General features: G+C 71.4%; 114 protein-coding genes and 1 tRNA gene (1 of these 115 only partly in view). 54 read left to right on the top strand and 61 right to left on the bottom strand.

The window, feature by feature from the left end:
• On the top strand, positions 1 to 569 hold the 3' portion of the coding sequence (locus NQ165_RS13475; protein ID WP_257533889.1) for a hypothetical protein. 88 nt of this gene lie to the left of the window's left edge; only the last 569 of its 657 coding nucleotides appear in the window; the start codon falls outside the window, past its left edge; the stop codon is at positions 567 to 569.
• Between the two features lie 145 nt (positions 570 to 714).
• Positions 715 to 1,278 carry a dihydrofolate reductase family protein gene (locus NQ165_RS13470; RefSeq protein WP_257533888.1) on the top strand — a complete coding sequence of 188 codons (564 nt, stop codon included), beginning with the start codon at positions 715 to 717 and terminating at the stop codon, positions 1,276 to 1,278.
• Between the two features lie 13 nt (positions 1,279 to 1,291).
• On the opposite strand, the gene NQ165_RS13465 is transcribed toward NQ165_RS13470, so the two are convergent.
• Positions 1,292 to 3,154, bottom strand: coding sequence for an FUSC family protein (locus tag NQ165_RS13465; protein WP_257533887.1), 1,863 nt, complete (start codon positions 3,152 to 3,154; stop codon positions 1,292 to 1,294).
• Between the two features lie 158 nt (positions 3,155 to 3,312).
• On the opposite strand from NQ165_RS13465, the gene NQ165_RS13460 reads away from it, so the two are divergent.
• The 4 genes from NQ165_RS13460 to NQ165_RS13445 all read left to right on the top strand — a co-directional run bounded on the left by NQ165_RS13460 (position 3,313) and on the right by NQ165_RS13445 (position 6,252).
• Positions 3,313 to 4,263 (top strand): manganese catalase family protein, encoded by a 951-nt coding sequence (locus NQ165_RS13460; RefSeq protein ID WP_257533886.1) that lies wholly within the window; start codon positions 3,313 to 3,315, stop codon positions 4,261 to 4,263.
• A gap of 129 nt (positions 4,264 to 4,392) precedes the next feature.
• A complete protein-coding gene (locus tag NQ165_RS13455) occupies positions 4,393 to 4,731 on the top strand; it encodes a heme-binding protein (protein ID WP_306816797.1) in 339 nt (112 codons plus the stop codon).
• A 53-nt stretch (positions 4,732 to 4,784) separates the two neighbouring features.
• Entirely contained in the window at positions 4,785 to 5,657 is an 873-nt protein-coding gene (locus NQ165_RS13450) for a class II glutamine amidotransferase (protein ID WP_257533885.1), read from the top strand.
• A 100-nt stretch (positions 5,658 to 5,757) separates the two neighbouring features.
• The gene (locus NQ165_RS13445; protein ID WP_257533884.1) at positions 5,758 to 6,252 is read left to right on the top strand and encodes an aromatic ring-opening dioxygenase LigA; all 495 of its coding nucleotides are present in this window, start codon (positions 5,758 to 5,760) and stop codon (positions 6,250 to 6,252) included.
• A gap of 20 nt (positions 6,253 to 6,272) precedes the next feature.
• Here NQ165_RS13445 and NQ165_RS13440 read toward each other — a convergent pair whose 3' ends face one another.
• The 3 genes from NQ165_RS13440 to NQ165_RS13430 form a co-directional block, all read right to left on the bottom strand.
• Positions 6,273 to 7,097, bottom strand: coding sequence for an MBL fold metallo-hydrolase (locus NQ165_RS13440; protein WP_257533883.1), 825 nt, complete (start codon positions 7,095 to 7,097; stop codon positions 6,273 to 6,275).
• A gap of 83 nt (positions 7,098 to 7,180) precedes the next feature.
• Positions 7,181 to 8,020 (bottom strand): DMT family transporter, encoded by an 840-nt coding sequence (locus tag NQ165_RS13435; RefSeq protein ID WP_257533882.1) that lies wholly within the window; start codon positions 8,018 to 8,020, stop codon positions 7,181 to 7,183.
• 115 nt (positions 8,021 to 8,135) lie between these two features.
• A complete protein-coding gene (locus NQ165_RS13430) occupies positions 8,136 to 8,474 on the bottom strand; it encodes a TfoX/Sxy family protein (protein ID WP_257533881.1) in 339 nt (112 codons plus the stop codon).
• A 25-nt stretch (positions 8,475 to 8,499) separates the two neighbouring features.
• Between NQ165_RS13430 and NQ165_RS13425 the strand changes: the two genes are divergently transcribed.
• Positions 8,500 to 9,006, top strand: coding sequence for a DUF2255 family protein (locus NQ165_RS13425; protein WP_257533880.1), 507 nt, complete (start codon positions 8,500 to 8,502; stop codon positions 9,004 to 9,006).
• 222 nt (positions 9,007 to 9,228) lie between these two features.
• Here the strand turns inward: NQ165_RS13425 and NQ165_RS13420 are convergent, their stop codons facing one another.
• Positions 9,229 to 10,944 (bottom strand): long-chain-fatty-acid--CoA ligase, encoded by a 1,716-nt coding sequence (locus tag NQ165_RS13420; RefSeq protein WP_257533879.1) that lies wholly within the window; start codon positions 10,942 to 10,944, stop codon positions 9,229 to 9,231.
• A gap of 199 nt (positions 10,945 to 11,143) precedes the next feature.
• On the opposite strand from NQ165_RS13420, the gene NQ165_RS13415 reads away from it, so the two are divergent.
• Positions 11,144 to 12,109, top strand: coding sequence for a capsular polysaccharide synthesis protein (locus NQ165_RS13415; protein WP_257533878.1), 966 nt, complete (start codon positions 11,144 to 11,146; stop codon positions 12,107 to 12,109).
• A gap of 142 nt (positions 12,110 to 12,251) precedes the next feature.
• On the opposite strand, the gene NQ165_RS13410 is transcribed toward NQ165_RS13415, so the two are convergent.
• The 3 genes from NQ165_RS13410 to NQ165_RS13400 all read right to left on the bottom strand — a co-directional run bounded on the left by NQ165_RS13410 (position 12,252) and on the right by NQ165_RS13400 (position 15,063).
• A complete protein-coding gene (locus NQ165_RS13410) occupies positions 12,252 to 13,103 on the bottom strand; it encodes an SDR family NAD(P)-dependent oxidoreductase (RefSeq protein ID WP_257533877.1) in 852 nt (283 codons plus the stop codon).
• 58 nt (positions 13,104 to 13,161) lie between these two features.
• Entirely contained in the window at positions 13,162 to 13,944 is a 783-nt protein-coding gene (locus NQ165_RS13405) for an SDR family oxidoreductase (protein ID WP_257533876.1), read from the bottom strand.
• A gap of 93 nt (positions 13,945 to 14,037) precedes the next feature.
• Positions 14,038 to 15,063, bottom strand: a complete 1,026-nt coding sequence (locus NQ165_RS13400) for a zinc-dependent alcohol dehydrogenase family protein (RefSeq protein WP_257533875.1) — start codon at positions 15,061 to 15,063, stop codon at positions 14,038 to 14,040.
• A 209-nt stretch (positions 15,064 to 15,272) separates the two neighbouring features.
• Here NQ165_RS13400 and NQ165_RS13395 point away from each other — a divergent pair, with 209 nt between their 5' ends.
• From NQ165_RS13395 to NQ165_RS13385, 3 genes are all read left to right on the top strand, one after another.
• A complete protein-coding gene (locus tag NQ165_RS13395; RefSeq protein WP_257533874.1) occupies positions 15,273 to 16,793 on the top strand; it encodes an MATE family efflux transporter in 1,521 nt (506 codons plus the stop codon).
• 159 nt (positions 16,794 to 16,952) lie between these two features.
• Positions 16,953 to 17,405, top strand: a complete 453-nt coding sequence (locus NQ165_RS13390; protein ID WP_257533873.1) for an iron chaperone — start codon at positions 16,953 to 16,955, stop codon at positions 17,403 to 17,405.
• A gap of 103 nt (positions 17,406 to 17,508) precedes the next feature.
• Positions 17,509 to 18,405, top strand: a complete 897-nt coding sequence (locus NQ165_RS13385; RefSeq protein WP_257533872.1) for a VOC family protein — start codon at positions 17,509 to 17,511, stop codon at positions 18,403 to 18,405.
• Positions 18,406 to 18,447: 42 nt separating this feature from the next.
• Here the strand turns inward: NQ165_RS13385 and NQ165_RS13380 are convergent, their stop codons facing one another.
• The 6 genes from NQ165_RS13380 to NQ165_RS13355 form a co-directional block, all read right to left on the bottom strand.
• Positions 18,448 to 19,602, bottom strand: coding sequence for a sorbosone dehydrogenase family protein (locus NQ165_RS13380; RefSeq protein WP_257533871.1), 1,155 nt, complete (start codon positions 19,600 to 19,602; stop codon positions 18,448 to 18,450).
• A 46-nt stretch (positions 19,603 to 19,648) separates the two neighbouring features.
• Entirely contained in the window at positions 19,649 to 20,431 is a 783-nt protein-coding gene (locus tag NQ165_RS13375; protein WP_257533870.1) for an ABC transporter ATP-binding protein, read from the bottom strand.
• A 19-nt stretch (positions 20,432 to 20,450) separates the two neighbouring features.
• The gene (locus NQ165_RS13370) at positions 20,451 to 21,242 is read right to left on the bottom strand and encodes an ABC transporter permease (RefSeq protein WP_257533869.1); all 792 of its coding nucleotides are present in this window, start codon (positions 21,240 to 21,242) and stop codon (positions 20,451 to 20,453) included.
• Positions 21,239 to 22,102: an ABC transporter permease gene (locus NQ165_RS13365; RefSeq protein WP_257533868.1), complete on the bottom strand. Its 864-nt coding sequence runs from the start codon at positions 22,100 to 22,102 to the stop codon at positions 21,239 to 21,241. The genes NQ165_RS13370 and NQ165_RS13365 overlap by 4 nt, the downstream gene beginning before the upstream one ends.
• The gene (locus tag NQ165_RS13360; protein WP_257533867.1) at positions 22,102 to 23,088 is read right to left on the bottom strand and encodes an ABC transporter substrate-binding protein; all 987 of its coding nucleotides are present in this window, start codon (positions 23,086 to 23,088) and stop codon (positions 22,102 to 22,104) included. The genes NQ165_RS13365 and NQ165_RS13360 overlap by 1 nt, the downstream gene beginning before the upstream one ends.
• An 81-nt stretch (positions 23,089 to 23,169) precedes the next feature.
• The gene (locus NQ165_RS13355; protein WP_257533866.1) at positions 23,170 to 23,835 is read right to left on the bottom strand and encodes an IclR family transcriptional regulator; all 666 of its coding nucleotides are present in this window, start codon (positions 23,833 to 23,835) and stop codon (positions 23,170 to 23,172) included.
• Positions 23,836 to 24,031: 196 nt separating this feature from the next.
• On the opposite strand from NQ165_RS13355, the gene NQ165_RS13350 reads away from it, so the two are divergent.
• Together NQ165_RS13350 and NQ165_RS13345 are read left to right on the top strand one after the other, a co-directional pair.
• Positions 24,032 to 24,703, top strand: coding sequence for an acyl-CoA synthetase (locus NQ165_RS13350; RefSeq protein WP_257533865.1), 672 nt, complete (start codon positions 24,032 to 24,034; stop codon positions 24,701 to 24,703).
• Entirely contained in the window at positions 24,700 to 25,035 is a 336-nt protein-coding gene (locus tag NQ165_RS13345) for an amino acid transporter (RefSeq protein WP_257533864.1), read from the top strand. Before NQ165_RS13350 ends, NQ165_RS13345 begins: the two co-directional genes overlap by 4 nt.
• Before the next feature lie 67 nt (positions 25,036 to 25,102).
• Here NQ165_RS13345 and purB read toward each other — a convergent pair whose 3' ends face one another.
• Both purB and NQ165_RS13335 read right to left on the bottom strand, forming a co-directional pair.
• A complete protein-coding gene (gene purB / locus NQ165_RS13340; protein WP_257533863.1) occupies positions 25,103 to 26,494 on the bottom strand; it encodes an adenylosuccinate lyase in 1,392 nt (463 codons plus the stop codon).
• Between the two features lie 35 nt (positions 26,495 to 26,529).
• Positions 26,530 to 27,036: a low molecular weight protein-tyrosine-phosphatase gene (locus tag NQ165_RS13335; RefSeq protein WP_257533862.1), complete on the bottom strand. Its 507-nt coding sequence runs from the start codon at positions 27,034 to 27,036 to the stop codon at positions 26,530 to 26,532.
• 114 nt (positions 27,037 to 27,150) lie between these two features.
• Here NQ165_RS13335 and NQ165_RS13330 point away from each other — a divergent pair, with 114 nt between their 5' ends.
• Entirely contained in the window at positions 27,151 to 27,423 is a 273-nt protein-coding gene (locus tag NQ165_RS13330; protein WP_257533861.1) for a hypothetical protein, read from the top strand.
• Entirely contained in the window at positions 27,420 to 28,751 is a 1,332-nt protein-coding gene (locus tag NQ165_RS13325; protein ID WP_257533860.1) for a hypothetical protein, read from the top strand. Before NQ165_RS13330 ends, NQ165_RS13325 begins: the two co-directional genes overlap by 4 nt.
• On the opposite strand, the gene NQ165_RS13320 is transcribed toward NQ165_RS13325, so the two are convergent.
• A complete protein-coding gene (locus NQ165_RS13320; RefSeq protein ID WP_257533859.1) occupies positions 28,720 to 29,115 on the bottom strand; it encodes a phage holin family protein in 396 nt (131 codons plus the stop codon). The two genes, NQ165_RS13325 and NQ165_RS13320, sit on opposite strands and share 32 nt — an antisense overlap.
• 86 nt (positions 29,116 to 29,201) lie before the next feature.
• Between NQ165_RS13320 and NQ165_RS13315 the strand changes: the two genes are divergently transcribed.
• From NQ165_RS13315 to NQ165_RS13300, 4 genes are all read left to right on the top strand, one after another.
• Positions 29,202 to 30,311, top strand: a complete 1,110-nt coding sequence (locus tag NQ165_RS13315) for a histidinol-phosphate transaminase (RefSeq protein ID WP_257533858.1) — start codon at positions 29,202 to 29,204, stop codon at positions 30,309 to 30,311.
• Positions 30,312 to 30,426: 115 nt separating this feature from the next.
• A complete protein-coding gene (locus NQ165_RS13310) occupies positions 30,427 to 31,554 on the top strand; it encodes a thiamine pyrophosphate-dependent dehydrogenase E1 component subunit alpha (RefSeq protein ID WP_257533857.1) in 1,128 nt (375 codons plus the stop codon).
• Between the two features lie 56 nt (positions 31,555 to 31,610).
• On the top strand, positions 31,611 to 32,576 hold the full coding sequence (locus NQ165_RS13305; protein WP_374679387.1) for an alpha-ketoacid dehydrogenase subunit beta: 966 nt from the start codon (positions 31,611 to 31,613) through the stop codon (positions 32,574 to 32,576).
• A gap of 30 nt (positions 32,577 to 32,606) precedes the next feature.
• The gene (locus tag NQ165_RS13300; RefSeq protein WP_257533855.1) at positions 32,607 to 33,953 is read left to right on the top strand and encodes a dihydrolipoamide acetyltransferase family protein; all 1,347 of its coding nucleotides are present in this window, start codon (positions 32,607 to 32,609) and stop codon (positions 33,951 to 33,953) included.
• A gap of 16 nt (positions 33,954 to 33,969) precedes the next feature.
• On the opposite strand, the gene csrA is transcribed toward NQ165_RS13300, so the two are convergent.
• The 27 genes from csrA to NQ165_RS13165 all read right to left on the bottom strand — a co-directional run bounded on the left by csrA (position 33,970) and on the right by NQ165_RS13165 (position 55,169).
• The gene (csrA, locus tag NQ165_RS13295) at positions 33,970 to 34,251 is read right to left on the bottom strand and encodes a carbon storage regulator CsrA (protein ID WP_257533854.1); all 282 of its coding nucleotides are present in this window, start codon (positions 34,249 to 34,251) and stop codon (positions 33,970 to 33,972) included.
• An 18-nt stretch (positions 34,252 to 34,269) separates the two neighbouring features.
• Complete coding sequence (locus NQ165_RS13290; RefSeq protein ID WP_306816811.1) at positions 34,270 to 36,270, bottom strand: flagellar biosynthesis protein FlhA; 2,001 nt, start codon at positions 36,268 to 36,270, stop codon at positions 34,270 to 34,272.
• A gap of 50 nt (positions 36,271 to 36,320) precedes the next feature.
• Positions 36,321 to 37,418 (bottom strand): flagellar biosynthesis protein FlhB, encoded by a 1,098-nt coding sequence (locus NQ165_RS13285; protein ID WP_257533852.1) that lies wholly within the window; start codon positions 37,416 to 37,418, stop codon positions 36,321 to 36,323.
• The gene (locus tag NQ165_RS13280) at positions 37,415 to 38,176 is read right to left on the bottom strand and encodes a flagellar biosynthetic protein FliR (RefSeq protein ID WP_257533851.1); all 762 of its coding nucleotides are present in this window, start codon (positions 38,174 to 38,176) and stop codon (positions 37,415 to 37,417) included. Before NQ165_RS13280 ends, NQ165_RS13285 begins: the two co-directional genes overlap by 4 nt.
• Before the next feature lies 1 nt (position 38,177).
• Positions 38,178 to 38,453 (bottom strand): flagellar biosynthesis protein FliQ, encoded by a 276-nt coding sequence (gene fliQ / locus NQ165_RS13275; RefSeq protein WP_257533850.1) that lies wholly within the window; start codon positions 38,451 to 38,453, stop codon positions 38,178 to 38,180.
• The gene (gene fliP, locus NQ165_RS13270) at positions 38,450 to 39,253 is read right to left on the bottom strand and encodes a flagellar type III secretion system pore protein FliP (protein ID WP_257533849.1); all 804 of its coding nucleotides are present in this window, start codon (positions 39,251 to 39,253) and stop codon (positions 38,450 to 38,452) included. Before fliP ends, fliQ begins: the two co-directional genes overlap by 4 nt.
• A complete protein-coding gene (locus NQ165_RS13265; RefSeq protein WP_257533848.1) occupies positions 39,250 to 39,630 on the bottom strand; it encodes a flagellar biosynthetic protein FliO in 381 nt (126 codons plus the stop codon). The genes fliP and NQ165_RS13265 overlap by 4 nt, the downstream gene beginning before the upstream one ends.
• A gap of 49 nt (positions 39,631 to 39,679) precedes the next feature.
• Entirely contained in the window at positions 39,680 to 40,330 is a 651-nt protein-coding gene (gene fliN / locus NQ165_RS13260; protein ID WP_257533847.1) for a flagellar motor switch protein FliN, read from the bottom strand.
• Positions 40,327 to 41,244: a flagellar motor switch protein FliM gene (locus tag NQ165_RS14680; RefSeq protein ID WP_257533846.1), complete on the bottom strand. Its 918-nt coding sequence runs from the start codon at positions 41,242 to 41,244 to the stop codon at positions 40,327 to 40,329. The genes fliN and NQ165_RS14680 overlap by 4 nt, the downstream gene beginning before the upstream one ends.
• A gap of 45 nt (positions 41,245 to 41,289) precedes the next feature.
• Positions 41,290 to 42,099, bottom strand: coding sequence for a flagellar motor protein MotB (locus NQ165_RS13250; protein WP_257533845.1), 810 nt, complete (start codon positions 42,097 to 42,099; stop codon positions 41,290 to 41,292).
• Complete coding sequence (locus NQ165_RS13245; protein WP_257533844.1) at positions 42,096 to 42,899, bottom strand: motility protein A; 804 nt, start codon at positions 42,897 to 42,899, stop codon at positions 42,096 to 42,098. Before NQ165_RS13245 ends, NQ165_RS13250 begins: the two co-directional genes overlap by 4 nt.
• Entirely contained in the window at positions 42,899 to 43,123 is a 225-nt protein-coding gene (locus NQ165_RS13240; protein ID WP_257533843.1) for a flagellar FlbD family protein, read from the bottom strand. The genes NQ165_RS13245 and NQ165_RS13240 overlap by 1 nt, the downstream gene beginning before the upstream one ends.
• Positions 43,124 to 43,248: 125 nt before the next feature.
• Entirely contained in the window at positions 43,249 to 44,406 is a 1,158-nt protein-coding gene (locus tag NQ165_RS13235; protein WP_257533842.1) for a flagellar hook protein FlgE, read from the bottom strand.
• 24 nt (positions 44,407 to 44,430) lie between these two features.
• Positions 44,431 to 44,853 carry a flagellar hook assembly protein FlgD gene (locus NQ165_RS13230; RefSeq protein WP_257533841.1) on the bottom strand — a complete coding sequence of 141 codons (423 nt, stop codon included), beginning with the start codon at positions 44,851 to 44,853 and terminating at the stop codon, positions 44,431 to 44,433.
• A 14-nt stretch (positions 44,854 to 44,867) separates the two neighbouring features.
• Positions 44,868 to 46,214, bottom strand: coding sequence for an NlpC/P60 family protein (locus NQ165_RS13225; protein WP_257533840.1), 1,347 nt, complete (start codon positions 46,212 to 46,214; stop codon positions 44,868 to 44,870).
• Positions 46,211 to 46,633, bottom strand: a complete 423-nt coding sequence (locus NQ165_RS13220; protein WP_257533839.1) for a hypothetical protein — start codon at positions 46,631 to 46,633, stop codon at positions 46,211 to 46,213. Before NQ165_RS13220 ends, NQ165_RS13225 begins: the two co-directional genes overlap by 4 nt.
• Complete coding sequence (locus tag NQ165_RS13215) at positions 46,630 to 47,925, bottom strand: FliI/YscN family ATPase (protein WP_257533838.1); 1,296 nt, start codon at positions 47,923 to 47,925, stop codon at positions 46,630 to 46,632. The genes NQ165_RS13220 and NQ165_RS13215 overlap by 4 nt, the downstream gene beginning before the upstream one ends.
• On the bottom strand, positions 47,925 to 48,524 hold the full coding sequence (locus tag NQ165_RS13210; RefSeq protein WP_257533837.1) for a flagellar assembly protein FliH: 600 nt from the start codon (positions 48,522 to 48,524) through the stop codon (positions 47,925 to 47,927). Before NQ165_RS13210 ends, NQ165_RS13215 begins: the two co-directional genes overlap by 1 nt.
• The gene (gene fliG, locus NQ165_RS13205) at positions 48,514 to 49,518 is read right to left on the bottom strand and encodes a flagellar motor switch protein FliG (RefSeq protein ID WP_257533836.1); all 1,005 of its coding nucleotides are present in this window, start codon (positions 49,516 to 49,518) and stop codon (positions 48,514 to 48,516) included. The genes NQ165_RS13210 and fliG overlap by 11 nt, the downstream gene beginning before the upstream one ends.
• Positions 49,515 to 51,143: a flagellar basal-body MS-ring/collar protein FliF gene (gene fliF, locus NQ165_RS13200; protein ID WP_257533835.1), complete on the bottom strand. Its 1,629-nt coding sequence runs from the start codon at positions 51,141 to 51,143 to the stop codon at positions 49,515 to 49,517. Before fliF ends, fliG begins: the two co-directional genes overlap by 4 nt.
• On the bottom strand, positions 51,143 to 51,442 hold the full coding sequence (gene fliE / locus NQ165_RS13195; RefSeq protein WP_257533834.1) for a flagellar hook-basal body complex protein FliE: 300 nt from the start codon (positions 51,440 to 51,442) through the stop codon (positions 51,143 to 51,145). The genes fliF and fliE overlap by 1 nt, the downstream gene beginning before the upstream one ends.
• Positions 51,442 to 51,831 carry a flagellar basal body rod protein FlgC gene (locus NQ165_RS13190; RefSeq protein WP_257533833.1) on the bottom strand — a complete coding sequence of 130 codons (390 nt, stop codon included), beginning with the start codon at positions 51,829 to 51,831 and terminating at the stop codon, positions 51,442 to 51,444. Before NQ165_RS13190 ends, fliE begins: the two co-directional genes overlap by 1 nt.
• Positions 51,828 to 52,169: a flagellar basal body protein gene (locus tag NQ165_RS13185; RefSeq protein ID WP_257533832.1), complete on the bottom strand. Its 342-nt coding sequence runs from the start codon at positions 52,167 to 52,169 to the stop codon at positions 51,828 to 51,830. Before NQ165_RS13185 ends, NQ165_RS13190 begins: the two co-directional genes overlap by 4 nt.
• 99 nt (positions 52,170 to 52,268) lie before the next feature.
• Positions 52,269 to 52,544 carry a hypothetical protein gene (locus NQ165_RS13180; protein WP_257533831.1) on the bottom strand — a complete coding sequence of 92 codons (276 nt, stop codon included), beginning with the start codon at positions 52,542 to 52,544 and terminating at the stop codon, positions 52,269 to 52,271.
• A complete protein-coding gene (fliS, locus tag NQ165_RS13175) occupies positions 52,541 to 52,924 on the bottom strand; it encodes a flagellar export chaperone FliS (protein ID WP_257533830.1) in 384 nt (127 codons plus the stop codon). The genes NQ165_RS13180 and fliS overlap by 4 nt, the downstream gene beginning before the upstream one ends.
• A complete protein-coding gene (gene fliD, locus NQ165_RS13170) occupies positions 52,921 to 54,306 on the bottom strand; it encodes a flagellar filament capping protein FliD (protein WP_257533829.1) in 1,386 nt (461 codons plus the stop codon). Before fliD ends, fliS begins: the two co-directional genes overlap by 4 nt.
• 83 nt (positions 54,307 to 54,389) lie before the next feature.
• Positions 54,390 to 55,169 carry a sigma-70 family RNA polymerase sigma factor gene (locus NQ165_RS13165; protein WP_257533828.1) on the bottom strand — a complete coding sequence of 260 codons (780 nt, stop codon included), beginning with the start codon at positions 55,167 to 55,169 and terminating at the stop codon, positions 54,390 to 54,392.
• A gap of 233 nt (positions 55,170 to 55,402) precedes the next feature.
• Here NQ165_RS13165 and NQ165_RS13160 point away from each other — a divergent pair, with 233 nt between their 5' ends.
• Genes NQ165_RS13160 through fliW form a run of 4 tightly spaced genes read left to right on the top strand, consistent with a single transcriptional unit; the run spans position 55,403 to position 58,540 of the window.
• Positions 55,403 to 55,864 carry a flagellar protein FlgN gene (locus NQ165_RS13160; protein ID WP_257533827.1) on the top strand — a complete coding sequence of 154 codons (462 nt, stop codon included), beginning with the start codon at positions 55,403 to 55,405 and terminating at the stop codon, positions 55,862 to 55,864.
• A gap of 8 nt (positions 55,865 to 55,872) precedes the next feature.
• Positions 55,873 to 57,276 carry a flagellar hook-associated protein FlgK gene (gene flgK, locus NQ165_RS13155; RefSeq protein WP_257533826.1) on the top strand — a complete coding sequence of 468 codons (1,404 nt, stop codon included), beginning with the start codon at positions 55,873 to 55,875 and terminating at the stop codon, positions 57,274 to 57,276.
• Between the two features lie 26 nt (positions 57,277 to 57,302).
• Positions 57,303 to 58,172: a flagellin gene (locus tag NQ165_RS13150; RefSeq protein WP_257533825.1), complete on the top strand. Its 870-nt coding sequence runs from the start codon at positions 57,303 to 57,305 to the stop codon at positions 58,170 to 58,172.
• Positions 58,169 to 58,540, top strand: coding sequence for a flagellar assembly protein FliW (gene fliW, locus NQ165_RS13145; protein WP_257533824.1), 372 nt, complete (start codon positions 58,169 to 58,171; stop codon positions 58,538 to 58,540). The genes NQ165_RS13150 and fliW overlap by 4 nt, the downstream gene beginning before the upstream one ends.
• Before the next feature lie 24 nt (positions 58,541 to 58,564).
• On the opposite strand, the gene NQ165_RS13140 is transcribed toward fliW, so the two are convergent.
• On the bottom strand, positions 58,565 to 59,629 hold the full coding sequence (locus NQ165_RS13140; protein ID WP_257533823.1) for a sugar-transfer associated ATP-grasp domain-containing protein: 1,065 nt from the start codon (positions 59,627 to 59,629) through the stop codon (positions 58,565 to 58,567).
• 96 nt (positions 59,630 to 59,725) lie between these two features.
• Entirely contained in the window at positions 59,726 to 60,601 is an 876-nt protein-coding gene (locus NQ165_RS13135; protein WP_257533822.1) for a flagellin, read from the bottom strand.
• A gap of 174 nt (positions 60,602 to 60,775) precedes the next feature.
• Between NQ165_RS13135 and NQ165_RS13130 the strand changes: the two genes are divergently transcribed.
• The 13 genes from NQ165_RS13130 (at position 60,776) to NQ165_RS13070 (ending at position 71,580) form a co-directional block, all read left to right on the top strand.
• On the top strand, positions 60,776 to 61,765 hold the full coding sequence (locus NQ165_RS13130) for a metal ABC transporter solute-binding protein, Zn/Mn family (RefSeq protein ID WP_257533821.1): 990 nt from the start codon (positions 60,776 to 60,778) through the stop codon (positions 61,763 to 61,765).
• Complete coding sequence (locus NQ165_RS13125) at positions 61,762 to 62,595, top strand: metal ABC transporter ATP-binding protein (RefSeq protein ID WP_257533820.1); 834 nt, start codon at positions 61,762 to 61,764, stop codon at positions 62,593 to 62,595. The genes NQ165_RS13130 and NQ165_RS13125 overlap by 4 nt, the downstream gene beginning before the upstream one ends.
• Positions 62,592 to 63,461, top strand: a complete 870-nt coding sequence (locus NQ165_RS13120) for a metal ABC transporter permease (protein WP_257533819.1) — start codon at positions 62,592 to 62,594, stop codon at positions 63,459 to 63,461. Before NQ165_RS13125 ends, NQ165_RS13120 begins: the two co-directional genes overlap by 4 nt.
• 65 nt (positions 63,462 to 63,526) lie before the next feature.
• Positions 63,527 to 63,964, top strand: a complete 438-nt coding sequence (locus NQ165_RS13115) for a Fur family transcriptional regulator (protein WP_257533818.1) — start codon at positions 63,527 to 63,529, stop codon at positions 63,962 to 63,964.
• A complete protein-coding gene (locus tag NQ165_RS13110) occupies positions 63,961 to 65,004 on the top strand; it encodes a permease (RefSeq protein WP_257533817.1) in 1,044 nt (347 codons plus the stop codon). The genes NQ165_RS13115 and NQ165_RS13110 overlap by 4 nt, the downstream gene beginning before the upstream one ends.
• Entirely contained in the window at positions 64,997 to 65,878 is an 882-nt protein-coding gene (locus NQ165_RS13105) for a TIGR03943 family putative permease subunit (RefSeq protein ID WP_257533816.1), read from the top strand. Before NQ165_RS13110 ends, NQ165_RS13105 begins: the two co-directional genes overlap by 8 nt.
• Positions 65,868 to 67,325: a hypothetical protein gene (locus NQ165_RS13100; protein ID WP_257533815.1), complete on the top strand. Its 1,458-nt coding sequence runs from the start codon at positions 65,868 to 65,870 to the stop codon at positions 67,323 to 67,325. The genes NQ165_RS13105 and NQ165_RS13100 overlap by 11 nt, the downstream gene beginning before the upstream one ends.
• Entirely contained in the window at positions 67,322 to 68,005 is a 684-nt protein-coding gene (locus tag NQ165_RS13095; RefSeq protein WP_257533813.1) for a DNA-3-methyladenine glycosylase, read from the top strand. The genes NQ165_RS13100 and NQ165_RS13095 overlap by 4 nt, the downstream gene beginning before the upstream one ends.
• 234 nt (positions 68,006 to 68,239) lie before the next feature.
• A complete protein-coding gene (gene rpmB, locus NQ165_RS13090) occupies positions 68,240 to 68,476 on the top strand; it encodes a 50S ribosomal protein L28 (protein ID WP_257494552.1) in 237 nt (78 codons plus the stop codon).
• Complete coding sequence (rpmG, locus tag NQ165_RS13085; RefSeq protein ID WP_005051772.1) at positions 68,476 to 68,646, top strand: 50S ribosomal protein L33; 171 nt, start codon at positions 68,476 to 68,478, stop codon at positions 68,644 to 68,646. Before rpmB ends, rpmG begins: the two co-directional genes overlap by 1 nt.
• 3 nt (positions 68,647 to 68,649) lie before the next feature.
• Positions 68,650 to 68,955, top strand: a complete 306-nt coding sequence (rpsN, locus tag NQ165_RS13080) for a 30S ribosomal protein S14 (protein WP_257533812.1) — start codon at positions 68,650 to 68,652, stop codon at positions 68,953 to 68,955.
• 248 nt (positions 68,956 to 69,203) lie between these two features.
• Positions 69,204 to 69,491: an HU family DNA-binding protein gene (locus NQ165_RS13075; protein WP_257533810.1), complete on the top strand. Its 288-nt coding sequence runs from the start codon at positions 69,204 to 69,206 to the stop codon at positions 69,489 to 69,491.
• A 103-nt stretch (positions 69,492 to 69,594) separates the two neighbouring features.
• A complete protein-coding gene (locus NQ165_RS13070) occupies positions 69,595 to 71,580 on the top strand; it encodes a bifunctional copper resistance protein CopD/cytochrome c oxidase assembly protein (RefSeq protein WP_257533809.1) in 1,986 nt (661 codons plus the stop codon).
• 62 nt (positions 71,581 to 71,642) lie between these two features.
• On the opposite strand, the gene NQ165_RS13065 is transcribed toward NQ165_RS13070, so the two are convergent.
• Positions 71,643 to 72,764: a hypothetical protein gene (locus NQ165_RS13065; RefSeq protein ID WP_374679384.1), complete on the bottom strand. Its 1,122-nt coding sequence runs from the start codon at positions 72,762 to 72,764 to the stop codon at positions 71,643 to 71,645.
• Positions 72,765 to 72,880: 116 nt separating this feature from the next.
• Here NQ165_RS13065 and NQ165_RS13060 point away from each other — a divergent pair, with 116 nt between their 5' ends.
• The 3 genes from NQ165_RS13060 to NQ165_RS13050 all read left to right on the top strand — a co-directional run bounded on the left by NQ165_RS13060 (position 72,881) and on the right by NQ165_RS13050 (position 76,620).
• A complete protein-coding gene (locus NQ165_RS13060; protein ID WP_257533808.1) occupies positions 72,881 to 74,236 on the top strand; it encodes an ATP-dependent RecD-like DNA helicase in 1,356 nt (451 codons plus the stop codon).
• A 104-nt stretch (positions 74,237 to 74,340) separates the two neighbouring features.
• The gene (locus NQ165_RS13055; protein WP_257533807.1) at positions 74,341 to 75,627 is read left to right on the top strand and encodes a serine hydrolase; all 1,287 of its coding nucleotides are present in this window, start codon (positions 74,341 to 74,343) and stop codon (positions 75,625 to 75,627) included.
• A gap of 114 nt (positions 75,628 to 75,741) precedes the next feature.
• Positions 75,742 to 76,620 (top strand): SDR family oxidoreductase, encoded by an 879-nt coding sequence (locus NQ165_RS13050; protein WP_257533806.1) that lies wholly within the window; start codon positions 75,742 to 75,744, stop codon positions 76,618 to 76,620.
• 64 nt (positions 76,621 to 76,684) lie between these two features.
• On the opposite strand, the gene NQ165_RS13045 is transcribed toward NQ165_RS13050, so the two are convergent.
• A complete protein-coding gene (locus NQ165_RS13045; RefSeq protein WP_257533805.1) occupies positions 76,685 to 77,359 on the bottom strand; it encodes a ThuA domain-containing protein in 675 nt (224 codons plus the stop codon).
• Between the two features lie 122 nt (positions 77,360 to 77,481).
• Between NQ165_RS13045 and NQ165_RS13040 the strand changes: the two genes are divergently transcribed.
• Positions 77,482 to 77,934: a hypothetical protein gene (locus NQ165_RS13040; protein ID WP_257533804.1), complete on the top strand. Its 453-nt coding sequence runs from the start codon at positions 77,482 to 77,484 to the stop codon at positions 77,932 to 77,934.
• A 33-nt stretch (positions 77,935 to 77,967) separates the two neighbouring features.
• On the opposite strand, the gene NQ165_RS13035 is transcribed toward NQ165_RS13040, so the two are convergent.
• From NQ165_RS13035 to NQ165_RS13010, 5 genes are all read right to left on the bottom strand, one after another.
• The gene (locus NQ165_RS13035; RefSeq protein ID WP_257533803.1) at positions 77,968 to 78,747 is read right to left on the bottom strand and encodes a DNA/RNA non-specific endonuclease; all 780 of its coding nucleotides are present in this window, start codon (positions 78,745 to 78,747) and stop codon (positions 77,968 to 77,970) included.
• Between the two features lie 457 nt (positions 78,748 to 79,204).
• Positions 79,205 to 81,769: an Ig-like domain-containing protein gene (locus tag NQ165_RS14595; RefSeq protein WP_308495346.1), complete on the bottom strand. Its 2,565-nt coding sequence runs from the start codon at positions 81,767 to 81,769 to the stop codon at positions 79,205 to 79,207.
• Positions 81,770 to 82,039: 270 nt separating this feature from the next.
• A tRNA-Gly gene (locus tag NQ165_RS13020) sits at positions 82,040 to 82,113 on the bottom strand.
• Positions 82,114 to 82,418: 305 nt separating this feature from the next.
• Positions 82,419 to 84,458 (bottom strand): hypothetical protein, encoded by a 2,040-nt coding sequence (locus NQ165_RS13015; protein WP_257533802.1) that lies wholly within the window; start codon positions 84,456 to 84,458, stop codon positions 82,419 to 82,421.
• A gap of 29 nt (positions 84,459 to 84,487) precedes the next feature.
• Complete coding sequence (locus tag NQ165_RS13010) at positions 84,488 to 85,288, bottom strand: hypothetical protein (RefSeq protein WP_257533800.1); 801 nt, start codon at positions 85,286 to 85,288, stop codon at positions 84,488 to 84,490.
• 112 nt (positions 85,289 to 85,400) lie between these two features.
• On the opposite strand from NQ165_RS13010, the gene NQ165_RS13005 reads away from it, so the two are divergent.
• The 3 genes from NQ165_RS13005 to NQ165_RS12995 all read left to right on the top strand — a co-directional run bounded on the left by NQ165_RS13005 (position 85,401) and on the right by NQ165_RS12995 (position 89,150).
• On the top strand, positions 85,401 to 86,702 hold the full coding sequence (locus NQ165_RS13005; RefSeq protein WP_257533799.1) for a M23 family metallopeptidase: 1,302 nt from the start codon (positions 85,401 to 85,403) through the stop codon (positions 86,700 to 86,702).
• 49 nt (positions 86,703 to 86,751) lie between these two features.
• Positions 86,752 to 87,357, top strand: coding sequence for a dCTP deaminase (gene dcd, locus NQ165_RS13000; RefSeq protein WP_257533798.1), 606 nt, complete (start codon positions 86,752 to 86,754; stop codon positions 87,355 to 87,357).
• Between the two features lie 83 nt (positions 87,358 to 87,440).
• Entirely contained in the window at positions 87,441 to 89,150 is a 1,710-nt protein-coding gene (locus NQ165_RS12995) for a BCCT family transporter (protein WP_374940948.1), read from the top strand.
• Positions 89,151 to 89,163: 13 nt separating this feature from the next.
• Here the strand turns inward: NQ165_RS12995 and NQ165_RS12990 are convergent, their stop codons facing one another.
• Entirely contained in the window at positions 89,164 to 90,573 is a 1,410-nt protein-coding gene (locus NQ165_RS12990) for an MFS transporter (protein ID WP_257533797.1), read from the bottom strand.
• Positions 90,574 to 90,739: 166 nt separating this feature from the next.
• Here NQ165_RS12990 and NQ165_RS12985 point away from each other — a divergent pair, with 166 nt between their 5' ends.
• The 6 genes from NQ165_RS12985 to NQ165_RS12960 all read left to right on the top strand — a co-directional run bounded on the left by NQ165_RS12985 (position 90,740) and on the right by NQ165_RS12960 (position 97,454).
• Positions 90,740 to 92,494, top strand: a complete 1,755-nt coding sequence (locus tag NQ165_RS12985) for a sensor histidine kinase (protein WP_257533796.1) — start codon at positions 90,740 to 90,742, stop codon at positions 92,492 to 92,494.
• Positions 92,467 to 93,153 (top strand): response regulator transcription factor, encoded by a 687-nt coding sequence (locus NQ165_RS12980; protein WP_257533795.1) that lies wholly within the window; start codon positions 92,467 to 92,469, stop codon positions 93,151 to 93,153. The genes NQ165_RS12985 and NQ165_RS12980 overlap by 28 nt, the downstream gene beginning before the upstream one ends.
• 178 nt (positions 93,154 to 93,331) lie before the next feature.
• The gene (gene dnaK, locus NQ165_RS12975) at positions 93,332 to 95,200 is read left to right on the top strand and encodes a molecular chaperone DnaK (protein ID WP_257533794.1); all 1,869 of its coding nucleotides are present in this window, start codon (positions 93,332 to 93,334) and stop codon (positions 95,198 to 95,200) included.
• Positions 95,201 to 95,211: 11 nt separating this feature from the next.
• Positions 95,212 to 95,901: a nucleotide exchange factor GrpE gene (locus NQ165_RS12970; protein ID WP_257533793.1), complete on the top strand. Its 690-nt coding sequence runs from the start codon at positions 95,212 to 95,214 to the stop codon at positions 95,899 to 95,901.
• A gap of 9 nt (positions 95,902 to 95,910) precedes the next feature.
• On the top strand, positions 95,911 to 96,906 hold the full coding sequence (locus tag NQ165_RS12965; protein WP_257533792.1) for a DnaJ C-terminal domain-containing protein: 996 nt from the start codon (positions 95,911 to 95,913) through the stop codon (positions 96,904 to 96,906).
• A gap of 113 nt (positions 96,907 to 97,019) precedes the next feature.
• Positions 97,020 to 97,454: a heat shock protein transcriptional repressor HspR gene (locus tag NQ165_RS12960; RefSeq protein ID WP_257533791.1), complete on the top strand. Its 435-nt coding sequence runs from the start codon at positions 97,020 to 97,022 to the stop codon at positions 97,452 to 97,454.
• A 59-nt stretch (positions 97,455 to 97,513) separates the two neighbouring features.
• Here NQ165_RS12960 and NQ165_RS12955 read toward each other — a convergent pair whose 3' ends face one another.
• Positions 97,514 to 98,560: a hemolysin family protein gene (locus tag NQ165_RS12955; protein ID WP_257533790.1), complete on the bottom strand. Its 1,047-nt coding sequence runs from the start codon at positions 98,558 to 98,560 to the stop codon at positions 97,514 to 97,516.
• Positions 98,553 to 99,920 carry a hemolysin family protein gene (locus tag NQ165_RS12950; RefSeq protein ID WP_257533789.1) on the bottom strand — a complete coding sequence of 456 codons (1,368 nt, stop codon included), beginning with the start codon at positions 99,918 to 99,920 and terminating at the stop codon, positions 98,553 to 98,555. Before NQ165_RS12950 ends, NQ165_RS12955 begins: the two co-directional genes overlap by 8 nt.
• A gap of 242 nt (positions 99,921 to 100,162) precedes the next feature.
• On the opposite strand from NQ165_RS12950, the gene NQ165_RS12945 reads away from it, so the two are divergent.
• Genes NQ165_RS12945 through NQ165_RS12935 form a run of 3 tightly spaced genes read left to right on the top strand, consistent with a single transcriptional unit; the run spans position 100,163 to position 102,514 of the window.
• The gene (locus tag NQ165_RS12945) at positions 100,163 to 101,278 is read left to right on the top strand and encodes an alcohol dehydrogenase catalytic domain-containing protein (RefSeq protein ID WP_257533788.1); all 1,116 of its coding nucleotides are present in this window, start codon (positions 100,163 to 100,165) and stop codon (positions 101,276 to 101,278) included.
• A gap of 28 nt (positions 101,279 to 101,306) precedes the next feature.
• Positions 101,307 to 102,065, top strand: coding sequence for a 3-oxoacyl-ACP reductase FabG (gene fabG / locus NQ165_RS12940; RefSeq protein ID WP_257533787.1), 759 nt, complete (start codon positions 101,307 to 101,309; stop codon positions 102,063 to 102,065).
• A complete protein-coding gene (locus NQ165_RS12935; RefSeq protein ID WP_257533786.1) occupies positions 102,062 to 102,514 on the top strand; it encodes a MaoC family dehydratase in 453 nt (150 codons plus the stop codon). The genes fabG and NQ165_RS12935 overlap by 4 nt, the downstream gene beginning before the upstream one ends.
• Before the next feature lie 10 nt (positions 102,515 to 102,524).
• Here NQ165_RS12935 and NQ165_RS12930 read toward each other — a convergent pair whose 3' ends face one another.
• The 4 genes from NQ165_RS12930 to NQ165_RS12915 form a co-directional block, all read right to left on the bottom strand.
• Positions 102,525 to 104,267, bottom strand: coding sequence for an aldehyde dehydrogenase family protein (locus NQ165_RS12930; protein ID WP_257533785.1), 1,743 nt, complete (start codon positions 104,265 to 104,267; stop codon positions 102,525 to 102,527).
• A 62-nt stretch (positions 104,268 to 104,329) separates the two neighbouring features.
• On the bottom strand, positions 104,330 to 105,772 hold the full coding sequence (locus NQ165_RS12925) for an MFS transporter (RefSeq protein ID WP_257533784.1): 1,443 nt from the start codon (positions 105,770 to 105,772) through the stop codon (positions 104,330 to 104,332).
• 13 nt (positions 105,773 to 105,785) lie between these two features.
• Positions 105,786 to 106,046, bottom strand: a complete 261-nt coding sequence (locus NQ165_RS12920; protein ID WP_257533783.1) for a glutaredoxin domain-containing protein — start codon at positions 106,044 to 106,046, stop codon at positions 105,786 to 105,788.
• A 124-nt stretch (positions 106,047 to 106,170) separates the two neighbouring features.
• A complete protein-coding gene (locus tag NQ165_RS12915; RefSeq protein ID WP_257533782.1) occupies positions 106,171 to 107,301 on the bottom strand; it encodes a glycosyltransferase family 2 protein in 1,131 nt (376 codons plus the stop codon).
• Positions 107,302 to 107,505: 204 nt separating this feature from the next.
• On the opposite strand from NQ165_RS12915, the gene NQ165_RS12910 reads away from it, so the two are divergent.
• Positions 107,506 to 108,675, top strand: a complete 1,170-nt coding sequence (locus tag NQ165_RS12910) for a serine hydrolase domain-containing protein (protein WP_257533781.1) — start codon at positions 107,506 to 107,508, stop codon at positions 108,673 to 108,675.
• A 107-nt stretch (positions 108,676 to 108,782) separates the two neighbouring features.
• Here NQ165_RS12910 and NQ165_RS12905 read toward each other — a convergent pair whose 3' ends face one another.
• The gene (locus NQ165_RS12905) at positions 108,783 to 109,388 is read right to left on the bottom strand and encodes a TetR-like C-terminal domain-containing protein (RefSeq protein ID WP_257533780.1); all 606 of its coding nucleotides are present in this window, start codon (positions 109,386 to 109,388) and stop codon (positions 108,783 to 108,785) included.
• A gap of 130 nt (positions 109,389 to 109,518) precedes the next feature.
• Between NQ165_RS12905 and NQ165_RS12900 the strand changes: the two genes are divergently transcribed.
• Positions 109,519 to 110,496, top strand: a complete 978-nt coding sequence (locus tag NQ165_RS12900; protein WP_257533779.1) for a DUF5692 family protein — start codon at positions 109,519 to 109,521, stop codon at positions 110,494 to 110,496.
• The last annotated feature ends 138 nt before the right edge of the window (positions 110,497 to 110,634 follow it).

Here is a 110,634-nt window from a genome sequence, read left to right as displayed (position 1 = left end):
AAGCCGAGCGGGTCGTGCCGACACCGCTCGGGACACCGCAGGCGATCGGCGAGGCGTACGCGGCCGCGGCGGCGGAGCTCGGTGCGACCGCGGCGATCGCGCACTCGAACGCCGGAAACTTCGTCCCCGCGGTGGCGGCGGGTTCTGCGGTCAACCGCATCGTGTTCCTCGATGCGGTGATCCCGCCCCTTCGCGGTGGCACCTGGCCTGTCATGCCCGCGCGGGCGCGCCGCACGCTGCCGGTCACCGCGAGGGACGGCATCCTGCCACCGTGGACGCGGTGGTGGCCGGAGGAGAGCGTGCGTCCGCTGTTTCCCGACGACGCCACTTTCGCGCTGGTGGATGCCGGCGCACCCTCCATCCCAGCCGCCTACCTGTCGTCACGCGTCTCCGCGCCGCGGAATTGGACGGCGGGCCTCCGTTGCAGCTACGTGGCATTCGGACACACCTACGCCGACGAGGTGGGCGTCGCCACAGGTGCGGGGTGGCCCGTGCGCGCGCTCGAACTGGGCCACCTCGGAATTCTGCAGGACCCCGCGATGGTCGCCGACGCGGTGCTGTACGACTGACGAGACCGCGTGATTGACACCCCGTGCGGTGGGCGCAGGGGTTGCCTTCGGCCGGCACGTCATTAGGGTGAACCGCGACGGCGTGACCCGAGGGGATGTGGTCCCGCCGCAGGGGAGCGGACCACTGCGCACCGGGGAGAACGCGATGAGACCACTGCGCTACTCGATCAACATCACGATCGACGGCTGCGTCCACCATGAGGCGGGGCTGGGCCCGGATGAGGAGTCGATGGACTACTGGGCCGCCCAGATGCAACGAGCCGACGCCCTGCTGTTCGGCCGGGTGACCTACGAGATGATGGCCGGGGCGTGGCGGCGGCCCACCTCAGGAACCTGGCCCGAGGGGATGCGGGCGTGGGAGATCCCGTTCGCCGAGGCCATCGACGCGGCCAAGAAATATGTCGTGTCGAGCACACTGTCCTCCGCCGACTGGAACGGCGAACTGGTGCGCGGTGACCTGGCAGACGCGGTGTGGCGACTCAAGCAGCAACCCGGCAACGGCCTCTGGGTGGGCGGGGTGACCCTTCCCCTCGCACTGGCCGACCTGGGATTGATCGACGAGTACGAGTTCGTGGTGCAGCCGGTGGTCGCGGGCCACGGGCCGACGCTGCTCGCCGGGCTGCGCGAGCGCCTCGCCCTCGAACTCGTGGAGCGTCGCGACTTCCGGCCGGGGTCGGTCGCGCTGCGCTACCTCCCCGCTCGCGGGTGAGCCCGCCCCACGGTCAGCGCCGGGCGGATGCCGCGGCAGCCGCGGGCAGCGTTCGCAGCAGCGACCGTTCCGCCGAGCCCGTCTGCTGGGCGACGTCCCACAGCACCGACGACGCGCCACCGGAGACGGCGGCGTGCTCCGGCTGATCGTCGCTCCCGGCGGGCGATGGCTCGGGATCGAGCACCTGCAGCACCCGCTCGATGTCGCCCGGGGTCAGCTCACCCGACGGAGCCAGGGCCGTCAGGTCGCGCAGCCCTGTCTGCAGTGACGCGAGGTCGGCGAGCTGCGTGTCATCGAGGCGATCGTGGTCGGGCACGAGGTCGGCCTGCGCACGGGCGGCATCCCGGAAGAGGGCGAGGTCCTCGACCCGCTGAGGACCCGCGCCACCGGCGGCACGAAGCGCTGTCGCCGTCGCGTCGACGGCCGTCTGGATCCGGCTGCGCAGGGGCGGCGGCCGCAGACCCGGGATCACGATGAAGCCGAACACCACGCCCAGCAGCACCGCGCACGCCGTGAGCGCCACGTACTGCGTCAGCAGGTTCACCGGGTTCAGGTCCCGCGTGACGGCGTTGAAGCCGACGCTGACGACCACCATGAAGGCGCTGCCGAGCGCCGGGCGCGTGACGATGTACCAGAGCCCAAGGCAGAGCGAGACCGCAGCGACCGCCACGAGGTACTGCTGCGGAACGACCAGCAGCACGACGGCGACCGTGAGTGAGCCGGCGACCACCCCGATGATCTTGTTGCGCGTCTTCGTCGCGGTGTCGCTCCACGTGGCCTGCATGATGCTGAAGGTGGCGAGCAGCGCCGTGGACACCAGCGGGTCGCCGCGCTCGAGCCCGGAGGTGATCAGCAGCATGAGGAACACCGCCAGCGCCGTGCGCACCGCGTGACGCATCTGGATGGACTGCAGTCGTGCCGACGGGTGCAGCACGGCGTCCCGCAGCCCGCGCCGCCGGTCGCGCTCGAGGCGGACCGGTGCGGTGTCACGGGTCGTCAGTGCGCGCTCCACCGTGTCGAGCGCGCGGGCCGCGTCGCCGAGGGCGCCCGTGTCGGTGGATGCCGCGGGCGGCGGAGTCTCGGGGGAAGCACCTCCGCGGGCGGGCTTCGCCTTCAGCTGGTCCGACAGCTTCTGGGCGCGTTCGCGCAGTGCGGCGGTGGCGTCGGCATCCGTCGGGTTCGACAGTTCTGCGGTGCGCAGCGCCACCCGATACGCGGATGCCGCCTCGAGCGCGTCCGCGAGCCAGCGCTGCCGGCCGTCGCTCAGCCACGTGCGGAAGGCGGTGGCGGTGGCGGCGCTCGGGTCGTCGGCGTCGAGCACGGCGGCCACCTGCTGCCGCGTCGGCTTCGAGGGGTCGCTGATGCCCATGAGGACGCGCAGGACGAGCGCGACGACCACGCCGGCCACGGCGGCCGCGATCACCTGCTGATGGTCCGCCCCGCCGGTGGGGGCGTACCCGTAGCCGAACATCGTCGTCATGCCGAGCCCCATGCCGGCGGTGCCGAAGCGGGGGCCGAGCAGCGGCAGCAGCGCCGCGACGAACGTGAGCACGACCACCAGCGCGATCGCCGCGGGCCGCGAGGCCTCCGCGACGAGGCGCGGGACGGCTGCGGCGATGATCAGCAGTGGACCCATGACGGCGGTGATGCGCAGATCGGCCCGCAACGGCCCGCCGATGAACGCCACGAGGGAGAACATGCCCGTGAGCCCGCCGATGATGCCCGCCGCACCGGCGCCCCACGCGTCGGCGAGAAGCACGGAAGGGAGGACCACGATGATCATCAGCAGGATGAGCAGGGGGGTGCCCTTGGGATGCTTGTGGGCTGCAGCCCCGCTCTCGGCGTGGCGACGGCGGAGCTTGCGTGGCTCGTCCATGGCTAGACGGTAGGGCGCGAGCGCGGGAGGCGCCAGGGGCCGCGCTCGTGCGCTGGCGGCCCGGGGAGGGAGGATACGCCCCGGGCGTCCGGCTGGCGAGGGGGTCGGCGGGGGAGCCCCCGACCGCGAGTCTGAGCGGACCGACCCTTGGAGGAGACATGTACTTTCATGTTCAGCAGCTGATCAACGAGATCGACCAGGATCAGCCCGACCCCGATGCCGCCAACGCACTGCAGGAGGGGCTGGGCGGGCAGTTCGGCGAGATGCGCACGATGATGCAGTACCTGTTCCAGAGCATCAACTTCCGCGGACCGTCGGCCAAGCCCTACAAGGACCTGATCCAGGGCATCGGCACCGAGGAGATCAGCCACGTCGAGCTCATCGGCACCACCATCTCCCGTCTGCTCGACGGCTCGCCCGGTTACAAGGGCAAGCCGACCGACCCGGTCGACGCCCCGGGTGCGGGCGGGGCGACACCGCTGAAGATCGCCACGTCCGAGAGCAACATCCACCATTACCTCGTGGGTGCGCAGGGGGCCATGCCGGTGGATGCCGCCGGCAACCCGTGGCTGGGCAGCTACGTGTACAACTCGGGAAACCTCGTGCTCGACCTGCTCTACAACCTCATGCTCGAGTCCACGGGACGCCTGCAGAAGTGCCGCCTGTACGAGATGACGTCGAACAAGACGGCCCGCAGCACCATCTCGTACCTGATTGTGCGCGACCAGGCCCACGAGAACGCATTCGCCAAGGCGCTCGAGACCCTGGGCGTGAATTGGCGCACGGCGCTGCCGATCCCCAAGACCAATGCGGAGAAGTTCCCGGAGGTGGCCCGCCTGACCGAGCTGGGACTGCAGAGCAAGCAGTACTCCTTCGATCTGACGAACCTCTCCGAAGCGGGAAAGATCTTCCAGGGCCTGTCTCCGTCGAACGACGGGACGCAGCTCGATGCCAGCGAGCAGGCGCCGGCGGGCTCACCGATGACGATCGCACCGGAGCGGCCCGAGGAGTTCTCCCCGGGCGCCGACGCCGACCTGCGGGCCCTCATCGAGGCGACGGCGGCCATGGAGATGGCCGACATCGAGCGCACGTTCGGGGAGATGAAGTAGGTCCACGCCGCGTGGTGAGGGCGCGCTGGGCCGACCGGTCTTCCTCCCGCGACGACGCGGGGTTACCGTGAAGCCGCAGCGCGCCCCCTCACGTGCGTGCCGCAGACGCGTGGCGGGAGAACGGCAGAGATGACCGAACAGCAGCCGTACGACGTGGTGCGTGCCTTCGACGGGTTCGAGCTCCGGCGCTACCCGCAGCATGCGGTGGCAGAGGTGATGGTCGACGGCAGATTCGAGGACGCCGGAAACCGTGCCTTCCGGTACCTGTTCTCCTACATCAGTGGCGAGAACGAGCCGGCCGCGAAGGTGGCGATGACGGCGCCGGTGATCCAGGGCGGAGGCGGGTCGACCATCGCCATGACGGCCCCGGTGATCCAGCGGGCGGCCGCGGGCCGCACGGTGGCCCGCCTTCCTGCGGCACAACGAAGTGATGCTCGATGTGGAGCCGCCCACGCAGCGGCATCCTGACGGCGATACGGGAGCTGCATCGTGACCGGAACACTGCCGAGGGGAGAGCCGCCATGTGCCGGTGGATCGCATATCTGGGAGCGTCGCTTCCCGTCGAGGACGTTCTCGTCCGCCCTGACCATTCACTGATCGACCAGAGCCTGGTCGCCCGCCGGCTGTACCTGCCGGGCACGACGATGGCGTCCCAGTTCCGGCAGCACGCGTTCCCCACGAACGGGGACGGGTTCGGCCTGGCCTGGTCGGGACGCGGGGGTGTGCTCGGCCAGTTCCGCCAGACCACACCGGCCTGGGACAGCGACAACCTGCGCCACCTCGCCGCCCAGATCGAGTCCCCCTGCTTCCTCGCCCATGTGCGTGCCGCCCCCGGGGGCACGATCGCCGAGCAGAACGCCCATCCCTTCGTCCACGACGGGTGGATGTTCCAGCACAACGGCGAGATCGGCGGGTTCACCGAACTCAAACGCGAACTGACCATGGACGTCGCCCCCGAGCTGTACCCGTACATCCGGGGCACCACGGACAGTGAGGTGTGCTTCTTCCTCGCGCTCACGTTCGGACTGGCCACCGATCCCGTGAACGCCCTCACCCGGATGATCGAGCGGGTCGAAGCCGCCCGTGCCGCTCACGGGGTCACCGACCCGTTCCGCGGCGCGTTCTGCGCCTCAGACGGGGCGCGGCTGGTTGTGGCGCGGTGGCTGAGCGCCGATGCCGGCGAGCTTCCGGCGCCCTCGCTCTTCCGCAGTGCCGGGCCCGAGACCCTGCATGTGGGCGAGGGGCGCACCGAGCGGCTGCCCCACGGCGCCCAGCTCGTGGTGTCGGAGCCGCTCGAGCTGCACTGGTCGCGGCGGCACTGGCAGGAGATCCCCGTCGGCACCGTCGGCGTCTTCGCCCGCGATGCCGAGCCCGTCCTCACCGCCCTCGGCTGACGGCCGCGGCCGCAGCATGTGCCGCGCCTGCCCCCCTTTCCGTCGGCACCGGGCGGGGCTACCGTGAACGCGCACGCACCCCGATCGCGAGGAGGACGCCATGAACCGGACGCACGCCGCCGATGCGCAGCCCGGCACCGAGTACGCCGCGGCGCCGCCCGCACGAGCGGCCGGAACCCTCGGCATCCTGGCCGGGATCGGGCTGATCGTCCTGGGGCTGGCGGCGTGGATCACGGTGTCGCTGCAGCTGCGGGAGGAGAAGATCACGGTGCCCGACGACGCGATGGCCTTCCAGGGCAAGACCGTGGCGGGGCCGCTCACCGCCTTCGCGCAGGCCGCCATCATCCAGCATCACGCGCTGGGATTGTCGGGCGGCAAGACCTACGCCGAGCTCGACCGCGATGACCCGGTGCGGGTGACGCTGATGGACGCGTCGTTCCTGCGGGCCTCCCTGTTCACGTCGGTGGTGTCGTTCGGTGTCGCCGCGTTCGCCATGGGCGTCGGCGCCCTGTCCGTCGTCTTCGGCTGGGGGCTGCGCCGCGCAGCGACGCCCACCACGGTCGTGGTGACGCGCCCGCTGTTCTCCCGCGGCTGACGCGCGGCGCGCTCGCCACCTCACCCGTGGCCGCCGCCGCCCCGCCGCGCGGCGCTCTCGACCTGCCCGGCATGCAGATCGCCCACCCACTCCCAACCGAGTTCGGGCGCATCGATGCGCGGGTCGTCGAACACCCCGCCATCGCGCAGCGTCTCGATGTACCGCCGGTCCAGCGCCAGCCGCTGCCGCAGCTGCGCGGCGTCACCGACCGAGCCGTGTCCGGGGACGAATGCGTCCACGCGGTCGGCGATGGACGCCAGCGTGTCCAGTCCCGCGAGATAGTCGCCCAGCGGGTCGTCGGCGCCCTCGAGGTCGGGCATGGGGACGAAGACGTCCGAGAGCATGTCGCCGGCGACGAGCACGCGGCGTCCCTCCACCAGGAGCGCCGCGTGCCCGATCGCGTGGCCCGGATGCGCGACGACCCGCACCTCGGGTCCGCTCCAAGGGATGCGCCCGCCGTCGCCGGGTAGCGCCGCGATCAGCCCGAACGGGTCGATCGGCACGTCCGAGACGATCTCGGGGGGCAGGGCGTCGGCGAACCGCTGCTGCCAGTCGCTCTGCGCCCGCAGGTCGCCCAGGAACGCCGCGCACGCCGGCGTGCCCCAGCGCGGGGCGTCGCCGAATGCCGGATGCCACAGCGCGTGATCCCAGTCGGGGTGCGTGGCGAAGCCCGCGACCACCGGCATCCCGAGCACGAGCAGGTCGTCGGCGAGGCACCGCATCTCGGCCGCGGTGATGCCGGGGTCCACCAGCAGGACGCCCTCCTCGCCCTGCACGGCGACGCTGTTGTTGCGCAGCAGCGGACTCTGGTGGGCGAACACCCCGGGGGCGACGGGGGTCAGCATGACCGTGGCCCTACGGTGTGCGGGCGGCGCGAGGTGACCGGTGATGCGAGCAGTTCCATCGAGATTCCTCCGTGTTGCGGCGCTCAGTCCAGCGAGAGCGCGATGATCGCGAGTGTGCAGATGCCGATGCCGGCACCCTGCGGCGCGCTGAGTCGCTCGCGCAGCACGCCGGCGGCCAGCAGCACGGTGACCGCAGGGTAGAGCGAGGTGAGCACGGCCGCCACGGCCAGTGAGGTCGTTCCGCTGGACAGCACGAAGGCGACGGTGCCCGCCGCGCCTGTCAGTCCCGCCGCGGTGCCCCAGCCGACGGCCGTGCGCAGGCGATGCCCGCGGGGGCGTGCGGCTGCGACGCCGATGCCGGCGAGCAGTGCGCCGGTCGCTTGATTGGCCGCGAGCGGCAGCAGTCCGGCGTCGGGCCCGATCTGGGCCAGGCAGACGAACAGCAGCCCGAAACCCGCACCGGCGAGGGCCCCGTCGCTGAGCGCCCCCCACGACCGCGGCGGCCGGCCCGGGCCGGTCTCGCGCGAGACCAGCCAGATTCCCGGGAGGGCGATGGCGATGCCCGCCCACACCAGCAGGCCGGGGCGCTCGCCGAGCACGACGCCTGCGATCACGGGCAGGGCGGCCGCCCCGACGGCCGACAGCGGTGCCACCAGCCCCATGCGACCGCGCGCCAGCCCTCGGTACAGGAACAGTCCGCCGGCCGCCGAACCGACACCGGCGAGCACTGCCCACCCGAAGTCCGCCGCCGTCGGGGCGCCGCCGCGGAGGAGCCCCGCGGCCAGGAGGGCGATCGTCCCCGCGATCTGGCCGACCAGCAGGATCAGCCACGGCGAGCAGCGCCGGGCACCGACGCCCCCGATGAAGTCCGACGTGCCGTAGGCGACGGCCGACGCGAGCGCCAGCAGGATGCCGAGGTTCACGGCATCCAGCCTGAGACCTCGGGAGAGGAGGCGGAAGGCCGTTCCTGCGCGCAGGCTGCTCGGGGCACCCGCGTCGAACGGTCAGCCGCAACCCGCCCCCGGCGCCGCCGGCGGGTCAGCCGGCCTGGCGTCGCAGCGCCTGCGCGACCCAGAAGTCCAGCGTCCCCTCATCCTGCGCCGCATCGGCGTGGATGTGGATCCACCCCGGCCCCATCGAACGGCCGGGGCCCATCTCGGCGCGCACGGCTTCGGGCCGCGTCACGAGATCGGCGTCTTCGTCGGCGCTGACGTGCACGAGCAGCCCCAGGTCCTTCCGGGCCGCGACCAGCATCGCCCCGTCGAACATCACGGCGATCGTGCCGAACATCGGCACTTCGCGCACCACTCCCGCCGGGAGGCGCCGCAGCACGCGGTCGAGCAGATCGCGCCGGGCCGCACCCACCATCACGGTCATGTCCTCACCTCGCAGCGTCGTCCGGATGCCGGTCAGCGTAGAGCGCAGCGCCGCCGCCGTCGAGGGGGACCGTGGCGCGGCCGTCGGCGGCGTCGTACCGTCGGAGCCAGGGGTCCGGCCTCCGGTGCCGGCGCCGGCGGAGGGGGAGACGATGAGCTGGGATGCCGATGACCTCACCCGGATCGGCGGTGCCGAGGAGCTGGAGGTCTCCTCGACCCGCCGCGACGGCACGGACCGCCCCTTCGTCACCATCTGGACGGTGCGCTCCGGCGACGCCCTCTACATCCGGTCGGCGTACGGTCCGGACAACCCCTGGTACCGGCGGGCCCGGCACGCCGGCGTGGGACGGGTGCGTGCGGGCGGCGCGGACCGTGCCGTGACCTTCACCGCGATCGACGCCGCCGACGCCGCGACGCAGCAGGCGGTGGATGCCGCCTACCACGCCAAGTACGACCGCTACGGGCCGCAGATCGTCGGCACCGTCACGGGACCGGCTTCCCACGAGACGACGTTGCGCATCGACCCGCGCTGAGCGCGCGCCAGGGGTGCGGGACCGCTCCGGCGTGCGCCGGAATGCGGAGATCCGCCCGGATGCGGACGATCGCCCCGCAGGCATCCGCATTCCGGCGGATCACCGCATCCGGGGAGAGGCGACCGGGCACTGCGCGACCGCCGCGACTGGCGCGACCGGCGCGGCGACCGGTGCCCGCGTGGCACCGAACGCCGCACGACCGCGCGACGCGGCGGAGGAGGCTCAGTCCTCGTCGGCGGGCGCCGCGCGCACCGCGTTGCGGTCGGCGATGAGCGTGTCGCGCACCCGACGGCGCAGCACCTTGCCGATGAGAGAGGTGGGAAGCTCCTCCCACACGCGGTAGGCGCTCGGCCGCTTGTACTCGGCGAGCTGCTCGCGGGCCGCCGCCCGGGCGGCATCCTCGTCGAACGTCGCTCCCGGCTCGAGCACGACGACGGCGGTCACGACCTCGGCTCCACCGCCGCGGGGGATGCCGACGACAGCGGATGCTGCGATGCCCGGCACCTCGTTGAGCACCTTCTCGACCTCGGTGGGGGCGACGTTGAAGCCGCCGGTGATGATGATCTCCTTCTTGCGGTCGACGACGGTCACGAAGCCGTCGTCGTCCTGCACGACCAGGTCGCCGGTGCGCAGCCAGCCGCCCTCGAGCAGCGCCTGCGCGGTCTCCTCCGGGCGGTTCCAGTAGCCCTGGAACACCTGCGGGCCCTTGATGAGAAGCTCCCCGACCTCACCCAGCTCGACCTCGCGGGTCGGTTCGTTCGGATCGACCACGCGGATGTCGGTGGAGGGGAACGGGATGCCGATGGCGCCGATCTTGCGGGAATCGTTGAACGGGTTCGCGAGCGCCACCGGGCTGGTCTCGGTGAGCCCGTAGCCCTCGTTGAGCATGCTGCCGGCCTGCTCCTCCCAGCGCTTCACGATCGTCGGGGTGAGGGTCATCGCACCCGAGATGGCGTAGACGACGCCCGACAGGTCGAGCTTGCCGTCACGCGCGACGCGGGCGAGCCGGTCGAACATCGGCGGCACGGCGGGGATGAACGTCGGCGGGTACTTCTTCGCCGCCTGCGACACCAGCTCGGGGTCGAAGGTCGGGAACAGCACGGCGTTCGAGCCCGTCTCGACGGCGTAGATCACCGACAGCAGCACGCCGAACGAGTGGAACATCGGCAGCAGGCCGTAGATGCGGCCCTCGCCGTGCGCGAAGCGCGGCATCCAGGCCGCTCCCTGGCGGGCGTTGGACCAGAGGTTCGCGTGCGTGATCATGGCGCCCTTGGGCACGCCGGTGGTGCCCGAGGTGTACTGCAGGCAGGCGAGGTCGCCCGCGCGGGGGCGGGGGGTGGATGCCGGCAGCGGCACCGACTTCTCCAGCTGCGAGAACGGGATGGTGCCGGGGGCCGGCGCGGTGAGCTTGTCGCGTGAGGCGCGCGCCTTCTCGATGGGCAGGCGCAGCGCGAGCCGGGTCGCCAGCGGCATGGCGCGGGTGATGTCGACGGAGATGATCGTGGTGATGCCGAGGTCGGCGGGCATCGCCTGGATGACCGGGGCCATCTTGTCCCACGTGATGACGTGCCGCGCGCCGTGGTCGCGGAACTGCACCTCGAGCTCGTCGCGGGTGTACAGCGGGTTGTGCTCGACGACGATCGCCCCCAGGCGTAGCACGGCGTAGAAGGCGACCAGGTGCTGCGGGGCGTTGGGCAGGACCAGGGCGACGCGGTCGCCGGCCTTCACGCCCAGCTCGGCGAGGCCGCCCGCGACACGGGCGACACGGTCGGCCAGCTCGCGGTACGTCATCGAGGCGCCGAAGAACGTCACGGCGGGGAGATCGGCATACTGCGCGACCCGCTCGTCGAGCAGGTCCACGAGTGACCCGGTCGCCACCTCGATGTCCACCGGGGTCCCCTCGGCGTAGAAGCGGTTCCAGGCGCGGGTCTCGTTCATCTGCACTGGACAAGATTACGTCGCGGCGTCGCCGGGGTCAGAACGGCCGCGCCGTCGCGACACGCGGCACGCGGCCGTCGACGACTCGGCGGAGGGAGCGGAGGACGCCGACCACGGGGAGGGTGGTCGCGGGGCGTCCGGCGCGACATGATGGGGCGATGACGCCAGCCTTCGGTGGTCGCCGCGACGGATGGGCACGATGAGCGCGGTGGATGGCGCGTCGGCGGGGGCGCCGAGCCCCGGCCCGGTGACGGCCTTCCTCGAGGGGCTCGAATCGCAGTTCTCCCGCGTCGAGCGGTTCAAGGACACCGTCGATCCCGCCGCCGCCCGCGAGGGCCGGCGTATCGTGACGGAGTTCCTGACCCCCCGGGTCGCGGAGCTGCGCGCCGCCGCCGGGCTCCCCGCCGGACGCGGGCGCGTCGCGCACGGCCGGCGCCTGGCGGCCGAGGACGGCAGCCGCGTGGGGACGCAGGAGCTCCCCGTGTACGTCTACTGGGACACCGGCATCGACGGCGCCCCGGACCTCGTCCGCGCGTGCATGGAGCGACTGCGCGAGGTGCACCCCGATGCCCGCTTCCTCGATGCCGCCGGCATCCACGAGCTCATCGCCGTGCCCGAGCGCGTGACGGCGGTGCTGGCGCAAGACCACAAGGCCCACTACGCCGACTACCTGCGGGTGGCTCTGCTCGAACAGCACGGCGGCATCTGGGTGGATGCCACCTGCTGGCTGCCCGGGCCGTTGCAGGACGTGATCCTCACCTACCTCGATGCGGGCGTGGTCTACCCCCGCTGGACCCACCGGGAGATCGGCAACTGGTTCATCGCGTCGGTTCCGGGCTCGCTCATCATCACGCTGCAGCGGCTCGCGCTGGACATGTGGTGGCAGGAGCGCTCCGACGTGCCGGACTACTTCCTGTACCACCGGATCTTCGAGACCCTCTATGCGCTGATCCCCGAGTTCCGCGGGCAGTGGTCACGCGTGCCGCCGCTGTCGAGCACCGCGAGCCACCTGCTGCAGCTGAGCATGATGCAACCGTGGTTCCCCGGGGTCGCCGAGATCATGGCGCGCCTGTCGATCGTGCAGAAGCTCAGCTACAAGTACGACCCCGAGACCGTCCCGGAGGGCTCGATCCTGCACCGTCTGCTGCTGCAGCAGCCGCTGTGACGACCGGCGTCCCCGGCCTCGTGTGCACAACGACGCTGATCCGGCGACGAAACCGCGCGGGCGCGCGCGCAGCCCGGTCTCGGGCGCGGCATGGCGACGTTGTGCGCGCCGGCCGCGGCTGCCCGCTGGCGACCGCCGCGCGTCAGGAGCCGGAGCGGCCGGTGAAGTGGTCCATCGAGGAGTACACGTGGAAGACCTTGTCGGCCACGACGTCCCAGACGCGGGTGGGAAGCACGCCGCGCAGCGCCAGAGCGAGCTTGACCGTCCACGGGCGCAGCACCATCGGCGTGCCGCGCACAAGGCCACGCCACGCGGCGCGGGTGGCCTGCTGCGGCGTCATGATGGGGGTCAGCAGCGGGCCGCGCGCGCCGGCGAACATGCCGGTGGAGATGTAGCTGGGGCAGAAGGTCGTCACGCCGATGTGGCGGTGGCCGCGCGCCCGCAGTTCCAGCCGCACCGAGTCGCTCCAGCCGATCATCGCCCACTTGGATGCCGCGTAGACCGCCATGTTCGGGTTCGCCAGCGTGCCGGCGGCCGAGGCGATGTTGAGGATGCCCTTGGGGCGGGAGGTGTCGGAGATCATCGCCGGCAGAACCTCGCGGGTCAGCCACATGGCCGCGAGCGTGTTCACGCGCATGGTCAGTTCGATGTCGCGCTCGGGGTCGTTGTCCCAGAACACCCCGCCGCGCACGATGCCGGCGTTGTTGACGAGCACATCGGGCTCGCCGAGCTCCTCGCGCATGCGCGCCAGGCCCGCGACGATCTCCTCCTGGCGGGAGATGTCCACGCGGTAGGCGCGCACATCCACACCCGAGGCGCTGAGGCGCGCCGCCAGGGCGCTCGCCGTCTGCTCGTCCACGTCCCAGAGGGCGATGGCCCGCGCGCCGCCGGCGACGGCGCGACGGGCGAACAGCTCGCCCATCCCGCGCGCGCCGCCGGTGATCAGCACCGTGGCGCCGCGGATGGGATCGGGAGTGCGGGGCTGGGCGGTCATGCGGGACCCTTTCCGTCGTCTTCCGACAGCGTATCCGGGGCCCGCATGGCCGCTCGGTTCACCAGGTGGAGTCGCCGCGGATGACGGCATCCGACCCGCCGTCGATGTAGATCACCTGACCGCAGAGGTGCGCGTTCTCCTCGCTGACGAGCCAGGCCATGAGGCTGGCGACGTCGCCCGGCTCGAAGATGCCGTTGAGGGGCATGGGCACCCGCTCCAGCAGGGCCGCCTTGGCCTCCTCGGTGCCGGTGAGGTCGAAGGTCATGGGGGTGGCGACGACCCCGGGGGCCACCGCGTTGAGGGCGATGCCCGCCCCGGCCCACTCGGCCGTGGGGGCGACGCGCCGCAGCCAGCGGGCGAGGCCCTGCTTCGACGTGCCGTAGATGAGGTTCGCCACCTCCGGGCCTCCGGCGGCCAGCTCGGTCGCCCTGGCCAGTGCGGTCGGCTCGTCCTCGGCGAGGAAGGCCTGCAGCAGCGCCTCGTCGGGCGGGAACAGCGCCGCCATCGAGGTGGTGGCCACGGCGCGCGGGGCGGGCGAGGCGGCCAGCAGCGGCCGCAGCCCGGTGAGGGTGGCGACGGCGCCGAAGAAGTTGACCGCGGCGGTGGCGACGGTCGGCGACGACAGTCCCGCGTTGGCGATGACGACGTCGACGACGCCGTCCGAGAGGTCGGTGACCTCGGCGACCAGGGCCTCGCGGCCCTCGGTGGTCGTGAGGTCGACGTTCACGTCGGCCCCGGCGATGTCGACGCCGATCACGCGGTAGCCGCGTTCGGCGAGGAGCTCGGCGGCGGCCCGTCCGATTCCGCTGGCAGAACCGGTGATGACGGCTGTGCGGGTCATGGTCTGTGCCCTTTCTCTGGGGTTCCTATGGCCATGATTGCATGTGGTCTGACCAAAGGGAAGAGGGGCGCGGAGCCGTGATCGCCCGGGCCGTCAGTCCATCGTCAGCATCACCTTGATCGCCCGGCGCTCGTCCATCGCCTTGTAGCCTTCCGCAGCCTCTTCGAGGGGCAGCGACAGGTCGAAGACCTTGCCTGGGTCGATCTCGCGATCCCAGATGAGACGGATCAGCTCGGGCAGGAATCGCCGCACCGGGGCCGGGCCGCCGTGCAGGTGCACGAGGGAGAAGAAGAGCTCCCGGCCGGGAAGCTCCACGTCGTGCGACACGCCGACGAACCCGATGTGGCCGCCGGGACGTGTGGCGCGCAGGGCCTGCAGCATCGACTCGTGGGTGCCGACCGCCTCGATGACGGAGTGCGCGCCCAGCCCGCCGGTGAGCTCTTTGATGCGGGCGACGCCGGCGTCGCCGCGTTCCTCGACGATGTCGGTCGCGCCGAACTCGCGGGCCAGCGCCTGCCGGTCGGCGTGGCGGCTCATCGCGATGATGCGCTCGGCTCCCAGCCGCTGCGCGGCGAGCACGCCCATGAGTCCGACCGCGCCGTCGCCGACGACGACCACGGTCTTGCCGGGGCCGACGCCGGCGGCTGTCGCCGCGAACCAGCCCGTGCCGAGCACGTCGGATGCCGCGAGCAGCGACGGGATCAGGTCGGCATCGGGCGTGCCGGGGGTCGCGACGAGGGTGCCGTCGGCCAACGGGATGCGGGCGAACTCCGCCTGAGTGCCGATGCGCCCCATGGGCACGGCGTGCACGCAGCGCGATTCGTACCCATCGCGACAGATCTCGCAGGTGCCGTCGGAGGCGAAGAACGAGCCCACGACGAAGTCGCCCACCTTCACGGTGCGCACCTCGTCGCCGACCGCGGTGACGACGCCGGCGTACTCGTGCCCCATGGGCATGGGGCCGCGCACGGTGTCCGCACCCCGGTAAGGCCAGAGGTCGGAGCCGCAGATGCACGTCGCGGCCAGCTTGATGACGGCATCCGTCGGCTCGATGATCGTCGGGTCGTCGCGCTCTCCGACCTGCACCTGGCCGGGTGCCTCCAGGATCACTCCGCGCATCGCTGTACCTCCGTCGTCTTCGGGCCGGGCGGGGCGTCCGGCGCGTTCACGATAGCCCTTGTCCCCACGCGAGGGCAGAGGTTGCGGGGGCTGCGTCTGCAGGCCCGGAGGGCGCTCGCGCCCACCGTCATCGGGTGCCGAATCGATTCGATAGGATGTCTCATCGGCGTCCCGCGACGCCCACCGACCCGAAGCGTGAAGGCTCCCGCATGTCCACGTCCCTGACCACCGGCAGCCCCTGGCGCGTCATCCTGCTGTTCTCGGTTCCGCTGCTGCTGGGCAACGTGGTGCAGCAGATGTACCAGTTCGCCGACGCCGTGGTCGTCGGGAGGTGGCTGGGGGTCGAAGCCCTGGCGGCGGTCGGCGCTACCGGCAGCCTCTTCTTCTTTCTGCTCGGGTTCGTCTGGGGCCTGACGACCGGGTTCGCCATCCCCACGGCGCAGGCGTTCGGCGCCCGCGACGCGGCGGGCGTGCGCCGGTCCGTGGCCGCCGGCACGCTGCTCACCGCCATCGCGACGGTGCTGCTGACCATCGCCGGGCCGCTGCTGTCGGAGCCGATGCTGCTGCTGCTGCGCACGCCGGCGGAGCTCATGCCGCAGGCCACGGTCTTCGCGCAGGTGAGCTTCCTGGGCTCCGGGGCGATGCTGTTCTTCAACTACCTGTCGGCGATCATCCGCGCCATCGGGGACTCGCGCACGCCGCTGATCTTCCTCACCGTCGCGTGCGTCATCAATGTGGGGCTCGTGGTGCTGATGGTCGGCCCCCTGCAGTGGGGCATCGGGGGTGCGGCGCTGGCGACCGTCGTCGCCCAGGGGCTGTCCGTCGTGCTGTGCGTCGACTTCGTGCGCCGCCGCGTGCCGGCGCTGCAGATGCGCCGCAGCGACTGGCGGGTGTCATGGGAGGACCTCGCCGACCACCTTCGGCTCGGCCTGCCCATGGGCTTCCAGGCCTCCATCATCGCCATCGGCACCCTCGCCGTGCAGGTGCGCCTGAACGAGCTGGGCGCCGACGCGGTGGCCGCCTACACCACGGCCTCGCGCGTCGACTCGCTCGCCGTCGCGCTGCTGCAGTCGCTGGGCCTTGCCGTGTCGATGTACGTCGCGCAGAACTTCGGCGCGCGACGCCCCGACCGCATCCGCCGCGGCGTCGTGCAGTCGGTGTGGATGGCGATCGCGGCATCCGTCGTCGTCGGCGCCCTGCTCGTGCTGTTCGGCAGCGGTGTCGTGCGCCTGTTCGTCGGCGAGGGGTCGGATGCCGTCGTCGCCATGGCCGCCCTCATGCTCGTGATCAACGGCGTGAGTTACAGCCTGCTGGGTGTGCTCTTCGTCGTCCGCGGGGCCCTGCAGGGCCTCGGGCACACCCTCATCCCCACCGTCACCGGTGCGATCGAGCTCGTGATGCGCGTGGTCGCCGCCGTCGTGCTGGGGGGACTGATCGGGTTCGCCGGCGTCGCCTGGAGCAACCCGCTCGCATGGCTCGGTGCCGTCGTGCTGCTCGTGCCGGCGTACATCCGCGAGCACCGGCGTCTCGCCACCATGCCGGCGCTCCCCGCCACCCTCACCCCGACCACGCCCATCCCGGTGATCGGACCCGTCGACGGGTCGATGGCCGTCGACGCCGTCGTGACGCAGCCGGTGCCGGTCGTCGACCCCGGCGGTGCGCGTCGGCTGCGCCAGCGGATGCAGCGCGTGCGCGGCGCCCGCCGCGATCGCGACCGCAGCGGCCGCTGAAGTCGCGCTGGGACGAGGCCGCGACCGGCGCAGGTTGCGCCCGCCCGGGTCGCCGCCCGCAGGAACGCCGCCCACGGAGTCTGGCGGACGGTCGTCGGCTGTGGGATCATTCCGGCGTCCGCTGGGGGACCCGCCTCCGGCCGGACAGGGAGGACGATGATGCCCGATACCCGCGACGGCGACGACGGATCGTTCAGCGCTGACGAGCGCGCGGCCATGAAGCAGCGCGCGGCCGAACTCAAGGCCCAGGCCGCAGGCGGCAAGGGGGGAGCGAAGAAGGAGCGCGAGGCGCAGGCGTGCCTCGACGCGATCGCCGCGCTTCCCGAGCCCGACCGCTTCCTCGCCGAGCGGTTCCACACGGCGGTCACCGAGACGGCGCCGGATCTCGACCCGAAGACCTGGTACGGCTTCCCCTCGTACGCGCGGGACGGCAAGGTGCTGACCTTCTTCCAGCCGGCATCCAAGTTCGACACCCGCTACTCCACGATCGGCTTCAACGAGGAGGCCGCGCTCGACGACGGTGCGCTGTGGCCCACCGCGTTCGCGATCGTCGAGTACACCGACGCGGTCGACCGCACCGTGCGGACCCTCGTGGCCAAGGCCGTGGGCTGATCCAGGCCTCCCGCCGGGGTGCGCGCCGGTGTCGGCCCCGGCCTTGCGCGTGCCGGTGACCGGTTGGATGCTGGGCGCGACGGATTCGACAAGGAGGTCTGCCGTGCAGAAGATCGTTCCCAACATCTGGTTCGACCACAACGCGGCCGAGGCCGCCCGCTTCTACACCGACGCGTTTCCCGGCGCGACGGCCGACGTCACCGCCCGCTACCCGGCGGAGGGGCTGCCGGGGTTCCAGAGCGAGTTCGCCGGCGCGGAGCTGGGGATCGAGGTGGAGTTCGACGGGTACCGCCTGATGCTCATCAACGCGGGGCCGGAGTTCCGCCCCAACGCCTCGGTGTCCTTCATGGTGAACTTCGACTCGTTGCTGTTCTCCGGCGATGCCGCCAGCGCTCGCGGCGCTCTCGACGCGTTGTGGGAGAAGCTCATCGACGGCGGCGCGACGCTGATGGAGCTGGACGAGTACCCGTTCAGTCCCCGCTACGGCTGGCTGCGCGACCGCTACGGGGTCAACTGGCAGCTGATCCTGGGCGAAGGCGAGCCGCGCCCCTTCCTCATGCCGTCGCTGCTGTTCAACGGTCCGGCGCAGAACCGGGCGCGCGAGGCGGTGGACTTCTACATCGACCTCTTCGATCGCTCCGGGGTCGGCACCGTGGCCGAATACCCCGAGCCGACCGGGCCCGCCGTGGCCGGCGGGCTGATGTACGCCGACTTCCAGCTCGAGGGGCAGTGGTTCACGGCGGCGGACTCCGGCGTCGACATGGACGAGCCCTTCAGCCCGGGGGTGTCGCTCGTGGTGCGCTGCCGCGACCAGGCGGAGATCGATCGGCTGTGGGAGGCGCTGTCCGCGGTGCCCGAGGCGGAGCAGTGCGGCTGGCTCGTCGACCGGTTCGGCCTCAGCTGGCAGATCCTGCCCGAGAACATGGCGGAGCTCATGGCCCATCCGGGCGCGTACGCCCGCATGCTGGACATGCACAAGATCGTCATCGCCGACCTCTGAGCCGGTCTCCCGCGCAGCGGGGAGCGCCAGGGCGCCGGCCCGTCAGCCGGTCAGATCGGCGGGGTCGATCGAGACGATGCGGTCGTCCCCGGTGCGGGGGTCGCCACGGCCGTCGGTGTTGTTGGTGACGATCCACACGCGCCCGTCCGGAGCGGTGAGCACGTCGCGCAGGCGTCCGTATCGCCCCGCGAGGTGCTCGGTCGCGGCCGTCGGGTCGTCCACCGGCACGGCCCGCAGCACCTCACCGCGCAGATTCGCGATCAGCACGGTGTCATCGACGATCGCGATGCCGCTCGGGCTGGCAGCGGCGGTCGGCCACTGGGCGACCGGGTCGGTGAAACCGGCAGCCCCGGCGGCGCCCTCGACGGTGGGCCAGCCGTAGTTCGCGCCGGGCTCGATCACATTCAGCTCGTCCCAGGTGTTCTGGCCGAACTCGCTGGCGAACAGGCGCCCGTCGTCGGCCCATGCCAGGCCCTGCACGTTGCGGTGGCCCAGGCTGTACACCGGCGAGCCCGGGCGGGGGTTGTCCGCCGGCACGTCGCCGTCGGGCGTGACGCGCAGGATCTTCCCGTTTCGGGCATCCGGGTCCTGAGCCGCGTCGGGATCGCCGGCGTCACCCACGGGCACGTACAGCATCCCGTCGGGGCCGAACGCGATGCGCCCGGCATTGTGCGTACCGGATGCCGGCAGGCCGTCGATGACGGTGCGGGGCGAGCCGAGGGTCGTGGATCCCGCATCGCCCTCGATCGGGTACGCCTGCACCCGGTTGCCCGTGGGCGTCGTGGCGTAGGCGTACAGCTCGCCGTCGTGGAGGGCGAGGCCCAGCAGCCCGCCTTCGCCACCGTGCGCCACCCCCTCGATCACGGCGACGTCGCGCAACCCGCCGCCGGCGGTCCACTCGAAGACGCGTGCGGTGTCGCGCTCGCCGATCAGCGCCGCGTCCCGTCCCATCGTCACGACCGACCACGGCGACGTGAGGCCGGTCACCACGTCGAACGGCGGGCCGGACGCTGCGGTCCCAGGCGACGGGCGCGGCGTCGCGGTGGCCCCCGGGGCATCCGTCACTGCCGGAGCCGGAACGGCGGTGGGCGCGGCGGGCGGTGCCGCAGCACAGGCGGCCAGCGGGGCGGCGACCGCGACCGCGACCGCCGCCGCGAGGGCGAGCCTGCGCGGGGCTCGGCGGAGCGTCGAGGTCATGGTCCTCCCGGGGTGGGGAGGTCAGGCTACCAAGCGCCGTCCCGGCTCACACGGCCGGCGCCGTCGTGACCTTCGCCCGCTGGATCTCGGCATACAGGTCGTGCCGCAGCTCGGCGAACCTCGGCAGCGAGCGGGTGGTCAGCTGGTCGCGCTCCCTCGGCAGGTCGACGATCATCTCCCGCTGCACGAAGGTCGGCGACGACGACAGCACGATGACGCGCTCCGCGAGATACACCGCCTCGTCGATGTCGTGTGTGACGAACAGGGTCGTGATGCCGAGCTCGTCCCAGATCCGGCGGATGAGGTCTTCGAGGTCGGCGCGGGTCTGCGCGTCGACGGCGGCGAACGGCTCGTCCATGAGGAGCACCTTGGGCTGGTAGGCGATCGCCCGCGCGATGGCCGCGCGCTGCTGCATCCCGCCCGACATCTGCCAGGGGTAGGAGTCGGCGTTCGCGCCGAGACCGACGTGCTCGAGGGCGTCCCGCACCCGTTGCCGGCGTTCGGCGGCCGACAGACGCAGCTCCTTCAGCGGCAGCTCGACGTTCTGGCCGACCTTGAGCCACGGGAACAGGCTGCGGCCGTACTCCTGGAAGACGAGCGCCAGGCCCTTGGGCGGACCAGCGACCCGGCGCCCGTCGACGACCACCTCGCCGGCGGTGGGGGTCATGAGCCCGGCCATGTTCTTCAGCAGCGTGGTCTTGCCGCTGCCGGACGGGCCGACCAGGCAGACGAACTCGCCCTGGCGGACGGAGAAGTCCACGTCGCGGAGCGCCTCGAAGGCGGTCGGACCGCTGCCGTAGATCTTCTGGAGGTGGGTGACGCTGAGCATGGTGCGCACTCTTTTCGGTTCAGGATTCGTGGTCCGCCGCCCGCAGCCCCGTATACCAGCGGAGCACGCGCGTCTCGGCGAACTGAAGGACGAGGGAGGCGAGCAGTCCGAGGGTGCCGAGCACGATGATCCCGGTCCACATCTCGGGAAGCGCGAAGTTGCGTTGGAACTGCACGACCGAGAACCCGAGGCCGTTGGTGGCCGCGAACATCTCGGAGATGACCATCAGGATGATGCCGACCGATAGCCCCTGGCGCATTCCGGCGAAGATCTGCGGCGATGCGGCGGGGAGCACGAGGGCGATCAGCCGACGGGGCCGGCTGAGGTGGTACGAGCGGGCCGTCTCGGTCATGACCGGGTCCACCCCGCGCACGCCGTCGATCGTGTTGAGCAGGATCGGCCAGAGCGCCCCCAGCGTGATCACCGCGACCTTCATGCCGTCGCCGATCCCGGCGAACAGCGACACGACCGGCACCAGCACGGGGCCGGGAATGGCACGCACCAGCTCGAGGACCGGCTCGACGAACGCCCGCAGGCGCGGGTGCAGTCCGATCGCCGTGCCGAGCGCGACGGCGATGAGGGCGGCCGAGGCGAAGCCGATGGCGAGCCGTGCCACCGACGGGACGCCGTCGACGATGATGCTCGAGCCCCACCCGTCGTCGAGCCAGGTCTCGGGGAAGGCCCCGAGGATCTTCTGCAGCGAGGGAAAGTAGATGCTCTCGGAGTCGGCGCTGGCCACCCACCAGAGCACCGCCAGCAGAAGCGGCAGCGCGACGGCGTTGCCGACGACGGTCAGTCGTGAACGTCTCATGCGCCGCGCTCCGTCCGGGTCGAGTTGTGCCAGCGCAGCAGGTGGCGCTCGGCGATGCGGATGCCGGTGTTGACGGCGACGCCGAGCAGGCCCGTGACGATCACGAGGGCGTACAGCCGGTCGGTCGCGCCGGCGGACTCGGCGAGGGCGATGGCCTTGCCGATGCCCGGGGTGCCGATGAGCAGCTGCGCGGTCACCGTCAGCACGAGCGCGACGGTGGCCGCCAGGCGGATGCCGGTCATGACGAAGGGCAGGGCGCTCGGCCAGATGACCGTCGTCACCCGGCGCCACAGGCTGAGCCGGTACGAGCGGGCGGTCGCCATCACGACGGGGTCGACGTCGGCGGCGCCGTAGATGGTCTGCACGAGCACCTGCCAGAACGCGGCGTACACGACGAGCACGAGCGCCGACTCATAACGCGGCCCGAACAGGAGCACCACGAGCGGGATGAGCGCGACCGACGGAATCGGGCGCAGGATCTCGATGAGGGATGCCGTCGCGCGCCGCACCGGGGGCAGCTGGCCGATCACGAGACCCAGGGCGATCCCCGCCGCAGACGACAGCGTCAATCCCAGCGCCCACACGTAGAGCGTGTCGTAGATCGCCTGCCAGAGCGTTGCGTCGCCGAGCATGCCGACCAGCGCCGACAACACGGCGCTCGTCGGAGGGAGGTCCTGCGGCCGTACGACCCCGAGGGCCGGCAGCAGCTCGCCGGCGAGGCCGAAGACGAGAAGGCCGGCCGCCCCGAGCAGCGGGTTCACCAGCCGAGGCGGCAGGACCCGCCGCCGGGTGGAGCGGGAGGCCTGCACGGCCTCCCGCTCCGCGTGCGGCGCGGCTGCGGATCGCAGTTCCGCGGTCATCACTCGCCGAGGAAACTCGTGTAGTCGGGGTCCTCGCGCAGCACGCCGTAGGTCTTCGCGGCGGCGGCCAAGGCCTCCAGGCCGTCGCGGTTGATCTCCGGGTGCCAGGTGGGCATCGCGATCGTCTTGGCCGTGGCCTCGTCGAGCTCGTTGAAGTCGACCAGGGCGGCGCGGGTCGCCGCTTCGTCCTCCATCGCCAGGGCGAAGGACTCGTGCACGGCCGCGGTGAAGCGGGACACCAGATCGGCGTCGTCGGCGGCCAGCGCGGTGGAGGTGAAGAAGTACGCCGAGTCGAAGCTGTCGGACATGTCCGTCATCGGGCTCGCGACGATGGCGCCGCCTTCCGCGAGGATCTGGCTGCGGAAGGGCTCGGTGGTCCAGGCGGCATCCACTTCGCCGGCCGCCAGCTGCGCAGGCATGTTGGGGTAGGGGATCTCGACGAAGGTCACGGCATCGGGGTCGCCACCGGCGGCGGCGATGGAGTTGCGGATCGTGATCTCGCCGAAGTTGCCGAGGGCGTTGATGGCGACGCGCTTGCCCTGCAGGTCCAGCGCGTCCTCGATGCCGCTGTCGGCGAGGGCCGCGACCTCGGTGGCATCCGCGCCGGCGACGCCCGACGAGCTCGACCCGTTGGAGACGATCTGGATCGGGATGCTGTTCTCGTGGGCGACCAGCAGCGACACGACGTTGCTGTAGCCGAAGTCGTACTCTCCCGACACGACGGCCGGCACGATGGCCGCGCCGCCCTGGGCGAACTCCAGCTCGAGGTCGATGCCGTGCTCCTCGAACACCCCGGCCTCCAGGCCCATGTGGATCGGCACGAGGTCGGCGATGGCGAGGATGCCGACGGTGACGCTGTCCAGCGTCGTGGCATCCGCTGCGTCGGGAGTGCTCTCCCCGGCGGGGCTGCTCGGGCTGCAGGCGGTGAGCACGGCGGCCAGGGTGGCGACGGCGGCAACGGCCGCGGCGCGGGTGGATGTCTTCATGCGGGGCTTCCTTCGGTTCGGGTTCGGATTCGGGTTCGGGCGGGTGAGGGCGCGGACGGGGGACGAGGGAGCGGCGACGGATCAGGCGGCGTCGACGGGGATGGCGTCGACGGGGGTCAGCAGGCGTTCGGCCTCGGCGCGCAGCAGCGTTCCCCAGGCCTCGATCGCCGCGGGCGTGCATCGGAAGCTCGGGGCGACGACGCTGAGGGCCGCGAGCGTGCGACCCCCCGAGCGCAGCGGCACGGCGACGGCGGTGGCATCCGATTCGACCTCGCCCTCCGCGACGGCGTAGCCGCGCGTCAGACCGACGCCGTCCAGGGCGGCACCCGCAGCGGTGCCGGCCAGCGGGATCGATTCACCGACCCACGACCGGTGGCGCACCGCCCGCGTCCCCTCGAGGGCGGCGATGTAGGAGGCGGTGTCGGCGTGGGAGCGGATGCTGAGATAGACCGATTCCCCGGTGAGCGCGACGATGCGCTGCATCGCCGGCCAGACGAGGTCGACCAGGGTGTCCGCTCCGAGTGCGCGCAGACCGAACTGCAGCACCCGCCCGCCGGGGACGAACTCGCCGGACTCCTCGCGGCGCACGAATCCGGTCTTCTCCAGCGTGCGCAGCAGTCGCAGTGCTGTGCTCGGGGCCAGCCCGGTCGCGCGGGACGCGGCGGAGAGGGTGACGCGACCGCGCTCGCACACGATCGCGAGCAGCGACAGTGTGCGTTCCGCCGAACGCGTCGCGACTTCGGTCATGGCAGGTCTCCTCCGGTCGCGTCGAACGTATCCACGCGAGATGCACCGGCCTTTTCGCCCACGTTTCCGGCAGGCAACAGATGTTTGCCGCTCTGTGGAAAGGCCGCTCGGACGGGCAGGGCGGCCAGCCTTACCCCAGCCGCGGGCGAACTACACTGGAAGGGTTCCCCTTCGCTTCGAGCTGACGAGTTCCGCCGTGTCCGACACCTCCGCCCGTACGTTCGACGTGCGCCACCTGCAGCTCGCGCGCGCCCTGTTCGCGCTGACCGCGGGGATCATGATCACGTTCACCCCCGACCACTCCGCCGTGGTCGGCCTGGCGGTGTTCAGCGGGTTCGCCGTGGCGACCGCCCTCGTGCTGCTGCTGTCGGCCTGGCTCGTCTACCCGGCCGGCCGGCGCGGCACGGTCGTGCTCCTCGGCATCCTGACCCTGCTCGCGGGCATGGTCGGCGGGGTGTCGGGGTGGCGCACCACCACCACGTTCTTCGTCCTCATCATCGTCTGGGCGCTGGCGAGCGGCGCCACCGAGCTGGTCTCCGGCATCCTCGCCCGCCGTCGGGCGCGGGCAGAGGACTCGCCCGCCACGGCCGTCGAGCGGGGAGAGGCCCGTGACGCCATCGTCGTCGGTGCGCTGACGCTCGCCCTCGGGCTCGGGATGCTGGCCGTGCCCGCCGGCTACCGTCTGGACTACTTCGTCGACGAGGCCGGCTCCTGGTTCACCCTCACCGGCACCGTCATCGGCGTCGGCATCTTCGGCGCCTACGCGGCGATCATCGGGGTCTTCCTCGGCATCGCGGGGTTCTCGCCGCGCCCCACCGACACCGGGGCCCAGCCCCCGGTCGTCACCGAATCCGGAGGTCGGTCATGACCGAGCCCACCCGTCCCACCCGTCGCGAGCTGCTCAAGCCCGTGCAGCTGCTGGGGTTCGCCTTCGCCGCCGCGGCCTTCGGGGGGCTCGTGACCCTCATGTCGATGGGGGCGCTGCAGGCCGGGCCTGCTGAGGACATCCAGCGGGCATGGGTCGTCGCCGCCATCGTGGCGGGGGTGTCATTCATCGCGACGCTGGTCGTGGTCGCGCTGCTCATCCTCGTGGTCGACCCGGCGCAGGTGACCAAGACCATCGACGGGCCGGTCATGCGCACCGACCGCAGTGACGCCGGCGACGCCGGAGAGGCGCCGGACGGCGACGACAAGCGCTGACGCCGCGCTCACCCGCCCGAGCGGGGCTCACCCGCAGGAGGGAGTGCTCACCCCGCGGGGCGGATGCTCACTCCGCGAGCAGGGTGTCGACGAGGGCGGCGGCCAGGCCGGTGTAGCCGGCAGGGGTGAGCGCCAGCAGACGCTGCTTCGCCGCGTCGCCGATGTCCAGTCCGCTCACGAACTCCGCGAGCTCGGCGGCGCCGACGCGGCGGCCACGGGTGAGGTCCTTCAGCAGCGCGTAGGGGTCGGTGATCTGCGAGCGGCCGGCGACGATCTCCGCGCGCACGACGGTCTGGATCGCCTCGGCCAGCACCTCCCAGTTGGCGTCGAGGTCGCCCAGCAGCACCTCGCGCGACAGTGAGATCTCACCGAGACCGCGCTCGAGGTTGTCCAGCGCGAGCAGCGAGTGCCCGAACGCGACGCCGATGTTGCGCTGCGTCGTGGAGTCCGTGAGGTCGCGCTGCTGCCGTGACGTGACGAGGGTCTGCGCGAGGGTGCCGAACAGTCCGCCGGCGATCTCGAGGTTCGCCTCGGCGTTCTCGAAGCGGATCGGGTTGATCTTGTGCGGCATCGTCGACGATCCGGTGGCCCCGGCGACCGGGATCTGGGCGAAGAAGCCCATCGAGATGTACGTCCAGACATCGGTGGCGAGGTTGTGCAGGATGCCGCCGGCGTGGCGGGCGCGGTCGTACAGCTCCACCTGCCAGTCGTGCGACTCGATCTGCGTCGTCAGCGGGTTGAAGCCGATGCCCAGCCCTTCGATGAAGCCGCGCGACAGCGCGGGCCAGTCCACATCGGGCTCGGCGGCCACGTGGGCCGACCAGGTGCCGGTGGCGCCGGAGAACTTCGCGAGGTACTCGCCGCCCGCGATCTGCGCGGCGACGCGCTCGAGCCGCCAGACGAACACGCCGAGCTCCTTGCCCATCGTCGAGGGGGTCGCCGGCTGCCCGTGGGTGCGTGAGAGCATCGCGGCATCCTTGTGCTCGACGGCCAGCGCGCGCAGCTTCTCGATGACCGAGCGCAGCTTCGGCAGCCACACCCGCTCGACGGCGCGCTGCACGGTCAGGGCGTACGAAGCGGAGTTGATGTCCTCGCTCGTGCAGGCGAAGTGCGCGAGCTCGGCGATGCCGTGCAGTCCCAGCGTCGACAGCCGGTCGCGCACGAGGTACTCGACGGCCTTCACGTCGTGGCGGGTCACCGCCTCCTTCTCGGCCAGCCAGTCGATCTCGCTCTGACCGAACTCGCGGTACAGGCGCCGCAGGGCGGTCTTGTCGGCCTCGGACAGCGGGGCGGTGCCGAACAGCGACCGATCGGTGAGGGCGATGATCCACTCGACCTCGACCTCGACCCGGGCGCGGTTGAGGCCGGCCTCGGAGAGATAGTCGGCCAGACCGGACACGGCCGCGCGGTAGCGACCGTCGAGGGGGCTGAGCGGCTGCGGGGGGAGGGACGTGGACACGCGGTCTCCGATGGCTGGGGCGCGGCTCGGCGCGCTCAGCGGAGCTGGCGGACCGCGGGTTCGAGTTGCCGGAAGAGCGCCCGGCACGCGTTCTCGATCATACCGAGCACCTCATCGAACATCTCCGCGCCCGCGTAGTACGGGTCGGGCACGTCGAGCTGCTCGCCGGCGGCGGCGTCGAACGTGCGCAGCAGGGACACCTTGTCCGCGTCGGTGGGCGTGCGCGCCCACTGCAGGAGGATCCGCTCGTGGCTGCGGTCGAGGGCGACGACGAGATCGGAGGCGTGGAAGTCCTCCTGCATGAACTGCCGCGCCCGATGGCGTTCGCCGTCGTAGCCGCGTCGTGCCAGCGCCTCGAGGGTGCGGGAGTCGGCGCGTTCGCCCACGTGCCAGTCGCCGGTGCCTGCGCTCCACGACGAGACGCGATGATCGAGCCCCGCCCGCTGCGAGAGCGAACGGAACACGACATCGGCCATGGGTGAGCGGCAGATGTTCCCGGTGCAGACGAAGACGACGCGGAACGGGTCCACGGCGGCGGTCATCCACCCATCATGGCGACTCCGCGGCCGTCTGCACAGGCCCCGATTCGGCGCGAGATGTCCACGGATCGCTCACGGCCGCCCCGCGCGTGCGCGCGCACCGCGAGAGTCGAGGGCATGCAGAACGCCGGCCGCGCAGAGATCGAGCGGGTGGATGCCGCCTCTCGCCGCATCGCCGCGGTCGCCGCCGATCTGGCCGGGCTGCGCGCGCGAGCCGGCGCTCTGGCCGCGCAGACCGACTGGCAGTCCAGCGCCGCCGAGGCCTTCCGCGCCTCGGTGGCCGACTGGTCGACGGCGATCTGGCTGCTCGACTGGCCGCTGGAGCGGCTGCAGCAGGGGCTCCGGCGCACGCGGGCCATGCTCGAGAGCCTGTCGCCGCCGTCGTCATGAGCGCGCTGGAGATCCGCGGCGGCGGGGCCGTGGCCGTCGACACGGCGTCGCTGGATGCCGCCGCCGCCGGATTCGAGCTCGTCGCGGCCGACCTCGACGACGCGGGTGCGGGTGCGCGCGCCGCAGCGGCCGAGGTGATCGGGGTGATGTTCGCCGATCAAGACGGGCTGGATGCGCTCGCCGACGACATCGCCGCGCTCGCCGCCGCGGCCCGCGACCTGGCCGCGCGGCTGCGCCAGGCCTCCGAGGTGTACGCGATCGTCGAGCTCCGCGCGGCGCTGGCGGCGGCGCAGGCGCGCGGCGACGGTGCGATGATCGTGCGGGCTCGGATGGCGCTCGCCCTCGCGCGTCTGGATGACCCCGACGCCGCGCGGGCGGCGGATGCCGCAGTGGCGGCCTGGCGCGCCGACACCGGTGCGGCGCTGGGCGGTCAGGCGCTGGCATTGGCCCTTCATGCCGGCCCCTTCGCCGTCGGTGCACTGTCGGTGGGCCTGCCCGTGCTCCGGCAGGTGATCCGCGCCCGCGGTGGCGGCACGATCCATGCGGCATCCGCACCGCCGGCGCCGGCGCCGCCCGCGGACCTGCTGCCGCTGCGACGCACCGCCCGCGGCGGCCCGCCGGCGTCGCTGGCCGAGGCGGCATCCCGCGTGCCGGGGGAGGGTCAGGCTCGCATACGGGTGGAGAAGTACACCATGCCCGACGGCTCCGCCCAGTTCGCCGTCTACATCGCCGGCACGCAGACACCCACCGCCGGGGGGACCGACCCGTTCGACATGCAGTCGAACCTGGAGCTCTACGGCGGCGGGCTGTCCGCGTCGTACACCGCGGTCGTCGCGGCACTGCAGGCGGCGGGCGCGGGCGAGGGCGACGCCGTGCACGCCTTCGGTCACTCCCAGGGCGGCATGATCGCCGCGCGTCTGGCCGCAGAGGGCGCATTCGACACCCGCACCGTGGTCACCTTCGGCTCGCCGGTCGTGGCCGCCGTCGGCACGCAGACCCTGAGCGTCACGGTGCGCCATGCCGACGACCCCGTCGTCGCGCTCACCGACGGCGGCCTGCCTGAAGCTGCCGGGGCACCCGGCAGCTTCGTCGCCGAGCGGCTTGCCGACCCGCGCCCGGATGTCGGGGACCTGCTCGCGCCGAGCCACCACATGACCGCCTACGTCGACAGCGCCGAACAGCTCGACGTCAGCGCCGATCCGCGCATGGGCGCCGTACGGGCGGTCTGGGCGGATCTCGGCGCCGCGGTCGCGGTCGAGACGGCGGTCTGGGGTGCGGTGCGGCCGGGCGACCCGGTCAGACGCGGCGGCGCTGCGGGCGCAGGATGATGCCGAAGATCCAGTTGATGAGGGAGATGACGATCGCCGCGACGACGCCCCACCAGAAGTCCTCCACGCGCAGGCCCCATTGCCAGAACGAGGTGATCCACGCCGTCAGCCACAGCAGGAAGCCGTTGATGATCAGCGAGATGAGACCGAGGGTGAGGATGTACAGCGGGAAGGCGACGATCTTCACCACCGTGCCGATGACGGTGTTCACGATCGCGAAGATCGCGGCCACCGCGAGCAGGGTCAGCACCAGCTGGAGCGTCTCGCCCGGGGGGAAGGCGATGACCGTGACCTGCAGCACCGGAATCAGGGTGGCGATCCAGATGGCGAACGCGTTGATGACCACACGGATGATGAATCGCATGCTCTGCAGTGTGGCATGAGCCCTTGCGCGGGCCCGACAGACGCGCGTGACATGCGCGGGCTGCGGGCGCTTGTAGGCTCACAATCGTGACTGAGGCCCCTACGCCCCCGCCCGTGCGCATCCGTCCCGAGATCGCGGCCCTTCCTGCCTACAAGCAGGGACGCCAGGCCGGCGCCGACGCGTTCAAGCTGTCGAGCAATGAGAACCCGTTCGAGCCGCTGCCCAGCGTCGTCGAGGCGCTGCGCACCGTGACCTCGGTCAATCGCTACCCCGACGCATCGGCGTCGCGGCTGCGCGCCCGGCTGGCCGCCCGGTTCGGTGTGGGCGCCGACAGCGTGCACGTCGCCGCCGGCAGCGTGTCGATCCTGCAGCAGCTCGCGCTCGCGACCTGCGGGCCGGGCGACGAGCTGATGTACGCCTGGCGCTCGTTCGAGGCCTACCCGGGGCTGGCCGCGGTGGCCGGCGCGACGGCGATCGCCGTGCCCCTCACCGCCGACGGCGCGCATGATCTCGACGCGATGGCCGACGCGGTGACCGAGCGCACCCGCATGGTGCTCGTGTGCAGCCCGAACAACCCCACCGGACCCATCGTCACGCAGCGGGACTTCGAGGCCTTCCTCGACCGTCTTCCCCGCGACCTGCTCGTCGTGCTCGACGAGGCGTACGCCGAGTTCGTCACCGACCCCGCCGCCGTCGACGGCGGCCGGGTGCTGGCGGCGGGGCACCCGAACGTCGTCGTGCTGCGCACCTTCTCCAAGGCCTACGGGCTCGCCGGGCTGCGGATCGGCTACGGCGTGGGAAACCCGCGCGTCCTCGACGCGGCGCGCACGACCGGCATCCCGCTGTCGGTCACGGCTCAGGCCGAAGGTGCGGCGCTGGCCAGCCTCGATGCCGAGGACGAGCTCATCGCCCGCGTCGCCGTGATCACCGACCGTCGCGACCGCCTCGCGTCGATCCTGCGGGAGATCGGCTGGAACGTTCCCGAGGCGCAGGGCAACTTCGTGTGGCTGCCCGCCGCGGAGTACACCCTCGAGGTCGCCCCGCGCTTCGAGGATGCCGGGCTGGTCGTGCGTCCCTTCGCCGGGGACGGCGTGCGCATCTCGGTCGGCGAAGAGGAGTCGCTCCCCGACATCGCCGAGGCCGCCGCGTCGGCGCTCTCACTGCTGCCCGCTGACCACCCGGCACGCCGGCGCTGACGCCCCGGAACACCGCGATCCGGCGACCGGACTGTGGATCGGACACTGCGGATCGCGGCATCCGTTGTGGGATGTCCAGCACGGCGGGCACCGCGGGGGGCATTAGCGTAGGACCATGATCCAGCCCGAAGATCCCGCCCTCGTGCGCGTCCTCGCGGCCGACGGATCGTTCGCGCCGACCCCCGCCGCCGAGCCGTACCTCGACCTCGTCGAGGCGATCGACGACGCCGACCTCGAGCGGTTCTACCGCGACATGGTCATCAGCCGCGCGTTCGACCGGCAGGCGACGAACCTGCAGCGACAGGGCCAGCTGGCGCTGTGGCCGCCGTCGTTCGGGCAGGAGGCCGCGCAGGTCGGCTCGGCCCGCGCCGCGCGTGCACAGGACCACATCTTCCCGTCGTACCGCGAGCACGTCGTGTGCACCATCCGCGGCGTCGATCCGGTCGACATCATCCGTCTCATGCGCGGACTCACCCACGGCGGCTGGGACCCGGCGGACCCGGGCAACGGCAACACCCGCCCGTACACGCTCGTGCTCGGTGCGCACACGCTGCACGCCACCGGGTACGGCATGGGCCTGGTCTTCGACGGCCGCACCGCCACCGGCGACCCCGAGCGCGACGAGGCGGTCGTGGTCTACTACGGCGACGGAGCGTCCAGCCAGGGCGATGTGCACGAGGCCATGGTGTTCGCGGCGAGCTACCGCGTGCCCCAGGTGTTCTTCCTGCAGAACAACCAGTGGGCGATCTCGGTGCCGGTGGCAACGCAGTCGCGCACCCCGCTGCACCTGCGGGCCGCGGGCTACATGCCCTCGATCCTCGTCGACGGCAACGACGTGCTCGCCAGCTACGCCGTCACCAGACGCGCCCTCGACGAGGCGCGCGCCGGCGACGGGCCGCGCGCCATCGAGGCGATGACCTACCGCATGGGCGCGCACACGACCAGCGACGACCCCACGAAGTACCGCACCTCCGACGAGGAGCAGTCCTGGACGCAGCGCGACCCGCTGGTGCGCATGCGCACCTTCCTGCAGGGGCGCGGCGCGGCGGACGAGTTCTTCGCCGACGTCGACGCCGAGGCGCAGGCGCTCGCCGACGACGTGCGCACCCGCACCAACGCGCTCGGGACGATCCCCGCCGAGTCGATGTTCGCCCATGTCTACAGCGAGGCGCATCCGCTCATCGACGAGCAGCGACAGTGGCTGGCCGACTATGAGGCGGCGTTCACGGAGGAGGCATCATGACCGCTCCGACGACGACGGCCGCGACGACGGCGGCGACCACCGCCGCGGTGACCAGCATGCCGCTGGGCCGCGCGCTGAACGCCGGGCTCCGCGCGGCCATGGCCGCCGACGACCACGTGCTGCTGATGGGCGAGGACATCGGCCGCCTGGGCGGCGTGTTCCGCGTGACCGAAGGGCTGCAGGCCGAGTTCGGCGAGCAGCGCGTGCTCGACACCCCGCTCGCGGAATCGGGCATCATCGGCACCGCGATCGGGCTGGCCATGGCGGGGTTCCGCCCGGTCGTCGAGATCCAGTTCGACGGCTTCGTCTTTCCCGGGTTCGACCAGATCACCACCCAGCTGGCCAAGCTCACCAACCGCTCCGAGGGCCGGCTGCAGATGCCGGTCGTCATCCGCATCCCCTACGGCGGGCACATCGGCGCCGTCGAGCACCACCAGGAGAGCCCGGAGGCGTACTTCACGCACACCGCGGGCCTGCGGGTCGTGTCGCCGTCGACCGCGAACGACGCCTACTGGATGATCCAGGATGCCATCGCCTCGCCCGACCCGGTGATCTTCCTCGAGCCGAAGGCCAGGTACTGGGCCAAGGGCGAGGTCGACACCACGGCGCGTGCCGTGCCGTTGCACGCCTCCCGCGTCGTGCGCCGCGGCACGGATGTCACCCTGGTCGGTCACGGCGCCATGGTCACCACCCTGCTGCAGGCCGCCGCGCTCGCCGAAGGCGAGGGCACCTCGTGCGAGGTGATCGACCTGCGCTCGCTGTCGCCCGTCGACTACGCCCCGATCCTCGACTCGGTGCGTCGCACCGGCCGCATGGTCTACGCGCAGGAGGCGCCCGGCTTCACGTCGGTGGGGTCGGAGGTGGCCGCCACCGTCATGGAGCGCGCCTTCTACGCCCTCGAGGCCCCGGTGCTGCGGGTGTCGGGCTTCGATGTGCCGTTCCCGCCCGCGAAGCTGGAGGGCGTCTACCTTCCGGATGCCGATCGCATCCTCGAGGCAGTCGATCGCGTTCTCGCCCATTGAGGCCGCAGGGCCGCTGCGAAAGGACCACGCATGAGCACGCAGACCTTCGTCCTGCCCGACGTCGGTGAGGGACTGACCGAGGCCGAGATCGTGCAGTGGCGCGTGGCGCCCGGCGATGCCGTCGCCGTGAACGACGTCATCGTCGAGATCGAGACGGCCAAGTCCCTCGTCGAGCTGCCGTCGCCGTTCGCCGGCACGGTGGGCGAGCTGCTGGCCGCAGAGGGCGCCACGGTCGCCGTGGGCGCCCCGATCATCACGATCGCCGCCGCCGCGGCCCAGGTCGCGGAGCCCGCGGTGGTCGGGCATTCCGAGCACGGCGAGCCGGCGGCATCCGACGAGGGCGGCGGCTCGGTGCTGGTGGGATACGGCACTCCCGGCGCCGTCGCGTCACGGCGCGGCCCGGCGCGCAGTCACAGCCCGCAGCAGCAGGTGCGCGCCTCGGCCGGCGTGATCGCGAAGCCGCCGATCCGCAAGCTCGCGCGAGACCTGGGTGTCGAGCTCTCCACGGTGACCCCGACCGGCCCGGCGGGGGCGGTGACGCGGGAGGACGTGCTCGCGCAGGCGTCGCAGGCCAGCGTCTTCCGCAACCTGCAGACCCCCGACCGGCCCGAGGAGCGGGAGCAGACCATCCCGGTCGCCGCGCCCGCCGCATCGCCCGCGCCCGCCGCGGACGACGGCCGCGAGGAGACGATCCCGGTGAAGGGCGTGCGCAAGGCCACCGCTTCGGCGATGGTGCGCTCGGCCTACACCGCGCCGCACGTGTCGGTCTGGACCGACGTCGACGCCAGCCGCACGATGGAGCTGGTCAAGCGGCTGAAGACGTCGCCCGACTTCGCCGACATCAAGGTGTCTCCGCTGCTGATCATGGCCCGCGCCGTCATCTGGGCGGTGCGGCGGACGCCGATGATCAACGCCGCCTGGATCGACACCGACGACGGCGCGGAGATCCGGGTGCGCAACTACGTGAACCTCGGCATCGCGGCGGCCACCCCGCGGGGCCTGCTCGTGCCGAACATCAAGGACGCGCAGGACCTGAGCATGCGCGAGCTCGCGCGGGCGCTGGAGCGTCTCACGGTGACGGCGCGCGAGGGGCGCACCGCCCCGGCCGACCAGCAGGGCGGCACGATCACGATCACCAACATCGGCGTCTTCGGCATGGATGCCGGCACCCCCACGATCAACCCGGGGGAGTCGGGCATCGTCGCGATGGGCGCGATCCGTCAGAAGCCGTGGGTCGTCGACGGCGAGGTGCGCCCCCGGTGGGTCACCACCGTCTCGGGCTCGTTCGACCATCGCGTGATCGACGGCGACGCGATGAGCCGGTTCATCGCCGACGTGGCATCCGTGCTCGAGGAGCCCGCGCTGCTGCTGGACTGACCCCCGGCGGCGCCGCTCAGGCGACGGGGTCGGTGGATGCCACGGCGGGAGACGTCTCGGCCGCGGGGTCACGGCGGCGGGCCAGCGCGCCGAGCAGGGCCGCAGGGTCTGCAGTCGCGGCTGCGGCCGCGGCGTTCTCGGAGGCGACGGCGGCCACGATCTCGGCCCGCTGAATGCGGGTCTCCCGCGGCGCCTGGATGCCGATGCGCACGCTGTCGCCCTTGACGTCGAGCACCGTCACCTCGATGTCGTCGCCGATGATCACCCGCTCACCGATCCGCCTCGTCAACACCAGCATTCGTTCACCCTACTTCCGTCACGCCGGTTCGATGGCCTGGGCGTGGTTCGCGGTGTCGCGGACGACCCCCACCGTGTCGATCGTGAGGCCGCCCGAAGTGGCCTCGGTGTACGACAGCACCGGCAGGCCGTCGGCCTGCGCGGAGATGAGCCGCCGCACGGCCGAGCGCAGTGACGGCGCGCACACCAGCACCGGCTCGCCCCCCGGGCCGGCCGCCGCCGCTGCGGCACGGGTGGATTCGATGACCGCCTCCAGGCGCTGCGGGTCGAACGCGATCTGCGGGCCGTCCTCGCCCGGGCGCAGGGCCTCGAGCATCGCCTGCTCCAGCAGCGGATTGATCATGATGATGCGCAGCCGGCCGTTCTCCGCGAAGCGGGCGGCCACCGCCGGCCCCAGTGCGGCGCGGGCGGCCTCGATGAGGCCCTCCGGCTCGGTGGAGGTCTTGGCGCGCAGCGCCAGCGCCTCGTAGATGCGTGCGAGGTCGTTGATGGCCACCCGTTCCGACAGCAGCCCCTGCAGCACGCGCTGCACCTCGGCGAGGGAGAGCAGCGCAGGGGTGAGCTCTTCCACCGCGGCGGGGCTGATCTCGCGCAGCCCGTCGGTGAGGCGGCGGACGTCCTCACGGCTGAGCAGGCGGGCGGCATGGGCCTGGATGATGCTCGACAAGTGGGTGATGATGACGCTGGCCCGGTCGATGACGGTCGCCCCCGACAGCTCCGCGCTGTGCCGCATCTCCAGCGGCACCCACTTGCCGTCGATCCCGAACACGGGCTCGGGCGAGGACTCCCCGGGCAGGGAATCCAAACCCTGGCCGAGGGCGAGCAGCGACCCGCGTGGGGCGACGCCGCGGCCGGCCTCGACTCCGGCGACCCGGATCACGTAGGTCGTGGGAGGCAGTTCGATGCTGTCGCGGGTGCGCACGGGAGGCACCACGAGACCCATCTCGCCGGCGATCTTGCGGCGCAGCGACTTCACCCGGGACAGCAGGTCGTCGGGCCCGCCCGTGACGAGGTCGACGATGTCGGGGGCCAGCAGGATCTCCAGGGAGTGAACGCGCATGCGCTCGATGAGCTCCTCCGTGCCGTCCAGGGCCGGGGCCGTCGCGGTGGCCGCGTCATCCTCGCCGCCGCCGGTGGCCCCGCCTTCCTTCATCCGCTGGGCGACCAGCAGCAGCACGGCCGCGATCGCCAGGAACGGCAGCATCGGCATCCCGGGGATGAGCGACATCGCCGCAGCCGCCCCGCCCGCGATCATCAGCGCGTTGCGCGACTGGCCGAGCTGCGCCATGGACTCCTCGCCCATCTCCGCCTCGGCGTTGGAGCGGGTGACGATCATGCCGGTGGCCACCGCCATGAGCAGTGCCGGGATCTGGGTGACCAGTCCGTCGCCGATCGTGAGGATCGCGTAGGTGTTGAGCGCCTCGCCGATCTCCATGCCGTGGCTCATGACGCCGATGGCGATGCCACCCACGAGGTTGATGATGATGATCACGAGGCCGGCGATGGCATCGCCCTTGACGAACTTCGACGCACCGTCCATCGCGCCGTAGAAGTCGGCTTCGGCGGCCACCTCCGCGCGCCGTCGGCGGGCCTCGTCGTCGGTGATGAGACCCGCGTTCAGGTCGGCGTCGATCGCCATCTGCTTGCCGGGCATGGCATCCAGCGTGAAGCGCGCGCCCACTTCGGCCACGCGCTCGGCGCCCTTGGTGACCACGACGAACTGGATGACGATGAGGATGAGGAACACCACGAAGCCGATCACCAGTGACCCGCCGACCGCGATCGCACCGAACGCGTCGATCACCTGTCCGGCGTGCGCCTCGCCCAGCACGAGCTTGGTGGAGGCGACGTTCAGGCCGAGGCGGAAGAGCGTGGCCACCAGCAGCAGCGACGGGAACACCGAGAAGTCGAGCGGCTTGCGCACGAACATCGACGTCAGCAGCACCAGCAGCGCGAACAGGATGTTGGTGATGATGAGCACGTCGAGCAGGAACGGCGGCACCGGCACCACGAGCAGCATGATGATGCCCACCACGCCGACGGGGATCGCCGATCTGTTCAGGATCTTCTTCACGGGGACTTCCTCTGCGGGAGGGTGTGGACGCCACGGGCGGCGCCACGGCGTTTGAGGCCGTCGACGAACACGAGAACGCGTGCGACGGCGGTGTACAGGTCGGCCGGGATCTCCTGACCGAGCTCGCACGCGCCGTGCACGGCGCGCGCCAGGGGGATGTCTCGGACCATCGGCACGCCGGCTTCGGCCGCGCGGTCGCGGATGCGCTCGGCGATGAGCCCGCTTCCTTTCGCGACGACCCGCGGTGCGGACTTGCCCGGTTCGTAGCGCAGCGCCACCGCGACGTGGGTGGGGTTGACCAGCACCACGTCGGCGTCGCCCACCGCGGCGATCATGCGGTTGCGGCTGAGCGCCAGCTGCCGCGCCCGTCGCTGCCCGCGGATGAGCGGGTCGCCCTCGGAGCGCTTGTGCTCGTCACGGGCTTCCTTCTTGGTCATGCGGGTGTGCTTGCGGTTGCGCCGGATGACGACGAGGACGTCCACCGCCGCCAGGGCGATGCCCACGGCGACCGCCGTGATCAGCAGCGAAGCCGTGCCGGAGGCGGCGATCTCCAGCAGGCGCGAGACCGAGTGGGTGCCCGTGGCGGTGAGCACGGGCACGAGGCCCGAGATGATGAGGTACAGCCCCAGGCCGATCGCGACCGTCTTCAGCAGCGCCTTGACGCCCTCCCACAGCGCCTGCATGCCGAACAGCCGCTTGACGCCCGAGACGACGTTGAACTGCTCGAAGCGCGAGGGGATGCCGCGCAGGTGCACGCCGCCCTGGGCGATCGCGGCGATGAGGGTCACGATGGCGACGACGGCGAGCAGGCCGCCGAGGATGCCCGGGATGGACGCGAGACCGGCTTGGAGCACCGCCACGGCATCCTGCGGCGCGGGGTTGCGGATGATCGAGACGATCGCGACGAACTGCTGACCGCCGGCATCGGCGCCCGCGCCGATCGCCGTTGCCATCATGGCCGCTGCGGCGGCGATGCCCAGCCAGGCGGTGAAGTCCTGGCTGCGGGTGAGCTTTCCCTTCCGCCGCGCTTCACGCAGACGGCGGTCGGTGGCCTTCTCGGTGCGCTCGCCGGAGTCGCTGCCGCTGCCGCTCATCGGGTGCCCCCCGTGAGCAGTCCGAAGCTCTTCTCGGCCAGCGCGCTGACGATCGCCGGCAGGGCGGCGATCACGGTGCCGGCGAGCAGGAAGGTGAGCAGGATCTTGACGGGGAAGCCCATCGCGAATGCATTCAGTGCGGGGGCGACGCGGGTGATCAGGCCGAGACCCACGTCGGCGAGGAAGAGGATCAGCACGAGCGGGCCGGCGATCTGCACAGCCGCCAGCATCATCTGCGACACCGCGTCGATCAGCATCTCGGCCGGCCGGGCGAGCGGCATGACGCCGTCGATGGGGACCGCGGTGAAGCTGCGCACGAGGCCGGCGAGGATCAGCTGGTAGCCGCTGGACGCGAACAGCAGCGTCAGCGCCGTCATCTGGAACAGCCGCGTGAACTGGGCGCCGTTGACCTGCATCTGGGGGTCGAACGCCTGAGCGAGCTGAAAACCGCCGAAGACGTCGAGGAGGCTGCCCGCGGACTGCACCGCCGAGAAGCAGACCAGCACGAGCAATCCCAGCAGGGCACCGGTGACCGCCTGGATGACCAGTGCCCCCAGGAAGCCGGCGGTGCTGAGGCTCTCGTAGTCGGCCGCGACCGTCCCGCTGACGGCGAGGGCCAGCCCGACCCCCAGCATCGCCTTGATACGGGCGGGGAAGGCGCCGTACGAGAACGGCGGGGCGATGAACAGGAACGCGGTCATGCGCACCGCCGCGAGGCCGGTGGCCTCGAGCCAGGCGAAGTCGAGCGGGATGAACACGTCAGCCGCCGGAGAGCAGGTGCGGGATGCGGTCGAACATCGCCTCGGTGAAGGCGATGGCCTCGGCGATCATCCAGTTGCCGCACACCACGAGGGCGATGGCGACGGCGACCGCCTTGGGGACGAACGAGAGGGTGACCTCCTGGATCTGCGTGATCGACTGCAGCAGCGAGATGGAGAACCCCACCACCAGTGCCGTCACCAGCAGCGGCGCCGCGAGCTTGGCGGCGAGGACCACGCCCTCCAAGGCGATGTCGAGCACGGCTTCCGGCGTCATCCGATCGGCCCGTAGCTCTCCACGAGTGTGCGCAGGATGAGCCCCCACCCGTCGACGAGGATGAACAGCAGGATCTTGAACGGCAGCGAGATCATCACCGGGGGGAGCATCATCATTCCCATCGACATCAGCGCGGCGGCGACGACGAGGTCGATGACGAGGAACGGCACGAAGATGACGAACCCGATGATGAACGCCGCGCGCAGCTCGGAGATCATGAACGCCGGGATGAGCGTCTGCAGCGGCACGTCTTCCGGCGCCTCTGGATTGTCGAACCCGGCGAAGCGCGTCATGAGGGCGAGGTCCTCCTCGCGCGTGTACGCCAGCATCCAGGTGCGCAGCGGTTCCGCGCCGAGCGCGGTCGCATCGGTGAAGGTGAGCGTGCCCTCGACGTAGGGCTGCACGGCGACCGCGTTGATGTCCGTGAGAACCGGCCACATGATGAACAGCGAGAGGAAGAGCGCGAGGCCGGCGAGCACCTGGTTGGGCGGGATCGTCGGCAGCGACAGGGCGTTGCGGGTCATCGCGAGCACCACGAAGATCTTCGTGAACGACGACATCATCAACAGCAGCGCCGGCGCCACCGACAGCAGCGTGATCGCCAGCAGGGTGAGGATGGAGCCCGAAGGCGTGCCGTCGATGCCGTTGATGTCGACGGTCAGCCCGCCCGTGGTGGGCGGAGTCGGCTCGATGACGTCGGCGTGGGCCGGCGCGACGGCGAAGGTCTGCAGTGCGACGACGCCGACGAAGGCGAACCCGGCGAGGCGCGCGAGCCGCGCCCGGGCGCGCCCGGCGGTCATGCGCCGAGGGCGCGGCGCAGCGCCTCGGCTGCGCCGCCGGAGAGGGATGCCGGGGCGGAGTGGCCGCGCTGGCGGGACCGCCGCAGCGGCAGCGGGGGGTTGAGCGCGCCGTCCCCGGACGGCAGCTCCGCTCGTGCCGAGGGTGCGTCGACGGCCACGGCCACGGCCACGGGGCCGTCGAGCGCGGGTCGGCTGTCGATCACCGACACCCCGGCCTCGGTGACGCCCAGCACGTAGCGCGTGCCCTCCGCTTCGATGACGACGACGCGGGCCTTTCCGCCGAGCCCCTGCCGTGCGACGACACGGATCTGCTCCGGGCGCCGGGCGACGGTGCCCCGCGTCAGCCGCCGCTGGATGAACCAGAGCGCGCCGAGCACCGCCGCCAGGGAGATGGCGACGCGCAGGGCCAGCAGCAGGTCGTCCAGTTCACGCCTCCGCGTTCTCGATGATGCGCGTGATGCGCACCGCGTAGTCCTGGTCGACGACGACGATCTCGCCCTGGGCGATGAGCCGGCCGTTGAGCTTGACATCGGCCGGCGCCCCCGCCGAACGGTCGAGCTCCACGATGCGCCCGGGCTCGAGGTCCAGCACGTCGCGCACCGTCATCCGGGTGCGGCCGACCTCGACCGTCAGGTCCATCTCGACGCCGGCGATGCGCTGCAGGCGCCGCGGCGAGGCCGCGCGGCCATGCGTGACCCGCACCGCCAGGCGACCGATCGTGCGATCCGAGGAGTCCACGAGGTCGAACACCGTGGCGGCGGGGTCCGCGAACAGTGCGGAGGCGTCGCCGATGACGGGCTCGCCCAGCACGCACGGTCCGAACGCCGTGGCCGCGGCGTCGAGCGACTGGTGGAGGCGCTCGGTCAGCGGGATGGCGGGGTCGCCGTCGACGAGTGCGCTCTCGTCGAGGATGACGACGGCCAACGCGGCGCTCGTGTCCCCGACCGATGACACCATGACGGCGTCGCCGTTCTCGCTCGACCCCGTCGACGGGCGCGCGGTGGTGCGGCCGGCGGTGGGCAGGCGGTCGGCGAATGCGGCGGCGGCCGCGAACTCGTGGGCGGTGGTGCTGGTCATTTCAGCTCCTCGGCGAGGGAGAGGGACAGATCGGATGAGGTGACGACGCACGCGAGCCGGGCGCCGTTGGCCCCGATGGCCGCGGTCGCGACGACCTGGTCGGCGACGGTGAGGTGCAGGGGGCGGTCCTGCCCGTGGGGGAGCGGGATGATGTCGCCCACGGCGAGGTTCAGCACCTCGTCGGGGCGCATGCTGCGCGGGGAGAGGCGGAGCGTGACCTCGACGGGCGTCTCCTCGACATGCCACCGGACGACCGAGGGGTCAGGCGCCGCGTGCGGTGCCGAGGCGGTGCGCGAGAGCCGCTCGAGCAGGGATGCCGCGGGGAGGGCGACGCTGGCGCTCTCGGTGCGGTCGGCGAACCGCAGCGAGAAGCGGGCCACCACGACGAGGTCCTGGGCGGACGCGATCTGCGCGAACGCGGCGTTGTACTGCACGGCGCTCACCGAGAAGGTGTTCGGCAGAAGGACGCCGAGGCTGCCGTGCAGGTGGCCGAGGGTCTCGTTCAGAAGCGCCCGCAGCAGCGCCTGCTCGATGGCGGTCAGTGCGCGGTCGTCCACGCGCCCGGCGACCTCGCCGCCGAGCATCTTCACGATCCACGACAGGGCGGTCGGGACGGGGAATTCCACGATGGCACGCTCGTCCGACGCCTCTGCGGCGCAGACCACGAGCGTCGTGGTGGCAGGCACGGTGGCGACGTACTCGTCGTAGGTCTCCAGCGTCACGCGCTCCACCGCGATGTGCGCGCGGGTGCGCGTCTTCGACGCGAGCTGCACCGCCCACTGGCGGGCGAAGGCGTCGAACGCTCCCGCGAGGGCGCGCGCGTGCTCGCGCGAGAGCGCGGCGGGACGCCCGAAGTCGTAGCGCTCCGGGGGCGCGGTCTCGGCGGCTGTGTGCGCGCGTTGGTCGATCTGCACGAGGGGGACTATCGGGCGTCATCCCCCTCGCGTAAGGGACGGGCCTCAGCCGGAGGCGTCGGCGGCCGCGAGGCCCGGCAGCATGCTGCGGACCTCCTCGGTGGCCTCGGAGAGCACGACGATGTCCACCCGCCGGTTCATCGCCAGGGCTTCCGTCGCCGTCCCTTCGGCCATCGGGCGAGAGGCCCCGTACCCCACGGAGCTCACCCGCTCCTGAGGCACCGTCCTGGCATCCACCAGATAGCGCAGCACCCCGGTGGCGCGTTCCGACGACAGCTGCCAGTTGTCCACGAAGGGGGGAGCGGGCTGACGGAAATCGGCGTGCCCCTCCACCGAGATCTGATTCGGCACGGTCACCAGCACACCGCCGGCGGCGTCGAGCACGGCCCGGGCCTTGTCGCTCAGCACGGTGCTGTTGGTCGCGAAGAACGTCTCGGCGCTGACGAGCCCCACCGTGAGGCCGCGGTCGTCGATCGTGAACGTGGCGGCATCGCCCAGGCCGCGGGCGTCGAGCGCCTCCTGCAGGCGCGTGCGCAGGTCGGCGAGGCTGTCGTACTCCTGCTGGGCCGCGTTGGGCTGGAGCTCGGTGAACCCTTCGCCCGCCTCGTCCACCAGTTCCGGCGGCACGATGACGCCCTCGGACACGTCGGTGGACTCGCTGATCTCACTGCCGAAGCCCGTGGCGAGCGAGGCGCGGAGGGCCTCGAACTTCTCCTGGTCGACGGTGGACATCGCGAACATGACGATGAACATGCACATGAGCACCGTGACCATGTCGAGGTAGGACGCCATCCATCGCTCGTCCGGGCCGGCGTGGCCGCTCTCGGGGATGCGTCGCGCACGGCGCACGCTCATGCCGCCTCGTCCGCGCTCTCCGCGGCCTTGCCGCCCCGTCGCTTCGCCTTGCCCACGGGCTCCGGCGCCAGCGCGAGCAGCCGCTCCTGCACCAGGTGGGGCGGGCTGCCCGACTGCACGGCCAGCATGCCCTCCGTCAGCAGCGTCATCCGCTCGATCTCGATCTCGGCCAGTCGCTGCAGCCGGGTGCCGATGGGGAGCCAGATGAAGTTCGCCGACAGCAGCCCCCACAGCGTCGCGACGAACGCCGCCGCGATGAGGGGGCCGAGGGTGTCGGGCTGGTCGAGCTTCTCGAGCACGTGGGTGAGCGAGATCACCGTGCCGACGATGCCGACGGTCGGGGCGTAGCCGCCGAGCGTCGAGTAGAACCGTGCCGCGGTGCGACGGCGCCCGGCGGTGGTCGCGACCTGGTCCTCCATCATGACCCGCAGGTCATCGGCATCCGTGCCGTCGGCGATGTTCTGCAGCGCCTGCCGCACGAACGGGTCCTTCTCCTCGTCGACGGCGCTCTCCAGTGCGAGCAGCCCGCGGGTGCGCGCGATGTCGGCGTATCCGACGACCTTCTCGATCAGTTCGCGTGATGATCCGCGCAGTCCGCGGAAGGCTCGGGGGAGCGCCTTCACCGCCTCGACGGCGTCGCTGACCGTGCCGCCGGCGATGCCGATCGCGATGGTCGCACCGAAGACGAGCACCATGGGCGCCGGCAGGAGCAGGGCGCTCACGTGCGCGCCCTCGAGCGAGATCATCGCGAGCAGCGCGCCGAAGGCGATCACGATGCCGATGAGCAGGGACGGGTCCATCAGTCGACGCCCTCCAGGTCGCGGTCTCTGCGGTCAGCCGCGGCGGCGACGACCCGGGCACGGAAGTCCACGATGCTGTCGATCACCGTGTCCATGGCCTCGGAGACGACGAAGGTCGCGCCGTCGACCATGACGAGGGTCGTGTCCGGTGAGGCCTGGATGCGCTCGATGAGGTCGGGATTGACCGCGAACTCTATGCGGTTCAGGCGCGTGAGGACGATCATGCGCTCCCTCCCGGATGCGTCGGACTGCGCGGGTGCAGACCAAGGTGGCCGCGCCATCGCCTGTGATAGGGACTGTCGGTCGCCGGCATCCATCCGTTAGGCGGAGGCCGGCGACCCGGTCGACGTCATCGCTTGAGGTTCGTCAGCTCCTGCAGCACTTCATCGCTCGTGGTGATGATGCGGGCGTTCGCCTGGAAGCCGCGCTGAGCGACGATGAGGTTCGTGAACTCCTGCGAGAGGTCGACGTTGGACATCTCCAGCGCGCCGCTGACGAGGTCACCCATGCCGTCGACGCCGGCGGCACCGACGGCGGCGGCACCCGAGTTGGCGCCCGCGCGGTACTGCGACGAGCCCGCCTTCTCCAGGCCCTCCGGGTTGTCGAACGAGGCCAGCGCCACCTGTGCCAGCACCTCGGAGGCGCCGTTGCTGAATGTTCCGATCAGGCTGCCGTCGGCGGAGATCGTGTAGGACACCAGGCTTCCCGACGCGCGGCCGTCCTGGCCGGTCAGCGCGACGGTGCGCAGATCGGCGAAACCCGTGAGCGCCGACAGGTCGATGGTGACCCCGCCGGAGGTGATCGCGGCAGGCCCGGTGAGCTTGCCGTCGGTGAACGCGAGCGAGGTCGTCGCGGTGCCGTCGGTGACGTCCCATCCGCCGGCGGTGCGGGTGAAGGTCAGCGCGAGCTGCCGCGAGGCGCCCACCGCGTCGTACACCGTGATGTCGCGCACGAGCTGCTCGCCGACGGCGACCTCGGAGGGGAGGTTGCCGGCGGCCTGGGCGCCACCGGTGGCCACCGCGGCGGACGTCGCGCCGACCGGGAGGGAGATGTCGCCGATCGGCCGGCCCGTGCCGATCTGCCCGTCGACGGCCGTCCAGCCCTGCACGAGCGAGCCGTCGACCGTGACCATGCGGCCGGCGGCGTCGAAGGAGAACGCGCCGTTGCGGGTGTACAGCGTCTCGGCGCCGCTGCGCACCACGAAGAACCCGTCGCCGGCGACCATCAGGTCGGTCGCGACGCCGGTGGCCTGCGCGGACCCCTGCGCGAAGTTCGTGCGGATGCCGGCGACCTGCGTGCCCAGACCCACCTGGGCGGCGTTCGTGCCGCCGGCCTCGGGCTGAGGGGCGCGGGAGTTCTGCACGATCTGCGAGAGCGTGTCCTGGAACTGGACCGACCCCGCCTTGAACCCGATGGTGTTGACGTTCGAGATGTTGTTGCCGGTGACGTCGAGCATGGTCTGGTGCGAGCGGAGGCCGGAGATCCCGGCGTAGAGCGAACGGAGCATGAGCAGCCCTTCTGGATGAGGTGGTCAGGAAGCGGGGGAGGTGACGCCGGAGACGGCGTCGAGCGCGACGGCGGTGCCGCCGATGGTGACGAGGGGGACGCCCTGGTCGAACGAGACCTGGGTGACCCGGCCGGTGTGGGTGACCCCGTCGGCGTCGACGTAGGAGGCGTCCTGCCCGACGAGCGCGGCGGCGGCCTGGCGCATGCTCAGCGCGAACTGCTCGGAGAAGCCGTCGGTGAGCGCGGTCAGCTGCTCCATCATGGCCAGCTGCGTGGTCTGCGCCATCATCTCGTTGGTGTCCAGTGGAGAGCTGGGGTCCTGGTTCTTCATCTGGGCGACCAGCAGCTGCAGGAAGACCTCGCCGTCGAGGGACTGCTTGGGCGGGGGCGGGGTGGCGGCTGCGGCGCGCACGGCGGCGCTGGCGGAGACGGGGTCGACGGCGGGCACGGGGCTCCTCGGGGTCAGGCGAACAGGTCGATGCCCGAACCGGCGACGGTCGGGGCGGTGGGGGGTGCGGGTGCAGGAGCCGCCTCGGCGAGCGTGCCGCTGCGTGCGGGTGTGCCCGCGGCGCCGCCGCCGTGCTGGCCCTGGCTCGATCCGGAGCCGGCGCCTGTCGACCACGGGTTGCCGGACGCGCTGCCGGAGCCGGTCGACGTGTCGGCGGTCGCGACGCTCAGCGCGGCGTGGGGGACCAGGGAGGCGAGGTCGCGGCGCAGATCCACCAGGAGGGCGCGCAGCGCGTCGCGTCCCAGGTCGGAGGGTGAGGCGAGCTCGACGGTCATCGACGTGGCCGTGATCTGCGCCTTCACGGTGACGGGACCGAGGTTGTCGGGCGTGACCCGGAGGGTGAGGGTGTGCTCCCCTTCGGGCGCCTTCGCGAGGGAGAGCACGGGGGCGGTGACCTGCGGAGCCAGCGCGGTGCGCGCGGCCGCGGCGGCCGGCGCGGGCGGCGGCGCGTCCGCGACGGCAGGGGGCGCGCTGGCTCCGGTGAGGGTCGCGGCGGCCGCGTCGGCGAAGGATGCCGCGGTGGCGGCGGCGGCCGCGGGCGTGGTGACCGCCGCGCCCGGGCCGACAGACCGGGATCCGCCGCCGGCGCTCGCTGCCGCCGCGCCGACGGTGGCGGGCACTCCCGGCGCGGCAGCGGTCCGTGGTGCGGTCGCGGACAGCGCGGCCGCCAGTGCAGCGGGGAGGGCCGCGTTGGCGGAGGCGACCTGAGCCGACGCCGGTGCCGGCCCGGTCGCCACGGCGGCGACGGCCTCTCCGGGAGCGGGGACGACACGGCGGATCGTCTGGATGTCGGCGTCGGTGAGGTAGTTGTTGCGCAGCTCGACGTTCTTGCCCGGATACGGGGCATGGATGATCTTGCCGTCGCCGGCGTAGATCACGATGTGCTTCTCGCCGTTGGTCACGAGCAGGTCGCCGGGGCGCGCTTCGGCCAGCGAGCCGACCTCGACGCCCACGTCGGCCTGATCCTGCACCACGCGGGGGACGTCGATGCCCAGGTCGGCGAGCACCCGCTGCACCAGTCCCGAGCAGTCCATGCCGCTCGCGTCTTCGCCCCCGAAGACGTACGGCACCCCCAGGTACGTCATCGCCTGAGCGACCACGTCCTCCCCGGTGACGGAGCCGTCGCCCAGGGTGGCGGTGCCGAGCACGTCGCGCACCGCCGAGGCGAAGGCGTCGGCGGTGACGGGAGAGGATGCGCCGGAGGCTCCCGCTCCCGGCGCGGGCGCGGCCGCCTCCGAGGTGAGCGTGCGGATGCGCTGCTGGATCTCATCGATGCGCGCAAGCGCGGTGACGACGCTCATGGCGACTCCTCGGTGTGGGTGCGGACGGCGATCTCGTCCAGTTCGATCTGCTCTTCGTGAAGCTCGCGCGCGGTCTCGCGGTCGGCGTGCGCCTCGGCGAGCCTGGCCAGCCCGCGCTGGTCTATGCGGGCGGCGGCGTGCTGAGCGCGGGCGTCCTCCAGGGTGGCCAGCTGCATGTCCGCCAGGGTGCGCAGGTCGGTGAGGGTGCTGCGGGCGGCGACGCGGCCGGCGGCGACGGCGGCGAGCGTGCGCACATCGATGGGGATGTCCGCCGACGCGGCGAGGGCCGCGCGCAGCTGACGCTCCCGCGCGTCGGTGTGTGAGCGCTCCATGGCCGACCGCGACAGATGGGCGGCGGCGGCGCGCTCCTGGATGCCGCGCACCCGCAGCAGCCCGGCGAGGCGGAACGGGCGGCTCATGCGATATCCCCGAACGGCGCGACCAGTGCGCTCAGCCGCTGCCAGGACTCTTCGACGGCGACCTGTTCGTCGAGCGACTGCCGCAGGAATCGTTCGATCTGCCGCTCGTGCGTGATGGCGGCATCCACCCGGGCGTCGGCACCGGGCTGGTAGGCGCCGATCCCGATCAGGTCGTGCGCTTCGCGGCGGGCCGAGAGGGCGGTGCGCAGCAGGGACGCGAGCCGCTGCTGCTCCGGGGTGGCGACCTTGCCGGCCAGCCGTGACACGGAGCCCAGCACGTCGATCGCGGGGTGGTGTCCGGTGAGCGCGAGCGCGCGGTCGAGCACGATGTGACCGTCGAGGATGGAGCGGACGGTGTCGGCGACGGGCTCGTTGTGGTCATCGCCGTCGACGAGCACCGTGTAGACGCCGGTGATCGACCCCTCGCGTGCGGTGCCGGCGCGCTCGAGCAGCTTCGCCAGCACCGGGAAGGTCGACGGCGGATAGCCGCGTGTGGCCGGCGGCTCGCCTGCCGCGAGACCGATTTCGCGCTGAGCCATGGCCACGCGGGTGAGCGAGTCCATCATGAGCATGACGTGCGCACCGTCGTCGCGGAAGGATTCGGCGATGCGCGTGGCGGTGAACGCGGCTCGCAGCCGCGCCATCGCCGGCTGGTCCGAGGTGGACACGACGACGACCGAGCGCGCCAGCCCGTCGGGGCCGAGATCGTCCTCGATGAACTCGCGCACCTCCCTGCCGCGCTCGCCGACCAGGCCGATGACGTTGACATCGGCGGCGGAGCCGCGCGCGATCATCGACAGCAGCGACGACTTGCCGACGCCCGAGCCCGCGAACAGGCCCATGCGCTGGCCGCGCCCCATGGGGGTCAGCGTGTCGATGGCGCGCACCCCCGACGCCAGCGGCACGGTGATGCGTGCCCGTTCCATCGCGGCCGGGGTGTCGTGGTGCATGGAGACCCGTGGGGCGTCGATCGCGCCGCGACCGTCCATGGGGCGGCCGAGACCGTCGATGACGCGGCCGAGCAGGGACGAGCCCACGGGAACGGGCAGCCGCCCGGATGCGACGGTGGCTCGGTCGCCGACGCGCAGCCCGGTGGTCACGGACAGGGGCATGCAGCGCAGCGCCCCCCGCTCGGCGGCGACGACCTCGGCGTCGACCTCGCCGCCGATGGTGACGAGGTCGCCGACGGCGGCGGCGATCCCGCGCACCTCGATGCTGAGTCCGATGATCCGCGACACCACACCGGAGCGCTCCGGGCGGGCGGCGTCGAGGACGGTCGACCAGAGCGCCATCAGCCTGCCTCCGCCAAGACGGCCCGCACCCGCTCGAGCGCGGACTGCACCCGCAGGTCGACCTCGCCGTCGGCCAGGTGCACGACGGCGTCGCCGGGGAGGAGGTCCGCTCGCGCCGCCACCTGGACGCCTGCGGGGTGCGCCTCCAGGTGCGTCAGCGTCGCCAGATCCGCCTCGCTCAGCGTCACGGTCGCGCGCTCGTCTCCCCCCGCGGCGGCGGTCGCGCGGGCCACGGCGGTGAGGGCCGCGCGCACGGGGTCGGAGAACTCGCGCTCCACGATCACCTCGGCCAGTTCCACCGCCAGCTGCAGCACCCGCTCCTCCGCGACCTCGGCGAGAAGCTCGGTGCGGGCGGCGAGGGATGCCGCGGCACGCTGCAGCGCCGTCACGGCCTGAGCGGCCGCTGCGGCGGCGGCGCGGGTCGCGGCTCGCCGCTCTTCCGCGGCCTTCTCCGCCTCCTGGGCGGCCTGATCGCGAGCGGCGCGCATGCCTTCGGCGTACCCCATGGCATGGCCGCGCCGGCGCGCGCGCTCGCGTTCGGCATCCTCGGCCGGTCCTGTCAGATGCGGGATCGCGAGAGGGGTGAAGTCAAGAGACATACTCTTCCTCGTCCCCTCGCTGCACGCGGATGTCGCCGGCCGCCTCCAGCGCGCGGATGACGCGCACGATCTCCGCCCGCGCCTCCTCCACCTGCGACACGCGCACCGCGCCGAGGGTCTGCGCCTCTTCGTCGAGGGTCTCGCGGTTGCGCTCGGACATGTTCCGGCGGATCACCGCTGCGACGCTGGCCGGCGCACCCTTCAGAGCCAGGGCCAGCACGCGGATCTCGATTCCCCGCAGCACGCGCTGGGCATCGCGGTCGTCCAGCACCACGACATCCGCGAAGGTGAACATGCGCGAACGGATGTCCTCCGCGAGCGTGCTGTCGCGGGCCTCCAGGTTGGCCAGCAGCGCCTTCTCGACCGTCGCGTCCGAGCGGTTGATGATGTCGACGAGCGGCTGCACTCCGCCGAGCACCTCGGGGGAGTCCCGCATCGCGAACGCACCGGAACGGGCGCGCAGGGCGTCGGCCACGATCGCGACGGCATCCTGCGACGCCGTGCCCATCGTGGCGATCGCTTGGGCGACGTCGGTGCGCAGCGGGTCCGACAGCTCCGCGAGCACGGCCGCGGCGCTGTCGACGGGGAGATGCGCGAGCACGAGAGCGATGGTGTGCGGCAGCTCGCCGTCGACCACGCTGGCGATCTGCGCCGGCTCCACAGCGCTCAGGAAGTCGAAGGAGGAGCCGGTCATGGCCGAGGAGACCTTCGTGAGCACTCCTTCCGCGCGCTCGGCGCCGAAGGACGCCGAGAGGAGCCCGGCCGCGATGTCGCGCCCGCCCCGTGCCGGAGGCAGGTGTCCCTGCACGATGCGATGGAAGTCCGAGAGCGCGCGACTGGTCGTCTCGGCGTCGAGATTGCGTAGGCGGATGATCTCCGCGGCGATGCTCTCCGCCTCGTCATCGGTGAGGTGCTTCATCACCTCCACCGCCAGCGCGCGGTCGAGGTTCATCATCACCACTGCGGCGGTCTGGGTGCTGGACAGCTCGCTCATGCGTCCTGCTCCTCGCGCAGCAGGCTCCGCAGCAGGTCGGCGGTGCGGGCAGGGTCGCGGCGGGCGAACTCGCCCAGCTCCGCGCGGCGGCGGTCGAGGGTGACCTGCGCGGGCTCCGGGTCGGGCTCGGGTTCGAGCTCCGGCAGTGACAGCGGAATGGTGGGCATCTGCTCCAGCACCGCCGTGGGTGCCCCGTTCACCAGTGCGCCGAACGAGTCGAGGCCGCCGGCGCCGTCGGCGGGGAGCGCAAGGGGGGTGAGCACCGCGGCGGCCGCGGCGCTGCGACGACGGCGCACGACGATGCCGGTTCCCGTCGCCAGGATCAGGACGACCAGGGCCGCCGCGACGATCATCGCCGTCTGGAGCAGCTCTGCCCTGCGTGCCGCTTCCTCCTCCGCGCGGGCGGCGTCCAGTGCCGCCTGCGCGGCGGCCGCGTCGGTGCTGCTGAAGGTCACGAGCTCGACGGTCATGTCGTCGCCGCGGGCGCGGTCGATGCCGGCGGCCGACGAGACGAGGGCGGTCAGCTGGTCGAGGTTGATCGCCTCCGCTGCCGTTCGGTCGACGGCGACGGCCACGCTCTGACGTGTGAGGGAGCCGGCAGGTGTCGTGGTGCTCTCGACGGCCTTGTTGATGACGCTGTTGCGGGTGGCCTGGCTGGACTCGTAGGTGCCGTCGCCGCCCATGGCCGGGCCCCCGGTCTCCGCCCCGAGCACACCGGTGCCCGCGGCCGGGCCCGAGTACGTCTCGGTGCTCGTCTGCTCGCTGGTGGCGGCATCGCCGTCGATGGGGGTGTAGGTCTCCTCGATGCGCTCGCTGCTGGCCTGCTGCATCTCGGCGGCGACGGTGACCGTCGCGTTGCCGGCGCCGACGACGGTGTCGAGCATGGTCTGGATGCTGTCCGCGATGCGCAGCTCGTAGGCGCTGGCCTGCTGCTCGATGCCGCCGGCGGTCCCCACTCCGACGGCGGAGAGGGTGCGCCCGGCCTGGTCGACGACCGTGACGTTCTCCGGGGCCATCCCGCTGACGGCCGCGGACGTCAGGTGCACGATCGCCTCGACCTGCGAGGACGAGAGGGAGGCGCCGTCGGGGGTGTCGACGAACACCGAGGCCGTGGGGGCGACCGTCTGAGAGACGAAGACACTCTCCTCCGGGATCGCCAGCTGCACCGACGCGGTCTTCACGCCCTTGAGGGCGGTGATCGTGCGCGCCAGCTCGCCCTCGATCGCGCGCTTGTAGGTCACGGTCTGCTGGAACTCCGAACTCGTCACGCCCATGCTGTCGAGCAGGGTGTACCCGTCCGACCCGGCGCTGGGGAGCCCGGCGGCGGCCGCGGCGAGGCGCTGCTCGTACACCGCCGACTCCGGGACGAGCACGGTCGTGCCGCCGTCCGTCAACTCGTAGCCCACCGACGCGGAGCGCAGCTGCTCGACCACGGCGCTGGCGTCGGCGGCGGTCAGGCCGGTGAACAGCGGCGTGAGGGTCGGCCGACTGAGCCAGCCCGCGATGGCGACCGCCCCCATCACCAGCACGGCGATGCCGATGATCGCGATCGTGCGCTGGGCCACGGTGAACGACGCCACCGAGCTGCGCAGCCCGGCGAAGGCGGAGGAGACGGCCGCGGGCATCAGGCCTGCATCCGCATGATGTCGTTGAATGCCTCGACGCCCTTGTTGCGCACTGCGGCGACCAGCTCGAGGGTCACCGATGCGCGGGTCGACGCGATCATGGCGGAGTGGATGTCGTCGAGGTCGCCGGTGACCGCTGCGACGGCCAGCTCGTTCGAGGTCGACTGCAGCGCGCGCAGCTCGTCGACGGCGCCGGTGATGCTCTGGGCGAAGGAGGTGTCATCGCCGGCGGGCCGCAGCGTCGGTGCCGGCAGCGCAGCGGCCGACGAGATGGCATCGATCCCGGAAAGAGGGGGCATCAGCTTCGTCCGATCTGCAGGGCGGCTTCATAGGCGGTCTTGGCGCGGTCCACGACGGCGGCGTTGGCCTGGTAGCCGCGCTGAGCCATGATCAGGTGGCCCATCTGCTCGCCGAGGTCGATGTCGGGGTAGCGGACGTAGCCGTCCTCGCCGGCCAGCGGGTTCGTCGGGTCGTGGACGAGCCGCCCCTCGTCGCTGCCGAAGAGCGCGCCGGCGACCCGCACGCCGCCGCCGTCGGCGGCCTGCACCGCGACGTAACGCTGCTGGAAGGCGGCGTCGTCGCTGGAGACGGCGGTGTTGATGTTGGCGATGTTGTCGCTGAGGGCATCGAGCCACACGCGATGCGTGCTCAGGCCCGAGCCGGCGATGCCGATGGCGTCGAAGGTCATGACGTCCTCAATGCCGTCTGCACCGACGCGAAGGCGCCGCCCACGGCGCGCGAGGCGAACTGGTATCGCAGCACGGTGTCGATGTTCGACAGGGTCTCGGTGTCGAGGTTCACGTTGTTGCCGTTCAGCCTCGTCGGGGCGAGGGACTCGGTCACGGTGGCGGCGACGTCGCCGTCGCCGCGCGAGACGGAGGATGCCAGCGCCTCCTCGAAGGCGACGACCTTGGCGCGGTAGCCCGAGGTGTTGACGTTCGCGATGTTGTCCGCGATCGCGCGCTGGCGTTGCGAGAGTCCGTTCAGCGCACTGGTGAGCGCAACGGTGGTCACTGATTCGAGCACGAGAGCCGTTCCCGTCGACGGATGACGTGGCCGATCCCTGGCCTGAAGACGTGAGCGTTCCTCGCTCAGGGGGTTCTATCGGCCGTCGTGTCCGGTGCGTTAGCCGTCGCGGTCGACATAAGCCGCCGCGTCTTCGCGCAGCGGGGGAACCATGCCGATCGCGTCGAGGTGCGCGCGGGTCGCCGCCAGCTCCGTGCGCAGTTGTGCCATGCGCTCCTGCTGCCGTGCCACGAGGCGGTTCGCGCGCGCGACGAGGTCGGCGGGCAGCGGCGTCGCCTTCAGGATCGGGTCCCAGGGGGCGGCGTCGTGGGCGTCGGCGTCGAGGTCCCGTTCGAAGCGCTCCAGCAGCTCCAGCCAGGAGGCGTCCGACCTCACGGCTGGGGAGCCATCGCTGCCGCGGCCGCGTGCCAGGCCTCGTGCAGGGGCGCGATGAGGTCACGGCATTCCCGTGTGCGCTCCGGGTCACGGGCGATGTTGGCGCCGATCAGCGTGCGGATGAGGTACGCGTAGACCGCCTGCAGTTCTGTGCTGCCCGCCCAGCCGGCGGAGAGGGAGGACGACAGTTCGTTCACGATGCTCTGGGCATGCTGCAGCTCGCTGTTCGCCGTGACCCAGTCGCCGGCCCGCTGCGCGGTCTCGGCACGGGCCACGTCGAGCAGCAGGCGGTCGTACAGCATGGTGACCAGTCGCTGCGGACTCGCCGAGAGGATCGCCTCCTCGCGGTACCGCTGCTGTGCCCGCAGGGCCGCGCTCATGAGCCGCTCCGGTTGGACGAGGGCAGGCTTGCCAGCTGCGACGTCAGGTACGACGACTGCGACTGCAGTCGCGCCAGCATGGTCTCGAGCGAGGCGTAGGTGCGTTCCAGTGACGCGCGGCGCTGATCGAGTCGCAGGTCCCACCGCTCGAGCTGGCCGGACATGCGGGTGACTTCGCTCTCCTGCCCGGTGATGCGGGCGGTGAGGAGGCCGTCGTACTTGTCGGAGTACTGCGACGCGACCTGCTGCACGCGGGCGGCGACGCCGGCGAACAAGGCCTCTGCTGCCGCCGGATCGGCGTCGACGGCGGCTCGGAACTTCTTCTCGTCGAAGGAGAGCACGCCGTAGCGGTCGATCGAGACGCCGATCGTCGAGGGCGAGACCCCGTCGACGGGGAACTGCACCGCGTCGCTGAGAGCCTGGCGCAGCGCGCGCACCGTGCTGTCGCCTGTGAAGACGCCCAGCGTCGTGGTGCCGCCGGCGCTGCCGGGCGTGGTCGCCGCGGAGCCTTTGGCGATGCCGGCCAGCATGGCGGCGATCTGCGAGACGAATCCGCCGGCCGCGGTGGCGCGCGCTGCCGGGTCGGTGGCGACCGTGAGCGACACGGGGGCATCGGTGGCTCGGGCCACGGTGACGTCGACCCCGGCGAACAGGTCGGTGAAGGTGTTCTTGGGTGACGTCACGGCCTGCTCGGCCGCGGTTCCGGCCCACAGCCGCACCTGGGCGTCCTGGCCCTGCGTGACGACCGCCGCCCCCGGCTGCGTGGCGAGGTCGGTGGAGGTCCCGGCGGCCACGGCGGCGGCGTCGCCGAGGTGGATGCGGAAGACGCTCTGGGAGCCGGTCTCGGTCGCCGTGAGCTGCAGGCGGGACAGCGGCTGCCCATCCGCGGTCACGCCGGCGGCCACCGCCGACGCGACGATGCCGGCGCCGGCGGTGCTGAGCGCACGGGCCACGTCGGCGGGCGCGGAGGACAGGGGGCGCACCTCGATCAGATCCCCGGCGGCGGTCTCGACGGTGAAGACGAGGGGCTGGTCGGGGAACGCGGTGACGGCCTGACTGACCACGGTGTGCGCCGCAGCCGTGCGGTCGACGACGATCTGCGTCGAGACGGCGGCGGAGCCGGGTGCTGCTGTCAGAGTGACCGAGTCGTGCGAGCTGGTGACCTTCACCTGCGCCGTCGCCCCGGCGCCCCCGGCATCCTTCGCCGTCGTCACGAGCTTCTGCAGCGCGGTGTTCAGCGATTGCAGCTGCGAGATGACGGCGCGCCGGTCGTCGGACTTCGCGCTGAGCAGCGTGCGGGGAATCGCCTCGACGTCCATGAGGGCGTCGATGATGGCCGTGGTGTCCAGGCCAGAGGCGAGGCCGTCGAACGAGAGACCCATCCGCTCCCCTTCCTGTCGCAGGTGCGGACCGCCCGGCAGGCCCGAGCGTCCGCAGACTCCTATCGGCAGGGGGAGCGCGGGCGTTAGACGCGGGCCGGAACTCTCGTGGCCGAGGGGGAGCCGATGCGGGAGAAGTACGCGTCGCGGGTCGTCTCGGACACGCGGGAAGTGGGCGCGGCGTCGCCGTCGAGGTGGAAGCGCTCCATGGCGTCGCGCAGCAGGCGCACGGCCTCGGCGCGCTGCTGTGACACGGCGGAGTGCGAGACGCCCAGCTCTTCCGCGATCTGCTTGACCGGCCGCTCGTCGATGTACACCGCCTGGATGATGGCGCGCATCCGATCGGGCAGGGCCGCCACGGCGCGGGTGAGGATCTCCCGCCGCTCGCGCAGCGTGGCCGACTCTTCGGGCAGGGCGATGTCCGAGGGCACGGCGAGCACGGACGCATCGTCGAGGCTCGTGACCGTGCGGGCCGCGTCGTCGAGCGATTCGAGCACGGTTTCGCGCGGAAGTCCCGCGGCCGTGGCGATCTCGTCGGGAGTGGCCGTGCGACCGAGCGCCGCCGTCAGGGTGTCACGGACGGCCGTGACCTCCTTGATGCGCTTGCGGATGCCACGGGTGGCCCAGTCCATGGATCGCATCTCGTCGGCGAAGGCACCGAGGATGCGGCGGCGCGCATACGCTCCGAACGGCACGCCCAGGGTGGGGTCGAACGCTGCGGCGGCCGTGACGAGGGCAAGGGCGCCCACCGCGGCGAGCTCCTCCTGCGGCACGTGCGTGGCGCGCGAATGCACCTCACGGGCCAGGTATCCCGCCAATGGAAGATTCTCTTCGATGAGACGGTTACGCTCTGCGTGGCCCGACATAGGTGCAGTGTGCTTTCTCGCTGTGTTCGGTCTCGCGGCCCTGGGGGAGCCGCCGGCGCTGAGGTCCGGAGACCTTGATGAGAAATCTCTCATGTAATTCGGGATAACGCTATGGTCGAAACGGCCGATAGAACAAAATGGCCGACCACGGGCGGAGATTTCACTGGGGTGAGTCGCCCGCGGATGGAACAACGTCTGGGGAGAGGGAGAACGTGGGCGCCAATGAGCTGTCCATGCAGTTGTGGCAGGAGCGGGAGCTGCTTGAGCTGCTGATCTTCAAACTCGAGGAGCAGCGACTGCTCCTCGAGGCGGGGAGCATGCGCTGGATCCACTTCGCCAGCAGGGAGGTCGAGCAGGTGCTCGAGCGCCTGCGGGTGTCGGGGATCGGCCGCGACGTCGAAGTCGCGGCGGTGGCACGGGAGTGGGGAGTGCCGGAGGTCACCACCCTGTCGGGACTGGTGAGCGCCGCTCCCACCGACGCGTGGCGCGAGGTCTTCGCCGAGCATCGGGTGGCCCTGACCGCCTGCATGTCGGAGATCGCGCAGCTGAAGGATTCCAACGAGGGGTACCTCCGGGCGGCGGCCCGCGCCGTCGATGAGACCCTCGCCAGTCTCGCCGCGAGCACGGGCGAATACACCACGCACGGTGAACGGGCGCGTGAAGACACCGCCCGCATCGTGGACAAGGAGATGTAGAGGACAGCATGTCGACATTCAGTGGATTGGGCACGGCTGCCAGCGCGCTGGCAGCCGCACGACGGGGCATCGACCTGGTCGGGCAGAACGTCGCGAACCAGACCACACAGGGCTACACCCGCCAGCGGCTGGAGACCTCCTCGGTCGTCCCCCCGGCCGTCTCGGGCAGGTTCAGCACGGGTGTGCAGCCCGGGCAGGGCGTGTCGATCGACGGAATCTCGCGACTGGGCGACGCCGTGCTCGACGCGCGCGTGCGCGACACGCTGGCATCCTCGGGCTACTGGTCGACGAAGGCCATCGCGGCGCTGACGGCGGAGGCCGCCCTCGCCGAGCCCACCGAGAACGGCATCGCCGACCGGCTGTCGCAGTTCTGGGCGGGGTGGCAGGACCTGTCCAACTCGCCCGATTCCACCGCCGCGGCCGCCGTTGTGCTGACCGGTGCCGAGGCCCTCGCCGCGCGCATCGCCGACGGCTACCGTGCGGTCGCGGGTCAGTGGTCCAGCGCGAGGGGATCCGTCGACGGCATGGTCGCGCAGATCAACGCCACCGCCGGCGAGGTCGCGCAGCTGAACGCCTCGATCCGTGACGCCGCCGCATCCGGGGGATCGCTCAATGAGCTCGTCGACCGGCGCAACCTGCTCGCCCAGACCGTGTCGCGCCTCTCCGGCGCTGTCGGCACGGTCGAGGCCGATGGCACCATGACGCTCCGCCTGGACGGCAACGCCCTGGTGTCGGGCGACAAGGCGCGCGTGCTGACGGTCGACGGTCCGTCGTCGATCGAGGCCGGCCGGCCCACGGTCTTGTCCTGGGAGGGCTCGTTCGCGGTGAATATCGCCAGCGGAGAGCTGGGCGGGATGCTGGCCGTGCTGGCACCGGCCGACCAGGGCGGCGTGCTGGCCGGTCTCGCCGCATCGCACAACGACCTCGCCACCTCGCTGGCCACCGCGCTGAATGCCCAGCATCGCGCCGGTGCGACCTCGGGTGGGGCTCCCGGCGGCGATTTCTTCGCGCTCTCCGCCGGCGGACCCGCGGCGCTCGGCTTGACCGTGGTGCCCCAGGGGCGTACCGACCTGGCGCTCGCGGCGCCCGGCGGTGGCGCGCTGGACGGCACCAACGCCGACGCGATGTGGGCGATCAGCCGTCGCCCCGACGGACCCGACGCCCTCTGGGGCGACGTCGTTTCGCGGTTCGCGGTCGCGACGGCCGCGGATGCCGGACGGGCAGAGCGCGCCGAGACCGGTGCGGTGGCCGCAGCCGTCGCCCAGCAGTCCGTGGCCGGCGTCGACAACGACGAGGAGACGCTCAACCTGCTCACCTACCAGACCGCCTATCAGGCCGCCGCGCGCGTGCTCACCGCCGTCGACGAAGCGCTCGACGTGCTCATCAACCGCACCGGCCTCGTCGGCCGCTGACATCAGGAGCCGCCATGATCGGTCGCGTGACCTCACAGACCATGTCCCAGACGGCCATGCGCCATCTGCAGGGCGGGCTGAGCGAACTCGCCCGGCTGCAGTCGCAGGCCACGTCTCAGCGGGCCTTCGCCGCGCCGTCGGAGGACCCGACCGCCGCAGCGGCCGTGCTGGACGTGCACGCGGCGCAGCGGCGCACCGCACAGTTCTCCCGGAACATCGACGACGGCCTCGCGTGGGTCACGACCGTCGACAACGCCATCAGCGCCTCCACCGCGCTGCTCGGACGGGTCCGTGACCTCACGGTGCAGGGCGCCAACTCGGGCGCCATGGACGCGACCTCGCGCGAGGCGATCGCCGTCGAGCTGGCGGGCATCCGCGACGAGCTCCTGGCTCAGGCGAACACCGATCTGCGAGGACGTTCAGTGTTCGCCGGCACGTCGGACGCGCGAGCCTTCGCCGCGGACTACTCCTTCAGCGGGGTGCCCGGATCCGAGGTGCGCCGCCGCGTCTCCGACGGCGAGACGGTGCGGGTGGACGCGGACGGAGGGCAGGTCTTCGGCACAGGAGCGGACTCGGTGTTCGCCCTCGTCGACCAGATCGCCGCGGACCTGCGCGCGGGCGTGAACGTGGGCGCCCGGCTCGGCCAGATCGATCAGCACGTGAACACTATGCTCGGGGTGCAGGGTGCCGTCGGCGCCCGACAGTCGCAGATCGAGCGGGCGAAGGAGGCGACCTTGGATTCCACGGTCACGCTCGAGGCGCGTCGCGCCGCAGTGGAGGATGTCGACACGGTGGAGGTCCTGGTGAAGCTGCAAGCCCAGGAGCTCGTGTACCGATCGGCTCTGGCGGTGACGGGGCGCGTCCTGCAACCGACCCTGATGGACTTCCTGCGATGACCGTCGCGCTGCGGTTCGGCGCCCCGCCTCCCGGGCTCGCTCCGCACACGGCGTTCGAGCTCGATCCGGTCGAGGGCTCCGCCGCACTGTTCGCGATGTGGTCCGTCGACGATCCAGCAGTGCGTCTGTTCCTCGTCGATCCCCGCGACGTCGTCCCCGACTATGCGCCCGTGCTCTCCGACGCACAGGCCGGCCGCCTCGGGCTCACGTCGGCCGGCGATGCGCAGCTGCTCCTCGTCGCGCAGATGACCGACGAGGGCGTGGGGGTCAACCTGTTGGCGCCGGTGGTGCTGAACCGTCGCACCGGCGACGCCGCTCAGGTCATCCTCGAGGGGCAGGATCTGCCCGTGCGGGCCATCCTGAACTGAGCGCGGGGAGGTGCGCGACGCCGCTCAGGCGGCCACGCGCTCGCCGGTGCGATGCCGCGAGACGGGCTTCGCCGCGCCGATCGCGGTGAGGTAACGGTCCTTGTGGCCCGTGCGGATGCCGGTGGCGCTGGGCTTGTTCTCGTACACGCCCGCGGCCCAGTTGCCTTCGACGAGCACCGGCCCGTGGGCGGTGACGGCGATGTCCCAGCCGACGTAGCGCACCTGGGGGACCACGCGTGCGACGCGATCCACGAAGGCGACCACTTCGTCGAACCTCGGGAGCTCGAAGTCCGAGATGCGCACGCCGCTGTCGGGGTGTGTCTCGTACACGCGGTTGCAGGAGTCGTAACCCGCGCCGGTGGCCCGCCCACGCTCGTCGAGCATCGCGTAGAACCCGCCGAATGTGTTCTGGTCGCTCACCGCGCCCCGGCCGAATTTCTGCGCCATCGCGAGGATGTGGGTGGTCTCACCGTCGAAGAATGCGGTGACGCGGGTGGTGTTGACGGTGCCGGCGCAGAGGGCGGCCAGGTCTTCGTGCTGGCGGATGACCTCTTCGACGAGGATCTCACCCCGCGCGAGCAGCCCCCGGTGGAATGCCGACCAGTCGGTCACGGCGTCGGTGTGGTAGCGGTGCACGCCCCGGCCCTGGTGGCCGAGCGGCTCCTTGGTGACGATCACGCCGTGCCTGTCGGCGAAGGCGCGCAGCTCGTCTGCGTTGTCCTCGCGCAGCACCAGCCACTCCCGCTGCAGATGCGCATCGAACACGCGGTTGAACTCGACCTTGTCGTGGAAGACGTGCCGGTAGGCGGGGTCGTCGAAGGTGAGGGACAAGCGGTTCGAGACCGGGTTGGTCATGTACGTGGCGCGCTCCTCGCGGGTGAGGATCGCGAAGTCGTAGTCGATGTAGTCCTGGAACCCGACGCCGTGGACGCCGGCCTCCCACATCATGTCGGCGGCGACCGCGACCGGATTGCGGTCGTGGCGGGCACCCGCCGCGCGTGCCCGCGTCCACAGGGATGCCGCATCGAGCCGCATCGCCCGCCCGGCGAGGTAGCGCAGGCGGGGGGCGAGGTGCGGAACGGATGTCATCTTCTACTCCTGTGTGCGTTTTCGTGGGGTGATGACCGCCCCTCATCAGAAGGAGCCCCGAGCCACTCGGCGCGGGGCTCCTTCAGTGATGAGCGATCAGCGCAGCAGCTGCAGAACGCCCTGCGTCGACTGGTTCGCCTGCGCGAGCATGGCGGTGCCGGCCTGCGACAGGATGTTTGCAGCGGTGTACTTGACCATCTCCGACGCCATGTCGGTGTCGGTGATGCGGCTCTTCGCGGCCGACAGGTTCTCGGCCGAGACGGCGAGGCTGTTGATGGTCGACTCCATGCGGTTCTGCGCCGCACCGAGGTCGGCGCGAGAGGTCGAGACCTTCTCGATCGCCGTGTCGATCGCCGTGATCGCCAGTGCCGCGTTGACGGCCGAGTCGAACTTGAAGTTCGTCGCGTCCGGCGTGTGCGTCGAAGAGGCGGTGTCCGCGCCGTAGGTGATGGCGGTGATGGATGCCAGCGCATCCTTCAGGTCCGCCGTGGCGACGGTGATCTGCGACGAGGCCTCGCCGTTGGCGCCGACCTGGAAGCTCAGCGCGTCGCCGCCCTTCAGCAGGCTGATGCCGTTGAAGTTCGTCGAGTCCGCGATGCGAACCAGCTCATCGGTCAGCTGGGTGACCTCGGTCTGGATCGCGGTGCGCGACTCGGCGTTGTTCGAGCCGTTGCCGGCCTGCACCGCGAGGTCACGCATGCGCTGGAGGATCGAGTGGACCTCCGTCAGGGCGCCTTCTGCGGTCTGGATGACCGAGATGCCGTCCTGGGCGTTGCGCTGGGCGACGTTGAGGCCGTTGACCTGGGACTTCAGTCCCTCGGAGATCGCGAGGCCGGCGGCGTCGTCCGCAGCACGGTTGATGCGCAGACCGCTCGAGAGCTTCTCGAGCGACTTCGACAGGTCGTTCTGCGTGCTGGACAGGTTGCGGTAGGCGTTGAGCGCCGACACGTTGGTGGTGATCTGCATTCCCATGGTGTTCCTCCGTGAGTGGGGATCGTGCGGGGCCCGTCCTGGACCCCGGAGTCCGTCCGTGGACTCCTGGAATCTCCTATCGGCCGGATGCGAGGGCGCGTTAGTCGCGGGGTGCGCGAATCTCGGGACCCGCCAAGTTGAGAACGATTATCAGTAGCGCATAGACTCGTTCCCATGATCCGCAAGACCTTCTCCGTCGCCGCGCTCGGCGCCGCCTCTCTGCTCGTGCTCGCCGGCTGCGCCGGCACCGGGGGCGAGCAGGACGACGCGTCCGGCAGCGGCGTGCTGCAGGTCGTGGCATCCACGAGCGTCTGGGCGCAGATCGCCGAGGAGATCGGCGGGGATGCCGTGGACGTCACCGCCATCGTGTCGTCGACCGCGCAGGACCCTCACGCCTACGAGGCCAGCGCCCGCGACCAGCTCGCCGTCCAGCGCGCCGACCTCATCATCGAGAACGGCGGCGGCTACGACCCCTTCATCGACGCCCTGATCGAGGCGAGCGGATCGGATGCCCCCGTGATCACCGCCGTGCGCGAGTCGGCCGAGTGGCCGGACGACGCCGGGCACGACGAGGCCGACGACGCCGATCACGATCACGATCACGATCACGATCACGATCACGACCACGACCACGTCAAGGGCTTCAACGAGCACGTCTGGTACGACCCGCACACCGTGGAGCACGTGGCGGAGGCGATCGCCGACGCGCTCACCGACCTGCGCCCCGACGACGCCGCCGTCTTCCAGGACAACCTGGCCGGCTTCGCCGACGGCATCGAAGGGCTCGAGGCCGACCTGGCCGACCTGGCCGCAGCCCACAACGGCGAAGGCGCCTTCGTCACCGAGCCGGTCGCCGCGTATCTGGCCGCCGCCGCCGGACTCGTCGACCGCACCCCCGCCGCCTTCAGCGAATCGGTGGAGGAGGGGCAGGACGTGCCCCCCGCGACACTGCTCGAGGCGCTGGACATCCTCGCTTCCGGTGACGTGGCCGTGGTCGTGGTGAACGCGCAGACCGGCGGCGCCGAGACGACGCAGATCATCGACGCCGCGGCATCCGACGGGCTCCCGATCGTGGAGATGACCGAGACGCTCCCGGACGACACGACGTACATTGAGTGGATGCAGGACAACATCGCCGCTCTCGCCGCGGCGCTGGACGCGTGAGCGGCTCCGCGTCGGCCGCCACGCCGCCGCTGCGCATCCGCGGGGCGGCCCTGCGCCGCGACGGCCGCGACCTGTGGTCGGGGCTCGACCTCGAGGTGCAGCCGGGCGAGCTGCTGGCCGTACTCGGCCCGAGCGGCTCGGGAAAGACCACCCTGCTGCGGGCGATCCTCGGACTGGAGTCTCTCAGCGCGGGGCGCATCGAGGCGCTCGGCCGGCCGGTGCAGCGCCGCGGCAACCGCGCCATCGGCTACATCCCGCAGCAGCGCCCGCTGCCGCCGGAGACCCCCCTGCGGGGTCGTGACCTCGTCGCCCTCGGAATCGACGGCCACCGCTTCGGGCTGCCGATCCCGCGCCGCGGCGACCGCGCCCGTGTGGACGCGCTCGTCGACGCCGTCGGCGCCCGCGCGTTCGCCGACCGGCCGGTCGGGCTGCTTTCCGGAGGTGAGCAGCAGCGGCTGCGCGTCGGGCAGGCCCTGGCCGACGACCCCCGGCTGCTGCTGTGCGACGAGCCCTTGACCAGCCTGGACCTCGCCAACCAGCAGGCGGTCGTCGGGCTCATCGACGCCCACCGGAGGCGGACGGATGCCGCGGTGCTGCTGGTCACCCATGACATCAACCCGGTGCTGTCGGCGGTCGACCGCATCCTCTACATCGCTGGCGGGCGCTTCACCCTGGGAAGCCCCGAGGACGTTCTCACCTCGCGCGTGCTCACCGACCTGTACGGCGCACCCGTCGAGGTGCTGCGGGCGGGCGGCCGGCTCGTCGTGGTCGGCGCACCGGATGCCGAAGACTCCCACCACCACCATCACCACGACGAGGCCGGCGCATGAACTGGGACGACATCGGCGACGCCCTCTTCGGCGGGCTGGGGGAGTACGGCGCGATCCTCGGTCTCGTGCAGAACTCGGTGTGGGCGGGGGCGGTGCTGGGCCTCGTCGGCGGTCTCATCGGCGTGTTCGTCATGCAGCGCGACATGGCCTTCGCCGTGCACGGCATCAGCGAGCTGTCGTTCGCCGGCGCCGCCGCGGCCCTCCTCATCGGGGTCGACGTCGTGACCGGCTCGATCGTGGGCTCCCTCATCGCCGCGGCCATCATCGGCGGCCTCGGCGCCCGCGCCCGCGACCGCAACTCGATCATCGGCGTGCTCATGCCGTTCGGCCTCGGCCTCGGCATCCTCTTCCTGTCGCTGTACGACGGGCGCAGCGCCAACCGCTTCAGCCTGCTGACCGGCCAGATCGTCTCGGTGCAGTCCGGCCAGCTGGGGTGGCTGATCGTGATCGGCGCCGCGGTGCTGGTGGGGCTCCTCCTCATCTGGCGCCCGCTGCGCTTCGACTCGCTCGACCCGCAGTCCGCCGCCGCACGCGGGGTGCCCACCACTGCGGTGTCGCTGGCGTTCATGCTGCTTCTCGGGCTGATCGTGGCCGTCGCGCTGCACATCATCGGCGCGCTGCTGGTGATGGCGCTGCTGGTGACTCCGGCGGCCGCCGCGATGCGGGTCAGCAGTGGTCCCCTCGCCGTGCCGCTGCTGGCGGCGCTGTTCGGGGTGGCCTCCGCCGTCGGCGGCATCCTGCTGGCGGTCATGGGAACCCTGCCGGTGAGTCCCTACATCACCACGATCTCGTTCCTCATCTACCTCGTCTGCCGCGTCGTCGGCACCCGCCGCGGCCGCGTGCAGCGGTTGCGTGCCGCCGGCTGAGCGCCGCCGGCTGCGCGCCGCCCCTCTCAGCCGTCGCCGAAGCCCACCGCCCTAGAATCGGAGCCATGGCCCAGCGGAACACCTGGCAGCGCGAGCGCGTGCGCGACGCGCTCGCCGAGGCGCCCGGCTTCGTCAGCGCGCAGGCGCTGCACGCCACGCTCCGCGACGAGAACACGGGCATCGGGCTGGCGACGGTCTACCGCGCACTGGCGGGCCTCGCCGCCGCCGGCGACGCCGACCAGCTGCAGAGCCCCGAGGGGGAGGCGCTCTACCGCGCCTGCAGCACCGACGGTCATCATCACCACCTCATCTGCCGGCGCTGCGGGCGCACCGTGGAGATCGCCGCGACCGATGTCGAGCAGTGGGCCCGCCGCACCGCCGCCCAGCATGGCTTCACGCAGGCGGAGCACGTCGTGGACATCTTCGGCCTGTGCGCCGCATGCACGACGGCCGATGCCACGCCCGCTGCCACGACGGTCGCCGCGCCGGAGGGGCGCCCATGACGAGCGCCCCCACCCGTCGCCGTACGTCGCGCTCGCCCCGCACCGCCCGACCGCGGCCGGAGCGCAGCACCCGGCTGCTGACCACTCTCGGCCTCGGTGCGCTGGTGGTCGCCGTGCTGCTCGTGGTCGCGGCGCTCGCGCCCGCCGAGACGCCGCTGCCCACGCGTGCGCAGGACGGGCTGACGCTGGCCATCAGCGTGCTGATCGAGTCGCTGCCCTTCGTCGTGCTGGGCGTGCTGCTGTCGATCGTCATCCAGGTGTGGCTGCCGCCGGGAGCCCTCGAGCGGTGGATGCCGCGGCGCGCCTGGGCGCGCAGGGCCGTGCTGTCGCTGCTCGGGATGCTGGTGCCGGTCTGCGAATGCGGCAACGTCCCGTTCGCCCGCGGACTGATGATGCGCGGGTTCAGCGTGCCCGAGACGATGACGTTCCTCATCGCGGCGCCGATCGTCAACCCGATCGTCATCATCACGACCCATCAGGCCTTCGGCTTCGACGACGGCATCCTGATCGCCCGACTCGTCGGCGGCTACCTCGTCGCGAACCTCATCGGCTGGATCTACAGCCGCCACCCCGACCCCGATGCCCTCGTCACCGACCGCTTCCGCGACACGTGCGAGCTCGCCGCCTTCGACACCGGCGGCCGCGGGCGCCGCAGCCTCGCCCAGTTCGTCGTCGAGCTGCGCGCCGTCATGCCCGCGCTCGTGATCGGCTCGGCTCTGGCCGGCGCGGTGCACGTGCTGGTGCCGCGGGAGGCGCTGCTGGCGATCGGGTCGAACCCCGCGCTGTCGATCGCGGTGATGATCGCGCTGGCGATGATCGTGTCGATCTGCTCCAACGTCGACGCCTTCTTCGCGCTGTCGTTCGCGTCGACGTTCACGCCCGGCGCGATCGTGGCGTTCCTCATCGTCGGTCCCATCGTCGATATCAAGATGCTGGCGCTGCTGCGCACGACCTTCCGCACCCGCGTGCTGGTCGGGGTGACCGTCGTCGTCGTGCTCTTCGCCTTCGCCCTGGGCTCGGGGGTGAACCTCTTTGCCTGACCGGACGCCGACGACGCACACCGATCCGCTCACCCGCGGGCAGGCGCTGCTCACGCGCTGGCTCGGCGTGGGACTGGCCGCGGCGCTCGCCGCCGTGACCGTCGTGCTGGCTGCGAGCGGCCGCATCGGTCTCTACATCAACCCCGACACCGCCTGGTTCGCCGTCGCGTTCGCGATCGTCGCTCTCGTCGGCACCGTCGCCTCGTTCGCTCTGCCGCTCGGCGCCGAATCCGACCACGGGCACGACCACGGCTCCGAGGCCGAGGCCGCGGCCGGCGAATCGGCCGGCATCACCGACGCCGGCTCCGACGGCCGCGACGTCGAGTACGGCGGCCTCGATCTCGACCACGACGCCGTCGTCGCGGCCGGCTTCGGCCGCACCGCCGCGACGGCGGCCACGGTCGCGGGCGGTGTGCTGGCCACCGGCATCGTCGGTGCGATCCTCGTGCTGCCGCCCGCGTCGCTGTCGGCGGAGCTCGCCATGTCGCGCGACACCGGCGCGGCACCGCTGTTCCAGGGGACCGACGCCGTCGCGCTGGCCACGACCGGCGACACCGCCTCGTTCGGCGTGGGGGAGTGGGCCACGGTGTTCGCCGGAGCGACCAACCCCGATGCGTTCGAGGGAGACCCGGTGACCCTCACCGGCTTCGTCACCCCTGGTGAGGACGGCTTCGATCTCACCCGTCTGGTGATCACCCACTGCGTGATCGACGCCCAGCCTGCCAGCGTCCCGGTGACCGTGGGCGAACCCCCCGAGACCGGCCAGTGGGTGACGGTGCGCGGCACGGTGCGTGCCGACGCCGACGGCTCGCTCACGATCGCCGCCACCGAGGTCACCCCCATCGAGGAGCCGGAAGACCCGTATGAGTACTGACGGCCCCGGCACCCCCGACCCCGTCTCCGCCCCCACCCGCTCCCGCAGCGCTGACCGTCGCGCCCGCGGCGGCCGCAGCCGCGACCGCCGGCGCCGCGCGTTCACCACGGCGTTCGCCGTCGTCGTCGGCGCGCTGGTGCTCGTGGGCGCAGCCGGAGCGGGAGTGTCCGCCCTGCAGGGGCCGCGGGTCACCGGGGTGCAGTCCGATCCCGAGGCGGCGGTCGCGGCATCCGGATCGCGCTTCATCATCACGACCAGCCGCTCGCTGCAGGAGGTCGACGCCTCCCAGGTGACCGTGACGCCGGCCACGCCGTTCACCGTCGACACCTCGGGGCGCAGCGTCGGCGTGCGCTTCACGCTGCCGCTGCACGACGACACCGAGTACACCGTGCGCATCGACGGGCTGCAGGCCGTCGGCGGCGGGCCGACCTCCGACGTGGTCGAGACGATGAAGACCCCGCCGCTCGAGATGTTCCTGCTGCGGCGCACTGCCGACGGCGACACCGTCTTCCGCACCGACCTCACCGGTGAGCAGGCGGTGCCGGTCTTCGAGCACCCGCACATCGAGGACTTCCGCGCCACTGCGACGCGGCTCGTGATGTCGGTCAGCGACGAGGGACAGGCCTCGCTCATCAGCACGGATCTGAACGGCGGCGACCAGATTCCGCTGCCGCTTCCGGGCGAGGGGCGGGTCACGAATCTGCAGAGCGCCGACCGCGGGGAGCTCATCGGCTACACCTACACCGCGGCCGACGTCGGCGCGGGCGGGGGCGCCGAGGCGGTGCTGTACACCACGTCGCTGAAGGAACCGGATGCCGATCCGGTCGCGATCGCCCTTCCCGGCGACGAGCAGCGCGTCGCCGACTGGCGCTTCGTGCCCGACAGCGAGTCGCTGCTGGCGCTCACCTTCGACGGCCGGCTCCTGCTGTCGGCGGCATCCGGGGCGGACGCGGTCGAGCTCGGCACCGCGATCGCGATCGACGGCATCGCCCGCGGCACGCCGCTTGCGGCGGTGGAACGCGTCGACGGTCTCGCGCTGATCGACCTGCGCGACGGCACCGAGAGCCCGCTGCCGCTCGCCCCGTCCGACACCCGCCCCGCCCTCGTGCTGCCGCTCCCCGGCGGCACGGGCACGCTGCAGACCACCACGACCTTCGACGGGCTCACCCCGGTGAGCACATCGGTGCAGGTGGTCGACCTCGACGGAACCGCGCGCCCGGTGTTCGAGACCCCCGGGTCCGATGCCGTGCTGCAGACCTGCGTGTCGCCGAGCGGCCGGTATGCGGCGGTGCTCGTCGCCCCGGACGTCGTCTCGAACCCCTACGACCTCTACGAGGTGCCGCTGCCCGAGCGCCTGGAGACGCACATCGTGACCCTCGACGACGGTGAGCCCGTGGTCGCGCTCACGGGATTCGACGCCTCATGGTGCCAGGTGCCGCCGCAATGACCGTTCGCCGCCCTGCGACCCGCGACGACATGGCGGCGCTCGCGCTGGAGGTCGCGCCGCGGCTGCTCGACGCCGTGCTCGAGGTGACCGTCGAGGGCGAGACGGTCGCGGTGCGGCTGACCGAGGTCGAGGCGTATCACGGCCGCGGCACCGGGGACGTGCCCGATCCAGGGTCCCACGCGCGCATGGGCCTCACCCCCCGCAACGCGACGATGTGGGGTGAGCCGGGGCACCTGTACGTCTACCTCAGTCACGGCATCCATTCGTGCGTCAACGTCGTCTGCGGACCCGAGGGGGTCGCCGGCGGTGTGCTGCTGCGCGGCGGAGAGATTGTCGAGGGCGTGGGTGCCGCGCGCCGCCGCCGACCCGCCGCGCGCGCCGACCGCGACCTCGCCCGCGGCCCGGGCCGCCTCGGCGACGCGGTGGGGCTGCGCCATCCGGTGCACGACGGCATCGACGTCATCACCGGGGAGGCCTGGCACGGTGCGGTGGCGCGCCTGCTGCTTCCCGTCGAGCCGGTCGCGGAGCCGGCGACGGGACCCCGCGTGGGGGTGGCCGGGCATGCCGGCACGGCGGCCTTCCCGTGGCGGTTCTGGATTCCGGGCGACCCGACGGTCTCGGCCTTCCGGTGGGGCCGCGGTGCCGGCCCGGCGCCCGCAGGCCCGGCGCCCGCGGTGTGATCTCGTCCGTGGTGACCCGGAGGAACCGAGCGCAGCGCCGGCCGACTCGGCAGCGGGCAAGGCCACAGGGATGCCGCGCGTCATGGCGACACGCCCGTCCGTGCTAGACTGACTCTTCGTCTGCGCGCACTCCAGCACGCAGTTCGCGCCCTGCCACCGATTCTGGTGAACGGGGTGCAGACAAGGGATCTTGGGTGGCACCGTCCGGTGTCACGGTACTAAGGAGACATCACTATGGCAGCAGTGTGCCAGGTGACTGGAGCTGTTCCCGGCTTCGGTCACAACATCTCGCACTCGCACCGCCGGACGAAGCGCCGCTTCGACCCGAACGTGCAGAAGAAGACCTACTTCGTGCCCTCGCTCGGCCGGAAGATCACGATCAACGTGTCCGCTAAGGGCATGAAGGTCATCGACGTCCGCGGCATCGAGTCGGTTGTGAAGGACATGATCGCGAAGGGTGTGAAGCTCTGATGGCCAAGAAGGCTCAGGACGTCCGTCCGATCATCAAGCTGCGTTCGACCGCCGGCACGGGGTACACCTACGTGACGCGCAAGAACCGCCGCAACAACCCCGACCGCATCGTGCTCAAGAAGTACGACCCGGTGATCCGCAAGCACGTCGAATTCCGAGAGGAGCGTTGATCCATGGCTAAGAAGAGCAAGATCGCGCGCAACGAGCAGCGCAAGGTGGTCGTGGAGCGCTATGCCGCGAAGCGCGCCGAGCTGAAGAAGGCGCTTGTGTCGCCGGAGTCCACCGACGAGGAGCGCGAAGCCGCTCGCGTGGGTCTGCAGAAGCTGCCCCGCAACGCTTCGCCCGTGCGCGTTCGCTCGCGCGACGTCATCGACGGTCGCCCCCGCGGAAACCTCACGAAGTTCGGCATCTCGCGTGTCCGCTTCCGTGACATGGCCCACCGTGGCGAGCTGCCCGGTGTGACCAAGTCGTCGTGGTGACCCCCGGTCATTGACCTCGCGAAAGGCCCGCGGTTCTCCGGAACTGCGGGCCTTTCCGCGTTCACAGCAGTCACATGCGTCACTGTCACCGGCGACACGCCGGTGAATGTGCCCCAGAATGGGCCGAAATCCGCGTAATTCCGCGGATCGTGGGTATATTCGGGCACGGTCGATCCGACCAGCCGGGGGCGCTCGCCTCCGGTCCCAAGTACGAGAAGGCGGTACCCACCGCCTTGGAGGACAACCCCATGGCTGACAAGTCCATCACCAAGACCGAGCTCGTCGCGAGCATCGCCAGCGCCACCGGCCAGAGCCAGGCCACCGTCTCGGGCGTGCTCGACTCGCTGTTCTCGACCGTCGCCGACGCCGTGGCAAAGGGCAGCAAGGTCTCGATCCCCGGCTGGATCGCCTTCGAGCAGGTCGACACCGCCGCCCGCACCGGCCGCAACCCCCAGACCGGCGAGGAGATCAAGATCGCCGCGGGCAAGCGCGTCAAGGTGACCGCCGGCTCGAAGCTCAAGGCTGCCGTCAAGTAAGACCTCTGACGAGACTTCGTCGCCGCCGTCCCGACGGCCCGCGATAACAGAAGGGGGATGCCGCGAGGCATCCCCCTTCTGCGTGCCCACGTAAGCTTGGGTGGTGAACTCCCGCGCCCTCCGGTACGCCGGCCCCGCGATCCTCGCGATCGTGGCTCTCGCCGTCCTGGCGTGGGCGCTGGCTCTCGGTGGCGGGGCCGCGCCGCTGCGACTGGGCGACCCCGGGCCGGTCGTGCGCTGGGGTCTGCCGGTGGCCAAGCTCACCGTGAACCTGTCCGCCTCGGTGATGGTGGGCTCTCTCGTCGTGGCCCTCTACGCGCTGCGTGCGGGCACACGCGCCTTCGAGACCGCGCTCGACGCGGCATCCATCGCCGCGGCCGTCTTCACCGTCTCCGCGGGCGTCACCGGATTCTTCACGGTGCTCAACGCCCTCGGTTCCACGCCCAGCGCCGGTGCCCAGTTCGGGCAGCAGCTGGGGCGCTTCCTCATCGAGCAGGAGCTCGGTCGTGCGTGGCTGATCACGACCCTCGCGGGCGCGGTGCTGACGGTTCTCACCTTCGCGGTGCGCGGGTGGACCACGACCCTGCTCGTCGCGGTGCTCGCGATCGCATCGCTCATCCCGATGGCGTCGCAGGGTCACTCCGGCGACGACGCGAACCACAACGCGGCGGTCATGGCCATCGCGCTGCACATCATCGCCGCGGCTGTCTGGCTGGGCGGGCTCGTGCTCATGGTGCTCGTGCGCCCGCTGCTCTCCCGCACCGAGATGGCCGACGTGATGCGCCGCTACTCGTCGATCGCGCTGGTCGCCTTCGTCGTCGTGGCGATCTCCGGCACGGTGCGGGCCCTCGCCGGCGGAATCACGCTCGAGCTGCTGACGTCGCCCTACGGCCTGGTGCTCCTGGTGAAGATCGCGGCGCTCGTCACCCTCGGCGTCTTCGGCGCGTGGTACCGGGTGCGCCTCATCGGCCGCATGCGCGACGACGGCGCCGCGCGACGGTTCTGGAGCCTCATCGGGCTGGAACTGGCTTTCATGGGCGTGGCCAGCGGCGCGGCGGCCGCGCTCGCGCGCACGCCGCCGCCGGTGGACACGTCGCTGCCGCCGGTGCGCACCCCGGCCGAGATCCTCACCGGGGCTCCGCTGCCCCCGGAGTTCACGATCGACCGCTGGTTCACCGCGTGGGAGATCGACCTGCTGTGGGCGTTCGCCGTCGGCTTCGGCGCCTTCTTCTACGTCGCCGGCGTGCGACGGCTGCGCCGCCGCGGCGACACGTGGCCGATCTACCGCACCGTGCTGTGGCTGGTCGGCCTGGCGCTGCTGCTGTGGGTCACCGGCGGCCCGATCAACGTCTACCAGGACTACCTGTTCAGCGTGCACATGGTCGGGCACATGCTGCTGTCGATGGCGATCCCCCTGTGCCTCGTCGCCGGGGCGCCCGTCACCCTCGCGGCGCGGGCGATCCGCAAGCGGGACGACGGCACCCGGGGTGGCCGCGAGTGGATCCTCTGGGCCGTCCACACCCCGTTCTCCCGGGTGGTGACGCATCCGCTGTTCGCGGCCGCGATGTTCATCGGGTCGCTGTGGGTGTTCTACTACACCGACCTCTTCCGCTGGTCGCTGTACGACCATCTCGGTCACGAGTGGATGATCGCCCACTTCCTCATCTCGGGCTACCTGTTCGCCCTCTCCCTCGTGGGCATCGACCCGGTGCCGTACCGCTACCCGTACCCCTTCCGTCTGGTGACCCTCATCGCGGTCATGGCGATGCACGCGTTCTTCGGCATCGCGATCATGATGCAGTCCGGCCTGATGGTGGCGGAGTGGTTCGGCTCGATGGGACGCACGTGGGGGCCGACACCGCTCGAGGATCAGTACGCCGGAGGCGGTGTCGCCTGGTCGGTGGGAGAGATCCCGACGCTCATCCTGGCTCTCGTCGTGGCGATCCAGTGGAGCCGCAGCGACGAGCGCACCCAGCGCCGGCGCGACCGGCAGGCCGACCGCAGCGGTGACGCGGAGCTCCACGCCTACAACGAGCGTCTCGCCCAGCTCGCCGAGCGCGACGCCCGACGCGAGCGCGCCGGCCGCTGAGCCTGCCGACCCGAGCGTCGCGGCGCCCCACGGCGCCAGGCCTCAGCCCGCCTCAGCCCGCGTCAGCCTTCGACGCCGGAGACGAGGATGGATGCCGTCCCGTCGGGCAGCACGGTGATCGTGCCGGTCAGCTGGAACGGGACGTCTTCGTCGGCATCCCACACCGAGCCGTCGAAGAGCGACTGCACTTCCACGTCGATGTGCGCGACGGCGTCGGTGACGGGGATCTTCCATCCCGCGCCGTCGGGTTCGACCGAGACCACCGGCGCCTGCGCGATCGTCCAGGTCGGCAGCTCGGTGATGCGGTTGCGCACGGTGAACCCGAACGGGCAGCCCGCGGGCTGCAGCACCTGCTGCGCGGCGCACTCGGCGAGGAACTGGTCCACCCGTTCCTGCACGACGCTCACGAACTGCTCTGTCGGCTGCGCCTGCAGCTCGACGCGGATGCCGGCGGCGGGGGAGTCCGACAGCACCGCGACCCCGGGGGTGGCGGAGATGGCCGTGTCGACCGCGACCGAGTACACGCCCGGCGAGAACACGAGCAGCGGCACCGGTGCGGCTGGATCGACGTCGGCGCCGTCCGGCGACACCTGCCGCTTGTCGAGGTCGAACCCGTTCACGGTGAACTGCATGGCGCCCAGCACGGTGAGGTCGATCACCGCGAGCGGCGACTGCGCGAAGCGCCAGGTCGGGGCGACGCCGAGCCAGCCTGCGCGCTCGACGTCGAAGGTGGTCTCGCCCGGGTAGGGGCCGGCCTTGTAGGCCACGGTGACCCTGGTCGCGTCGTCGCCGGGCTCCTCCGAGACGACGCGGACGTCGGAGAGGCCTGCGAGGGCGGCCTGACGCAGCAGAGCCTCGGATGCCGTCGGCGGCAGGCCCGCCGCCTCGAGGTCGGCGGAGTCGACGACGACGCCCGGCACGGCGAGGGCATCGGCCGCACGCCCTTCGCTGAGCATGGTCACGTACCGCGTGACGAAGGCCGAGGGACTGTAGAACTGCGCGTACAGTGCGCCGACGGCGGACCCGAGCGCCGCGATCAGCAGCACGCCGATGATGGCGAGCATCGTCAGCTCGGCACCGAGCCGCGGGCGTCGACGCGGGTGGACGCGCACGGACGTGGCATCCGGAGCCTGTGCATCGACGGGCGCGCGCAACGGCGCCACCCCCGCCTCGCCGTACTCCATCCCCCCAGTCTAGGAACCGCGACGCATCGCTTGCCGGGAAAGTTCCCAGCCGACGCCTCTGCACACCCGAGGCGGCGCGCCCGTCGGCGACCAGGCGGGTGTGCGACCATGAATCAGTGACCGCCCCGCTTCTCACCGACGAACAGGAAGCGGTGTTCCGGCTCATCGAGGACACCAACGAGCACGTCTTCGTCACCGGCCGCGCCGGCACCGGCAAGTCCACGCTGCTGCGCCACCTCGCCTGGAACACGGACAAGCAGATCGCCGTCTGCGCTCCCACGGGCGTCGCGGCCCTCAACGTCGAGGGGCAGACGATCCACTCGCTGTTCCGACTGCCCATCGGGCTCATCGCCGACAGCGACCTCGACCAGCCCGACCAGACGCGCCGCATCCTCAACGCCCTCGACACGCTGGTCATCGACGAGATCTCGATGGTCAACGCCGACCTGATGGATGCCATCGACCGGTCGCTGCGGCAGGCCCGCGGGCGCCGCAGCGAGCCGTTCGGTGGCGCGCAGGTCGTGATGTTCGGGGATCCGTACCAGCTGGCGCCGGTGCCGCCGCGCGGCGACGAGATGCGGTACATCCGCGACCACTACCGGTCGTTCTGGTTCTTCGACGCCCACGTGTGGGCCGGTCGGTCCGGCGATGACGCCGAGGGCGGTCTCATCGACCTCGGGCGCCACGGTGCGACGCTCAACATCCGCGAACTGCGCGACATCCACCGCCAGGCCGACCCGACCTTCAAGATCCTCCTCAACGCCGTGCGCCACGGCGTGGTCACCGCCGACATGGCCGAGGTGCTCAATACCGCGGGGGCGCGACGACCGCCCGAGCCCGGCGGTGACGAGCCGCCGATCATCACGCTGGCCACCCGCAACGACATCGTCAACCGCATCAACCACCGTCACCTCGACGCGCTGCCCGGACCGGTGCAGACCGCCCGTGCCGAGGTCAGCGGTGACTTCGGGCGAGGGGATGCGGCGTACCCCGCCGAGCTGGAGCTGCAGCTGAAGGTGGGAGCGCAGGTGATGTTCCTGCGCAACGACGTCGGCGGCTTCGGCGAGCCGCCCCGGTGGGTCAACGGCACGATCGGAACGGTCACCCGCATCGCGGGGGCGACGGTGCGCGTGGAGGTCGACGGCGTCGAGCACGACGTCGAACCCACCGTGTGGGAGAGGTTCCGGTACGCATACGACTCGGCATCCAAGTCGCTGTCGCGCGACATCGTCGCGGAGTTCACGCAGTTCCCGCTGCGGCTGGCGTGGGCCGTGACCATCCACAAGTCGCAGGGCAAGACCTACGAGCGGGCGATCATCGACCTGGGGTCCGGGGCGTTCGCGCCGGGTCAGACCTATGTCGCGCTGTCGCGGCTGACCAGCCTGGATGGGCTGTACCTCACCAGGCCGCTGCGCCCGAGCGATATCCGCGTCGACCCCGACGTGCGTCGCTTCATGCGCTCGCGCGCCTGACCGGCCTCTGCCGCCGGTGCCGCGTGCCCCCGGGCCAGGTGAGGCGTACCGGCAGGCCCGCCGCGGTGTGTTTGAATCTTTGGAGGACTTTTCGGGGGTATCGAATGCTGCAGTTCCGCCGCGCACGTCGCGTTGCGACCGTGATCGCCGCCGTCGTCGGCATGGCGCTCGCCGTCAGCGCGTGCTCCAGCGAGGGCCCGACGGTGCTGCCGGCCGTGCCCGAGCAGGTCGATGCCCCGCTGCCGGAGGAGACCCGCGCGCAGCTGCAGGCCGCCGTCGAGCGCGCGATGGTCGCCACCGGGTCCACCGGGGCGATCGTCGGCGTCTGGGCACCGTGGAGCGGCCAATGGGTCGAAGGGCTCGGCACGTCCACGCCCGGCGGCGAGGCCGTGACCACCGACATGCGCTTCCGGGTCGCCGGCATCACCCGCGCGATGACGTGCGATGTGCTGGATGCCGTGGCCGCAGCCGGCACCGTGTCGCGCGACGACTCGGTGACGGAGTGGATCACCGGCATGCCCGGTTACGAGGACATCACCCTCGAGCAGCTGTGCGACTCCACCAGCGGCATCGCGTCGTACGGCCCGCGCATCGCCGATCGCGTGCTGACCACGCCGCAGCGGGTGTGGAACCCGAAGGAGCTGGCCGCGTACGGGATGGGATCGGACCGCACCGGCGCGCCCGGGGCGGCGTTCGTCGATTCCGACACCGGCTACGTGCTGCTGGGCATCGCCCTGGAGCGCGCCACCGGCATGACCGCGGCGGAGATGTACCGCACGTACGTCGCCGAGCCGCTCGGGCTGGATGCCACCGGTCTGCCGGCGCCGACCCGTGACCTCGCCGCCGTCGAGGCGCCTTTCCTGGCCGGACTGTACTCGGCCGACAACGCGGAGGGCGCCGTCGACTGCCTCGCCCCGCGCGACCTCACCTCGCTGTCCGCGAGCAGCGGTTACACCGCCACCGGCGTGGTCTCCGACATCGACGATCTCGGCCTCTACGTGCAGGCGCTGGCGACCTCGTCCCTGCCCGGGGCGGGGGAGGACCGCTTCGCGTCGCCGTTGCCGGTGAGCCCGGACGCACCCTCGTGGAACACCGCCGCCGGCGGTGCGTACCAGGCAGGATCGCTCATCGGCCAGTACGGCTCGGTACCCGGCTACATCACCGGGGCCTTCGCCGACCCGGCGACGGGCATGGCCGTCGCGGTCGTGCTGAACAACTCCCGCGCGACGGCCGCCATCGGCGAGTATCTGGCGTGGGAGCTCGCGGCCATCGCGTCGAAGGCGCCCGCCGCCGCCGGGCAGACCGCTCCGACCGCCGGCCTGCCGTGGACGGCCGAGCAGTACGCCGAGCAGATCGCGGCTTCGGCCGTCTGCGCCGCGCCAGAGGGCTGAGTCCGCTCGCGCGCGCGGACAACCGCTTCCCGTCTCCGGGCTGAGGGTGTCAAGCCCCTTCTCGCCGTTCGCCGAGTTCGGCAGTGTCGATGGTCAGGCAACGGAAGGAGCCCCATGACCATCCAGGATCCGCGCGAGAAGCACCACGACGACGAGTTCACCGCGCAGCAGCAGGAACAGCCCGGTCTCACCGACGACACCATGCCCGAACCCGATCACGGCGAGAAGAGCTACCGGGGCAGCGGCCGGCTCGAAGGACGCCGCGCCCTCATCACCGGCGGCGACTCGGGAATCGGGCGGGCGGTCGCCATCGCCTACGCCCGTGAGGGCGCCGACGTCGCCATCGTGTACCTGCCCGAGGAGCAGGACGACGCCGACGACACGCTCGCCTTGATCTGCGAGGCCGGCCGCACCGCCGTCGCGCTGCCCGGCGACATCCGCGACGAGTCCTTCGCGACGAGCATCGTCGCCGACACCGTCGAGCAACTCGGCGGTCTCGACATCGTCGTGCTCAACGCGGCGTATCAGAAGGACCGCGACGGCATCGAGAACCTCCCCACCGAGGGGTTCGACCGCGTCTTCCGCACGAACCTCTACGGCATGCTGTGGACCGCCCGTGCCGCCGTGCCGCACCTGCAGCCGGGCGCGTCGCTCATCGTCACCGCATCCGTGCAGGCATACAGCCCGTCGCCCTCGCTGGTGGACTACGCCATGACCAAGGCGGCTCAGGTCGCCTTCGTGCAGGCGATGGCGGAGGAGCTGGGCCCGCGCGGCATCCGCGTGAACGCCGTCGCGCCCGGCCCGATCTGGACGCCGCTCATTCCCGCCACCGGCTGGGACGCGGAGCGTCTGGCGGAGTTCGGCCAGGACACGCCGCTGGGCCGTGCCGGCCAGCCGGCGGAGCTCGCCGGCGCCTACGTCTACCTCGCCTCCGAGGACGGCTCGTTCACGTCGGGAGCCGTGCTGCCGGTCACCGGCGGCAAGCACCTGTAGTCGCTCCGCGACACGACGGAGGGCGCCTCACCAACGAGGCGCCCTCCGTGGTGTCGTCGTGGCCTCAGGCGCCGGCGGCCCATCGGGCGAGGGTGCCGATGAGCTGGCGGTGTCCCGCCGAGTCGTACGACCGCTCGTCGTGTCCGAGGGTGTCGACGGCCACGCGGGCCGCGCCGTAGGTGCGCACCCAGGCCGTCGGCATCCGCTCGCCGTCGGTGACGTGCGTCGCGACGACCGAGCGCTCGCCCAGCTGCTGCAGGCGGCAGTAACGCTCGTCGAACACGGTGAAGCCGTCGACGGGGGTCCCGTCGGGAAGCGTGCCGCCGGTGATCTCGACATCGGCGATCTCCGGATGCCACGACGCCCCGGGGATCCACATGCCTCCGATCGCGGGCGCCCACGACGGGTAGTCGCGGAGGGAGCCGACCGACAGGTGCATCGCGAGCACGCCGATTCCGCGCGCGAGCGCCTGGTCGAGACCGGTCACCGAGGCCGCCGGGGGGTGGTTCGTGCGGGAGGCGTCATCGCGCCAGGGGTCGCCGGCGTTGACCACCAGCAGCGCTGCATCGTCGAGCCGGGTCATCGCCGCATCCACGTCGTCGTCGACGACGACCTGGAATCCGGCCGCGCGCAGAGTGTCGGCCAACAGCGCGCTCGTGCGGGGGAACGGATGCCACGGGTCGGCGTATCGGCCGCTCCCGCTGGCGATGACGGCGGTGGGGTGGGCGAGCGGGCTCATGCTGTCACGTTACCGACCGGGGGATGGCGCGGGGCCCCGCGCGGCGTCGGCGAGGGCCTGGCGTCGTACGCGGTCGGGACGTACCGTGGCGGCCAACACACCGGAACGCCAGGGGGAACACCATGCGCAAGACCACGACCGGCGCCCTTGCGGCCCTCATCCTGCTCACCGTCTCGGGCTGCGCCGCAGGCGGGTCGACCGATGGGGCGACGCGGCTGCCCGACCAGTCGGTGCCCGAGGCATGCGATATCGCGGTGCCCGCGGCCGAGGACGCCGACGGCGCGCTGACCGAGGCGCTCTCGCGCATCGACGACGAGGACTACGCCGGGGCGTCCGAGACGATCCGCTCAGCCACGGACGACCTCGACGCCTCGCTCGCGACGGTCACGAACGAGCGGGTGCGCGACGAGCTCGATGACCTGACCGAGGACATGAAGGAGGTCGGCCTGCTGATCGACCAGATGCAGGCGGCCGCCGATGACGCGCCCCTCCTCGCCGAGATCAACGACGACCTCGTGGACGACACCCAGGACGTGCGGGAGTCGGCTGACGAACTCGCGGCCGTCTGCTCCTAGCAGGGTCGCCCGCCACCGGCATCCCGCGCCGCGTCAGAGCACGATGTCGCTCGGGTCCTCGAGCGGGCGGGCAGCAGTGACTCCCTGGCCGCGGAGCACATCCGCGTCGGGCAGGGCTCCCCAGTCGAGGCCCGTCACCTCCGCGATGCGGTCGATGGGCACCTGGAACGTGCGGAACCCGCCGAGCGGTGGCGACGCCACGGCGCCGGTGCGCGTGTCGACCAGCTCGCTCTGGTCGAGGATGAAGCCGGTCGCAGCCAAGCCCGCCGGGGAGAGCCACGCCGCGACCTTCCAGAACCGCAGCGGAATGCGGATGCCGCGATACGGCGGATCGTCGTCGGCCAGCACCGGTGCGGTGAACACCGACAGTCGCTGGTCGGTGGCCTGCGCGTACTCCAGCACGTGGTCCTCGAGGCCGAGCCAGAGTTCCTTCGACTGATTGAATCCGGAGGCCTGCGGCGCGGCGTTCGGGTAGCGGAAGGTGGCCTCGGTGGCGGCGCGGGCGATGTCGGCGTCGCCCCAGCCCGGGTCACGGCGGCGCACGAGGTGCCCACGGTCGAGGTCGTTCCCGGCGTAGATCGCGGGACCGGCCTGCTGCGAGGAGGGCACCCTCTCGTCGAGCCGCCACTCGCCCGTCCGCGGCAGGTCGCGCAGGGCGGCGCCGTCGATGTTCACCGCGGTGATCGCGGCCAGCCGGCGTTCGGGATCGAGCTCGACCGTGAAGCGCGGGTAGTCCAGGCGCACGGTAGGTCGCCCAGTTGTCGGCAGCGGCACGGCGGGGCCGAGGAACAGGGGGTCGTAGCCGGCGTCCATCCCGCCATCCTTCCCTTCGTCGCACCCTGGGTGAAGGGCGGCGCCGCGTCGCTCCCCTCCTCACGGGGTGCGGTGACATGCCTCATCGCGGCTGACGTGGCCGGGGAGCACCCGGTTACGCCATCGTTCGCGTGGTCGGCGTGGAGATCGGGTTCTTCGGGCGCGGCGGGATGGCCCTCGTATCTGACGGCCGGCCGCCCGCTGATGTTCCCGCCAAGCCGCGCGCCTCCGTGCCCGACCACCGGTCCGAACGAGCTCTGGACTGCCTTGCCGGATTCGTACCCAGATCGGACTGATGAATCCGCGGTTTCAGTAGGCAGTCGACCGCGCGCGTTCTGAAGCTCGTTCAGACAAACGCGGCCGTCGTTCCAGCGTTCGCTGGCTGGACGCGACGGGTACTTCACCGCCGGCTTGTTCTCGATTCCGTTGGCGTGCGCCCACCGCGTCGCGAGTGCCGTCAGTGTCGGGTGCGCCGGCGGACCAGGAGCAGCACGCCAGCGGTGGTGAGCAGCCCTGCGGTGAGCAACGGTGTGAGCCACGCACTCGCGGACTGCCCGGATACCGCTAGTGCCTGGTGTCGGTCAGCGCCGCCCCCGCCGCCCTCGCCGCCGGCTGCCGGTGTGTCGCCACCGGCTGCCGGTGTGTCGCCGCCGTCCGCTGGTGTGGGAACGTTCGGGGCCACCGTGACGGTGACGCGCGCGGTGGCGTCCGCATAGTCCACGCCATCCGGGTGGAATGTGAGCAGCACCGAGTGGGTGCCCACGGGCAGGCCGGTCAGGTGCACGTCCGCCGTCCCGGTGTTCGGGTCGACGGTGCCGGGGGCGCCGATCACATCTCCGCCGAGAGTGGCAGAGACCGCGCCATCCAGCGGCGGCAGCGGGCCGACCGCATGCGCGGTGACCTGCGCGTGGAGCGTTGCGGTGTCGCCAGCGGTAATCGTGACTTCGGCCGGGGTGGCTTCTAGCCGGGTTGCGTGGGCAGTGAGCGTGACCGTCTGCGCAGCGGAGGCGGAGGCCGCGAAGCCCGCGGCGGGCAGGTACCGGGCCGTGAACGCGTGGGTCCCCGCAGCCGTCCCGGTCAGTTCGGTGTGGAACCTGCTCACGCCGTCGTACGGGGTGGGGTCGGTGTCATCGCCGGGGGAGAGAACGGCAACCACCTCGCCGTCGCGGAGGATTTCCACCTGCCCGGCCGGTTCGAGGCGGCTGCGGGTGTCAGCGGCAACCGCCACGTCGAGTTCGACGGGGTCGCCGGCACGGCCGGATGCGCTCACCGCGGTGAGCTGGGTGGACGTGGCAGCGGTGGTGACGGTGATGGTGGCGGGGGCGGAGTCGGCGCCGTTGTACACCTCGTCGCCGCCGTACAGGGCGGTGAGCTGCGTCACGCCGGTCGGCAGTTTCAGGTCGCTGAATGCTGCAGTTCCGGCCTGGTCGAGGGTGGCCGTCGCGATGTGTTGCGTGCCGTCGGTGAGCAGCACGATGCCGGTGGCGGGGACACCGGCGCCGTCTGCGGGGCGAACGGTCACCGCTGCGGCGAGCGGCTCACCGTACACCGCGGTCGTCGCGGTGGGGGTGAGGGTGACGACGGCTTGGTCGTCGTACGCTTCCATCCGGACGGGGGCGCTCGCGGAGGCGGCGATGTTCGTCGTGCCCGCGAACGTGGCCTGCACGGTGAACGCTCCGATGCTGCTGGGCGCGGTGATGGGGATGCTGAATCGTCCTGCCGCGTCGACGGTGCCGGCGGTGTCGTGTCCGTTGACGGCGACGGTGATGGGTTCCCCGCCGCGCAGTGCGGCGCCATCCGTGGTGACGGTACCGGCGACGGTGACGGTGCTCGCGGCGGGAACCCGCAGCGGCAGCTGGTCGAGGATGGTGAGGGAGTGTGCGGGGCCGGGGCCGACGATCACGTCGAGGGTTGCGCTGGCGCGCTGCGTTCGGTCGCGGGAGGTGAACTCGGCCTTCAGGGTGTGGCGGCCCTGCGCGAGAGAGAACCGGAAATCGACCCGGCCATTCACGGTGCTGTCGCGGCCGACGAAGGTGTTGTCGGCGGTGAACATGACCGTACCGGGGGAGGGTACGAGTCCGTTCGCGCCGGTGACGGTCACCTCTGCTTCCTGCGGCACACCCGCCAGGAACAGGGTCGGCGCCGTGAGGGTCAGCTGGACCGGGTTCTGGTAGCTGATTTCGACGTAGCCGTCGCTGTTCACGGAGGTGAGCAGGCGGACGTTCTCCGCGTCGGGGTTGGTGTAGCTGGTGCCGCCGGCACCGCCACCGCCGACACTCGCAGACAGGAACTTCTTGCCGGACTGGCCTCCGGTCCCGGAGGGCCAACCAGCGCCACCGCCACCGCCACCGCCGGACGCAGTGAACCGGGCGGCATTGGACCCGTTCGTACCGGACGTGCCGGTCTGTGTGCCAGGTGCACCGCCCTTGCCCGGGTGGTACCCGAAGGTGCCGTCTTCACCGGCCAGGTCGGCGCCGCTCGTGCCCCAGCCGCCAGCGCCACCGAACCGCCAGGGGCGCGGCTGCGGGATCGTCGGAGCCGTTTTCAAAGCACCGCCGACACCACCCCCGCCGCCGGCGACCGCGATCAGGTTTGTGCCGCGCAGGACGGCGGCCGCGCCACCGCCGCCGCCACCGTGCAGCGCGCCGCCGGCCGGGCTGCCCCCCGATCCGCCGTTCAGGTAGCCGATGCCCGGGGTCTGCGTATGCGGCGCGCCGCCGCGTGTCGCACCGTAGAGACGGAGCGTCTCACCGGGGGTGACATCCAGGTCGAACTCCAGCTGCCCGGCCCGTCCGCTCCCAGGGGCGGACTGCCCCTCCCGGACGATGTCGCCGCCGGAACCGCCGGCCATCGTCACGGACACCCGCCGCACTCCGGCCGGCGGCGTCCAGTCCACACCCGCCGGGTCGGTGAATCGAACCGTGGTGATCTCCGGTGAGGCGGCCAGGCCGTCCGCGTCCGCGTGCGCCGCGACCGGGGCCAGGACGGTCAGCGTCGACATCAGCGTGGCGCTGAGCAGCACCGCGAGACCTCGAGCGGTGTGATGTGGACGGATACGGGAAACACGCGAGAACATCATCACTTCGAACCCTATCCAGAAGCGGATGCTCGCCCGCAATCGTGCTGGCCCAGAGGGCGATCACCCACGAGTCAAGGTCGGGGGAGCGTGGCGATGCGGGGCTGGTCTCGCGGCCGCACGGGGTATCCGCCGGCAAGAGCTCTTCGCAGAAGCCGAGAGCTAACCGGTCCGAACGAGGTCTGGAAAGTCCAGCCTGGGTCTGGAAGTCACAACTGGAGGGGCTGACGGGAATCGAACCCGCGCTGTCTGCTTGGGAAGCAGAAGTTCTGCCATTGAACTACAGCCCCGTGGCCGGTGAGGAACGCGACGGGCGATCCCGGAATGGCCTGGTGCACACGTTAGTGCACACGCGGCTCTCGGGAGGAGAGCCGTTCCACCACTCTACCGCGACCTGCAGCACACCCCGACTTCTCTCCGCACCTCCACCGGTGTCACCCGCTCGGCGCGTGCGCAAACGCAAAGGGACGGAGGGTCGGAGGGATATCAGCGTGCCGTCAAGCCCCGCGAACCCTGGAAAGGCGGGATCGCGGGGCTTGCAGAGGCACCGAAGACGTGGCGGCGGGGCACGGTGGTCGTCACGGCCTCCGCCGGGCTACCCCCGACGCAGTTCGGCGAGCTCGCTCTTGCGCTTGTCGAGTTCTTTTTTCAGCGCAGCGAGGTCGTCGGCGAGCACCGCGCGGGCGTCCTTGAGCAGGTCGGGGTCGACGTCGAGCCCTCGAATGCGGGGCACCTCGTCGCCCCAGCTCGTGGGGATGTCGCACAGAGTGAGTTTCTCGACGGTCGAGTTGTGGAGGAGGACGTTCGCCCTCGCGGATTCCTTCCACGAACAGCGGAACTCCACGCCGCCGATCACCGGGGCCTCCTGCGCATCCACGTGTCCGTCGAACGTCTGGGATTCGGCGCCGAACATCGAGGCGTCGACCGGAATCTTGATGGTGGTCCCGGTGAGGCGGTACCACGAGTCGCCCTCGCCGAAGAAGTACAGCTCACCCGTGTACAGGTCCCAGGCCTCGTACTGCACCATTCGTCCGACGGCGCCGAACGGGATCTCCGGGTAACTCGAGAACGAGTATTCGAGCCCCTTGGTGAGGTCATAGCCGTAGCTCGTCTCGGAGCTCAACTCGATTCCTTGCTTGAAGGTCTCGCCCGGCATCGGCTCATACTCTGCTTCGTAGCTGAGCTTGATGCCGAAGGTCTGCTCGACGGAGTCCGTGACCTCCTGCGACCAGGTGCGCTCGAACTTCCACTCCTGGGGCTCGTCCGAACCCGCCGTGTGTGGCTGGGTGGCGATGGTCCGCGGGTTCCCTGCCTCGGCCGTGTCGAGCGTCGGCTCACCGATGGCCTGGATGCAGCCGTTCCCATGCTCGCCACAGGCGTCGACGATGCCGTTGTTCCTGGCATCCTGGTCGCTGTCCACCGTGTCCACCCTGGCCATCCGCACCTGGAACGTGGTGTCATCGTCGGTGTGGACGTTCGGCTTGCTCATTCCGGTGGGCTCGCACGTGAACGGCGTGTTCTCCAGCACGCGCACACCGGTCGTGTTCGGGTCGCCCAGGTAGATCGAACAGGTGGCGGAGGGCTCGCTGCCCGACAGGTACTTGTAGTTCTCCGCCCAGCCGCTGATCCAGTACGGGGTTCCCTTGCCATCGAGCAAAATGCGGTAGGCGAAGGAAGCCTGCGCGTGGGTGTCGGGCTCGGACTGTTCGCGACCGAAGTTCTGCTGCGCGGCGGACCAGGTCAGAGTTCCCCCGTTGGGGATCGTCGCGTAGGGAAGAGCACGTTTCTCCTCCACGCTCACGGCGACGGGGTACCAGGCCTCGCCGTTCATCACGATGCGCTTCTGCTGGTTCGCGGTGGAAAAGGTGCCGTCGGCAAGGGAGATGACGGGTCCGTCCCCCGCATTGCGCACGTCGATGATGCCGGTGATGGTGGACCAGTTGTGCAGCGCGACGTCCGCGGAGGCGATCACGGCTCCCGATGCTCCCTGAGCCGAGGCCCCGTCACAGGCGAAAGGCGACTCGTTCTCGAAGTCCACCGGTGCGCCGTCTCGGAGGATGGCGCAGTCCGTTTCGACGCTCAGCGACCCGGCCGTCCGGTTCACGGTCGAGGTGTATCGGACGGTGTAGTCGGTGAGCGTTCCGTAATCGATCAGCTGGGCGGTGAAGGTCACCTCGTGGTGGCCGTCATCGGGCATGGGGTAGTCCCACGCCAGGTAGCGGATGCCGGCATCCGACCAGTCATATGCCTTTTCCGCGGCCACGTCGGACTCGTTCTGCGGGCTCGCAGGCTGCACGCCGGGCGCGAACGCATACCGCAGCTGGAACCCGGTCGCCCTCGTCGGCACGGCGCTGCGCTGCACGGTCTGCGTGGCGTGGGATGCCACCGATACCGCGTCATCGGCGCCGGTCTCGGTCTCGGCTTCGTTCCCGCCCCCGGTTTCGGTTTCGGTCTCCGCCTCGGACAGCTGAGGCGTCGCCGACGGAGCGGGTGCAGAGGGGTCGGTCTGCGGATCGGTGGTCTCGGCATATGCCGGCCCGGCCATGAGTCCCGCGGCGAGGACCGCCGCGAAGGGGATGGCCAGTGCAGCGCGTGCGCGGTGCGATGTCTGCCGTCGTTGGGCGTTGAATCTCATGTTCTTCGTTCCCTGAGTGATCGTGGATGTCAGCCGGACACGCTCTGGTGCCAGGCGGTGAAGGTGTCGAAAGAGGAGTGCAGTTCGGCGGCTGCCGCAGCGGCATCCTCGGTCTGGTCGTCGCGGACGGCGGCGTGCACCTCGTCGACGACATGCAGCGCGGGCAGCAGGCGGGTGAGCACCTGGTGGGCCTCATCCGGAACGTGAAGCTGAGCCGCGCGGATGACCTCGGCGAACGCCTCGGCGACGTCGCCCGCAGATCGGCGCACCGCGATGTGGTCGCCGGCGGCGATCGCCGCGTCGAGGGCGTCAAGATGCGGGAGTGCGTCATCGGCGGGAACCCGGGAGACGGACCGATCGACGATGACGTCGGCGTACGGGCCCGGGTGCTGCGCCGACAGTGGAGCGTAGGCCGCCAGCGCTGCCTGCTGGTCGCCGTCGGCGACCGCATCGGCGATGTCGAGCACTTGGGTGAAGGTGTCCACCCAATGCGCGTACTGCACGTCGTCGCGCGCCGCGTAGTCCAGCGCGGCGGCGGCGGCTTCCAGCGTGCCGGCCGTCGCGATCCATGCATGGTCGAAGTCGTCCTCGAGCCACGCGCCCAGCACCGGCAGCGAGAGGGCGTACGCCTGCTCGGGGGTCGCCGCGACTCTTCCGTCGGCAGCCGGCGCTCCCGACGGCTCTGTCGCGGACGAGGCCGGCTCTGCCGCAGGGGGCGACGCGGTCGACGCGCCGATGGCGATCGCCACTCCGACACCGACGACGGCGGCAGCGCCGACGGCGACCGCGACGATCTTCCAGGGGTGGACTCGGGACCTGCTCTTTTGCATCACGCCACGACGCTAGGGATCGCCGGACGGCGAAACAGGGGACTCAGGTCCCCACCGGTGCGCCGGCACCCGCTGATAACTTCGCAGAAACCGCACGAACTGGAGCATCAGCGTGACATCTCGCCGCGTATTCCGTCTGGCCATCCCGCTGATCGCTGCGGGGGCGGTGCTGGTCGTCGGCTGCTCCGCCGCCGCGCTCCCCGATGCCACGAATGCGCCCCCCGTCGAGGTGTCCGCGGCCGGTGTGACGGTGCCGGACGCGTTCACGGCGGTCACCGTCGCCACCATCGGCGCACCGCCTCTGCCGTTCCCCGGGACCGATGGACGGCTCCACGTCGTCTACGACCTCCAGCTCACCAATGCCACGCAGGTCCCCGCCGCGGTGGATCGCATCGACGTCGTCGACGGTGCCGACCCGGAGCGGACGATTGCGAGCTTCTCCGGGGCGGCGCTGGTGGACCCGTCCTGCACCTTCGGGGAGTGCAACCGACTGCGGGGGCTTCCCGCCGGGTACATCGACAGTGCGGTCATCCCGCCGCAGACGAGCCGCGTGGTCTTCATCGACTTCACCGTCGATTCTCTCGACAGCCTTCCCCCGGTGCTCCTGCACCGCATCGCGGGTACCGGCGCCCTGTCGCCGGCGTTCGGCGAGCCGGGCGCCATGGAGTATCTCGCCACCCCGCTGGCCATCTCCCGTCGCGCGCTGCCCGTCATCGCGCCGCCGGTGCGCGGCGACGACTGGATCGCCTTGAACGGATGCTGCGAACCGGGCTTTCCCCATCGCAGCTCCGTGATGTCGGTCAACGGCAAGCTCAACAACAGTCAGCGATTCGCGATCGACTGGAAGCGCACGAACGCCGCGGGCGCGTTCTACTCCGGCGACAAGACGAGCAACGACAGCTACATCGACTACGGCGCCGACATCCTCGCCGTCGCCGACGGCACGGTCGTGTCGATCCTCGACGGCATGGCGGCAAACGCCCCGGGCGTGCTGCCTGCGCACGACCCCGAACTCGCGGCGAAGCTCACCGTCGAGAATGTCGACGGCAATCACGTGGTGCTCGACATCGGTGACGGCGTCTACGCGATGTACGCCCACCTGATCGCCGGGTCGGTCACGGTCGAGATCGGCGACACGGTGACGGCCGGCCAGGTGCTCGGGCACCTGGGCAACACCGGCAACGCCAACGCCTCCCACCTGCATTTCCAGCTGATGGACGGCCCCAGCCTGCTCGATTCCGACTCGCTGCCCTACGCGCTGACGGGGTTCGACTACGGGGGGCAGGTCGCGCCCGAGCTGATCGCGGACGCCGACGACTACTTGACCGGAACCTTCCTGCAGGGTGCGCTGCCCAGGCCGGAGGCGCGAACCCGGCAATTGCCGCTCGGGTTCGCGATCGTCGACTTCCCGTGACGGCGCCCCGGCCGCGCAGCGGCGCAGTTCGCGCCGCTAGGCTGATCGCGTGCTGCTGAGCGACCGCGACATCCGCCTCGAGATCGACGGTGGCCGCATCGGCCTCGACCCCTGGCTGCCCGAGATGGTGCAGCCCTCGAGTGTCGACGTGCGGCTGGACCGTTACTTCCGCCTGTTCGACAACCACAAGTACCCGTTCATCGATCCGGCGGAGGATCAGCCCGAGCTGACCCGCCTGATCGAGGTCGACCCCGACGAGCCGTTCATCCTGCACCCCGGCGAGTTCGCCCTCGGCGCCACCTTCGAGCAGGTGAGCCTGCCCGACGACGTCGCCGCGCGCCTGGAGGGCAAGTCGTCGCTGGGCAGGCTCGGCCTGCTCACCCACTCCACCGCCGGGTTCATCGACCCCGGTTTCACCGGTCACGTCACTCTCGAGCTGTCGAACGTCGCGACTCTGCCCATCAAGCTGTGGCCGGGCATGAAGATCGGCCAGCTCTGCTTCTTCCGCCTCTCCTCGGCGGCCGAGAACCCCTACGGCTCCGGCCCTTACGGCAACCGCTACCAGGGTCAGCGGGGGCCGACGGCATCCCGGTCATCGCTCAACTTCCACCGCACGAACGTCGGCACGAGCGACGTCGGCTCCCGCGGCGCCTGAGCCCCGGCGCGCGGCCTGCCACACGGTGGACGCCGCGCGCAAGCGCGGGCGCCCCCCGGCGGTGCCCGGTTACCGTGGACGCCGTGAGCAACCCGAATCTGCCCGCAGAGCCCGCCCCTGCCGCCCCCGCGCCCGCCGACAGCCCGACCGACGCCCGTCGCTTCACGCCCAGCCCTTGGGTGATCGGACCGGCTGCGGTGGTCACCCTCGTCTTCAGCGCCTTCGCGATCGCGTTCCCCACTGAGGCCGAGACGTTCTTCGGCACGATCCAGGGCGCCATCGTCGACGGGTTCAGCTGGTACTACGTGGCCATCACCGCCTTCTTCGTCGCGTTCTGCCTCTTCCTCGGCTTCAGCCGGTTCGGCGACATCCGCCTCGGGCGAGACGACGACAAGCCCGAGTTCTCGACCGGCGCCTGGTTCTCGCTGCTGTTCGCCGCGGGGATGGGGATCGGTCTGGTCTTCTACGGCGTGAGCGAGCCGCTCAGTCACTTCGTGACGCCCAAGCCGGGCGTGGAGGGCACCACGGCGCAGCTCACACAGTCCGCGTTGACCCAGACCTACCTGCACTGGGGTGTGCAGGCCTGGGCGATCTACGTCGTCGTGGGTCTCGCGCTCGCCTACGCGATCCACCGCCGCCGCCGTCCGCTGTCGATCCGCTGGGCGCTCGAGCCCATCATGGGTCGTCGGGTGCGGGGCGGGTGGGGCAATGCCATCGACGCCATCGCCCTCGTCGGCACCCTGTTCGGGGTGGCGACGAGCCTCGGCCTCGGTGTGCTGCAGATCAGCTCGGGGCTCTCGGCGGCCGGCTTCGTCGAGAACCCCGGCATCGTCGAGCAGATCGTCATCATCGTGGTGATCACCGGCGCCGTGCTCTTCTCCGTGCTCTCGGGCGTGACCAGGGGCATGAAGTGGCTCTCCACCACGAATCTGGTGCTGGCCGCCGCCCTGCTGCTGTTCGTGCTCTTCGCCGGTGACACCCTCTACCTGCTGCGTGAGTGGGTGCAGTCGATCGGCGCCTATCTGCAGAACTTCATCGGACTCAGCTTCAGCGTCAGTGCCTTCCAGGGCACCGCGGGCCAGGAGTGGCAGGCGGCATGGACCGCGTTCTACTGGGGCTGGTGGATCTCGTGGGCGCCCTTCGTCGGCATCTTCATCGCCCGGGTGAGCCGGGGACGCACGGTGCGCGAGTTCGTCATGGGCGTGCTCATCGTCCCGACCCTGCTCGGCATCCTCTGGTTCGCGGTGCTCGGCGGCTCGGCGCTCAAGATCGAGACCGACACCCCCGGTGCGATGACGGGCCCCGACGGCACGGTGGACATCGAGGGTGCGCTGTTCCAGCTGTTCGAGTACCTGCCCGGCACGCTGCTGCTCACCATCGGCGCGCTGATCCTGATCGCGATCTTCTTCGTGACCTCCGCCGACTCCGGCGCCCTCGTCATGGGCATGCTCGCCACCGGCGGAAACCCGGAGCCGAGCAAGCCGGTGCGCGTGCTGTTCACCCTCATCACGGCCGTGCTCGCGGTCGCGCTGCTCATCGCCGGCGGCCTGGTCGCGCTGCAGACGGCGGCGATCATCATCGCTCTGCCGTTCAGCGTCGTCATGCTGCTGATCTGCTGGGCGCTCGTGGTGGCGTTCCGCCGGGAGCGGGCGGCCTACGAGCGGGTGCAGCGTGAACAGTTCGTGGAGCGCATCGGCGAGCACTACGGCCTCGAGGTGGAGCTGCCCAATGAAGAGGGCGTGCCGGCGCCCCACTGGGCGCGTCGGCTGGCTCGCCTGCGCGGCGAACGCTGAACGGGGCCGGCCCTCAGCGCACGCGCGCGGGCGCTGCGACCGGCAGCAGCAGCAGCAGCCCGGCCAGCAGCACGACGGCGATGCCGAGGATTCCGAACGCCGTCGCCCCGGTCAGGGAGATGAGCACCGCCCACAGCAGCGAGGTCATCCACCCCGCCGCCCGCCCGGTCGTCGCGTAGAGCCCGAAGATCTCGCCCTCCCGCCCCGCCGGAGTCAGGCGTGCGAGGAACGAGCGGGATGCCGCCTGCGCCGGGCCGACGCAGGCGCACAGGGCCAGCCCGCCCACCCAGAAGACGATCGGGCCGGCATCCACCAGCGCGAAGACCGCCGTGGCCAGCACGACCATGACGGTCAGCGACCACAGGATGACGGTCTTGGGGCCGAACCGGTCGTCCCAGCGTCCGACGATGAGGGTCGAGACCCCGGCGATGAGGTTGGCGGCGATGCCGAAGATGACGAGGTCGAGAAACTCGAAGCCGTACACGCGGCCGGCGATGATCGCACCGAAGGTGAACACCCCGCTCAGCCCGTCGCGGAACACCGCACTGGACAGCAGGAACCAGAACGTGGGCCGCGACTGCGGCGTGCGGTACAGGTCGATCACATCGCGCACGAGCAGTCCGTAGCCGCGCAGCAGTCCGACGCGCCGCTCGGGGCGCCCCAGCGAGGGCTCGGGCACGCGCAGGAAGATCGGGATGGCGAAGGCGACCGTCCACAGCGCGCACCCTACGGCGATGATGCGGAACGGCAGCCCGCCGTCCTCGCTCAGGCCGAACCAGTCGGACATGTAGAAGACGACCACGAGGATCAGGGCGACGATGCCGCCGAGATAGCCGAAGCCCCAGCCCAGGCCCGAGATGCGCCCGATGGTGCGGGGCGTCGCGATGCCGATGAGCATGGCGTTGTAGTTGACGCCCGCGATCTCGCTGAAGACCGTGCCGGCGGAGATGAGGGCCACGCCGAGCCAGAACAGCGCCGGAGCGGGTTCGACGAACCACAGCAGCGCCATGCTCATGACCAGCCCGCCGGTGCCGATGCCGAGCCACAGTTTCTGGCGGCCCGCCGCATCGGCCTGCTGGCCCAGCACGGGGGCCAGCGCGAGGATCAGCAGGCCCGCGATCGTGGTGCCCCAGCCGAGGCCCGCGGCCAGTCCCGCCTCGGCCACCTCCTTCACCCGGTCGCCGTCGGGAAGGGCGGCGACCTCGGCCGGGAGGAAGACGTCGGTGGTGAGGTACAGGGCGGTGAAGATGAAGGTCAGGATGACCGTGTTGAACGGCTGCGCCGCCCAGTCCCACAGCGCCCACGCCAGCACGGTCTTGCGTGGCGCAGGGCTGTCGCGGCGCAGGTCGAGGCCCATGACGGGCAGCGCGTCGGTGTCGGCGGTGGCGGGCAGGTGTCGGGCCTCGCCCGGCGAGGTGGTCATGCCCGAACATTAGCGCCACCGCGTGACCGCAGTGCGGCAGCCCGTGCGCGTGGCTCGCGGGCCGGGTCCGCCTCGGCGGGTGCACCACCGCAAGCTGGCGACCTGGGTCCTTAGGTCGCCGGCCCGTCAGGGGCCACAATGGAGGTCCCCGATCTCCTGGTGCCCGATGACCCCTCCCCTCGGCTCCCGCCCGGTTCCCGTCCGGTCGGCGCTCGCACGCTCGCTGCATCGCGCCCTGGCGCTGATCGCCGCGGCCGCGGCGGTTCTGGGGGTGGTGCAGCTCGCCCTGCTGCCGCGCGCCGATCCGAACTGGCCCGTGATGGTCGCCGGCACGGCCATCTTCTGGGTCTACGCCGCCATCGGACTGATCGCCTGGCGACGACGGCCGAGCAACCCGCTCGGACAGCTGATCGTGCTGGCGGGCATGACGGTCTACCTCGCAATGTGCGGCAACACCGAGGTCCCGGTTCTCATGGGCATCGGTGCCGTGTGCGCCACGTTGATCCTGCCCGCCATGCTGCATCTGCTGCTGGCGTTCCCGAGCGGACATCTGAGGTCGCGCAGAGCCGTCGGCGTCGTCGTCGCGGGGTACGTGCTGTCCACGCTGCTCGAGGCGCCGCAGTATCTCTTCGACCCGGCGGGCCCGGCGCCGGCACTGGTCGTCGCGGATGCGCCGGAGGTGGCCCGGGCCGCGCTGACCGTGCAGGCGATCGCCGGTGCAGGGGTGATGGCCGCTGCTGTGGTCATCCTCGCCGGCCGACTGCGTCGGGCCGACCGCGCTCACCGCCGGGTGCTCGCGCCGCTGTTCTCCTACGGCATCTTCGCCGCCGCCGCCACGCCGCTGAGCGGGTCGGTGCTGGTGGGGGTGCTGGGGCTCGATTCCGCGGTGCAGGCGTCGGTGCAGTACCTGGTGATCGCGGGAGTCCCCGTGGCTTTCGCGCTCGGCATGCTGCGCGGCGGATTCGCCCGCACCGGTCAGCTGGAAGAACTCGGCACGTGGCTGGGCGCGGCGCCAGCCACACGCGAGGTGCTCGAGACCGCCATTGCGCGCGCGCTCGGCGACGCCTCGGTGGGGCTGTCGTTCTGGGTGGCGGAACGGGGTGGTTACGTCGACGCGGAAGGCCGTGCGGTGCCGACCCCGGCGGCGCACCGGGGATGGTCGCGCATCGTCCTCGACGGCCGGCTGATCGGCGCCATCGAATACGATCGCCGCCTGCTGCGGGATGACGAGCTGGTGCGCACGGCAGGCAACGTCGTCGCCATCGCGGTCGACCGGGAGAGGCTCACGGCAGAATTGCGAGCGAGCCGGCGCGCGCTGATCCGCTCCCGCGAGCGACTGGTCGAGGCGGCCGACCGCGAGCGTCGCCGCATCGCGCGGGATCTTCACGACGGGCTGCAGTCACAGCTGGTGATGCTCGCCGTCGATGCGCAGCGCCTGGCCTCCGCCGAGCCTGCGGCGGTGGCGGAGCGCGCTACGGGGCTGCGCCGCGAGATCGACGCCGCCGCGGCCGACCTGCGCCGCCTCGTGCACGACCTCGTCCCCGCAGCCCTCATCGAGCGGGGTCTGTTCGCCGCTGCCGAGGAGCTGGTCGACCGCATGCCGATTCCGACGCGCCTGGTGGGCGGTGCGGGACCGCTCGACGACGCGGCATCCGACACCGCGTACTTCGTCATCGCCGAGGCGCTCACCAATGTCGTCAAGCACTCTCAGGCGCGATCGGCCGAGGTGCGGCTGGAGCGCCGCGATGGCACCCTGCGGCTCGACGTCCGTGATGACGGCGTCGGGGGCGCGACGTTCGACGGCGGCACCGGTCTGCGGGGCCTGGCCGACCGGGTGGATGCCGCAGGCGGCACGCTGGTGATCGCCGGCGCGGAGACCGAAGGGACGCATCTGTGTGTGACACTGCCCTGCGCATCGTGATCGTCGAGGACGAGACGCTCATCCGGCGCGGCCTGGAGCTGCTGCTCGCCGATGTCGGTCACGAGGTGGCCGCGTCGCTCGCCGACGCGGCGCTGCTGTGCGATGCCGTGGCCCGGTATGAGCCGGATCTGGTCGTCACCGACATCCGGATGCCGCCGACGCACACCGACGAAGGCCTGGTCGCAGCTCTCGCGGTGCGCGCGGCGCACCCGGCAACCGGTGTGGTGGTGCTGTCGCAGCACGTGCAGCGCAGCTACGCCCACCTGCTTCTCGGCGCCGATGCGGGCAGCGCCGGCGGCGCAACGGGAGGAGTCGGGTATCTGCTCAAGCAGCGCATCGCCGACATCGACACCTTCGTGCGGGATCTCGCCGTCGTCGCTGCGGGGGGAACCGTGCTCGACCCGGACGTCGTCGCCGTCATGGTCGACCGCGCCCGGCGCTCCACCTCGGCGGTCCGATCCCTGACTCCGCGCCAGCAGGAAGTGCTGGCTCTGGTCGCGGAGGGCCAGAGCAACGCCGCGATCGCCGCCGCTCTCTTCCTCACCGAGAAGGCGGTCGTACAGCACATGTCGCGCATCTACGACGCGCTCGGTCTGTGCGTCGACGCCGACGGTCACCGGCGTGTGCAGGCCGTCGTCCGGTACCTCGACGACGCCTGATCCCACGGCGGCGTCGTCCCCTCTGGTCGATAGGGACGTCGGGCAAAGTTGATAGCACTCGTATCAAGGTTGATTGACATCGAGCGTCCGGTGTGGTTTCCTCGAAGGTATCCGGGTTGAGCCGACACGACTCAATCCCCGCAGATTTCCCCCGTTTCATCTCAGAAGGAGAGAGCACATGGCACGTGCAGTAGGAATCGACCTGGGTACGACCAACTCGGTCGTGAGCGTCCTCGAGGGCGGCGAGCCGAAGGTCATCGCGAACGCGGAGGGTTTCCGCACCACCCCGTCGGTGGTCGCCTTCACGAAGGACGGTGAGGTTCTCGTCGGCGAGACCGCCAAGCGCCAGGCCGTCACCAACGTCGACCGCACCATCACGTCGGTCAAGCGCCACATGGGCACCGACTGGAAGACCCAGCCGATCGACGGCAAGGCCTACACGCCGCAGGAGATCTCGGCGCGCATCCTGCAGAAGCTGAAGCGCGACGCCGAGCAGTACCTCGGTGACGCCGTGACGGATGCCGTCATCACTGTTCCCGCGTACTTCAACGACGCCGAGCGTCAGGCCACGAAGGAGGCCGGCGAGATCGCGGGCCTGAACGTGCTGCGCATCATCAACGAGCCCACCGCGGCCGCTCTGGCCTACGGCCTCGACCGCGGCAAGGAGGACGAGCTGATCCTCGTCTTCGACCTCGGTGGCGGTACCTTCGACGTCTCGCTGCTCGAAGTGGGCAAGGACGACGACTTCTCCACCATCCAGGTGCGTTCGACGGCCGGTGACAACCGACTCGGTGGCGATGACTGGGACCAGCGTCTGGTCGACTACCTGATCAAGCAGTTCAAGGACACCACCGGCGTCGACGTCTCGGGTGACAAGATCGCGCTGCAGCGTCTGAAGGAAGCCGCGGAGCAGGCCAAGAAGGAGCTCTCGAGCTCGACCTCGACGAGCATCAACCTGCCCTACCTCTCGCTCACCGACTCCGGCCCCGTGTCGCTGTCGGAGACGATCACGCGCGCCAAGTTCGAAGACCTGACCAAGGACCTGCTCGACCGCACCAAGAAGCCGTTCGAGGACGTCATCCGCGAGGCCGGCATCAAGGTCAGCGACATCAACCACGTCGTGCTGGTCGGCGGTTCCACCCGCATGCCCGCCGTCTCCGAGCTCGTGAAGCAGGAGGCCGGCAAGGAGGCGAACAAGGGTGTCAACCCCGATGAGGTCGTCGCCGTCGGCGCCGCGCTGCAGGCCGGTGTCCTCAAGGGCGAGCGCAAGGACGTGCTGCTGATCGACGTCACCCCTCTGAGCCTCGGCATCGAGACCAAGGGCGGCATCATGACGAAGCTCATCGAGCGCAACACCGCCATCCCCACCAAGCGCAGCGAGACCTTCACCACTGCCGATGACAACCAGCCGTCGGTGGCGATCCAGGTCTTCCAGGGCGAGCGCGAGTTCACCCGCGACAACAAGCCGCTCGGCACCTTCGAGCTGACCGGCATCGCCCCCGCTCCCCGCGGCATCCCGCAGGTCGAGGTCACCTTCGACATCGACGCCAACGGCATCGTGCACGTGTCCGCCAAGGACAAGGGCACCGGCAAGGAGCAGTCGATGACCATCACGGGCGGCTCGTCGCTGCCCAAGGAGGACATCGACCGCATGGTGCGCGAGGCCGAGGAGCACGCCGCCGAGGACAAGAAGCGCCGTGAGTCCGCTGAGACCCGCAACCAGGCCGAGACCCTCGCGTACTCGGTCGACAAGCTGATCAAGGACAACGACGACAAGCTGCCCGCCGAGGTGAAGTCCGACGTGCAGGCCGACGTCGACGCGCTGAAGACGGCGCTGGCCGGCGAGGACGACGACGCGGTGAAGACCGCGTTCGACAAGCTCAGCCAGTCGCAGGGCAAGCTCGGCGAGGCGATCTACGCCGCCGGCCAGGCGCAGGGCCAGAACCCCGACCCTGCCGCGACCGACCCGGGCAACGGCGAAGTGCCGAACCCCGAGGAGGACGTGATCGACGCCGAGGTCGTCGACGACGAGGACGAGAAGAAGTAGAGAATCGAGACATGACCGACAAGGACTTCGAAGAGCCCATCGACGGAGTCCCCGGTGACGAGGGGTCGGAGGCGCGAGCCTCCGGCCCCGACTCGCACGGGGGCGCAGCCTCGGCATCCGCAGCCCCCGCCGGGGACGCCGAAGGCGACGCAGCAGCCGAGGCCGATGCCGAGCTGCAGGGCGAGGCCGAGGACATCGAGCTGACCATCGACGACATCCTCGCCGCCGTGCAGTCCGATGAGGCTGCCGGTGCCGATGGTGCGGCCGGCGTGGCCGCCGCGGGCGAGGACAACGATCTGCTCGTGGACCTCAAGCGGCTGCAGGCCGAGTACGCCAACTACCGTCGGCGTACCGAGGATCAGCGCGAGCTGGAGATCGAGCGTGCGAAGGGGACGGTCGCCAAGGGACTGCTGCCCGTGCTCGACGACCTCGACCGTGCCGAGAAGCACGGCGACCTGGTCGAGGGCACGGCGCTGTCGGCGATCGCCGAGAAGCTGCGCGGAATCGTCACCCGTCTCGGTGTGGAGCGCTACGGCGCTGCCGGCGAGACGTTCGACCCGCAGCAGCACGAGGCAATCTTCCAGGCCCCGACCGCCGGGACGACCGAGCCCACGATCCTCGAGGTCGTCGAGGTGGGCTACCGCCTGGGCACCACCGAGCTTCGTCCGGCCAAGGTCGTCGTCGCGGTCCCGACCGAGTAAGGGCAGCCGATGGCGAGTCAGGACTGGTTCGACAAGGACTTCTACTCCGTGCTCGGGGTGGCCAAGGACGTGAGCGACGCTGATCTGAAGAAGACGTATCGCAAGCTCGCGCGCAAGTACCACCCCGACTCCAATCAGGGGGACGCCAACGCGGAGGCGAAGTTCAAGGAGATCAGCGAGGCATACGCCGTGCTGAGCGACCCTGAGCAGCGCGCCGAGTACGACCAGATCCGCGCCATGGGCTCGGGCGCCCGCTTCACGGCGGGCGGTCAGGGCACCGGCGGGTTCGAGGACGTGTTCAGCATGTTCGGTCAGGGCCGCGGCGGCGGAGGCACGCGCTTCCAGGCGGACGACTTCGACGACATCTTCTCGATGTTCAACCAGCAGGGCGGACGATTCGGCTCCGGCCGGTTCGGCCAGACCTCGGGCGGATTCCGCGGATTCGGTGGACCCACCAAGGGGGGAGATGTCACCGCGCGCACCACGATCGACTTCCTCACCGCCACCAAGGGCGAGACCATCACCCTGCAGGGCGAGGACGGCAAGCCGTTCAAGGTGAAGATCCCCGCCGGGGTCAAGGACGGCCAGAAGATCCGGCTGCGTGGCCGCGGTCGCCCGTCTCCCGACGGCGGCGAGAACGGCGACATCGTCGTGTCGGTGACCGTTCGCCCGCACCCCGTCTTCACGCGGGACGGACTGAATCTGCGGGTGACGGTGCCGGTGACCTTCACCGAGGCGGTGCTCGGGGCCACGATCGAGGTGCCGACCCTGGGCGGTGACCCCGTGAAGCTGCGCGTCGCCCCGGGCACGCCGTCGGGCCGCGTGCTGCGCGTGAAGGGCCGCGGAGTGGCGACGTCCAAGGGCACCGGCGACCTCCTGGCCGAGGTGCAGATCGCCGTGCCGTCCCACCTGGAGGGCGAGGCGAAGGAGGCGCTCGAGCGGTTCCACGAGCTCGAGCCCAAGGACAACCCGCGCGCCGACCTCATGCAGAAGGCTCGCGGCTGAGCCGCGATGTGTGCCGTCGTGAGCGTAGGAGATGTGACCGGCGAAGGGCGGATGCGTGGCATCCGCTCCTTCCCTCGCGCCATCTCCTACGCTCGTGACCGGAGGGTGAGCGCATGAACGACGAGATCGACGACGACATGCCCATCTTCGCCATCGCCGTGGCGGCGGAGCTCGCCGGCATGCACCCGCAGACTCTTCGTCAGTACGACCGCATCGGGTTGGTCGTGCCCGCGCGCACGCAGGGCGGCTCGCGACGCTACTCGCCGCGTGACGTCGAACAGCTGCGCGAAGTCGCGCGCCTGTCGGCGGAGGGCATGAGCCTGCCCGCCATCTCCCGCATCGTCGACCTCGAGAACCATGTGCGCGAGCTGCGCCGTCAGGTGCGCGACCTCGAGAGCCGCGTGCGCGCCGAAATCGAGAACCGCCCCGGAGCCCGCGTCTTCGCCGCAGGACCCAGCGGCGGCGTGATCACGCTGCGCCACGGAAAGCGCGTGCGTCGCGCCACCGATGTGGTGCTCTGGCGTCCGCGGCATCCCGACCACGACTGAGACCACCGCATGACGAAGGCCCCCGGCGTGCACTGCACCGGGGGCCTTCGTCATGCGGGTCAGCCGGCGGTCGCCGTGGCATCCTCGATCTCGCCGACCAGCACCTCGAGGACGTCCTCGAGGTACAGCAGGCCGACGGTGCGGCCGTCGGCGTCGAGGCTGCGCGCCACGTGCGCGCCCCGGCGCCGCAGCATCGCCATCGCGTCCTCCAGCTCGGCCGTGCGGTGCACCGTCGCCAGGCGTCGCAGGCGCTTCTCGGGAATCGGAGCGTGGAACTGCTCGGCACTGTCGAGGTCCATCACGTCCTTCATGTGCACGTAGGCGAGCGGCTCGCCGTCGTCGCTGGCCAGCACGTAGCGGGAGAACCCGTGCTCGGCGACGGCCCGCTGCACGTCGGCGGGGGTCGCACCCACCGGCAGCAGCACCATTCCGTCCAGCGGCACGTCGACGTCGGCGACGGTGCGCTCGGTGAACTCGAACGCGCCCGCCAGCGTGCCCGACGCGTCCATGAGGGTGCCTTCGCGGCGCGACTGCTCCACGATGTTGGCGACCTCGTCGAGCGTGTAGGTGCTGGTGGCCTCGTTCTTCGGCTGCACGCGGAACAGGCGCAGAATGCCGTTGGCCGCGGCGTTCAGCGTCCAGATGACCGGCTTGAACACCTTCGCGACGCCCACGAGGGCGGGCGCGAGGATGAGCGCCGCGCGGTCGGGCACCGAGAACGCGATGTTCTTCGGGATCATCTCGCCGAACACCACGTGCAGGAACGTCACCAGCGCCAGGGCGATGGCGAACGCGACGATGCCGATCAGCTCGGGCGTGAGGCCGGTGAGACCCAGCGGGATCTCGAGCAGATGGTGGATCGCCGGCTCCGACACGTTCAGGATCAGCAGCGAGCAGACGGTGATGCCCAGCTGGCTCGTGGCCAGCATGAGCGTCGCGTGCTCCATCGCCCACAGCGTGGTCTTCGCGGCCTTGCTGCCGCGGGCGGCGAGGGGCTCGATCTGCGAGCGGCGCGCGGAGATCACGGCGAACTCGGCGCCGACGAAGAAGGCGTTGCCGATGAGCAGGACGAACAGCCAGACGATGCCCCAGATGTCCTCACTCATGGCGGGCCCCCTTCAGGATGCTCTCGACGGTTCTGTCGTGGTCGGTCATGAGGCTGGGATCGGTCTCCGGCTCGTCGGGGGTGAAGCGCAGGCGCACGATGCGGTGCCCGTCGATGCGCTCGACACGCAGCGTGCCGGCATCCAGGCGCACTTCGTCGCCCAGTTCGGGCAGGCGCTCGAGCACGTCGGTGACGTACCCGCCGGCGGTCTCGTAGTCGCCCTCCTCGGGGATCTCCACGCCGGTGCGGTCGAGCACCTCGTCGGGGCGCCAGCTCGCGTCGAAGGTGACCGAGCGGCCCGAGCGCAGGATGCCGGTGCGGGTGCGGTCGTGCTCGTCCTCCAGTTCGCCCACGATCTCCTCGACGAGGTCCTCGAGGGTGACGATGCCGGCGGTGCCGCCGTACTCGTCGCCGACGACGGCGATCTGCAGGCCCTCGGTGCGCAGCAGGGTGAGCAGGTGGTCGGCGCCCATTCCCTCGGGGACGGTGCGCACGTCGCTCATCAGCGCGTCGGCACGGGTCGCGGTGCGCTGGTCGAGCGGCACCGCGAACGCGTGCTTGACGTGCACGACGCCCACGACGCGGTCGGGGGTGCCGTCGATCACGGGGAACCGCGAGAACCCGGTGGCGCGCGACTGCGCGATGACGGTGTCGGCGGTGTCGGCGACGTCGACGCTGACCATGCGCACGCGCGGGGTCATCACTTCCGACGCGTCGTGCTCGGCGAACCGCAGGGTGCGGCGCAGCAGCTGGGCGTCGGAGTTGTCGAGCAGACCTGCCGTCGCGGAGTGGCGGATGAGGTACGACAGCTCGTCGGCGCTGCGGGCGCCCGAAAGCTCCTCCTTGGGCTCGATGCCCATCGACCTGATGATCGCGTTCGCGGTGTTGTTGAACAGCAGGATCAGCGGCTTGAAGACCGCGGTGAACGCACGCTGGAACGGCGTCACCACCTTGGCGGTGGCCAGCGGCAGGGCGAGGGCGAAGTTCTTCGGCACGAGTTCGCCGACGATCATCGAGAACAGCGTCGCCAGCAGGATGCCGGTGACCGCGCCGAGGGGCGAGACGGCGCCCTCGGGCACCCCGAGCTGCAGCAGCGGCTCACGGAGCATGCTGCTGATCGCCGGCTCGAACGTGTAGCCGGTCAGCAGGGTCGTCAGCGTGATGCCCAGCTGCGCACTGGACAGGTGGGTCGACGTGATCCGCAGCGCGGAGATCGTGCCGTCGAGGCCGCGCTCGCCGCGGACGCGCCGCGCCTCGAGCTCATGCCGGTCGAGGTTCACCAGCGCGAACTCGCTGGCCACGAACAGTCCGGTGCCGATCGTCAGGACCACGCCGATGGCGAGCATGATCCACTCGTTCACTTTTCACACCCCCTGACCGTTGAACGTGCCGCGATGGCGGCTGGGCAGTCAGAGGGCGCGGGACTATGAGAGGGAGGGTCATCCATGGTGGATTCAGGCTAGGGCGCGCCGTTATCCGCAAGCTGTGAGAACGCCCGAGCCGGCGGCGAGCGCCGCGCGGGGCGGGCGAGGCGCGTACATACCGCGCAGTCGGTATGCTGGTGCGCACGCGCGTCGCGGCGCGCTCGGACGAGGAGGTTCGGATGCAGATCACGGGAGCCGTGCTGGAGGTGTCGGGGGCGGATGCGCCCTACGCGGCATCCCGCCCGTTCACCGTCGGACCGCTCGAGCTCGACGAGCCTGGCCAGGGCGAGGTGCTCGTGCGCATCGAGGCCGCCGGGGTGTGCCACTCCGACCTCAGCGTCGTCGACGGCAACCGCCGCCGACCGACCCCGATGCTGCTCGGGCACGAAGCGGCCGGCATCGTCGAGCGGGTGGGCACCGGCGTCGACGATCTGCGCCCCGGGGTGCGCGTCGTGATGACCTTCCTGCCGCGCTGCGGCGCGTGCCCGGGATGCGCGACCGACGGGCGTCTGCCGTGCGACGTCGGCACGGCGGCCAACACCGCCGGCACGCTCGTCGGCGGCGGGACGCGACTGCACCGACAAGCCGGGGCGGGCGCCGCCGAGCCCGTGTTCCACCACCTCGGTGTCAGCGGCTTCGCCACCCACGCCGTGGTGAGCCGCACCTCCGTCGTGCCGGTGCCGCCCGACGTCCCCGCCGACATCGCGGCGCTGCTGGGGTGCGCCGTGCTCACCGGGGGTGGCGCCGTGCTCAACGCCGCGCGCCCGGCGCCCGGAAGCGCCGTGGTGATCGTCGGTCTCGGGGGTGTGGGCATGGCCGCGCTGCTGGTCGCCGTGGCCCTCGGCCTCGAGGCGATCGGCGTCGATGCCGTGCCGGGCAAGCTCGCGCTCGCCCGCGAGCTCGGCGCCGTCGATGCCCTCGAGCCGGCGGATGCCGTGGCGCGCGGCATCCGGGTGCCCTCGGTGATCGAGGCCGCGGGATCCGCCCGGGCCTTCGAGACCGCCCTGGCGCTCACCGCGCCCGGCGGCACCACCGTGACCGTGGGGCTCCCGGGTCCCGACGCCCGGGCCGCGGTGTCGCCCCTGCAGCTGACAGCCGAAGCGCGCACGGTCATCGGCAGCTACCTCGGGTCGGCGGTGCCCGCCCGCGACATCCCGCGCTACATCGACCTGTGGCGTGCCGGCCGGCTGCCGCTCGAACGCCTCGTGACCTCGCGGATCGGCCTCGCCGACATCGACGCCGCGATGGACCGCCTCGCCGCCGGCGGCGAGCTGCGCCAGCTCATCGTCTTCTGACCTCATCTCCCGACGAAAGGACACCCGCATGACCTCTTCCGACCGCACCGCCATCGTCACCGGCGCCGCCCGCGGCATCGGCGCCGCCACCGCGCGCCGCCTCGCCGCCGACGGTCACGCCGTCGCCGTGCTCGACCTCGACGCGGCCGCCTGCGCCGACACCGTCGCCGCGATCGAAGCCGACGGCGGCCGCGCCCTCGCCGTCGGTGCCGACGTCGCCGATGCCGACGCCGTGGCATCCGCCGTCGAGCAGGTCACGTCGTCGCTGGGTGCGCCGACGATCCTGGTGAACAACGCGGGCATCATCCGCGACAACCTGCTGTTCAAGATGAGCGCGGACGACTGGGATGCGGTGATGACCGTGCACCTGCGTGGGGCGTTCCTCATGACCAAGGCGGTGCAGGCGCACATGGTGGATGCCGGGTGGGGCCGCATCGTTAACCTGTCGTCGACGTCGGCTCTCGGCAACCGCGGGCAGGCGAACTACGCCGCTGCGAAGGCCGGGATGCAGGGGTTCACCAAGACGCTCGCGATCGAGCTCGGCCGCTACGGGGTGACGGCGAACGCCGTGGCGCCGGGGTTCATCCAGACCGACATGACGCGGGCGACTGCCGAGCGCATGGGGGTTCCGTTCGAGGACTTCGTCGCCGCGATGGCGAAGGAGATCCCGGTGGGACGGGGAGGGACACCGGAGGACGTGGCCGCTGCGGTCGCGTTCTTCACGCGCGAGGATGCCGGCTTCGTCTCGGGCCAGGTGCTGTACGTCGCCGGCGGGCCGCGCGCATGATCGCGGTGGAGTCGCCCGCTGGGCTGGCCGGGGCTGTCGGCAGCTCGGCGACGGGGGAGTGGTTCGAGATCACCCAGGAGCGCATCACCGCGTTCGCCGAGGCGACCGAGGACCGGCAGTGGATCCACGTGGACGCCGACCGCGCGGCATCCGGCCCCTTCGGGGGGACGATCGCGCACGGATACCTGACCCTGTCGCTGCTGCCGCGGCTCACCGACGGGCTGCTGCAGGTCGGCGGTGTGGCGATGGCGGTGAACTATGGGCTCGACCGGGTGCGGTTCCTGCAGCCGGTGCGCGCGGGGTCGCGCGTGCGGGCGGTCAGCGAGCTGGCATCGGTGGACGAGACGCCGCAGGGCGTGCGGGTCGGCATGCGCACGACCGTCGAGATCGACGGCGCCGCCAAGCCCGCCCTCGTCGCCGAGACGCTCGCCCTGCTCGTTCCGGAGTGAGCGTGCCGCGTCAGGCGCCGAAGGCGCGGGTGAGCGTCGCCATCAGCCGCAGCAGACTGCCGTCCATCCGAAAACGGGTGAGGCCTTCGCTGACCGCTGCGCCGGTGCGCGCCGAGACGAACCACGGCGGCTTCGGCAGTACCGAGAACCGCTGACCGGCGCCGATCGACCGCGGGAACGGCCGGAACGGGCCGCGCACCACGCTGCGCTCCACGCGGTCGAGCAGCCGCGCGTTGTGCACGATGCCGATGCCGCTGGGCGCGTCGCCCAGCGTGCCGCCGGGGTAGGCGCCCCACGAGCAGGTCGGGGTCAGGAACCCCAGCGCCGTCCAGGCGTTGATCGCGACGGTGCCGTAGTGCAGCTGCGCCATCGCCTCCTCGAATCCGTTTCCGAGCTGAGCCTGCGTCGCGGGGTCGATGATGACGTTAGCCCCCAGCGTGCCGGTGAGCTCGGCGTTGGCGTGGGCGACGGCGGCATCGACGAAGTCCTGCCCGGTGCCGGCGAGCTCGACCACGCCGAGCACCGGCGCGAAGTACTCGGTGGTCTGCATCGCCGTGGCATCCGCCGCGTCGGCACGGATCAGCACCCGCGTGCCGTCCCCGCAGCGCTCCGCGCCGGGGAGGGCGGATGCCGCGTCGATCCGGGCCTGCGCGTTCGGGTACCAGACCGATCGCGCCGGCGCGGCGTCGTACGCCGCCCGCAGCGCGGCGAGGAACGCCTCCCGCTGTGGCCAGTCGGAGCTCATGAGCACGATCTGCCCGGCGATGCAGTTGTGCCCGCTGTTGTAGAGCCGCATCGTCACGATGTGCTCGGCCTGGAACCGCAGGTCCGCGTCGGACCACTCCCCGGGGACCACGATGATCGGCGACACGCCGCCCAGCTCCGCGGTGATCGGCACCGTCAGTTTCGGGTCGTCGGCCTCGCGGCGCGACACCGCGTCGTCGCCGGTGCCCCACACGATCGCGTCGAACGTGTTCACCGATCCGGTGATGTGCACATGCTCGATGCCGGGATGCGTCGTCAGGTAGGCCCCCACATCGCCGCCGCCGCGCACGATGCGCAGCAGGCCCGCGCCGATGAGGGGCGCCAGCGCCCGCTCGTAGACCGGCACCAGGTCGTCTTGGGTGGGGTTGACCTTCAGCAGCGTGACGCGGTTGAACGCGAGCAGCTCGTACAGCACGTCGAGGAAGGGGATCGCGGTGACGTTGCCGGCTCCCAGCACGAGCCCCACGCCGCCCTCGGGGGCGCCGGGAAGCTGACCGAGGCCTGCGGTGCGGGCCGCCTCACCGGCGCTGACGCCCGGCTGCAGCCACACTTCGCCGGTGTAGCCCGACAGCAGCAGGGCGTCGATGCCGGAGGTCGGCAGCACGTGCACGCGCACCCGTCCGCCGGGCGCCTCGTCGACCTTCAGCCCGTCGAGCGGGCTGGCGCCGCGCAGGAGCGCGCCGAGCGTCTCGATGTACGCATCGAGCGCGACCAGGGCGGCATAGGGGCCCGACAGCCACTCCTCGCCCCGCAGCGGATGCCCGGGCTCGAGGTCCTTCGACGTCGCGGCGACGTCGGCCCACTCCTCGGCGACCGACACCACGGCCGCGCGGATGCGCTGCAGCATCTTGCGACGCTGGGCGAGCGTCAGTCGCGCCCAGACCCGCGTGCCGGTCGCCAGTTCGGCCACGGCGGTGTCCAGCGGCGCGCGCTGCGCGTCGGAGAGGCCGGGGGCGGTGTCGCGTGCGGGGGAGGGGGCGGATGCCACGGGGTGCGCTCCTCGGGTCGGGACTCCCAGCTTAGATCGGGGGCGTGGGGCGGGCGCCGCCGTCACTCGATGTCTCGGCGGCGCAGCCGGTATCCGGCGAGGGTGACGAGGCTCACCGCGACCAGTGCGGCGGGGACGACGCTGAAGCTCAGCACGATGCCGTCGAGGGCGGCCTCGGGCTGCGTCACCGACTGGCCGGCGACGCTCGCCACGTACCCCGTGACGGCGAGCACCACGGCCAGCGCGCCGGCGCCCAGCGCGAAACCGGCGGTCTCGCCCGCCGTCCACATGCCGCCGAACGCCCCGGCGCGTCCGGGGCCGAACAGCCGCGCGTCGTGCGCGATCACGTCGGGGAGCATCGCCATGGGCAGCGACTGCATGCCGGCGTAGGCGATGCCGGCGACGGCGACGGGCGCGTAGATCCAGGCGCCCGGGGACCAGAGGGCGCACACCGTCGACAGCGACGCGAGGGCGAACAGGACGGCGGCGAAGGCGAACGCGCGCTCCTTGCCGACCCGGCGCGCGATGCGGCCCCAGCCCAGGGCGGCGAGCAGGGCGGGGGCGATCAGGGCGACGAACAGCAGGCTGACGGCATCCTCCGATCGCAGCACCCAGGTGGCGAGGTACTGGGCGCCGGCGAGCATCATGCCGGTTGCGAGCGCCTGCAGGAAGTAGGTCGCGAGCAGGGCGCGGAACGCCGGGCTGCGCTGCAGCGCCTCGAACCCGGCGCGGAAATTGTCGCGGGCGCCGCCGCCGGGGGTGGAGGCGTCGCGGCTGAAGCGCGGCGTGCGGTCGTCGCCGGCGCGATCCGCCGTCAGCGCGGCCTGCTCGGCGGCCGAGGTCCCGGCGGCGGTCATCGCCGAGCGGCGCGACCGTGCGCGTCCGGCGACGCCCGTCGCCACGAGCATGCCCGCGCCGAGCACGACGCCGGCCACGATCCCCATCACGAGGTACCCGGTGGTCGGGTCGCCGGTGATGCCGCGCAGCAGAGGTCCGCCCGCGCCGAACAGCAGGATCGCGAAGGTCAGCACGACCACGCGCCAGGTCAGCAGCCTCGTGCGGGCGTCGTAGCCGTCGGTGAGCTCGGCGGGGAGGGCGACGTAGGGCACCTGGAACAGGCTGAACGCCGTCGCCGTCAGCACGAACGCCACGAGCACCCAGACGGCTGCGACGGTGGGTCCCAGTTCCGGCGGTGCCGCGAAGGTCAGTGCGAAGAAGATCGGCAGCGTCAGGGCGCCGAGCGCCATGAGTCGACGGCGCGAACCATGACGGGCGAGGTCGCGGTCCGTCCACACCCCGATGAGCGGGTCCACGACCACGTCCCACACCTTCGCCGCGGTGACGATCACTCCGGCCAGCAGGGCCGTGACGCCGAGGTTGTCGGTGAGGTAGTAGGTCAGCACCAGGCCGGGCAGGGTGGCGAAGCCCCCCGTGCCGATCGACCCGGCGGCGTAGCGGGCGACGGTCTCGCGGCTCAAGCCGTGCGGTGTCGCTCCCGTGCCCATGGCGGTGCCGCGGTCAGACCAGCGAGAGTTCGCGCAGCTTGGCTTCCACGTCGGAGTTGGCGGGCTCGACGTGGAAGGTGGCATCCGGATATACGACGACGGGGATGTTCATGCGGCCGGAGATCTCACGCGCGACGTCGGCTGCGGCGGGGTCGGCCTCGAGGTCGATGTAGGTGTACGTCACACCCAACGAGTCCAGCTGTGCCTTGGTGCGACGGCAGTCTCGGCACCAGTCGGCGCCGAACACGGTGAGGGAGGCGGTCTGCTCGGTCATGCGCCCAGCCTATGGCGGTGAACTGGGTGTCGGCTCGGCGGGCGGGATGCCGGGGGCAGGGATGCCGCGGGCAGGGATGCCGCGGGCCGGGAATCCGCGAGCCGGGATTTCGCGGGAGGGGCCGTCAGCGCTCGGCGCCCAGGCGCACTCGGCGCCGGGCGGCCGCCGCTGCCGCCGCCCGGGTGCTGCGGCGCGGGGCGTAGACGACGAGGGCATGGAAGACGAACCGCACGATGAACGCGGCGATGAGGGTGAGGGCGGCCGCCAGCACGGCCGAGATGTGTGTCGCTTCCACCAGCAGCCACAGCACGGGGATGCGGATCATCGCCTCGGCGTTGTTGAAAAGGAACGACTTGGCGAACCGATGCCGCATGAGCCCCGACTCGGCCCGCATGTCCGCGAAGACGAGGTACTCCAGCAGCAGGAAATTGCCGATGATCGTCACCTCGCTGGCGATGACGGCGGCCACGACGTACTCGACGCCCAGGCGCATCAGCCCCCACATGATGGCGAGGTTCACCACGGCGCCGAACCCGCCGACCAGGGCGAAGGCCGACATGCGGCCGAACCGCAGCGCGGTGAGCTGCGTGAGGAAGCGCAGTCCCTGACGGAACGACGCCTTCGACGCGCCGGCGTGGCGCTGCGCGAAGCTGAACGGCACCTCGCCGATGCGCAGCTGCCGTCGGGCGAGGATCTCCAGCAGGATCTTGAATCCGCGCGGGTGCAGGGCGTCGAGGTCGAGCGCGCCGCGGTCGACGAGGAAGAACCCGGTCATCGGGTCGGAGCACCCCGCGAGCTTGCGGGGGAACATCGACTTGGTCAGCAGCGTCGACGCGAGCGAGACCGTCGTACGCGTGGCATCGGCCAGTCCGGTGGACGTGCCCCCTGCGGCGTAGCGGGAGGCCACCACGATGTCGACGTCGCCGGCATCCGCTCGCTCGAGAAGCGACGGGATGGCCTCGGGCGGATGCTGCAGATCGCCGTCCATGACCAGGCACCAGGGCGCGCGTGCCATGCGGAAGCCCTCGAGCACCGCTCCGCCGAGCCCGTTCACCGGGCGGTCGCGGTGCAGCAGCCGCACGGGGAAGGGTGACGCGGCCGCCGCGGCCCGCACGATCGCGGGGGTGTCGTCGGTGGAGTCGTCGACGAAGAGCACCTCGAAGTCGCGCCCATCCAGCACCGCGCCGATACGGCGGAGCAGTTCGACGACGTTCGGACCTTCGTTGTAGGTCGGGACGATGATCGTCAGATCCATCCGTCGTCCTGTCGTCTGCTGGTGGGGCTTACAGGGTATCCCTTTCGTCCGGACGCGGCTGGCGCGGTGCACAGGGAGGGGTGCTCCCGGCGGTCCTCGATCCCGCTCTGATTCCGCACTGGACAGAAGAAACCGACTGCGCGGTATGCTCTCTGCACTCGGCCGTCCCGGCGCGACGGCACACGCAACGAGCAAGGAGGCTCGATGTCCACCACAGTTCAGCCGACCGTTCCCGCCGCACCCCTCGAAGGGCATGTGGACGACCGCTTCGCGGGACTCCGCGACGAGTTCGCCCGCCAGCTCGAGTCGGGGGAGGAGCTCGGCGCTTCACTGGCCGTCATCGTCGACGGCGAGCCCGTCGTCGACCTGTGGGGCGGGTGGGCCGACCCGGAACGCACGTCGCCCTGGCAGCGGGACACGATCACGAACGTCTGGTCGATCTCGAAGACCGTCGCCGCGCTCGCCGCGCTGCTGCTCATCGACCGCGGGGAGCTCGACCCCGACGCTCCGGTGGCGCAGTACTGGCCGGAGTTCGCCGCCGCAGGCAAGGAGCAGGTGCTCGTGCGGCACCTGCTGAACCACACCTCGGGCGTCTCCGGCTGGGCGCAGCCTGTCGAGGCCGCCGACATCCTCGACGACGAGGCCGCGGCGGCGCGGCTCGCGGCGCAGCCCGGCTGGTGGCCGGCCGGGCTCGCCAGCGGCTACCACCTGCTGAACTACGGCACGCTCATCGGCGAAGTGGTGCGCCGGGTCACCGGGCGCACCCTGGGCCAGTTCGTCGCCGACGAGCTCACCGGGCCCCTCGGGGCGGACTTCTGGCTCGGCCTGCCCGAGAGCGAGGACCACCGCGTCAGCAATGTCGTCCCGCCCCCGCCGCCGCAGGGCCTGGAGCTGCTCCCGCCGGATTCGCCCGCGTTCAAGACGTACACCGGACCGGGCCTCGCAGCCGAGATCACCTGGACGCGACCGTGGCGGGCGGCAGGCATCGGCGGCGCCGGCGGGCAGGGCAACGCGCGGGCCGTCGCCCTGCTCAACTCGCTCATCGCGCAGGGCGGCGAGGCATCCGGCATCCGGCTGCTGTCGCCGGCGACGATCGACCGGGTGTTCGCCGAGCACACCCAGGGAGTGGATCTGGTGCTCGGCGTCCCGCTGCGTTTCGGGCTCGGGTACGCGGTGTCCGACCCGGCATCCACGCCCGCGATCCCCGAAGGCCGGGTCGCGTTCTGGGGCGGCTGGGGCGGCTCGATCGTCATCGCGGACGCCGATCGCCGCATGACCTTCGCGTACGTGATGAACCGGATGTCGCCTGGGCTCATCGGGTCACCGCGGTCCGACGCCTACACCCGGGCGGTGTACGCCGCGCTCAACGCCTGACCCGCGTGGGCCGGTCGGCACAGGCCCGACCGGCCCACGTCAGTCGATGTCGACATGATCGCCCTCGCTGCCGATCCGTCACGACGCGCTCACGCCGGAGCTCCTTCTTACTTCGTCCGACGCTCCTGCGCGTCGAGGGCGCGCGCATCGAGGCGGTGCACCGACTCGTGCACCGCGCCGTGCAGCATGATCTCGAGGTCGCCGACCACACGGTACGGGTGCTCGACCATGCCGTCCGAGACCCACCGCAGCACCACGGCGAGCACCGCCGAGGTGTAGAAGTCGACCACCAGCACGCGGTCCTGGGGGCGGGCGGGAGCGCCTTCCCGGTCCACCACCGACTCGGTGATCGGACGCATCTGCGCGAACAGGAAGCGCTCGAGCCCCGAGCGGCCCAGCCCGTCGAGCACCGCGAGCGTCGCGGCACGGTTCTCGCGCATGTACAGCATCAGGCGCACGAGGCCGTCGGCCCAGCCCAGATCCGACGCGAAGGAGCGGACGCGGCCGGCCACCTCGGTCTCGAACACCCACACCGCGAGGCCGCGCACATCGGCGAAGTGGTAGTAGAACGCCTGCCGGGTCAGCCCGCAGTCGCGGGTGAGCTCGGTGACGGTCACCTTGTCCAGCGGCTCGGTGCGCAGCCGGGCTTTCAGCGCGGCCGCGAGGGCGCGGCGCGCATCGGAGCGGTGCTGCGGATCGGCGCTTTCGGCCATGCCTCACGGTAGCGCCCGGCGCGACTGGACACATCACACGAATTGTCTAATGACGTGGTGAGCGCAGATTTCTACCTTAGTTAACCGGACGGCACGCGTCCGGCGGGCCGCTGAGGAGAGGTCCACACACATGTTCTTGTACGAATCGATTCCCTGGTACTCCTGGGCGATGTTCGGCGTCGTCCTGGTCGCCCTCATTGCGCTGAACGAGGTGACGCGCCGCTGGAAGTGGGCCGGCATCGCCTTCTTCGTGGCGCTGCCGATCTTCCTGACGATCTTCGTGTGGCCGAACACGGCCGGCGAGGGGTCGTCGACGGGCACCTGGTTCCACTGGGTGAAGGTCTACTCGGCCCTGATCGGATGCCTCGGCTTCATGCTCATCCGCTACGTGCCGCGCCTGGCGGCGAACCGCTGGATGCTGCTGTTCCCCCCGCTGATCCTCGCGATCAACATCGGCGAGGCCGTCATCCGCGACTTCGAGGTGGCCGGCCTGCAGGGTATGCACGACGGCGTCTTCATGGTCGGCGGCCCCTGGAACTACATGAACGCCATTGCCGGCATCCTGAACCTCGTCACCATCTGCGGCTGGGCCGGCATCATCGTGTCGCGTGACAAGTCGAAGGACATGATCTGGCCCGACATGATGTGGTTCTGGGTCATCGCCTACGACCTCTGGAACTTCGCCTACGTCTACAACTGCGTCGGTGACCACTCGTTCTACGCCGGTGCCGCCCTGCTCATCTCCTGCACCATCCCCGCATTCTTCATCAAGAAGGGCGCCTGGCTGCAGCACCGTGCCCACACCCTGGCCCTGTGGATGATGTTCACCATGGCGGTGCCGACCTTCGTGACCTCGTCGCCGTTCGCCGTGCAGTCGTCGCACAACCCGACCGCGCTGTTCGTGGTCTCGGCCATCTCGCTGGCGGCCAACATCGCCGTGGCGGCCTACCAGCTGCGCACGATCATCAAGCTGCGCAAGAACCCCCTGCGTGACGAGCTCTACACCGAGCTGCCCCAGTACCAGGAGGTGCGCGAGGCGAACGTTCCTCTTGAGGCGCCGGCCGCCCGGCCGGTCTCCCGCAAGACGGAGCCGCTGGCCACGGTCTGACCGTCGCGCGCCGGACACCCGGCTACGCGAGCAGCACCCCATGCGCCGTGGCGGAGCCCGAATCGGCTCCGCCACGGCGCGGCGGGGGGAGGAGCGACCGGGGGGCGGCTCCGGAACACCTGAACCCCCGGGTCCCGA

The sequence above is a fragment of the Microbacterium sp. zg.Y1084 genome, from assembly GCF_024623595.1.
GTDB classification, from domain to species: Bacteria; Actinomycetota; Actinomycetes; order Actinomycetales; family Microbacteriaceae; genus Microbacterium; species Microbacterium wangruii.
This window is presented reverse-complemented; position numbering and strand designations above follow the sequence as displayed.

Bases quoted from the DNA above. Each gene is read 5' to 3' on its own strand.
- NQ165_RS13470 (WP_257533888.1), top strand. From the start codon at position 715: ATGAGACCACTGCGCTACTCGATCAACATCACGATCGACGGCTGCGTC.
- NQ165_RS13465 (WP_257533887.1), bottom strand. From the start codon at position 3,154: ATGGACGAGCCACGCAAGCTCCGCCGTCGCCACGCCGAGAGCGGGGCT.
- NQ165_RS13460 (WP_257533886.1), top strand. From the start codon at position 3,313: ATGTACTTTCATGTTCAGCAGCTGATCAACGAGATCGACCAGGATCAG.
- NQ165_RS13455 (WP_306816797.1), top strand. From the start codon at position 4,393: ATGACCGAACAGCAGCCGTACGACGTGGTGCGTGCCTTCGACGGGTTC.
- NQ165_RS13450 (WP_257533885.1), top strand. From the start codon at position 4,785: ATGTGCCGGTGGATCGCATATCTGGGAGCGTCGCTTCCCGTCGAGGAC.
- NQ165_RS13445 (WP_257533884.1), top strand. From the start codon at position 5,758: ATGAACCGGACGCACGCCGCCGATGCGCAGCCCGGCACCGAGTACGCC.
- NQ165_RS13440 (WP_257533883.1), bottom strand. From the start codon at position 7,097: ATGCTGACCCCCGTCGCCCCCGGGGTGTTCGCCCACCAGAGTCCGCTG.
- NQ165_RS13430 (WP_257533881.1), bottom strand. From the start codon at position 8,474: ATGACCGTGATGGTGGGTGCGGCCCGGCGCGATCTGCTCGACCGCGTG.
- NQ165_RS13425 (WP_257533880.1), top strand. From the start codon at position 8,500: ATGCCGGTCAGCGTAGAGCGCAGCGCCGCCGCCGTCGAGGGGGACCGT.
- NQ165_RS13420 (WP_257533879.1), bottom strand. From the start codon at position 10,944: ATGAACGAGACCCGCGCCTGGAACCGCTTCTACGCCGAGGGGACCCCG.
- NQ165_RS13415 (WP_257533878.1), top strand. From the start codon at position 11,144: ATGAGCGCGGTGGATGGCGCGTCGGCGGGGGCGCCGAGCCCCGGCCCG.
- NQ165_RS13410 (WP_257533877.1), bottom strand. From the start codon at position 13,103: ATGACCGCCCAGCCCCGCACTCCCGATCCCATCCGCGGCGCCACGGTG.
- NQ165_RS13405 (WP_257533876.1), bottom strand. From the start codon at position 13,944: ATGACCCGCACAGCCGTCATCACCGGTTCTGCCAGCGGAATCGGACGG.
- NQ165_RS13400 (WP_257533875.1), bottom strand. From the start codon at position 15,063: ATGCGCGGAGTGATCCTGGAGGCACCCGGCCAGGTGCAGGTCGGAGAG.
- NQ165_RS13395 (WP_257533874.1), top strand. From the start codon at position 15,273: ATGTCCACGTCCCTGACCACCGGCAGCCCCTGGCGCGTCATCCTGCTG.
- NQ165_RS13390 (WP_257533873.1), top strand. From the start codon at position 16,953: ATGCCCGATACCCGCGACGGCGACGACGGATCGTTCAGCGCTGACGAG.
- NQ165_RS13380 (WP_257533871.1), bottom strand. From the start codon at position 19,602: ATGACCTCGACGCTCCGCCGAGCCCCGCGCAGGCTCGCCCTCGCGGCG.
- NQ165_RS13375 (WP_257533870.1), bottom strand. From the start codon at position 20,431: ATGCTCAGCGTCACCCACCTCCAGAAGATCTACGGCAGCGGTCCGACC.
- NQ165_RS13370 (WP_257533869.1), bottom strand. From the start codon at position 21,242: ATGAGACGTTCACGACTGACCGTCGTCGGCAACGCCGTCGCGCTGCCG.
- NQ165_RS13365 (WP_257533868.1), bottom strand. From the start codon at position 22,102: ATGACCGCGGAACTGCGATCCGCAGCCGCGCCGCACGCGGAGCGGGAG.
- NQ165_RS13360 (WP_257533867.1), bottom strand. From the start codon at position 23,088: ATGAAGACATCCACCCGCGCCGCGGCCGTTGCCGCCGTCGCCACCCTG.
- NQ165_RS13355 (WP_257533866.1), bottom strand. From the start codon at position 23,835: ATGACCGAAGTCGCGACGCGTTCGGCGGAACGCACACTGTCGCTGCTC.
- NQ165_RS13345 (WP_257533864.1), top strand. From the start codon at position 24,700: ATGACCGAGCCCACCCGTCCCACCCGTCGCGAGCTGCTCAAGCCCGTG.
- NQ165_RS13335 (WP_257533862.1), bottom strand. From the start codon at position 27,036: ATGACCGCCGCCGTGGACCCGTTCCGCGTCGTCTTCGTCTGCACCGGG.
- NQ165_RS13330 (WP_257533861.1), top strand. From the start codon at position 27,151: ATGCAGAACGCCGGCCGCGCAGAGATCGAGCGGGTGGATGCCGCCTCT.
- NQ165_RS13325 (WP_257533860.1), top strand. From the start codon at position 27,420: ATGAGCGCGCTGGAGATCCGCGGCGGCGGGGCCGTGGCCGTCGACACG.
- NQ165_RS13320 (WP_257533859.1), bottom strand. From the start codon at position 29,115: ATGCGATTCATCATCCGTGTGGTCATCAACGCGTTCGCCATCTGGATC.
- NQ165_RS13310 (WP_257533857.1), top strand. From the start codon at position 30,427: ATGATCCAGCCCGAAGATCCCGCCCTCGTGCGCGTCCTCGCGGCCGAC.
- NQ165_RS13305 (WP_374679387.1), top strand. From the start codon at position 31,611: ATGCCGCTGGGCCGCGCGCTGAACGCCGGGCTCCGCGCGGCCATGGCC.
- NQ165_RS13300 (WP_257533855.1), top strand. From the start codon at position 32,607: ATGAGCACGCAGACCTTCGTCCTGCCCGACGTCGGTGAGGGACTGACC.
- csrA (WP_257533854.1), bottom strand. From the start codon at position 34,251: ATGCTGGTGTTGACGAGGCGGATCGGTGAGCGGGTGATCATCGGCGAC.
- NQ165_RS13290 (WP_306816811.1), bottom strand. From the start codon at position 36,270: ATGCTGCTCGTGGTGCCGGTGCCGCCGTTCCTGCTCGACGTGCTCATC.
- NQ165_RS13285 (WP_257533852.1), bottom strand. From the start codon at position 37,418: ATGAGCGGCAGCGGCAGCGACTCCGGCGAGCGCACCGAGAAGGCCACC.
- fliQ (WP_257533850.1), bottom strand. From the start codon at position 38,453: ATGACGCCGGAAGCCGTGCTCGACATCGCCTTGGAGGGCGTGGTCCTC.
- fliP (WP_257533849.1), bottom strand. From the start codon at position 39,253: ATGACCGCCGGGCGCGCCCGGGCGCGGCTCGCGCGCCTCGCCGGGTTC.
- fliN (WP_257533847.1), bottom strand. From the start codon at position 40,330: ATGACCAGCACCACCGCCCACGAGTTCGCGGCCGCCGCCGCATTCGCC.
- NQ165_RS13250 (WP_257533845.1), bottom strand. From the start codon at position 42,099: ATGAGCGTGCGCCGTGCGCGACGCATCCCCGAGAGCGGCCACGCCGGC.
- NQ165_RS13245 (WP_257533844.1), bottom strand. From the start codon at position 42,899: ATGGACCCGTCCCTGCTCATCGGCATCGTGATCGCCTTCGGCGCGCTG.
- NQ165_RS13240 (WP_257533843.1), bottom strand. From the start codon at position 43,123: ATGATCGTCCTCACGCGCCTGAACCGCATAGAGTTCGCGGTCAATCCC.
- NQ165_RS13235 (WP_257533842.1), bottom strand. From the start codon at position 44,406: ATGCTCCGTTCGCTCTACGCCGGGATCTCCGGCCTCCGCTCGCACCAG.
- NQ165_RS13225 (WP_257533840.1), bottom strand. From the start codon at position 46,214: ATGAGCGTCGTCACCGCGCTTGCGCGCATCGATGAGATCCAGCAGCGC.
- NQ165_RS13220 (WP_257533839.1), bottom strand. From the start codon at position 46,633: ATGAGCCGCCCGTTCCGCCTCGCCGGGCTGCTGCGGGTGCGCGGCATC.
- NQ165_RS13215 (WP_257533838.1), bottom strand. From the start codon at position 47,925: ATGGCGCTCTGGTCGACCGTCCTCGACGCCGCCCGCCCGGAGCGCTCC.
- NQ165_RS13210 (WP_257533837.1), bottom strand. From the start codon at position 48,524: ATGTCTCTTGACTTCACCCCTCTCGCGATCCCGCATCTGACAGGACCG.
- fliG (WP_257533836.1), bottom strand. From the start codon at position 49,518: ATGAGCGAGCTGTCCAGCACCCAGACCGCCGCAGTGGTGATGATGAAC.
- fliF (WP_257533835.1), bottom strand. From the start codon at position 51,143: ATGCCCGCGGCCGTCTCCTCCGCCTTCGCCGGGCTGCGCAGCTCGGTG.
- fliE (WP_257533834.1), bottom strand. From the start codon at position 51,442: ATGCCCCCTCTTTCCGGGATCGATGCCATCTCGTCGGCCGCTGCGCTG.
- NQ165_RS13190 (WP_257533833.1), bottom strand. From the start codon at position 51,831: ATGACCTTCGACGCCATCGGCATCGCCGGCTCGGGCCTGAGCACGCAT.
- fliS (WP_257533830.1), bottom strand. From the start codon at position 52,924: ATGAGCGCGGCCCTGCGGGCACAGCAGCGGTACCGCGAGGAGGCGATC.
- fliD (WP_257533829.1), bottom strand. From the start codon at position 54,306: ATGGGTCTCTCGTTCGACGGCCTCGCCTCTGGCCTGGACACCACGGCC.
- NQ165_RS13165 (WP_257533828.1), bottom strand. From the start codon at position 55,169: ATGTCGGGCCACGCAGAGCGTAACCGTCTCATCGAAGAGAATCTTCCA.
- NQ165_RS13160 (WP_257533827.1), top strand. From the start codon at position 55,403: ATGCAGTTGTGGCAGGAGCGGGAGCTGCTTGAGCTGCTGATCTTCAAA.
- flgK (WP_257533826.1), top strand. From the start codon at position 55,873: ATGTCGACATTCAGTGGATTGGGCACGGCTGCCAGCGCGCTGGCAGCC.
- fliW (WP_257533824.1), top strand. From the start codon at position 58,169: ATGACCGTCGCGCTGCGGTTCGGCGCCCCGCCTCCCGGGCTCGCTCCG.
- NQ165_RS13140 (WP_257533823.1), bottom strand. From the start codon at position 59,629: ATGACATCCGTTCCGCACCTCGCCCCCCGCCTGCGCTACCTCGCCGGG.
- NQ165_RS13135 (WP_257533822.1), bottom strand. From the start codon at position 60,601: ATGGGAATGCAGATCACCACCAACGTGTCGGCGCTCAACGCCTACCGC.
- NQ165_RS13130 (WP_257533821.1), top strand. From the start codon at position 60,776: ATGATCCGCAAGACCTTCTCCGTCGCCGCGCTCGGCGCCGCCTCTCTG.
- NQ165_RS13120 (WP_257533819.1), top strand. From the start codon at position 62,592: ATGAACTGGGACGACATCGGCGACGCCCTCTTCGGCGGGCTGGGGGAG.
- NQ165_RS13115 (WP_257533818.1), top strand. From the start codon at position 63,527: ATGGCCCAGCGGAACACCTGGCAGCGCGAGCGCGTGCGCGACGCGCTC.
- NQ165_RS13110 (WP_257533817.1), top strand. From the start codon at position 63,961: ATGACGAGCGCCCCCACCCGTCGCCGTACGTCGCGCTCGCCCCGCACC.
- NQ165_RS13100 (WP_257533815.1), top strand. From the start codon at position 65,868: ATGAGTACTGACGGCCCCGGCACCCCCGACCCCGTCTCCGCCCCCACC.
- NQ165_RS13095 (WP_257533813.1), top strand. From the start codon at position 67,322: ATGACCGTTCGCCGCCCTGCGACCCGCGACGACATGGCGGCGCTCGCG.
- rpmB (WP_257494552.1), top strand. From the start codon at position 68,240: ATGGCAGCAGTGTGCCAGGTGACTGGAGCTGTTCCCGGCTTCGGTCAC.
- rpmG (WP_005051772.1), top strand. From the start codon at position 68,476: ATGGCCAAGAAGGCTCAGGACGTCCGTCCGATCATCAAGCTGCGTTCG.
- rpsN (WP_257533812.1), top strand. From the start codon at position 68,650: ATGGCTAAGAAGAGCAAGATCGCGCGCAACGAGCAGCGCAAGGTGGTC.
- NQ165_RS13075 (WP_257533810.1), top strand. From the start codon at position 69,204: ATGGCTGACAAGTCCATCACCAAGACCGAGCTCGTCGCGAGCATCGCC.
- NQ165_RS13065 (WP_374679384.1), bottom strand. From the start codon at position 72,764: ATGGAGTACGGCGAGGCGGGGGTGGCGCCGTTGCGCGCGCCCGTCGAT.
- NQ165_RS13055 (WP_257533807.1), top strand. From the start codon at position 74,341: ATGCTGCAGTTCCGCCGCGCACGTCGCGTTGCGACCGTGATCGCCGCC.
- NQ165_RS13050 (WP_257533806.1), top strand. From the start codon at position 75,742: ATGACCATCCAGGATCCGCGCGAGAAGCACCACGACGACGAGTTCACC.
- NQ165_RS13045 (WP_257533805.1), bottom strand. From the start codon at position 77,359: ATGAGCCCGCTCGCCCACCCCACCGCCGTCATCGCCAGCGGGAGCGGC.
- NQ165_RS13040 (WP_257533804.1), top strand. From the start codon at position 77,482: ATGCGCAAGACCACGACCGGCGCCCTTGCGGCCCTCATCCTGCTCACC.
- NQ165_RS13035 (WP_257533803.1), bottom strand. From the start codon at position 78,747: ATGGACGCCGGCTACGACCCCCTGTTCCTCGGCCCCGCCGTGCCGCTG.
- NQ165_RS13015 (WP_257533802.1), bottom strand. From the start codon at position 84,458: ATGAGATTCAACGCCCAACGACGGCAGACATCGCACCGCGCACGCGCT.
- NQ165_RS13010 (WP_257533800.1), bottom strand. From the start codon at position 85,288: ATGCAAAAGAGCAGGTCCCGAGTCCACCCCTGGAAGATCGTCGCGGTC.
- NQ165_RS12990 (WP_257533797.1), bottom strand. From the start codon at position 90,573: ATGACCACCTCGCCGGGCGAGGCCCGACACCTGCCCGCCACCGCCGAC.
- NQ165_RS12985 (WP_257533796.1), top strand. From the start codon at position 90,740: ATGACCCCTCCCCTCGGCTCCCGCCCGGTTCCCGTCCGGTCGGCGCTC.
- dnaK (WP_257533794.1), top strand. From the start codon at position 93,332: ATGGCACGTGCAGTAGGAATCGACCTGGGTACGACCAACTCGGTCGTG.
- NQ165_RS12970 (WP_257533793.1), top strand. From the start codon at position 95,212: ATGACCGACAAGGACTTCGAAGAGCCCATCGACGGAGTCCCCGGTGAC.
- NQ165_RS12965 (WP_257533792.1), top strand. From the start codon at position 95,911: ATGGCGAGTCAGGACTGGTTCGACAAGGACTTCTACTCCGTGCTCGGG.
- NQ165_RS12960 (WP_257533791.1), top strand. From the start codon at position 97,020: ATGAACGACGAGATCGACGACGACATGCCCATCTTCGCCATCGCCGTG.
- NQ165_RS12955 (WP_257533790.1), bottom strand. From the start codon at position 98,560: ATGAGTGAGGACATCTGGGGCATCGTCTGGCTGTTCGTCCTGCTCATC.
- NQ165_RS12945 (WP_257533788.1), top strand. From the start codon at position 100,163: ATGCAGATCACGGGAGCCGTGCTGGAGGTGTCGGGGGCGGATGCGCCC.
- fabG (WP_257533787.1), top strand. From the start codon at position 101,307: ATGACCTCTTCCGACCGCACCGCCATCGTCACCGGCGCCGCCCGCGGC.
- NQ165_RS12935 (WP_257533786.1), top strand. From the start codon at position 102,062: ATGATCGCGGTGGAGTCGCCCGCTGGGCTGGCCGGGGCTGTCGGCAGC.
- NQ165_RS12925 (WP_257533784.1), bottom strand. From the start codon at position 105,772: ATGGGCACGGGAGCGACACCGCACGGCTTGAGCCGCGAGACCGTCGCC.
- NQ165_RS12920 (WP_257533783.1), bottom strand. From the start codon at position 106,046: ATGACCGAGCAGACCGCCTCCCTCACCGTGTTCGGCGCCGACTGGTGC.
- NQ165_RS12915 (WP_257533782.1), bottom strand. From the start codon at position 107,301: ATGGATCTGACGATCATCGTCCCGACCTACAACGAAGGTCCGAACGTC.
- NQ165_RS12910 (WP_257533781.1), top strand. From the start codon at position 107,506: ATGTCCACCACAGTTCAGCCGACCGTTCCCGCCGCACCCCTCGAAGGG.
- NQ165_RS12905 (WP_257533780.1), bottom strand. From the start codon at position 109,388: ATGGCCGAAAGCGCCGATCCGCAGCACCGCTCCGATGCGCGCCGCGCC.
- NQ165_RS12900 (WP_257533779.1), top strand. From the start codon at position 109,519: ATGTTCTTGTACGAATCGATTCCCTGGTACTCCTGGGCGATGTTCGGC.